The organism is Flavobacterium sp. UBA7680, assembly GCF_002482975.1.
Taxonomy (GTDB): Bacteria; Bacteroidota; Bacteroidia; order Flavobacteriales; family Flavobacteriaceae; genus Flavobacterium.
Genome location: NZ_DLHA01000032.1, coordinates 288,357 through 403,699, shown reverse-complemented (window position 1 = coordinate 403,699; position 115,343 = coordinate 288,357). Strand labels below are relative to the sequence as shown.

Genomic DNA, 115,343 nt, shown 5'->3' with positions numbered 1-115,343 from the left:
AGACCACGCATATTGTGAAAAAGGCAGATCGACATTATTTTCAGGTTCGCGTTGTCTTTTGTCAAAAGTGGTAAGATATTCACGAAGTTCCGCCAGAGATTCCGGATCTTTAAGATACATCATCGGTCTTGGGCAGTAAATTTCAGTTCCGTTTTCACCGGAACCTGCACCGCGAAGTACGAAATTGCTTCTTTCTATATAGACAATTTCACTCAGAATAATTTTGCCTTGAGGTAATTGTAAAATAACATTTCCGTCAATGGCATTTGCAGCTTTTAAAGCCTTCAATAAAGCTTTTGAATCGTCTAAATTATCATTTGCTTTTACGCCAAAATCAACAGCATTAATAATTTTTCCGTTAGCTTCAGGAATTTGGCTTTCGCCGAAATGATATCCCGCAAAACTAAAATCAGGAAGATAATCTGTTTTTGAAGTAATAATTTTTGGTGTTTCCTGAGCCAACACAGCATTCATAAAGAGGCTGCAGGATATAAGGATAGTTTGGCGAATCATGGTTTTGTGGTTTTTGTGGTTAGTTAGTTTTATTGTGTGGGTTTGCCACGAAGGCGCTAAGGCGCAAAGTTTTTTTGTTTTTACGCCTTATTGTCGGCGTCTTGATGAGAACTTTGTCAAAGTTTTAAACTTTGACAAAGTTGACTGCAACTAGAAAAATCTTTTTAATCTGTGGCTTTAAAAAAAACTTCGCGCCTTAGCGCCTTCGTGGCAAAACTTTACACGGATCGCTTAATCCCTAATTCAAGTCCTCGCAATTCTGCCAGACCTCGTAAACGCCCAATTGCAGAATAACCCGGATTTGTTTTTTTCTTTAAATCATCCAGCATTTGGTGTCCGTGATCCGGGCGCATTGGCAATTTGGTTTTGTTTCTTTTCTCCACTTCTAAAATTGCTTTTACAACCTCATACATATCAACATCACCTTCAAGATGATTTGCTTCATAGAAACTTCCTTCTTCATCTCGTTGCGTACTTCTTAAATGAATAAAATTCATTTTATCACCATGACGTCTTACAATTCCCGGTAAATCATTATCCGCTCTAACGCCGTACGAACCTGTACACATTGTAAACCCGTTTGATTTAGAAGGCGCAGCATTCATTAATTCAATCAAATCTTCCTCCGTACTAACAACTCTCGGCAAACCTAAAATCGGGTAGGGCGGATCGTCTGGATGAATCGCCATCAAAACACCTTTACTTTCGGCAACCGGAATAATCTGTTGTAGAAAGTAGAATAAATTATCTTTTAAAGCTTGTCTGTCAATATGATGGTAACCACTTAATGTAACTAGAAAATCTTCAACAGAATAAGCTTCTTCTGCACCCGGAAGTCCAGCCAGAATGTTTCTTTGTAATTTTACTTTATCTTCATCCGTCATAGCCAGAAAATAGTTTTTAGCTTTTTGAGTCTGTTCTGCAGAATATTCTTTTTCTGCGCCCGGTCTTTTCAAAATGAATAATTCAAAAGCCGCAAAAGCATTAATATCAAAACGTAAAGCTTTCGAACCATCTTCAACCGTATAAGACAAATCAGTTCTTGACCAGTCTAAAACCGGCATGAAATTATAACACACACATTTAATTCCGCATAAAGCCAGATTCCGAATGCTTTCCTTATAATTTTCAATGTATTGAAGATAATTCCCCGTTTGTTTTTTAATGTCTTCGTGTACCGGAATACTTTCCACAACCGACCAAGTCAAACCCGAAGCACCTTTTTTAGGATCTCCGTTTTCGTGTTCAATCTCTACTTTTCGTTGAATGATTTCGTCAATGCTCCAAACTTCTCCGTTTGGAATATGGTGTAAAGCCGTTACAATTCCGGTTGCTCCTGTTTGTGCAATATCTTGTAAAGAAACAGGATCATTTGGCCCGAACCATCTTAATGTTTGTTCCATTTGTTATGTGTTTTTGGTTTGTTCTCCTGCAAGGTTTTTCAAACCTTGTAGGTGTATTAATTTATTATATAGGTATTTTTTTAATTTATATAAACGTATAATTTATACCTACAAGGTTTTGAAAACCTTGCAGGACGTGAGAAATCTTAAATACTTGTTGCAGCAAAACCACCGTCAACTTTTAAAATTGTTCCTGTTACGAATTTTGACATGTCGCTGCATAAAAATAAAAGTGCACCGTCAATATCTTCCGGAGTTCCAAATCTTCCCATTGGAGTATGATCGATAATTTTTTCGCCTCTTGGAGTCAGTTTTCCTTCTGGAGTTAATAATAAAGCACGGTTTTGTTCTCCAATAAAAAATCCCGGTGAAATCGCATTTACACGAATTCCTTCGCCATATTTTTGGGCTAATTCAACCGCCATCCATTGTGTAAAGTTGTCAATTGCCGCTTTTGAAGCAGAATAACCTACAACTCTCGTTAAAGGTCTTTGTGCCGATGCCGATGAAATATTGATAATATTTCCTGATTTTTGTTTTGCAAAAAGCTCCGCAAAAACCTGAGTTGGAAGCATGGTTCCAATGATATTCAAATCGACAACTTTTTGTAAATCATCCGTTTTCATATCATAAACGGCCTGATCCGGCTGAATCGTTGCGCCCGGCATATTTCCTCCTGCAGCATTAATTAAGATGTCAAGTTTGCCATATTTTTCAACGATAAAGTTTTTTGCTTTTTCTAATTCTTCTTTGCTCAAAACATTCGCCTGAATCGCAAATCCTTGTCCGCCATTCGCTTCTATATCTTTTACAGTTTTTGATGCTTTTTCAATCGATTGAGAAACAATCCCAACAATTACGCCTTGTTTTGCCAAAACGTTTGCAAAGTTGCTTCCTAATACTCCGGCACCGCCTGTTATAAGTGCAATTTTTCCTTTTAGATTAAATATTGAATCCATTTAGTTTTATTTAAAAATTTCAATACTTTAAATTCCAAATTCCAAACTTCTGGAAAGTAAAGTATATTTATATGTGTTTGATTTTATGTTTAAATCTCAATATTTTAAATCCCAAATTCCAATTTTTGAAAAATAATATTTTAAGTTTTCACTTGGAATTTGGAATTTTAAAATTTGGAATTTTTCTCCGTTAGGAGATTCTAACTTTAAATACCAGTTTTTTCAAAAAACCTTCGCCAATCATCGCGGCATGAACATCTTCCGGAAATAAAATCGCAAATTGTTTTTCCTGAAGTTCAAAAAACATATCCGGTTTATCGTGGAAAAAACGAACATCTCTTTCGTCGCTGTAATCGCCATTCGGACTAACACATTTTTCTCTCGGTTTCCATGCAAAAGTTTCAGGGCCTTGTATTGAAATCTGAATGTCAATGTTTTTATCGTGGCATTCAAATCCTTTAATACTTTCTTCTCTCGTACTTCCGTCGCCGTGAATCACGATTAATTTTAAACCTTCATTAATTTCTATAGTTCCCGCTTCAAGATTTGCAATATCAGTTTGATTTACGTACTCAAAAGCTTTTTGAAAATTAGGATGCAGACTATAATATTTAGCTGCATTATGTAATGAATCTACAATCATTGGGTAAAGTTTTGTTTTGGTTTTTGAAATAATAATATAAAAATTCTTTGCCGTTTTTATATTATGTGTATTTTTACGTGTACGCACACGGTATTTTACAAATGTATGTAAATTGTAATGTAAAACAACTTATTTTTGCTAAAAAAAATAATTTATACCATAGAGCTTTTATTATTTTAACTAAAAAAGAATCAATATCATAACAATTAAAAAAATTGCCGAATTAGCCAATGTTTCGCCCGGAACTGTTGACAGGATTATACATAATCGCGGTCAGGCTGCACAGGAAACTGTTGATAAAGTCAATGCTATAATTGAAGAATTTGGCTATAAGCGAAATATTCTGGCCAGTAATCTTGCCTTAAATAAGAAGTTTCATTTTGCGGTTTTTCTTCCTAAATATGAAAAATTAGAATATTGGAGAAGTCAGGTTGAAGGTATTGAGAAAGCTGCTTTGGAATTTAGCAAATTCGGAATCGTTCTGGATTATTTCTTTTACGATTTTAATGCCGCTTCTTTTAAGGAATCTGTCAAAAAAGTATTGGAGTTCGATTGCGACGGATTATTATTTGCTCCAATATTTTACGAAGATTCTGTTCAGTTTTTAAATGAATACAAAAAGAAAAATATTCCCGTTGTGATGATCGATTCGAATATTTCGAATGAAGATGATCACGCTTATGTAGGTCAGGATGCTTTTCAAAGCGGTTATCTGGCTGGAAGATTAATCAGTTTTGCGGTGAAAAACGAAAGACATGTTTTGATTTTTAAAATTACCCGTGAAATCGAAAGCACTTCTGTGTACTTGCAGCGGATCGACGGATTTTATTCTTTCTTTAAAGGAAATGAAGAACTTACGAATTTTAAATTTTCAGAAGTAACGATTAAAGATTCAGGAATCGATCAAATGAATCTCGAAATGTTTTCAGGAATCAGCAGTATTTTTGTACCGAATTCAAGGGCTTATATTGTTGCTAGATTTTTGGAACAAAACAATATAAAAGGTATCCGAATTATTGGTTACGATTTATTAAATGAAAATATCGAATACCTAAATAAAGGCGTGATCGATTTTTTAATCAACCAAAGACCCGAAAGTCAAGGTTATATGGGAATCAATTATTTATACAAAAAACTGGTTCTTCAGGAAGATGCAGAACGCACACATTATATTCCACTGGAAATTATCTTAAAGGAGAATTATTTTCCTGCGAGGCATTGAGTTTAATTGCCCGCGGGTTTTACGGATGAAATGGGTTTGCACAGGTTATTTTTAAAATAAAATACAGCCTGTAACCAAAGTATTTCAAACATAGCCCACGGTTTCAACCGTGGGACGCAATTCATAACCACAATACGTTTCCCACGGTTGAAACCGTGGGCTATGTTTAAGTTAGAAATCATCTTATAGTGGAATTATTTTCCTGTGATAAAATAAAAAAAAGGTTAAACACAATCTTGTCATTTCGAGGAACGAGAAATCTTCGCGAGAAACTCTACAAAGATTGGACTCTTGTTGCCGAGCTACTTGCGGAGATTTCTCGTTCCTCGAAATGACAAAAATGAGTATAAATCTTAGTGACTTCGTGGTAAAACTATAATGAGAATAAAAACCTTTGTGTCTTAGTGCCTTCGTGGCAGAATCATTTCTTAACCTTCACGACTAAAGGATTATTTACTTTTTCAGCAAAAGAAGTCAAATAGGTTTCCCATTCTTGTTTGGTTTGAAACGGACTTCCTTTTTTCCATCCAAAACCAACATAATAAATTGCTTTATTGTTTTTAACAGAGATATCTCCGTAAAGATTGCTCAAATCTTTTTCATCGGTAACATGATTATCAAAACTCGTTAATGTACCTTTTGGAGCGACTAAACCTAAACCAATTTCAGAATCGTCGATTGGTTCCCAATAACTTAACCAGCCATTTTTTAAATTAGTTCCAATAGTTCCTTTTTTCTCATGAAGCGTTATTCCGGCAGAAATAGTTTTAGTTCCCGTAATATTGATTTCAAAACGAGAAAACTGACTTCCGTAATCTAAACTGATTAGTTTTGATTCCGTTATTTTGTTTCCTTTTGCATCCCAATCGGCATAAGTTAAAATGAAACTCGTTCTAATTGGCCCAGTTGTAATGGTTTTCCAGCTTACGAAATTCTTAGAAAAATAATATTTACCATCTACTTTTACAGCAATTCCGCCAATTCCGCGACTGTCGCCCACATGGAAATTATCCAGGCCTTCACCAGTATCTTTGTGGTATGTTCCTGTTCCGTTAGTTGCTTTTTCGTACCATTTATTGATAATAGGATAATCGACTCTTTTTAGCCAAGCATCAATTCCGCTGGTTAAAGTTCCGCCTGGAATTTTGTCTTCAACCATTTTTTGAGCCACAGGCCCGTAAGTTCTAAAAGCCACTTTATTGTTTTCCCAAGCATAATCATCTGTTCGTTCTGGAACAAATCTCGAATAACAACTCACGATTTTAGAAGCCGAAGGATTTGTTCCAACAAAAACTTCAAAATCTTGTTTTGACGAAGCTTTAATTTTGGGTTGAAATAAAAGCACATCCGCAGTTCCGTCACCGTCATTGTCTACGGTTTGAGTTTCTAAAAATGAATTGCTGCTGATGTCTTTTACAGCATAATTTTCAAGTTTAGAATCTGCAGTTAGTCCAAGTGATTTTTTTGTGAGTTCAACGGTTTCAAATTCTCTGTCAACTTTCAGATTATTGCTGACCGTTATGATTTTATTTTGAGCCTGAATGGTAAAACTGCCAGCCAGAATTGCGGTGAATAAAAAATGTTTTTTCAAAATATAATAGTTTTAATTTTTGCTTTTTTTATTTCATAAAAATACAAATCTAAACGGCATCATGAATACATAAAAGGAGTAATAATGTACAAATCGTTGATAGTGAATTTTATATATGCATTTTTTTTCTACTTTTAAGAGATCAATTTAAATATTCTAAAAGTATGAAAAATAGATATTTATCCATTATGATCTTCCTTTTGGTTTTTACGAATCTGCAGGGACAAACTATTAAGAATACGGAACAGTTAAAAGAAAAACTAAAAGCGGTAAACAGCCAGACAGCAGATTCTTTTTTGCGTAACGACAGTAAGGTTATAGTACAGTATTATGATGATACAGCACCTGTTTGTATGCCTGAGTATCACAAAGCCTTATACACAAAAGAAGATATAAAATCCTATTATCAGCAATGGCTTTCTAACTTTAAAATAAATGCTTATAAACGAGATATTTTTGAAGTTCAGCTGATTGATAATTACGGAATTGAAATTGGAACTTTTAATATTGATGCAATAAATGATAAAGGCGGCGCACTGGTTTATGACGGAAAATATTTGAATGTTTGGAAAATAGGAAAAGACGGAAAACTGACTTTAGCATCAGAAATCTGGGGAGCAAACAAAGCAATTGACGGAACTAATTTTGCTTCCATTAAAACAAAAGAAAGTGATACACCAAAACCTGCTGTAAAAAAGTCTTTAGAGGATGAAGTCAATAAACGAAATCTACGCATTGCCGAACTTGTAACAAAGCGAGAAGGAGAAAAACACGCGGTTGAATTCTTTACAAAAGATGCCATTTACCTAACATACGATACGCCAATGTTTATTGGATTTGAAAATATTAAACCGTATTTCGTTGAACACGAAAAACCAAATGGAGTTTCAATTGATTCCATATCCATTAAAGCAAGCAGAATTATTCCTGTAAAGAATTTTGTTATCGAGTACGGTTATTATTATGTCGATGTTTCGTGGGACAATAAAAAGGGAAGAGCCATCGTAACCGGAAAAAGCATTAATCTTTGGAAAAGAGATGAAAACGGAATATTAATGCTTTACCGTCAAATGGTTAACCATAATTAATCTCTGATATTCCAAAAAGTATAACGATATTTATAGACTAGATTTTTGAAAAAATAAATAACAGCCTCATGAAGAAACAAAGCGCCGGAATATTGCCGTATAAATTTGTAGACAAGACTATTTTTTTCTTTCTGGTGCATCCGGGCGGTCCGCTTTGGGCAAATAAAGATTTAGAAAGCTGGTCGATTCCTAAAGGTGAATATACAGATGATGAAGATCCGCTTGATGCTGCTGTACGCGAGTTTAAGGAAGAAACGAGTTTTGAGGTCGATGGCGATTTTATTAAGCTGGAATACGTAAAACTAAAATCGGGTAAAATTGTCCATGCCTGGGCGGTTGAATTTGAGGTTGATGAAACTTTGATAAAAAGCAACGATTTTGAAATGGAATGGCCGCCGAAATCGGGAAAAACAGAAAAGTTCCCCGAAGTAGACCGAGGCGAATGGTTTCAAACAGCCGAAGCTTTAAAGAAAATAAACCCCGCACAAGCCGATTTTATAATTCAGATGGTTTCTAAAATTTCGGCTACGTTATAGAATCAAAGTAGTTTTTGAATTAATTTTTGTAATTTCCATTTTGGTCATCTGATTCAATTAATCAGATTAATTAAAAGTTTAAAATTAGATATGGAAGTTAAAGGTATTATTTTCGATTGTGATGGAGTTTTAGTAGATACAGAAAAAATTGGTAACGGAATTTTGCTCGAAATGGCGGCAGAACATGGTTTTGAAATGGAACTTGAAGATGCTTACCGCAATTTTAACGGCCGCAATTTAAAAGATTGTTTCCGACATATTGAAGAAGCTATCGATCAAAAACTTCCCGAATCTTTTGAGTCAGATTACCGCCAAAAAAGTTTCGAAGCTTTCAAAACGCAGGTAAAACCAATGGAAGGCGTAGTTTCCTTTATCGAAAAATTAAAGATTCCGTATTGCGTGGCTTCGAGCGGGCCAGTCGATAAAATCAGATTGAATCTTGAAGTGGCTGGTTTATTGGATAAATTCGAAAATAAAATATTCAGTTCCTATCAAATCAGCAGTTGGAAACCAGATCCGGGAATCTTTTTATTTGCTGCCAAAGAAATGGGTTTTGATGTAAAAAAATGTGTTGTTTTAGAAGATAGCAAAGCGGGTGTAAAAGCGGGCGTAAGCGGTGGTTTTAAAGTGTACGGTTTTGCCAATGGTTATAACAATGATGATTTAAAAGAAGAGGGCGCGGTTCTATTTCATAGTTATGAGGAGTTGAGTGAGATGTTGGAATTTTAGATTTTAGAATTCAGATTTTAGATTTAAAGTCCCGTTAAACCCGACAGGTTTTTAAAACCTGTCGGGTTTAGTCACAGGGCGGGGCTTCGACTTCGCTCAGCCTGACATGGCGGGAGATTAAGTTATTTAAGTTGTCAGCCTGAGCAATCCCGAGGCTTCGGGAGAAGGCACACAAAGCATATCCGCAATCGTGTCATTCCGAGGAACGAGGAATCGCACTCGTAGATCGACAAAGATTGGTCATTGCGAGGAACGAAGCAATCTCACGTGCTAAATCAATTAGTGATCTTTGTTAGTGTGGATGCTTCGTTCCTCGCAATGACAAGACTTAGATTTTAAAATTTAATCTTACAATTACTAATTTGTTTGGTTAAATTGTAATTTGTTGCATTAAAATAAATTTTTATATATTTGAATTTCGACATTCTCTATTTTGGTTTGATAATAATGAATAATTGTTATTGATACATTTAAAAAATGAATGTTTTTTGCCTGGAAAATGGCTTTCCCCAAGAGTCAATTTCCTAAAATGTGATTCCCAAAAATCACACAATAACCTACAGACAGAAACAAAATGACGAAATGTATAATTAGAATTTTAGTTTTATCGATAATACTCGTTCCTCCAATTGTAAAGGCGCAGATTAAAAAAATTGGAGTTCCATTTATAACCAATTATAATCCGAAAACGTATAAAGCCGCTTCAGAAAACTGGGATGTTTTACAGGATTCTAAGGGAATGATGTTTTTTGCCAATCACTTCGGGATCATGCAGTTTGATGGTGTTCGCTGGAGCATTGTAACGCAGCCCGAAAACAAGAGTATGGTTCGTTCGCTTGCCATCGATAAAAAAGACAAAATGTATGTGGGCGCACAGGGCGATTTTGGTTATGCTATTCAATTGCCAAACGGACAATATCAATACACCTCTTTAGTAAAATTACTTCCAGAATCCGCGCGAAATTTTGGTGATGTGGTGCATACCGTTATCCTAAATAATGAAGTGATTTTTTTCTCTTATGAAGAAATTTTTATCTACAAGAACAATAAAATCAAGGTTGTAAAGTCTAACGCGAAACTTGATGATTTCTTTGAAGTCAATAAGGAAATCTATGTTTTAGATAATGCAAAAGGTTTACTTCAGTTAAAAAACAATGCATTAACGGCGATTACAAACAGTGATCAATTTGCCGGAATGAAGATTAGAAAAATCTTTGAAACTAAAAACGGACTTTTAGTATTGACACAAAAAAACGGACTTTTTACTTTTAAAGATAATCAGCTAAAGCCATTTGTTACAGAAGCAGATAATGTTTTAAAGCAAAATCAAATTTCTACAGGGATTCAGCTTTCTGATGGATATTTCGGAATTGGAACCCGACAATCGGGGTTGATAGTCATAGATGGTTTGGGACGTTTGATTCAGCATATCAACAAACAAATGGGTTTGCAAAACGATTATGTAACCAATTTAAAGGTTGATAAAGAAGGTAATTTATGGGTTACACTTAAGGAAGGAATTTCGCTTATTCAGATTTCATCGCCATTATCCAGAGTTTTAGATACTTCAAATTCAGAAACCAAAATATACTGCAGCCAGATTTATCAGGACAAATTATATATCGCTACAGATAACGGTTTGTTTTGGATGGATTGGCTTTCGTATAAAAACGGAAAACATGAAAATGCAAACTTTCAGCACGTTTCAGGAATGTCTGAAAATGTCTGGAATATTGGCGTTTTTGGAAGTTCACTTTTGGCTTTCGAAAAAAACGGAATCTTTGAGGTTTCCGGTAATTCGGCAAAATTAGTGGCAAAAACAGATGGAGCGTGGAAAGGAATATTAGTTCCTAATCATCCGGATTTACTAATTGTTGGCGGTTATAACGGAATGTATCTTCTCAAAAAAACAAATAATACGTGGGTTTATCAAAATAAAATAAAAGGTTTTGAAGAAAGCAGCCGTGTTATCGAAACCGATAAAAACGGCGATTTCTGGGTTGCTCACGGTTACAAAGGAATTTATAAAATTCAGTTTAATAAAACATTCGATGCGGTTTCAAAAGTGGAGTTTTACAATCAGAAGAATGGTTTTCCGTCGAGTTTGTTTTTGAATACTTTTAAAATTGACAATCAAATTCTTTTTGGAACAACAAAAGGAGTTTATAAACAAGATTCGCATTCGAAGAAAATGATTCCCGAACCCGTTTTTAAGAAATATCTTGGAATGGAAAATCATATTCGTTTATTAAAATCGGATAATCAGGATAATATCTGGTACGTTTCTGGAGAAAATACCGGAAAAATAACTAAGAACTCAAATGGAAGTTTTGAAGTTGAAGAATTGCCTTTTAGAAAACTTCGTTATTTATACGTTCCGGGTTTTGAGAATATTCAAACTACAGCCAGCGGCGATGTGTTTTTTGGTACGCAGGATGGTTTAATTCATTATAATACCATTAAAAACAAGCAATATCAAACGAAATACAAAGCGGTAATTTCAGAGGTTAAATGTATTTTTCCTAAAGACAGTCTGTTATTTTCAAGCCGATTTGATGTGCTTCCAAATAAAACAAAAGAAGCGTGCGAAGAAATTTCAAATGTTTTATCGCATTCGCATAATGCGCTTCATTTTTCTTTTTCATCACTTTTTTATGACGAAGCTGATGCTACAAAATATGAATACTGGCTGGAAGGTTTTGAACCAAAATGGTCAGAATACAGCCTTCAGACGGAAAAAGAATATACGAACTTACCTGAAAATGAATATGTATTTCATGTTAGGGCAAAAAACATTTATGATATGGTAAGCGAAGAAGCGGTTTTCCGTTTTGAAGTTTTACCGCCTTGGTACCGAACAATCTGGGCTTATATTTTGTATTTAATACTATATAGTGTTGTCATTTATTTTATTGTTAGATATCAAAAATCTCTGGCAGAACGCGATCGCCAGCAATTGATACTGAATCAGGAAAAGGAACTGCTTCGAAGCCGTGCCGAACTTAACGAACAGCGATTGACATTGGAACAGGAAAATATGGCTATTGTTCATGAAAATCTTCAAACTACGATAAATCTTAAAAATGCCAAAGTAGCTTCGAATACCGTGAACCTTATTCATTTAAATGAAATTCTGCTTTCTATAAAAGAATTAATCGGGCAGATGGATAAGAAAAACGATGCCAATGTGAACTTTAGTTTATTGACCAAAATAAACAAATTGATCGATCACGAATTGCAGGGCGATAAACATTGGAACGAATTTGAGGAAATCTTCAATCAATTGCATGATAATTTTATGCAGAGGATGAAAACAACTTATCCGGAATTGACTCCACGTGATATGCGATTATGTGCGTATCTGAGAATGAACTTTAATACAAAAGAAATTGCTCCGCTTTTGGGAATTTCTGTTCGTGGAGTTGAAGATACCCGATATAGAATTCGAAAAAAATTACAGCTTCCATCTGATGCAAATATCACAGAATTCATTTTAAATTTCTAGACGATAATTTAAACACATAGGAACATAGTTTTGCTTTGTCTATAATAAAGGCGTTTCACTAGTTTAAACAAACATAGCTATGTGTGAAAGAAAGCTTTAAATTTCAAGATGATATTTAAACACATAGGGACATAGTTTTGCTTTGTCTATAAAAAAGGCGTTTCACTAGTTTAAGTAAACATAGCTATGTGTGAAAGCGAGCTTTTTTTATAATCTCAAATAAGAAGCAAGAAGAAAATCTATGTTTCTATGTGTTTAAATTTTTTCACGTTTTTAAAATCTCTAGCAGCTTTTACGATTAAGAATAACTTCTAAAAAACGGGATTTCATCTCGTAAGTAATATCCTAAGTAGTTTTACGCGTTTTTTCTTCATTTTTTTTAAATCACCGTAGTCAAACCGTACTCAAAAATGTAAGTGTAGCCTGATTTATTTGTTAATATTGTGGGATTATTATTAAAATAAGAACCCATTTCTGCAAAATAGGTTTTTGTAGCGGTAATAAACTTTACTAACAAAAAACTAAAAAAAATGAATCAAAATGACGCTTTTTTCGGCCGACCACCGAAAGACAATTTCTATTATTTTAAACGATTTTTGGCCATAGCTATATTTGTGCTTTTGCCAATTTTGAAAGTCCAGGCACAATGTAAAACATTGGTTTGGTCTGATGAATTTAACGGTACTACTGTCGACCTAACCAAGTGGCAGAGTATTTCAGGAAACGGTTGTCCGGCACTTTGCGGATTCGGAAATGCTGAGGCCCAGCGTTACGACCCAAATCAGGCGACAATTGTAAAAGAAGGAGCAAACAGTTATTTGAACATTCAGGCAAAATATGAGCCTAATGGCGCATTTCCTGATCAGCCTTACGCTTCTTCAAAATTAACTACAGAAGGAAAATATTCCCTTAAATACGGTAGAGTTGAAGCCCGCATGAAGTTATCAAACGGACAAGGTGCATGGCCTGCGTTCTGGATGCTTCCGGTAGGAGGAAACTGGCCGTATACAGGTGAAATTGATATCATGGAAGCCAAACACAGAAACCCACAATCTGTAGACGGAACGATTCATTATGATGGAAACGGATATCATTATACGGGTAGAAGCTATAGTTCTCCAACGGATTTATCTACAGACTTTCACGTGTATGCGGTAGAATGGGGACCAAACTTTATTAAATGGTATGTTGATGATGTTTTATTTCACACCGCAACTCCAAATACTACTGTAAACGGCGGATGGCCTTTTAACGATAATCAGTTTTATATCATTTTAAATCTGGCTGTTGGTAGCGCAGGAACGCCTTATACAAGTGTAAATGGCGCAGGAGTAGCACCAGTTCCGGCTGATTTCCCTGCAAAATTACAGGTAGATTATGTTCGTGTTTATGACGGAAGTTATAAATATGGTGTTGCCGGAGATGCAAAAGTGTATCAAAACGAAACAGGTAAAACGTATTCTATAAATGCTATTACTGGCGCAACGTACAATTGGACTGTTCCTGCGGGAGCAACAATTACGGCTGGGCAGGGAACAAATGCTGCAACAGTAAATTGGGGAACTGCAGGCGGAGATGTTTCGGTAACGGCAACAACTTCTGGCTGTACGGCAAATACGTATAAACTGGCTGTAGCGACAGAACCTGCAATTCCTGTAGAGAAAATTCAGGAAGATTTTCAAACGAACAGAAATGTTGTTTACGGAAACAAAACGGGAGTTTTGACAGAAGCTGTAGCAAATCCTTCTGCAACCGGAATTAATACTTCGGCTTTGGTAGGAAGATATGTTCGTAATTCTTCTGAATTGTACGATGTTTTCAATATCAAAAACGTAGTAATCAGCAACGCCAATGATTATGTATACGGAAGAAAAAGAATTTCTTTTGATTTGTATACTTCGGCTCCGGTTGGAACCAAAGTTTCATTGCAGTTAGAAAATAGCAATGTAACCACAGCGACAAATTATCCGTTAGGAAGACACAGCGGTTACAAAGCAACTACAACGGTTCAGAACAAATGGGAAACGATTGAATTTGAATTCGAAAAAATTATCGATGCCAATACAAGTGCTTTAACCATTAATAATGTGGCTTTACTTTTTGAATCCAATTCAAATTCTGGAGCAACCTATTATTTTGATAACCTGTTGACAAGAGCTACACCAGAAAAACCAATTGTTGCCACAGACGTATTGCAGAATTACGACGGCATCAACAAAATTATAAAAGGAACTACAACAGGAACCTATTCTGTAGTAGCAAATCCGGGTTCAAACGCTGTTAACTCGTCGGCAAATGTCGCGAGATATGTTAGAAACGTAACCGAACAATACGATGTACTTTTCTTTAATACACAAAGCACGATCGAAGATGCTGGTTTACTAAAAAATCAGACAAATAAAATCATGATCGATGTGTATACATCGGCACCAATTGGTACGGTTGTAAGTTTGAATTTAGAAAACAGTGCAACATCGCTTCCGGCAAATTACCCAACGGGAAGAAACAGTAATTACGTTGCGATTACAACGAAACAAAACCAATGGGAAACCTTGACTTTTTATTTCAATTCAAGTCCAGATGCAGGAACTTCGAATTTGGCAGTAAACCAAATGGTTTTATTGTTTAACTCAGGTTCTTTTACAAGCGATACCTATTATTTTGATAATATCAGAATTGGAGCAACAAAACTTCCAGATACATTTACGCCTGGAGTTGTTTACGAAGATTATCAAACTGTTCACAATATTACATTTAGAGATGCTATCGGAACTTATACAGCAAACGTAGCAAATCCAAGTGCGACAGGAATTAATACATCTTCAAACGTTGGAAGATATGTTCGTAAGTCTACAGAATTATATGATAATTTCTCATTTAATACAACTTTAACCAATATTGGAGACTTTAAAGCGGGAACTAAAAAATTCGCAATGGATGTATATACCTCTGCTCCGGTTGGATCTGTTATTTCATGGCAGGCAGAAAGCAGTGCTTCGGTTCCGTCAAATTATCCGGTAGGAAGACACAGTATTTATCAGGGAGTTGTAAAACAAACCAATACTTGGCATACCGTAACTTTTACATATGTAAGCACACCAGATGCTTCGACTTTAGACAGCGAAGTAAACCGTTTTGTTTTCTTATATGAGCCGGGAACAAATTCTGGAAACACGTATTATTTTGATAATTTAAGAGCTTTAAATTTAGTTTCAACAGAAACTCCAGTTGGATTACCTGCACCGTGGGTTAGTACAGATTTAGGTGCGGTAACACCAGCGGGAGAAGCCACACATTCTAGCGGAACTTTCACTATAAAAGGTTCAGGAACTGATATTTGGGAAACCAGCGATCAATTTCAATTTGTAAATCAATCCATTACTGGTGATGCCGAAATTATTGCCAAAGTAAATTCATTAACCAATACGAATACATACGCAAAAGCGGGAGTAATGTTTAGAGAAACACTTACAGCAACTTCTAAACATGTTATGACAGATGTTACACCGGCTGCAGGCGTTGAGTTTTTATCAAGAAATGCTACTTCGGGAGTAACGGTTGCAGATGTTGCCGCGGGAACAGCGCCAAAATGGGTTCGTATGGTACGTGCAGGAAATGTATTTACTTCTTATACATCTGATAATGGTACAACGTGGACACAACTTGGAACTCCAAAAACAATTACAATGGCGAATACCATTTATGTTGGAATGGCGGTTACATCTCACGCAAACGGAACTTTAGGAACGGGAGTTTTCAGTGATGTTATTGTTAGAAATATTACAGCAAATCCAAATGTAAATTTAGCTCTGTCAAAAACGGCTACAGCTTCTACAGAAGAAAATCCAACTTTAGCAGCAGGAAAAGCTACTGATGGAGACGGAACAGTTTCAAGATGGGCAAGTTCTTTTGCTAATGCTACGGAATGGATTTATGTTGATTTAGGAAGTAATTACAACCTGAATCGTGTAGTATTGAAATGGGAAGCAGCTTTTGCAACGCAATACAAAGTTCAGCTTTCTACAGATAATGTTTTTACCGAAAACGAAACTATCAATACACAAACTGCCAGCGACGGAGGTACGGATGATTTAACCGTAAGCGGAACTGGAAGATACCTGCGTATTTTATGTACAACAAAAGCTTTGGCTCCTTACGGATATTCATTATATGAAATCGAAGCGTACGGATCTGCTTCGGCAGCTAAAAAAGCGAATGTTATAGTTGAAGAAAGTACGCCTGAAAGTGTTGTTTTTGCCATCTATCCAAATCCGGCTAGTAACTATATTCAAGTTGCAATTCCTGAAAATTTAGACAACAAAATCATTACGATTTATAACAATTCAGGAACGCTGGTTCTTCAGAATAAACCGGAGAAAGAAGCAAGTGAAAGCGTAATTGATTTGAGCAGACTGACAAAAGGAATTTATATACTGAATTTCAAATCAGATCAAAAAAGCTGGACAAAAAAGCTAATTAAGAAATAATTAAAAATCCGTTGGGTGTAGTTTGTTTTAAAATAAACCCTCTCATTCAATTGTAAGCTGGAATTAAATTTAAATGGATAGCACCAAATAATTGCACCTGACGGATGATTAAAAAGTCATTATTTATAAGATGACTTCAGTTTAGAATCTATTTACATAAACCCCACAATTATTTAGATATGAAAAAAAATAAACTTCAAAGATTTTCACTACTGACAGCACTGTTTCTGGTGTTTTCAAATTTTATGTTCGGGCAGGGAGCCATTCCTTTTACGATTAGTAATACTTCTACATTTAACGATAATGAATTGTATGTAGCTATTGTTGGTATCGATTATACCACCGGAAACCATGTTTGGGTAAATGCCAAAACAAGTCAGGTTTTACCAATGAGTTCATCTTATAATACCGTTACGGGACCAACAATTGGCGGAAATACCGGACCGGGACAAAATTCAAAATACGCAGCTTGTTTTACCAAGCTGAGCGAAATTCCAAATAAAACTTTCACACTGCCTTTAATTGCAGGCTGCAGGGTTTTTATTTCTAAAGGTTCGCAGTTGTATTTTTACTTTTTTGGTGCCAATGGAGCTCCTTCGGGATATACATCGCCAAATCCGTTGAATGCAACAGATCCAAATCAGGGAATTTTATATGAAATAATCGAATTAACGAACAATCAATATGGTTTCTTCGGAAATCCTTCGAGAGTAGATTCGTATAAATATCCAATGGGATTGGAATTATTTGGCGCAAACGGATATCAAAAGAAAGTAGGGGAATTAAAAAACCACGCAGATATTGTTGCTGCTTTTAAAGCAAATGTTCCGTCAGAATTTCAAGGTTGTGTAAACAATACAACAGGTGAAATTACAGCTCCGTCAAAAACTCCCGCTTTCGCAGATGGAACAGGAGGAACGACAGTTGGGCCGCAAGCCAATTATTTAAAATCGTATATCGATGCGATCTGGAATAAATATAAAAATGAAGATTTAATCTTTTATGCCGGAGACGCCGGAGTTTTTAAAGGAAGAGTTATTGGCGAACAGCTAGAAATGGTTGGACAATCTGGAGGATTTGTTGGCCGTACAGGAAGAGTTCAAAACAGACCAAGTACTCAGGAAGCACTTGAAGGAAAAGGTGTTCTCGACAGAAGATTGGTTGACGGAGATTTAGATCTTGTGATTCAGGCACAATTAACCGCTGCTATTAACAGACATGTTGTAAATACTACAACAGCAAATCCGGGACAGCAAAACTGGTACGATGCTTCAAAATTTTATCAGGTAAACCCAACAAACCATTATTCTAAATTCTGGCATTTACCGGGAATCAGCATTGATAATTTAGCGTATGGATTTGCTTATGATGACGTTGCAGATCAGTCGCCATCATTGCATTCGCCGCAGCCAACAAAAGTAATTGCTGTTTTTGGAGGATATGCAGGAACGGTTCCTTCTGTTCCGGCTTCAACAGATGTTATTACGGTTTATAAAGATTGTAACTACACAGGTTTCTCTGGCGGATTAACAATTGGAGATTATAACTTAGCACGTTTAAATACTTTAGGCGTTTTAAATGATGATATTTCTTCATTAAAAATCACGCAGGGTTATCAGGCGATTTTATACCAAGATGATAATTTTACAGGAGCTTCAACGGTAATTAATTCTGATAATTCTTGTTTAAATACGACTTGGAACGATAAAGTAACTTCTATCAGAATCCTTGCAAACGGAACGACAACTTTAGGAAACCAAACTTTCTTTTTACAAAACAGAAACAGCGGTTTGTATATGGACGTTTGGAATGCAAGTTTATCTAACGGAGCAGGAATTAATCAAGGTGCGTTGAATTCTGGAAACAATCAGAAATTCACCTTTACACATTTAGGCGACGGATTGTACAAAATTATTGCCAACCACAGCAGTCAGTCTTTAGACATCAATAATTTCAATAAAGCAAACGGTGCGCGTTTAGAGCAATATCCATACAATGCAACAACAAATCAGCAGTTTGTATTGGTTTCTACAGGCGATGGTTTCTATAAAATTGTAGCAAGACACAGCGGTAGAATTGTTGAGGTTGCCGGAGCAAGTACAGCTTCTGGAGCAATTGTACAACAATGGGATAACAATAATCAAACTTGCGGACAATGGAAATTAGTTCCGGCGACAAGTTCGCAGACTTCTGTTTTAATTCAGGCCGAAGATTATTCAGCAATGAGCGGAATTCAGGTTGAAGCCACTACAGATACAGGCGGAGGCTCAAATGTAGGTTACACAGAAACAGGTGACTGGTTAGCGTATAACAGCATCAATTTCCCAACAACTGGTTCTTATTTAATTGAATACAGAGTAGCAAGCGCTGTTACAGGCGGTAGATTATCATCTGATTTAAATGGAGGAACAATTGTTTTAGGAAATGTTGATATTCCAAATACAGGAGGATGGCAAAACTGGCAAACGGTTTCGCAAACGGTAAATGTAAATGCAGGAACATACAATTTCGGAATTTACATTCAAAATACCGGAATGAACATCAACTGGATTAAAATTACTAAAGTTGGTGCGGGTGCAGCTGCTAAAACGGCTTCGGTACAACCAGCAGAAGAACCGGCAGAAATTGCTTTAAATGTTTATCCAAGTCCGGTTGAAAATACACTTTATGTAACGACAGATCTTTCTGGCGGAAGCGTAAAAATAGTCGATTCACAAACGGGGTCTACTGTAGCATCTCAAAAAATCAATAATAACAGTTTTGACGTTTCGCATTTGAAACAAGGAATCTATTTTATTGTTTTTGAAAAAGAGGGCAAACAGACGATCAAACGTTTCATAAAAAAATAGTTTTAAAAACGATTTTAGGCTTTAGATTTTAGATAATAATTTGGGAGAGTTAGTTAGTTTAACCCAATTAGATTGCTCAGCGATCAAATCTAAAATCTGAAGTTTGAAATCCAAAATTTTTCATTTCCCCCAATATTTACAAATTTTTATTAATCTATTAAACAATTTATTATGAAAAACAATTACCGAAGAATGCTGCAGAAATGCATTATTATCTTAGTGTTGGGTGTTTTTAACTTAGCTACGGCCCAGCAGAAAAAAGTAATCGCTTATGTCCCGAACTGGGTTGATCTAAATGCTTTAGCAGGAACTATCCAGTACAGTAAATTAACGCACATTAATATTGCGTTCGAAAATCCTGATGCAAACGGATATTTGAGTTTTAATTCTGGAAATAATGCCATTATTAATACTGCGCATGCTCAAAACGTTAAAGTTTTTGTTTCTCTTGGAGGAGGTGCCATTTCTGAAGGAGGTGCTATTCGTGACAATTATTTTAATTTAATTACACCGGGAAACCGAACCGCTTTTATTCAAAAGCTGTACGACTATGTGGTCGCTCACAATTTTGACGGAATCGACGTAGATTTAGAAGGTCCGGCAATTAACGGCGATTACGGCGGATTTGTTATTGCCTTGGCGAATAAATTACATGCCAATGGAAAATTGATTTCGTCAGCGCTTTCAGAAGGATATGGTGGTGCAAATGTACCTGCATCTACTTTTGCGGCTTACGACTGGATCAATATCATGGCATACGATGCAACTGGGCCATGGCAGCCAAATAATCCGGGACAGCATTCTCCATACAGCATGGCTGTAAACCAATTTAATTACTGGACAGGAAGAGGATTACCTGCAAGTAAAGCCATCATTGGATTACCATTTTACGGATATGGTTTTGGAGCATCTGCAAATCAGGGAATTTCTTATGCGAATATCGTAGCTCAATATCCGGGAGCAGAAAATCAGGATCAGGTTGGAAATACAATTTACTATAACGGAATTCCAACAATCAAAGCAAAAACAACTTTTGCGATTCAAAACGCAGGCGGAGTTATGATTTGGGAATTATCTCAGGATGCAACAGGTTCTAAATCATTATTAACAGCCATCAATCAGGTAATTACTGGAAGTAATCCTCCTGGAACAGGAACTTTAATACAAGCCGAAAGTTATAATACAATGAGCGGTGTTCAAACAGAAGCTACAACAGATACTGGCGGAGGTTTAAATGTTGGATATGCAGATACAGGAGACTGGATGGCATATTACAATATTAACTTTCCAACATCTGGTAATTATGTAATTGAATACAGAGTTGCAAGTGCCGTTAACGGAGCAAGATTATCATCTGATTTAAATGCAGGAACAATTCAGCTTGGTGCGGTTAATGTACCAAATACTGGAGGATGGCAAAACTGGCAGACGATTACACAAACCGTAAATGTAAATGCCGGAACGTATAATTTCGGAATCTATATTCAAGCTTCTGGAGTAAATTTAAACTGGTTTAGAATCACGAAATCAGCTTCTGGTTTAGCTGCAAAATCGGTTGCTCCTGCTGCTGAAACTTCTGCGGATATTGCAAGCGTTACCATTTATCCAAACCCAACAGAAGATACACTTTTCTTTAGTTCAGAAGTTTCTGGAGCAAATGTAAGCGTTATCAATTCTGAAGGTGGAGCTACAGTTTCATCACAAACAGTAAACAACAACAGTATCAATGTTGCTGGTTTGAAAAAAGGAATTTACCTGATTTCATTAGAGAAAGATGGAATCAAAACGGTAAGACGTTTTATTAAAAAATAAGTTTTCAAAAGCACTATTTCTTCTTTGTTTCGGCAGAGAAGAGTAGTGCTTTTATTATTGAATATTTTTTAATACACATAGATACATAGATTTTTTCTTTTAAAGGAAGAGGTTTTTAAAAACTAGTTTTTGCACATAGTGATCGTCAAACGCTATGATTGCTAATGCCAAGTAAAAAAGCCTTTATCCATAAGGATATCTATGTCTCTATGTGATTAAAAAACACTCAATCTATATTGTAACCCCCTTTAACCCCAATTATATGAAAAATAATTACAGATTTCGGTTAAGTTTACTCTTGATAATCTCTTTAGGATATTTTGCTACGGCACAGACTTCTTTAGGTTCGAGCAAAACATTTTTGAACAAAATAAAAAATGAATTAGTTTCTTCAACAACTGCAAAAGGCCCAGAGAAAACAATTCTGCTTCAGGCAGCCGATTCCAAAAACTTTAACGGAAAAATAAATTATAAAGAATCAGATCAGTCAAGTGAATTTTTAATTGGAGAAATTAAAAATGTTGCAGAATCTTCTTTTTATATTAGAATAAAAGACCAATCTCTTGAAGGTCATATTATTTTAAAGAAAACCAGAGAAGCTTACAAATATTATTCTGATGCACAAGGAAATGCTTTTGTTTCTAAAGTTGATATTAATACTTTGGTTTGTATTGATTATAAAAATCTTCCATCAAAAGCAGCAAATAAAACAACAGCGGCGGCAGAAATTGCTCCGGCATTGCTAAACCTTCAAAGTTTACCGGGTGCTGCAGGCTGCGTTTTATTAGATTTTGATGGTTATTATATGCCCGCAGGAAATCTTTGGAACAACGGTAACGCGATTAACGCTGCCGCTTCCGGAATGAGCGATGCAGCTGTTCAGCAGCATTGGGAAGTAGTTTCAGAAGATTACAGACCTTTTAATCTAAATGTAACCACAAGCGAAGCTGTTTTTAATTCTTACCCAAGAAACAGAAGAATGAGAGTTGTAGTAACGCCAACAAATACTGCGGCTCCGGGTGCGGGTGGTGTAGCTTACATTGGTTCTTTTAACTGGGATAATGATGTGCCTTGCTGGGTATTTATTACTTCTGGAAAATCGGGTGGTGATGCTTCTTCTCACGAAATTGGACATACTTTCGACCTTGGTCATGATGGACGTACGAATCCTGCCGAAGATTATTTCGTAGGTTTAGACGGAACTTCGTGGGCTCCAATTATGGGTGCAGGATATTACAGACCTGTTGTACAATGGAGTAAAGGCGAATACAATTTTGCTAATAATTTACAAGATGACGTAGCGACAATTGCAGGTTCTAAATTTGGAGTTGGATATCGCGGAGACGATTATGGAGATAATACTGCTTCTGCAGCCACTTTAGATTATAATGCAAGTGGAGCAATCAATCAAAGAAATGGAATTATTTCAAGTGCAGCTGATTATGATTTCTTCACTTTTACAACTGGCGGTGGAAATGTTTCTATAAATGCCAACACCGTTTCAAGAGACGGAAATCTGCATCTTTTGCTAAGATTATATAATTCTGCCGGAACAGAAATGGGAACGTATTGGAACTCTGATCCGTTTGTTTTAAATGCTTCAATGAATGTAAATCTTCCGGCTGGTAAATATTTTATCGGCGTAGATGGAAACGGAGCAGGAAATGCAGGAAGCGGTGGATATTCGGCTTATGGTTCTATCGGAAGTTATTCGATTACAGGAACAATTCCACCGGGTGGAAATATTAATCCGTCGACAGATGTAATTACCGTTTATAAAGATTGTAATTATACAGGTTTCTCAGGCGGATTAACTATTGGTGATTATAATTTGGCACGTTTAAATTCTTTAGGGGTTTTAAATGATGATATTTCGTCGCTTAGAATTACGCAGGGATTTCAGGCAATTTTATACCAAGATGATAATTTTACCGGAGCTTCAACTGTAATTAATTCTGATAATTCATGTTTAAATACAACTTGGAATGACAAAGTAAGTTCGATTCGAATTCTGGCAAACGGAGTTACCACTTTAGGAAATCAAACTTTCTTCCTGCAAAACCGAAACAGTAATCTAAATATGGATGTTTGGAACGCCAGTTTAACTAACGGAGCAGGTATCAAACAAGGAACTGCAAATACAGGAAACAATCAAAAATTTACGTTTACACATTTAGGTGATGGTTTATACAAAATCATTGCCAACCACAGCGGACAATCATTAGACGTAAATGGTTTTAATACAGCAAATGGTGTAAGTGTAGAGCAATATCCGTACAATGGAACTACAAACCAACAGTTTGTGTTAGTTTCTACAGGCGATGGCTTTTATAAAATCGTTGCCAGACACAGCGGAAGAATTGTTGAGGTTGCCGGAGCAAGTACTGCAAATGGTGCCAATGTTCAGCAATGGGACAATAACAACCAAACTTGTGGACAATGGAAATTAATTGCCACAACGACTTCTCAGACTTCTAGTTTAATTCAGGCCGAAGATTATTCAGCAATGAGCGGTATTCAGGTTGAAGCTACAACAGATACAGGCGGAGGTTCAAACGTAGGTTATACCGAAACAGGAGACTGGCTAGCATATAACAATATTAATTTCCCAACAACGGGTTCTTATTTAATTGAATACAGAGTGGCAAGTGCCGTAACAGGCGGAAGATTATCATCTGATTTAAACGGAGGAACTATTCTGTTAGGAAATGTTGATATTCCAAATACAGGAGGATGGCAAAACTGGCAGACGGTTACGCAAACCGTAAACGTAAATGCCGGAACCTATAATTTCGGAATCTATATTCAAAATACAGGAATGAACATCAACTGGATCAGAATTACAAAAGTTGGAGCAGGAGCACCGTCGGCAGTTATAGACGATGAAGTGAAAGATGTTGTATTTAACGTATATCCAAATCCGGTTTCAGAAACGCTTTTCTTTACAAAAGATGTTTCGGGAGGAAATGTTAAAGTAATAGATTCTCAAGGCTCTGTAGTTTCATCACAAAAAAGCAATGATAATAGTTTGAATGTCTCGAATTTAAGACAAGGAATTTATTTTGTTGTTTTTGAAAAAGATGGAGAAAAAGCAATAAAACGTTTTATAAAGAAATAATCCATTTCGCCATAATGGTTTTATACATTAAATTTTAGGTTTTAATGTAAAGGCTGTCAGTAATGACAGCCTTTTTTTTGTCAATATTTGTTCGATAACAATATTTGATTTTAGTTTGGTAAATCTCTTTATCGTATAGTCCCTACGGGACAAATATATTGGATGGTCATATTTTTTTCTACCGATATTTAACTCCTAACGGAGTTTTCTATATTGTAGTAAGTTTACCTCGATAGAGGTTAAATATCGGTAGAAAAAAAGCGATTCCCATATAATTGTCTCGTAAGGACTACATTTTTTATAATAAATTATTCGTTTGATTTTTATGCGGTAATTGCTAAGAGTGTAGTCCCTATGGGACAAATATATTGGATGGTCATATTTTTTTTCTACCGATATTTAACTCCTAACGGAGTTTTCTAAATTGTAGTAAGTTTACCTCGATAGAGGTTAAATATCGGTAGAAAAAAAGCGATTCCCATATAATTGTCCCGTAGGGACTACATTTTTTTTTTAATCAATCGAAAATTCCGCAAAGCACGCTAAGATTTTATAATATTTTGAACGCAGCTAAATGAAGTTCGTAAAGCTTTTTGATCTTAGCTTATTAAAAACTTACTTAAAAAATCTTCGTGAACTTAGCGTAAATCTTTGTGATCTTTGCGTTAAAAAAAAACAGAAATGACAGCCTTTTTTATTAAGGAATAACCTTTTCTTGACGCAGTTGATCAAAAAGACTAAAAAACATTTCTTCGGTATCTATAAATTCATAAAAACCCAAGCGTCTTGCTTTGGTTCCATCTGCGAAAAAATCATAATCCCAAGAAAAAACAAAATCCCCAAAGCCCCAGCCGGCCAATTTTTCATAATCATGCTTTTCTAAATTGTATTTTTTCTGCATGTTTTGCCATAAATTATTTTTATCAGCCATGATCGTTTTTAATTCCATTTGCAGCGGCGGTGCAACAGGAATATCAAAATAAGAAGCAATTTTAGGCCAAAGTTCTGTCCATCGAAATAAATCGCCATTAGTAATATTAAAAGCCTGGTTAGCACATTGCGGATTTGTAGCTGCCCAAACGGTTGCTTTTGCTAATAATCCTGCATCAGTCATTTCCATAAGTTTATCATAAGCCCCTGCCTTTCCGGGAAATCGAAGTGGAAGATTTAGTTCTTTAGAGATTGAGGCATAAACGGCAATTAAAAGCGCCAGATTCATTGGATTTCCTAATGCTGTACCACCAACAACAGATGGTCGAATAGCACTCCAATTCCAATTTTTGCCCTGTTTCATTCTTTCTAAATATTGCTGTTGATCAATGTTGAATTCCGGAGGCATGTGACCTGCATCAGTTTCTTTGGCAGGAGTTTTAAAAGGTCCCAGATGAGCTCCGTAGACTTTATATCCTTGCATTAAACTAATATGCTGTAAGTTTTTAGATAATGGTTCAATTGTTTCGACCACATTTTTTAGCATTGTAAGATTTGGTTCAACAAGCTCAGACCATGATGGACGATCCTGATAGGCAGTATAAAATATATGAGTAATATTTTTAAGCTCTGATAACTGTTTTTTGCTATTTTCAGCATCAAGTTAATCAACTGAAATATGTTTTAGATTAGGTCTGTTTTTGCCTTTGTTTCTAGACAAACCAATAACTTCCCAATTTTCTGTAGATAAAAGATAATCAATAAGATTTTTTCCTATAACACCATTAGCGCCTACAACAAGTGCTGTATTTTTGTTTGCATTCATCTTTCTTTGTATTTAAAAATTATTTTACAAAGATCAGGCAGTGCGAAAAGATTAAAAATGAAGTAAATTATGAAAAAATGTTGAACTAGATTAACTTTTTTTCAATCTGTTATTTCGTATTTTCGAAAGAAATTCTGTCGACATACCTAAATAAGAAGCCAGCGCATATTGAGGTATACGTTTTGCTATTAAAGGAAATTGAGTAATAAAATTATCGTAACGCTTTTCTGCCGAAGAAGTAAGATTTGTAATGATTCGGCGTTGAAAAAAAGCTGCAGTACGTTCAGCAGTTATGCGAAAAAAAGTTTCAAATTTGGGATTCGCTTCTTTTAATTTTGTTTCAGTTTCAAAATCTATCTGCAGTAAAACAGAATCTTCTAAAGCCATAACAAACATTGTTGCCGGCTGTTGATAAATGTAACTATTGTAATCTGAAATCCACCAATCTTCAATTGCAAAAGCAATCGTATGTTCATGACCTTCATCATTTACAACATAAGCTCGTAAAGCACCTTTTACAACATAACTTCTATATTTTGCTGTAAAATCGGGCTGTACTATAAATTGCCTTTTCTTAACTTTTGTAATTTTAAATTCAGAAATGAATTGATTAAGTTCTTCTTCAGAAAGCTGTACTCTGTTTAGCAGGTGATTTATCAAACCCTGATATTCTGTCATCTTTATTTAATTTTAAAAATATGAATCTGCAGACTCATATTTAATCAAAATTACAAAACATTATCATTCGATAACAATAACATAAACTCATTTCATCTTTAAATTGATAAAATTGCTGCTTATTACTTTTAATAAATTCCCCATTTTGCAAAAGCTTACAACCTATGAATTTAAAATTTACTTCGCCAATAATTATACTCTTTATAATATTCTTCAATCACACCATTTCAGCCCAAAACCAAAAGAATTTAGACGGCGTTCAGGTTGCATTTTTATCTGACGTTCACCTTCAGGATTTGTTTGGAAGCTTTTCTGATAATGAATTTAAAGGTGTTTTGAATACCAAAACCGGAAAATATGCGTTAATAAGAACGATGGCCTCGCAGTTACATTCGACGAGAATTTTCAATGAAAATTATTTTGCCTTCATCGCGGCTCTTGAAGATATTGCAAAAAGAAAAATAAAATATGTTGCACTTCCTGGCGATTACACCGATGACGGACAGCCGATACACGTGCGCGGATTGAAGAAAATTTTAGATCAGTACCAAAAAAAATACGGTATTGAATTTTTTATAACGACCGGAAATCATGATCCGGTTGGACCATTTGCTCAGGAATCGGGAAAAGAAGATTTTTTAGGAAAAGAAGGAAAAAGCCAACCCATTTTTAGCAAAGACGGCATGTATAAGCCAAACATGAATATCGAACAGCCAGTTGTCATAACAGCCGATATTGCTAAAATGGGTTATTTAGGCATAACCAATGATCTGCAAAACTTCGGTTTTTATCCGAATAAAAAATATAAATTCTGGTCGACTCCTTTTGCCAGTTATAATTCTCAAAACTACAATTACAAAAAAGCTGTTGAAGCTTCACAATTAACCAAAAGAGTTTACAATGTAGCGCCTGGATTTGAAGTTCCGGATGTAAGTTATGTTGTGGAACCAATCGACGGACTTTGGTTAATGGCAATTGACGGAAACGTTTATATTCCGAAGAAAACCGATGGCGATCCAAAAGATTCTAAAAGTTATTCTGAAGCAAGTACAGGTTATAATAATGTACTATCAAACAAAAAACACCTTATAAAATGGGTTCAGGATATTTCGGCGGAAGCCAAACTTCGCGGAAAAACTTTGGTTGCTTTCAGTCATTTTCCAATGATTGATTTTAATGATGACGCTTCCGCGGAAATAAAAGAATTATTAGGTCCGAATAAATGGCAACTAAACCGCGTTCCAGTTGAAGAAGTAGCGCAAGTTTTTGCCGATGCGGGATTGAAGATTCATTTTGGCGGACATATGCATATCAATGATACAGGATTGCGTACAACTGCAAAAGGTAATACTTTGGTTAATATTCAAACACCGTCGCTTGCAGCTTATATTCCGGCTTATAAATTATTGACAATCAAAAAAGATAATCTGGTAGATATTCAAACTATTACAATTGATGAGGTTAAGGGATTTGATGATCTTTTTGATTTGTATAAAATGGAATATCAGTTTTTACAAAGTCAAAACACAAAAGACATTTGGAATATCGATATTCTAAAAACTAAAAATTACCACGATTTCACCGATTTTCATTTGAAGGAATTGGTTCGTTTGAGATTTTTGTCAGATGACTGGCCTTCTGCTTTTAAGGATTTTATTCTGAATGTTTCGGCTAATGATTTATTGGTTTTGGTGAATATTCAATCCGATAAAGATTTTGATTTTATTCTGAAAAACAAATCACAATTCCAAAAAGAATGGAACGAAGCTGAATTGAAATCGGAACAAATTTTAGCTCAAAACAATCTAAAAAAAGAAGATTTTAACTGGACAGGAAATGATCTTTTAATTGACTTTTACCGTTTTAGAAGCGCTGATGAATTGGCTCTAGTTGATGTTGGAGAAAAACGTGTTGCAGCGTATAAAGTTTTATCGAAGTTGTATTTAGAGAATTCTAAAGAAGAAGCTTCTAAACCTTTGCAAAAACAAATGAAATTGTTTCTTGACATCTTTAACAAATTCATGCACGAAGTTCCTGCGGATCATTTTACAGTTGATTTGAAAACGGGTGAAGTTAAAAGTTTAAAGTAATTTTTAACCGTAAAAGCTAAACCCGACAGGTTTTAAAAAAACCTGTCGGGTTTGTTGTTTTGTATATATTTTTAACGCATACAAAGTTTTTAACGCAAAGTACGCAAAGGTTTTTCACAAAGTTTGCAAAGGTTTTAGTAAGTGTTTATTAATAAACTTAAGTTCACAAAGCTGTTATTGATAAAGCTTTGTGAACTTTGATTTTTATAAAATCTTCTTTAAAAAAGCTTTGCAAACTTTGCGAAAAACCTTTGCGCCCTTTGCGTTAAAAAAATCACAGCCACAACCTGAAAACTGTGACTGCGACTGTAAACTAAATCTACTTCCCTGAAGGAGTACCGTTAACCGGATCAACTCTCACAAAAGTCCCATCATCATATTTAATTTGATAAGGAGAATTAAAGAAAGTACTTGGCAGGTAATAATCAGTAGTGATGATTTGCGCGCCTGAAGTTTTTGCAGCGTTGAAATGCGTGTAATCATTTGCTCTTGCTTCTTTGGTATCAGCATCGGCTCTCGTTCTTATAATGTAGCCTTTTTTAACTAAATCGGCAATTGTAGCATCTTCAGGATTATTTCTGAATATTGTTGCGGCTTCTGGTTTCCCAGGCTCCGCGTTGATGAAAACCGCGCGTCCTTTTAATGACGGATGGTTTAAAGCGTATAAATCTCTTTTTGCTCCGTTATTATCCAAAATAAACAAGAATTTACCTTTTGCTTTTTTCAGTGTTGGCCAGTTATTGTTTAAAACCGCTTCTTCAAGCGTTTTGTATTTTCCACGAACCATATCTGGCGTAATAAGCTTATTCCCTAAACCTTTACGAAGTTCTTTATCTAAAGCATCAAAAAGTTCAGACGTGAATTTCTCCGCTTTTGTTCCCAAGTAGCTGTCATCGTCTTTTGGTTCTAAAGTAATAAAAACCGGAACGTGATCAGGATTTGCGTCAGACCATTTTTTTAGTTCTGCAAGACAGCCCTGAAGCGTGTAGCAAGAAGTTCTAAAATCGATATCTATCATATGAAAAACTTTAAAACCCGGTTTTTTCATTTCTCCATTTGGGTCATAAGCTTCTTGTGATTTTACAATGTCAAGACCTTTTGGGTGTACAAATTTTCCGCCTTGAGCATCCCCTTGAACATCAATTTCTAATTGGCGTAAACCTTTATTTAACTGATCTGTAAGGCTGATGTGTGTGTATTGTAAACCTTTTAGCGAACGTGTAGTATCTTTGGCCTGAATGAAATTGAATAAGTCAGGTTCGATATTATGACGATAACTGTTGTGCGAACCAATAACTTGTATCTGGTTAATTTTTAAATTCTCATTTTGCGCTTGACTCAATTGTACTGTCCCGGCAAAAAGCAATGCAAACAAAATTTGTTTCATGATTTTTAGATGAAATTAGGATTAAAAAGTATGGAGACGCAGCAAGAGAGAATTGCATTTTAGAGATTACTAATGTAGCGCCGCAATTTAATTTTTGTGTTAGCTAAACGAAAAGAAATAGCAAATCGATTATCATTTTTGCCCGAAAATCGTAGTATTAATAAAACAAAACAATTCAAAATTTAATTTAAAGATAACTTTCAGGCAAAAACTATTGGTATAACATTTCCTTATTTTACATCAATTAATACGATTAAAATAACCAATGAAGAATCCTGAAATTTTTGAAAAAACGTATACTGATTACTGGCAGAAACTCAATGCCTTCTCCTATACGATGACTCAGGATAAAGACTTGGCGCAGAATATTGTTCAGGATGTTTTTATTGATTTATGGGAACGAAAAGACGATTTAAATATCAATGCAATCGAACCTTATTTATTTAGAGCAGTAAAAAATCAGATCTTCAAACATTATCAAAATAATCGGTTCGACAAGACGATTATGGAAGATAAATTTGAAGATTACATTATCGACAACTTTCAGTCAATCGATCCCGAAGTAATGGATTTACTTTATTCCTTATTAGACCAACTTCCTGAAAAAAGAAAAGAGGTTTTATTAATGTATAAATTTCAAGATATGTCAATTGATCAAATTGCAGAAGAACTTGGAATTTCAAAACAAACGGTGAAAAACCAAATTTCATCGGCATTAAAAAAATTACGTGAAGGCTTGAAAGATCTGGTCTGGATAGCTCCAATTATCTTTTTTAAACAAAATTTTTAAGATAACTTTCTGTTAATGGTTTCATAATATTTCCGGATAGTACGATTTTAAACTTTCGGTACTTATAGGTAACAATAAGTATTATGATAAAAAGAATCAAGCATAGTTTAGAATATCTTATAGATAAAAGTTCTCGAAATAAAACTTCAGAGGCAGAAGAAAATCTGCTGAATAATTTTGCTTTAAGCGAATACCAAAATTCAAAATGGGATGAATCTTCAATGGGAAATTCTGTTGAAGTTTCTAAAAATATATACGACGGAATTCAACTTCGAATTGTACATAAAAAAGCATTCAATTTCAATCCGTACCTAAAATATATGGCTGCTGCCAGTATTCTTTTTCTTGCTGGTTTAGGTTTTTTCTTTAAGCCTGATTTTGCAAAAGAAAAACAATTATCATTTAAAACGTCATCGAATCCCAAATCTATCAAATTAAGTGACGGCTCGAAAATTTATCTGGCAGCAAACTCATCATTTCAGTATCCTGAAAAATTCGAAGGCGACGAAAGAAAAGTCGTTTTATTAAAAGGAAATGCCTTTTTTGAAATTGCCAAAGACAAAAAACATCCTTTCATCATCACTTCGGGCGAGCTTAAAACGAGAGTTGTGGGAACTTCATTTCACATTCAAATGTCAAAATCAAAATGTGAAGTCATTGTTGTAACCGGAAAAGTAAATGTGACTTCAAAAGGGCAGAGCGTTGATTTAGTTCCAAATGAAGAAGCACTTTTTCAATCACAAAAACTGACCAAACAACTGGCTGATAAATCATTTTTGGTCAATTGGTACAATACAGATGTGACTCTGGATCAGACTACACTTAAACACGTTATCACCATTTTACAATATAAATACGGAGTTTCATTTCAATACAATAATGAACAAGTATTAGCAATGCCTTTAACGGTATTTATTAAGAAAGACGCAACATTAGAGAATGTTTTAGAACAAATAAATTATATCACAAACCTAAAATTCAAAGTTTATGACGAAATAGTAAAAGTGGATTAAAAACAAAAAAAGCAGTTGCTGAGAACAACTGCCATTAATAATTAAGTATCGTAAAAAAACCAATAACTTAAATCATGTATTTTAAACCTTCTTATCTAAATCTAAAGAGTTTCATCTTTTTAGTACTAGCGTTACTAACCATTCAGAGTGGTTTTAGTAAAACTATCTTAAAAAAATCAAAAGTAGAAAATAAAATAGAAAAAGCTACACTTGTTTCTATTTTTTCAAAATTAAGCCAGCAGACTGACTATAAATTCAGTTACGGACAAGCTGTAATTGCCGATAATACATCATATGTTGTGGATTATAGTAAAGAATCGGTTACATCAATTTTGAGTGATCTTTCAAAAAAAGCTAATTTCAATTATAACATTAACGGAAAATTAGTTTTAATTCAAAAAACAGCTGCGTCTAAAGTTTCTAAATCAGTAGATGCTGAGAAAATCAAAGTAAAAGGAAAAATTGTTGACGAAAACAATGTTCCAATGCCGGGTGTAACGATTTTAGAAGCTACAACTAAAAATGCAGCAGTTAGTAATTTTGACGGAGAATTTGAACTTTCTGTTGAAGAAGGAAAAACGCTGGAAGTTGCTTATTTAGGATATAAAACTAAAACAGTTACTGCACAAAAAGGTTTCATGACTATTCAATTAGAACCAAATACTTCTGAACTAAGCGAAGTTTTAGTTGTAGGTTACGGAAAACAATCTAAAAAAGATGTTACCGGAGCGGTTACACAATTAGAAGCTGCAAATTTCAAACAAGGAGTTAACGTTTCTGTAGATAATTTAATTCAAGGAAAAGTTGCGGGTGTACGTGTGGTAAACACAAGTGGTGAGCCTGGAGCAGGAGTAAATGTTACCATTCGTGGAGTTGGATCTATCAGAAGTGGTAGTACACCTTTATTTGTTGTTGACGGAATGCCATTGACTAATGATGATGTGAGCCCTTCTGGAAGTAATGTTGGATTTGGTAATTCATCTGCAAAAAATCCATTAAACTTTTTGAATACAAGTGATATCGAATCGATTACGGTTCTTAAAGATGCTTCGGCTGCAGCAATTTACGGTGCAAGAGGATCTAACGGAGTTGTATTGGTTACAACCAAAAAAGGTTCAAAAGGAGAAGGAACATTAACTGTTGACTCTTATATGGGAGTTTCGACTGTTGCTAACAAATTAGACGTTTTAAGTGCAAGTCAATATAGAGGCGCTATTAAGGATAAAGCATTTGACCATGGTGGAAACACAGATTGGCAAGATGTAATTTACAGAAGTGCTGTTACTAAAAACAATGCATTGTCTTTTGCAAAACAAACAGAATCAGGTAATTATTATGCATCTGTTGCACAAATGGATCAGGAAGGGGTTATTCGTAACAGTAATTTCAAACGTCTTTCAGGTAGAATTAATGCTGCTGAATCATTTTTAGATAACAAACGTTTAAAAGTAAAAATGAATCTAACGGCAAGTGAAACTAAAGATGATGGTGTACCTACAAGTGATGATGGTGGTTCTAACGGACAGTTAATCGTTCATACTTTAATGGCAAATCCAACAAGATCAGTTTTTGATGCAAACGGAAACTACACAAACTTTAACATGAACGCGCATTATAATCCTGCTTATTTATTGAGTATTTATGAGGATCAAACGCGTACGTTGAGAGTTTTAGGAAATTTTGAAGCGTCTTTAAGAATTATTGACGGATTAGAATATAAATTAAACGTTGGTATCGATCGTTCTACAGCAGAAAGAAATACCACTATTTATCCAAACGTTACAGATTTGAACCCAAAAGGAAAATATGTTCAAAATAATTTAGATTCTAAAAATTCTTTAGTAGAGCATTATTTGACTTACAATGTTTCATTAGACAAACATAAAATTGAAGCTTTAGGTGGTTTCTCATATCAAAAATTTGAAAGATCAGGAACAAGTTTCAGTATTGACGGAATTGCTGCTCAGGGAGTTGGTATAAAACCATCAATTAATCCTGGATTTGCTGGAATTCAATCAGGAACTACAGGTTATGCTCAGGAAAATGAATTACAATCGTATTTTGGTAGATTAAATTATTCATTTAATGACAAATATCTTTTTACAGCTTCGATGAGAGCTGACGGTTCTACACGTTTTGGTGATAACAATAAATATGGTTACTTCCCCTCATTTGCTTTAGGATGGAATATATCTAAAGAAAGTTTCTTAGAGGATGCAACTGCAATAAATAACTTAAAGCTTAGAGCGAGCTGGGGACAAACAGGAAATCAGGAAGTTCAAAACAAATTGACTAAAGCAAGTTATTCATTATCTGGTCCAGACGGATATTATTTATATGATGATTTGAATTTGGTTAACGGAGTTTCTGTAACAAGAACAGCAAATCCTGATTTGAAATGGGAAGTTGTTACACAATACAATGTAGGTTTAGATTTCAGTTTATGGAATGATAAATTGTACGGAACTGTTGATTATTTCAACAAAACAACTACAGATGCGATCTTAAACGTTCCTTCAAGCCCTTTGAAACCAACAACAACGGTTTGGACAAATATTGACGGAAAAATCGTTAACAAAGGTTTTGAAATTATGTTAGGTTCTAAAATTGTTGATACTAAAGATTTTAGCTGGAATGTTGATGCAAACGGAGCAACATTAAACAATAAAATTGAGGACTTACCGGTTTCAGAAATCTTAACAGGAACTATTTCAGGACCTGGACAATCTGGAGTAAATGCAAACATTTACAAAAGTGGTTATGCAGCAGGTTCATTTTATTTGTTACAACATGTTGGTTTTGATGATAAAGGCGGAAACATCTTTAAAGATCAAAACGGAGACGGTAAAATTGATAACAGCGACAGAATTATAATCGAAGGAGCTTTACCAACTTTTTACTACGGATTTAATAGTGATATGAGATACAAAAACTTTAGTTTTTCATTCTCAATCATTGGTCAAACTGGAGGTTACTTGTTGAATAATACAGGATTGAATGCATTAAATATTAACAACCTTGCTTCTGACAGAAACGTTGCTACAGGTTATTATGAGTCTGGTGCAAACCCTACAAACTCACCAATTTTATCTACACTTTTCTTAGAAAAGTCTGATTTTATTAGATTGAATGCAGCTCGTATTGGTTACAATTTTGATTTAAAAGGTCTAAACTGGATCAACGGATTAACACTTTATGTAACAGGAAATAATCTGATCACAATTACAAACTATACAGGATATGATCCGTTAATCAACAGTCCAAAATCAAGCGGAGGAAATCAATCTATAGGTATTGATTACGCTGCTTACCCAACTTCGAGAACGTTCAGTTTTGGAGCAACTTTAAAACTATAAATCATGAAAACAAAGACATTTTTTAGCATAAAAATTATAACGATATTCTCTTTTATTTTTCTATTAAACAGCTGTACAGATCTTAATGAAGCTGTATTAGATGAAAAATTAGGAACTGATGCTACAGACCCTGCAGGTTCGCTTGCTGCAGCATATGACAGACTTGGAGACGGAACTTTTACAGATCACGGAGCTGTTTTTGCAATGCAGGAATATACTACAGATGAAGCTATTTTACCAACTCGAGGAAGTGACTGGGGAGATGGTGGAAAATGGAGAGATATGCATGAATTTACATGGAGTTCAAGTAATGCTATTATTGTGGGTAACTGGGATTTATTGACAAACGGAATTACACGTTCTTTAACTGCAATTAAATCATCTGAAGAAAACACTTTTCCTGAAAAGAAATTATTTTTAGCAGAAGCAAAAGCTCTTTTAGCGTATTATACCTATACTACATTAGATCTTTACGGACAAGCTCCATTTAGAGATCCGTTGAATGTAGATGCACCAATACAAATTTTAAAAGCAGATACTCAAATTGATCAATTAATCAAAGATGTTGAAGCTATATTACCTGATTTGGCAGATATTGGAACTCAAAGAACCTACCACGGAAGATTTACTAAACAAGCGGGTTATGCTTTTTTAGCGACAATGTATTTAAATCGTGCGACATTCAAAGATCGTTACAATGCTTCTTCAAATTTCAATTTTAATGAACCAGCAGTATCAGGTACAGGTACAGATATGGACCGTGTTATTTATTACACTTCATTATTGATTGATTCAGGGAAATTTAGTTTAGAAAGTGACTTTTTCAAAAACTTTGCAAGAGATAACGATAATGGTAAAGAGCTTATTTTCGCGATTTCTCAAAAGATAGATTATATCCGTAACGGATCTAACAGTTTTGCTTATGTATGTATGGAGCGTAACCAAAGAACATCTGCTTTAAACAGAGGTACAAATGCTGCATGTACAACTCCTGAATTTTACGCAAGCTGGGATGGAAACCATGATGATCCAAGATTTGAGCAGCATTATCAATATGCTGATGGTACATGGTTTATGAATGATGGTACAGATGTAAGTGTTCCTGCAACAGATATTGTTCCTAAAAGTAGTCCTGCTACTCCGTGGTTCCACTTTAACAGAGGTATCCAGGCCGGACCTCAATATGGTCCAGTATTATTAACTTCTGCAGCTTTTCAAATGGTAGGAAACCGTATTAAAGTTTCTCCATTAGTTATGGAAAAAAGTACTACTACGAGAATGGATTTTACACCATCATTAACATTTGCAGATCCTACAAAATCTGTTTTTGCTCAAAATGAAATCAATCAGGGTGCTCGTGTATTTAAATATGAGTTTGATCCAGAAGGAGGAAACGGTAACAGTAATGTTGATATTCCTTTATTCCGTTTAGGTGGAATGTACGCTATGAGAGCTGAGGCACTTTATAGAAAAGGAAGCACCGGACCAGCAATGGATGATTTAAACAAATTGCGTACAAGCAGAAAGAGAGAATCATTATTTGCAAATGCTCCTGGAAAAGCACTTACTTCATTAGATGCAAATCAATTATATAAAGAATTAGGTTTCGAATTATACTGGGAATTACAAAGAAGACCAGAGAGCATCCGTTTTGGAAAATTTGATTTAGCTGGAACAGCAAAAGCTGCTACTCAGCCATTCAGAAGATATTTTCCAATTCCACAAACAGTTATCGATCAAAAACTGTTTACTCAAAACCAAGGATACAATTAAGAGTTTGTGTTAGTTTATTTTTTATTTTTTTTGAAAAAAGCCTGTCTTCGAAAGAAGCAGGTTTTTTCTTTTAAGGGACGAAGGTTCAGAGATACAAAGTGACAAAGGTTTTTTATTGCAACGGGTTATATTAAATCGACAAAGATTTTCCGTAGAGACGCACAGCAGTGCGTGTAACATCGCGTGAGACAACACATGTTTATTGGAATGGAATATTGGACGTTAGACGCACTGCTGTGCGTCTCTACAGAAAAAACCTTTGTCACTTTGTATCTCTGAACCTTTGTCACTTAAAAAAACCTTTAAAATATATAATAAACAATTAAGAAAAATGTAAGATTTAACTGTTTTAAAATGAGTAAATTTGAGTAGTATTTGATAGTATATATCAAAATAATAAAACAACTATTTAAATAACTCAAAAAGTGTAAAAAATCATGATACATCAAATTGACACTACCGATAACATTGTTGCCTTTAGAGCATTGGCAGAAGTAACAAAAGAAGATTTTTTAACAGCTGTAGTTCCAGCAGTAGAACATTTGGTAAAGCAAACTAACGAAATCAATTTTTTATTGGTACTCGATACTGATATAGAAAACTTTACAGCCGGCGCATGGCTTCAGGATGCACTTTTAGGATTAAAACATTTAGGAAAATGGCATAGAGCAGCCATCGTAACAGATTCTGAAGATATAATCTCTTTTACAAACGGATTTAGTTATGTAGTTCCAGGAGAGTTCCACGGATTCAAAAAAGAAGCTTTTAACAAAGCCTTAAACTGGGTTGAAGGAAATATAAATTTGCCGGCTAATTAAAATTAGTTAATTAGGGAATGTGACAATTAGATAATTGAACATTCAGCAAATAAAATAAAAACATGACATTAATAGAAAATGCCCGTTAGGTTTAAAACCTTAACGGGCATTTTCGCAATTAGCAAACGTTCTCTTTTATTACTTTGCTACTTTTTTATAAACAGCTGCAGATAATAATGGCAGTGCAAGACTTCCAACAATTGCGGCAGCTTTATTGTGTCCGGTTTTCTTTAAAACAGCTCCAATCAAAATAGAACCAATTCCGGCAGCAGCCAGTTGTTTTACAGAAAGTTTGATGTTGTTATTTTCGATAGGTTTTATTCCGTGCAATAATGGGTCAATGAATTGTAAATTTTCCATGATTTTTATTTATTTAATTATACGTATTTCTATTTGTTACTATTTTTTTCGATATCAGTTTCAGTCTCAATTTTTTCAATTTCCACTTTTTCTTTTTTTATAGCTTGTCTAAGAAGTGCAAAAAGACTCATATAGATGTTTGCCATAAACACCAGCGAAAATCCGGCCAAAATGTAACCGCGCCAGTCGTTTAACAAAAGTTTATACTCTGTAAAAAATAAAAACCCAATTGTGACGTAATGACTAAAGCAGTATTCGCAGGTAAAAAGATAAAAGAACTTACGTGTCAGTAAAAACCTGTCATTTTTAGAATGTCTGACACACCATTCGTGAGGTTCTCTAAAAATCTCTTCGTGCGTTACAGTCCAGCTGATGCAGGCTATTGGAACAGCCAATACAAAAAGCCAGATAATTTGAGTTGCTATAGCCATAAACTGATAATGCTTAACTAGTTGTTACTCTCTCGGATGATTTTCAGGATAATGTTCAGCGTCAAAATCATCTAACTCTTCATCCTTGTCTAAATCATCTTCATAATTTAATTCCGGATCGTATTCGTCATCAAAATCATTTTCATCATCATCATTTGTCACAGCATCATCTTCATTAACAATTCTTTCCTCATTCGGAATATTTTCAGAATTTACATTCGGATTTTTTTCGAAATCCTGTTCGTGATGTTTCAAATCTTCAATAAATTCTTCCTGATATTGATACGGATCTTCATCTCTTGCATAATTATCATTATCAACCAGTGTATTTTGCTCTATAACATCAGGATCGCTTTCGCCAAATTCCCAATAATCTTCTTTCTTTAAATCCTGTTTGTATTGATCTTCATTAGAATACGTCCCATCTACAAGCGTATTTTGATCTATAAAATCGGGATCAGTATGACCGTAGTCAAAGTTGTTTTGCTTTTCCATGGCTTTACGTTTTAAAGTTGTGTTTTACAAAGTTAGCAAGCGCATAGGCGGAATGTTTTACAGGAAAATAAATTATAGTTGCATAATTAACAGTTGGTTATGTTGTAATTATGTTAGTAGATCTATAGTGTGTGTATCTATAATGTTCTTCAATAAAGAATACTAAAAAATTAAGTACACTTTATTTAATAAATTAATAAGTAAAAATCTGATAATTTATTCAGCCTAAACTATCTTTATTATAACTTTTGTTGGCTATATTAAATTCCAAGTTGGATTAGGTTTGCAAATTATTAATTAAAAATATTAAAGTGTTAATTTTAAACAATTCACAATCCGAGATTATTATCAAGGGAAGCTTTATTCTTGATAATATAAGTTTATATACTCGATTATATATTCAGCAATTATTTGAAGAAAGACAACAGACTTTTTATAAGATGGAATTAGAATTCCAAAAACTTAAAGTTTATATTGAAAAATACTTTAAAAATAGATTAAATCTAATCTTACCTTTAATAGAGAAAGTAATAACTGAAATAAATAATCTTAAATTAATAAATATTCTGATTATAAAAGAAGGTAATTGTAGAGTATGTAATACGGAATTAAAAATTATTGATACTCGTTTAGAAAACGAAAAGGATAGATACATTGTTTGTTGTAGTAATTGTACTAAAGAAATAATTAATGGGTTAAGAGAGTTAGAAAATCAAATAAAAGTTTGGCTTATTTAATGTTTTTTCTTTTAAATAAATATTGGTTAGAACCCTTAATCTTGTTTTAAACAGTTAAGTAATTTTTTCCATTAATCGAATTTACAGTCTAGGTAAAATTATATAAAAACCTGATTAATTTTTCTTATATAGTACTTACAAATTTAGCAATAAAGTTTAATTTTATAAATCTTTTTTATTTCATTAAATTTGACTTATCATAACACATTAAAACTTTTTACAGGAAATGTAATGTTAGAGACAATCCTAAATTTACTTGGATTAATACATAATTAAAGAATAAAAAAATATGAAAAAGCTATTTTTAATTTTACTTTTTTTATTGCAAATCTCCACTGTCTTTGCACAGAATCAGGTTGATGAACCTTCATCAAAAAAAATTATTGGAACTTGGTATAATGACGCGAACAGAAATGCAAAATGGATATTTGGTTCAGATGGAAAATTGTATAATTATGACAAGGATACTTTTAAAGTTATGTTTCGATATATCATTTCACATAGCTGTCAAAATAACTCAGATGATAATACTGAATTTATAACCTTAATGGATAAAGACGGAAATGAATTTTGTTTTAAAATAATTGCCATAAATGAGAATAAAAATGGGATTTTATCCTTAATTAAAATGGATACAATGCAGCCCCTTCGTTTTGTTAATAATGTAAATATTAAAAGCGGAATGTAATACCAAACGTTCCTAAGGAACGATATAAAAAATATTTTTTCGACCAATCAAATGTTCCATAGGAACATTTTTTTTGTTTTGAGTAATAAAACTTTGCGTCCTTGCGCCTTTGTGGCAAAATTTTTTAGGCATTAAATTTTCATTAACAAAAAGTAAGATTTCATTAGTTTATATTTGTAAGGCACAAATTAATCCTAAAGTGTTGTATCTCATGAAAATTAAGTCTTTTTTCTATATATTTCTATTTGGTATTTTTTCAATTTCAGCTTACAGTCAAAACGTGAAGCTGTTAAATATCAATCAGCTTAATGAAAGAATCAAAAACGGAAAAGACAGCACGTATGTAGTTAATTTTTGGGCAACCTGGTGCGCACCCTGCATCAAAGAGTTGCCACATTTCGAAAAACTCAGCGCAGAACACAAATCAGAGAAACTTGCCGTTTTATTAGTAAGCCTTGATTTTAAATCGAAATTAAATTCTAATGTCGTTCCTTTTGTAAAAAGAAAAAACCTGAAAAACGAAGTATTTCTTTTAAACGAAAGCAGTCCGCAGGAATTTATCGACCGAATCGACCCAAGCTGGTCAGGAAGTATTCCCGCAACACTTTTTATCAAAGATGATAAACGAAAATTTGTAGAAAGTGAATTTACCTATGAACAATTATTAACTGAATATAAAAAACTGTAAACCCGTAAACCATGAAAAAAATAATTCTATTATTCGCATTGGCACTTTCTGCTTTTTTAGCGCAGGCACAAAATGGAACAACTCTAAAAGCCGGAGATTCCGCACCGGATTTTAAGTTAAAAAATGTAGACAATAAAGAAGTTTCTTTTGAAAGTTTTCCAAATGCAAAAGGATATATCGTTGTTTTTACTTGTAATACTTGCCCTTACGCTGTAGGTTACGAGCAAAGAATCATTGATTTAGATAAAAAATTCAAATCACAGGGATATCCGGTAATTGCCATTAATCCAAACGATCCGGAAGCTTCAACAGCAGATACTTTCAATAAAATGCAGGATTTGGCAAAAGAGAAAAAATATCCTTTTCCATATTTATTTGACGCTGGGCAAAAAATTACTGACGAATACGGAGCAAAACGTACACCTCACATTTTTATCGTTTCTAAAACAGCAAAAGGAAACGTAGTAGAATATGTTGGAGCAATTGATAATGATCCGGAAGGAACAAAAGCAGAGAAAGTAAAATATGCCGAAGATGTAATTGCATCTTTAAAAAGCGGTCAAAAACCAGCTGTAACACAGACTAAAGAAATTGGCTGTACAGTAAAAAGAAAAGCAAAAGCTTAATTTACGAGAATTTAATTTGTTTAAAAAACGCCTCAGAATATGAGGCGTTTTTTTATGAAATAGTTTCGCTGATTTTCTGTTCTTTAAGTTCCAGTTCAGCAATAATTTGTCTTTTCATTATTGTCTGAATATAGTCTTTTGCTTCGGCATAAGAAATATCATATTTACGTGGAATATCCTGAAAATGAACAGGAAAATCAGTCAGTAATTTATCGTAATAAAGATTCAGTTCTTTTTCAGTTGGCATTTCAAATTTTAGTTTAATTTGAAATCTTCGAAGCAAAGCCGTATCAATACTGTTGTAAAAATTCGTAGCGCAAATCAACAAACTATCCGTAGGTAAATAATCAATTAATTGAATAATCGTGTTTACTAAACGTCTCATTTCGGCAACATCTTTATCGTCACTTTCACGACTTTTTCCAATTTGATCAAATTCATCCAAAAATAAAACCGCTTTTTCGCGAATCGCTTTGTCGAAAATCGCCTTTACATTTTTAGAAGTTTCACCAATTTTGGCATTGATTAAAGTACTAAGATTTATAATAACAATGCTTTTATTTAAAGCCGTTGCAATAGCTTTTGCAGTTGTCGTTTTTCCGCAGCCCGAATGTCCGTGAAGCAGAATTTTATTATCAACTTTAAGGTTGTATTTTTTTAATTCCTCAATATATTTGTGTTCTTTTATACTCTGAAGTAAGGCAGATTTATTCTCTTCGCTAAAAAGCAGATCTTCAAGCGCAATTTTTTCAGTATCGGTTACAACCAGTTCGTACAGATTCATTTGAGATTTTATTTCGTGCAAAATTAAGTTTTATTCTGCAATATTTTCATTCCAGATTTCTTTCCCTAAAAAACGGTTTCCAAAAATAGAAGTTCCAATTCGCACCATGTTGGAACCTTCGGCAATAGCCAATTCTAAATCCTGAGACATTCCCATTGAAAGTTTTAAATTCGTTATTCCATCAATTTTTGCATCGTAAATTTCATCTCTTATTTCTCTCAGCAAACGAAGCGACGGACGCATTTTTTCTTTCTCTACATCTAATAACCCAATCGTCATTAATCCTTTGATTTTTAAAGTATCATATTTCCTGATTTCTTTTATAAAAGAAATAACTTTTGAAGGTTCTAATCCAAATTTACTTTCTTCAAAAGAAGTGTTGACCTGAATAAAAACATCAAGATTTCGGTTTTCTTTTTGAAGCTGTTTGTGTAATTCTTCTGCGAGACCTAACCGATCCAGAGATTGAATACAGCTCACATATTTCAAAACATCTTTGACTTTGTTAGTTTGCAAATGACCAATAAAATGGCGTTCGATTTTTAAATCTTTTAATTCAGAATCCTTATCTCGAAATTCCTGCATTTTATTTTCACCAATCAGGTTTTCTCCGGCTTCGATTGCAATTCGTATTCTCTCGGCAGGAACAGTTTTGGTAGCCAATAACAATTGAACATCAAAAACATCTCTGCCCGAAAGTTTACAGGCATTTTCAATGCGATCATGAACCTGCTTCAAATTAAAAATAATATCCTCTTTCATGTTACAAAGGTATTGCAATCGTGGAATGTAAAAAAGATCCAGTTTTTTCTATATGAACTAGTCCAGATTATGGAAAGAACCAGACCAGAAAATGCTCAAAAATGACAAAACTGGATTATTTAATGGTTAGGTATCCTGCCTAATTTTGTCTCGGCAATAAAGTCAAATTAAAATCAAATCAAAATGAGTAAATCAATTTTTTATCATGCAGGTTGTCCAGTTTGCGTAAGCGCAGAACACGACATTTTAAATTTAGTAAAAGATGTTGAAGTAGTAAACATCGGAGAAGACAGATCTCGAATTGCTGAAGCTCAAAAGGCTGGTATAAAATCAGTTCCGGCTTTGGTAACGCCAAACGGAAATGTATTGCACATTAATTTTGGTGCTTCTATGGAAGAAGTGATTGGGTAAATACAAATAGTCTTCAAACTTTGTCAAAGTTTTAAACTTTGACAAAGTTGAATTATTAGAGAAAATAATATACTTAAAACAAAATAAGGAATTTAATTTTAAACACATAGAAACATAGATTTTTTCTTTTAAAAAGAGAGCAAAAAGAAACTAGTTTTTAACACATAGCTATGTTTGTTTGTTTAAACACAAGTGAAACGCCTTTACTACGCTTTAAAACTATGTCCCTATGTGTTTAAAAATAACAACACAACAAATAAAATATATAAATAAGATGAAAGTAGCAGTATGGGATACTTATGTAACCCGAAAAGACGGTAAAATAATGCATTTTGATATTTTGGTTGATGAAACTACAGAAGATGCAAACCAAGTTTATGAATATGGAAAAGCATACCTTAAAACAGTTTTACAAGAAGGTCAGCCTTTGACCTCAAAAGAATGCAGATTTTGTCATATCGACAAAGCACCTGCAGATATTGAAAATCAAATTCTTAAAGACGGTTTTTCGATTATTGAAATGGAAAACTGTTATTAATTTTTCGTTTAGAATTATTAATTCATAGACTGAAAGTGTGGGGGCTTTCAGTCTATTTTATTTGTTATAATTATGAAAAACATCTTCAATTTAGAAACACAAAACAATAGTTTAGACGGAAAAATTACAGCAGGATTTGAACGCTTGTCTCAGGTTTTCCGAGTTTTGTTATGGGAAAAAGCTAAAAAGCACGATTTGAGTCCGATACAGATTCAGGTTTTGATATTTATAAAACATCACACCAAAAATAAAGCAACCGTAAGTTATTTGGCGAAAGAATTCCATTTAACAAAAGCTACGATTAGCGATACCATTAAGATTTTGGAACAAAAAGAATACATTACAAAAGTTGTAAATGTCAGCGATTCCAGAAGTTCTACAATCGAGCTTACAGCAAAAGGTTTAGAAATGGTTTTGGTGACTGAAGATTTTACAGATCCTTTATTTGATTTGGTAAAAATAGTACCCGAAAAGGAGAAATCGGTTTTGTGGAAAAATCTCAGTTCTGTAATTAAACAATTGCATCATTTACAAGTTATAAATGTTCAAAGTACGTGTCACAATTGCGGTTATTTTGTACAGCAAAACGGAAATAACTATTGCCGATTAATGGACATTCAATTAGAAACAAAAGACATCAGATTAGATTGTAACGATCACAAACCGGCTCGTTTATAAATATTTTGAAATTGCTTTTATTCCTTCTTCCATTTGCTCTTCTGTAAGGGATGCATATCCTAATCTAAATCCGTTTACTGGACTACCAAAACTGAATTTTTCCGGAGTCATTAATTTGATTCCTTTAGAAAGCAATTCGGTACAAACTTTTTGGGTATCGACAATTTTATTCGGAACTATCCAAAATGCCAAGCCACCTTCAGGTTTAATAAAAGTAATTTTATCTTTTAAATGAAGTTTACAAAGACTTTCAAAATGGTCTCTTTTAGCTTTATAAATGAGGTTTGTTTTTTTGAGATGCCTTTTGATTTTTCCTTCGTTTATAAGATGCAGAACCGCTTCTTCCATAATATTATCGCCCTGAACATCAATTATTCTGCGGTGATTCGCTATTTTTTCGATATTTTGAGAAGAACTTGCAACATAACCAATACGCAGAGCAGGAGCCACAATTTTACTCAAAGTTCCAATATAAATAAAGTTTTTTGCATTGCTGTAACTTGAAATCGGAAGAATTGGGCGTTGTCCGAAATGAAACTCATTATCGTAATCATCTTCAATAATCGTAAATCCGTATTGATTAGAAAGTTCAATAAGTTTTAATCTCTTTTTCAAACTCATCGTAACCGTAGTTGGAAACTGGTGATGCGGCGTTACATAAATCGCTTTTACAGAAGAATGTTTTTTAAGATGATTTTCGACTTCTTCTAAATCTAAACCATCTTTATTAACATTAACCGGAAGCAGATTCGCACCGGCATTTTCAAAAGCTTCCCAGGCAGGTTTATAACCAGGATTTTCGATTATAACATAATCTCCTTTTGATAATAAACAATGCGCCGCCAGATACATCGCCATTTGACTGCCGCGCGTTATACAGATTTCATCTAGAGAAACATTCATTCCGCGTTTAAAATTCAGCATTTGTACAATCGCTTTTCGAAATTCTATATTTCCAAGTTCATTGCTGTAACCCATAATCTGCCAACGTGATTTTCTGTTGAATATCTCGCGATAAGCACGCGCCAAATCGTTCATAGGAGCGAGGCGGCTGTCGGGAAGTCCGTCATCAAAAATAAGATGTGGTTTATGATTTTCGACTGCAACATTAACTTGAGTTTCTGCTTTTTTATTTATGCTGATTTCAGGAAGAATATCGGCAATAAAAGTTCCTTTTCGATCCATTGTAATCAGCCAGCCTTCGGCAATCAAAACATCTAAAGCTTCAATTACCGTATTTCGGTTTACATTTAATAGTCCAGCAAGTTGTCGGCTTCCGGGCAAAGCATTTCCGCTTGTAAGTTTACCGGATTTAACCGCATTGATTATAGCATCAGCAATTTGCAGGTAAAGTACTTTGTCTGATTTTTTGTCTAAATGAATTTCAAATTGCCATGGTCGTAACATCTGGACTAGTTGTTTATATTAAAACTGTGTTATATGTACAGTCCAAAGTTACGATATTTTTGTCATGCAATAATGCATCAACTAAAATATAATTACCATGGAAACGAAAGAAAAAAAATTCTCGTCTAAAGATTTTCACCAAACTTTTGCAAGACCAAGTTTTGTAATGCCGGACAAATTAATTCACAGAAATGTAGAAAATGCCGGAGAACACAATCAATTTTCTACAGAAAGAAAACATCCGGTGTTTTTTGTGGATTTGCCAAGTAAAAATGTAAGTATGACCATTGGCGGACTGCTTCCGGGACAGCTTACCAACCGACACAGACATACTTATGAAACACTTTTGTATGTAATTGAAGGTTCTGGTTATACCGAAATTGAAGATCAAAAAGTAGAATGGAAAGCTGGTGATGCCGTTTATATTCCGGCCTGGACCTGGCACAGACACCAAAATTTGAGTAATACTGAAAATGCAAAATATATCGCAACAGAAAACGCGCCTCAATTGCAAAATTTAGGTGTAGCATTAAGAGAAGAAGAAGGCAGGGATTTATAAAACAGAAACCAGATGAAAAACACACAATTTAAAGGTATTATCGCTTATCCTATTACTCCTTTTGATGAAAATGAAAAGGTTGATATTTCGCTTTATAAACAATTACTGGAACGATTAATTGTTTCTGGTTCTCACGCCGTTGCTCCGTTAGGGAGCACGGGCGTGATGCCGTACTTAAATGATGAAGAAAAGGAAGCGATTACAGAAGCTACAGTTAATCAGGTAAAAGGAAGAGTTCCAATTTTAGTGGGTGTTTCTAACCTGACTACAGAAAGAACTATTTATCACGCAAAAGCAGCCGAAAAAGCGGGCGCAGATGCCGTTATGATTATCCCGATGAGTTATTGGAAATTGAGCGATGACGAAATCGTAAAACATTATGATGCAGTTGCCAATCAAATTTCGATTCCCATAATGGCATACAATAATCCGGCTACGGCGGGAGTAGATATGTCTCCGGCATTATTGAAACGAATTCTTGAAATCCCAAACGTTACCATGATTAAAGAAAGTACGGGCGATGTGCAGCGAATGCATTATTTAAAGAAGGAATTAGGAGAAAATGTAGCCTTTTATAACGGTTCAAATCCGCTGGCACTTTCTGCATTTGCGGCGGGAGCAACGGGCTGGTGTACTGCAGCTCCTAATTTGATTCCGGAATTGAATATTGCTTTGTACAATGCTGTTCAGGAAAATGACTTTCAGAAAGCGCAAAAGTTATTTTATAAACAAATCAATTTATTGCGATTTATTGTAGAAAAAGGACTTCCGAGAGCGATTAAATCAGGATTGCACATTCAGGGAATTGAAGGCGGACATTTAAGAAAACCATTGCAGCCTTTAACAGAAAAGGAAATCAGTGATCTTCACAATATTTTGAAATTAGTCAGCAATTAAAATTGGAAAGGGATCGTTTATATTTTAAACGATCCCTTTCTTTTTGTTTTTAGAATTCTCCTTTTTTCATGTAAGGCTGACCCCAAAGTATACTTTGCATTAAAACACTTTTTACCCAGGCATTATACATTTTATCGACATCGGAAGCACTTGCTCCGGTTTTTGCTAAAAATGGTTTTAACGTCGTTGTAACCGGAATCGTTAAAGCCGGAATATAACGATAATTGATAACAGGCACAGAAGTAACATTATCTGTTTTGTTTTTCTTGGTGGTGTAATGTCTTAAACCAATTTCGTATTGATAGTTAAGCCAGTTCTGATCGTATTTTGCTTCGGCTGTTTGAAGAATCCACATTTTAAAACGACCTCTGACTTTTGCTAAATATTCTCCGTCTGGTTTTCCTGTTTTGGTGTTTCCAAAAAAGTAAACCAATTGCGGTGTAGATCCCACAAATCCGTACCAAACATCCAGAATGGCATCGGTTTGACCTTCAAGAATATCGTGGCTCATTTGTAAATACTTTACATCTTCTTCAGAAAAAAGTAAAGATTGTTCTAAAAGTTTTAATTCTTCAAGTGTAAACGGTGATTTTGCCACTTCTTTAGTTCCGTACGTATAACCGTGCGGTGCTTTTGTTTCCTGCGCTGCCGCTTGCAGGGTAATAATAAGTACTACTGCTAAAATTGCTTTTTTCATTTTTTTGATTTTTTGTTAGGACATTATCGTCATGACAAACTTAGGTAGGCATCCTAACTAAAAAATGATCCAGTTTTTTGATTTATAATGCTAAACTGGTTTAAAAAGCTGTTATTATTTTATACTAATTCCAATAGTTTTTCTGTCGTAATTACTTCTGCAAATTCTTTATGCAGACTGGCTAAAGTAGTTTGATGAATTAATTCTGAATCAAATTTTTCTCCATTTATTCCAACTCTGTCAAAAGTAGCTGTGGCATCTGCAATTAATAAAGTTTCATAGCCATAATTTCCGGACATTCTGGTTGTTGTAGAAACGCAGTGATTGGTAGTTAAACCCACAATAACAAGATCAGTGATGTTTTGTGCGTCCAGTCTTTCTTTTAAATCTGTGCCAATAAAAGCGCTGTTTACATTTTTTGTGATTACAGGTTCATTGCCAATTGGTTTTGCTTCATCTTTAATTTCAAATCCCGGATTAGACGGATGTAACTTTGAATTTGGATGTACAGAACTGTGCACAATGTGAAAAATGGGCAATTGCAGTGTTCTCCATTTTTCAAGAATCTGTGCAATTTTTATTTCAGCATCTTTATTGTTTCGGTTGCCGCCCCAAAAGTCTTCTTCATTAAAACCTTTTTGCACATCAATTATGACCAAAGCGGGATTTTTTTCTCTAAGTTTCATTTGTTTATCTATTTGATTAGATTGCAAATGTACTTTGGAACTAAATGCAGAAAAAGGACAAACAATAGTCGGTTTAGGACAAGAGATTTTTGATTGAAGAACTCAATGTATCACTGTTTTGATGCAGCACAATTTTTAATTGTTTAGAAGTTTTATAACCGCATAAATGTGCAATGTGTTCTATTTTATAATCAGAATTGGCGAGAAGACTTTTTGCTTTTTCAATTCTTAATTTGGTACGGTATTCTGCAACGGTAACGCCTGTTTCTTTCTTAAAAATTCGGGTTAAGTTTCTTGGACTCACAAAAACTAATTCGGCTAAAAATTCAATAGTTGAAGTTTTTTCTAAATTGTAAATAATCCAATCCTGAATGGTATGGATTTTTTCATCGCGATGGTTTCGGTATTGTAAATAAACACTTTCCTGTTCTTCAGTTCCGTTTCTTCTTTTATAAACTACGAGTTCTTTGGCTATTTTTGATGCCGTTTCTTTTCCGTGTCTTTCTTCAATTAGAAACAAAGCCAAATCAATTCCGGTAACAATTCCGGCACTTGTATAAATGTTTTCAGACTTCGTATAAAGTGTATTTTTTTGTGTTTTTACAAGCGGAAAATCAGTTTTGAGTTTTTCTACAAATTTCCAATGCGTGGTACATTCTCTATAATCTAAAAGACCGGATTTTGCCAAAAGAAAAGCTCCGGTACAAACGCTGCAAATTGTAGTTTGATTTTGATTTGCTTTATGCAGCCAGTCAAAAAATACAGGATCATCAGAAATTGAATTTAAAGCACGCGTGCTAAATCCGGAAATAAAAATAATATCTTCTTTCTGCGGATTAACTTTTGTAAAATGAATTAAGGAAGAAAGTTCTAATCCAGAATTTGAACTTACAGAAGATTGTCCGCTGATAAATACCAGCTGATAATCTAAATCCAAATCACGAGCTTCCTGAAACACTTCGACAACACCGCTCAAATCAAGTAAAGTGACTTGCTTTGGAATATAGAAATAAACCGATGGTTTTGTTTTTGTCATTCTTGTAGAGAATTCTCGTTTATTTTTTCAGTTTGGTTTTAAAAAAATCGATAGTTCTCGTCCACGATAGCGTTGCCGCTGCTTCATCGTATCTTGGCGTTGTATTATTATGAAAACCGTGATTTACATTTGGATAAAAATAAGCCGTATTTTCGATTTTATTTTTGTTTAAAACTTCCTGAAATGCCGGCCAGCCTTCGTTTACGCGTGTGTCTAAACTTGCGTAATGCAATAGGAGCGGAGTCTTTATTTTTTCGGCTTCTTCTTTTGTTGGCTGCCCGCCGTAATATGGAACTGCAGCTTTTAAATCGGGAATTTTTACCGCCATCATATTCGAAATCCATCCGCCAAAACAAAAACCAACAACACCAATATATCCGTTACAATCTGGGTGCGATTTTAAATATTCGTAAGCAGCAATAAAATCTTCGAGCATTTCTTCGCGGGTACGTTTCTTTTGCAATTCACGTCCTTCGTCATCATTTCCGGGATAACCGCCTAATGGTGACAAAGCATCTGGAGCAAGAGTAATAAATCCTTCAATGGCAGCTCTTCGTCCCACATCTTCAATATACGGATTAAGTCCGCGGTTTTCGTGAACTACAATTATTCCGGGTAATTTCTTTTTAGAATCCGCTGGCTGCGATAAAAGGCCTTTTATAGAACCTCCGCCTTTTGGAGAATTGTAGTTGATATAACCCGTTTTTAATCTTGGATCTGTTGGCGGAACTAAAATACTGTCGACATAATTGGGCGTCATAAAACTTAAAAGTGACGGAAGTGTAAGCGAACCCACCGCAAATATGGAAAGTTTTTCTACAAATTGTCTTCGATTAATTTTATTATGAGCATAATCATCATATAAATCAAATACTTCCTGACTGATATCTTCTTTGGTTATTTTGTTATCCATGATCTTGGTTTTTTGGGATAACTAAATTAGGGAATAAAAAGTTAATTGTTAATTATGAATTATAAATTGTGAATTATGAATATTCTTTTCTGAATAGTTTTAGCTGGAGAAACTGAAAACTGTGACTGCAAACTAAATTAAAGACTTTTCAACTTCTTCATAAAAACTGGAAACACTTCATTCAATTCATCAAATAAAGGATTATTTCGGTGTTTTAGTTTTATTTCGCTGAATAATTTTAATCCAAGCGCAAACTGTGTGGCTTCGTGCGGGTTTTCGAATATATTTTTGTCTTTTATTTTTTGGATGATTCCAAATATTTCGTCGTGATTGTCGAATTCTATTCCTAATTCTTTTGCCGGATGCGTGTCGCCGTTGGCGTATTCTTTTAGGCTTAAGGTTAGATAATATTTGTTGGATCTTTTTTGCATGATATTTTAATTTTCAATGTTATTTCAGCCATTTATCGACAATCGTTTTAAACGTTTCCTTGTATTGTTCGCCTACTGTAATTTCAGTTTTTCCAATGAAAATTGAATTCTTGGTAATGGCGTTTATTTTGTCAAGAGAAACGATAAACGAACGATGAACACGCATAAATTTTGCCGATGGTAGTTTTTCTTCTAAAGCTTTTAAGGATATCAGCGAAAGCACTCCTTTTTGAGAATCATCAAGATGTACTTTTACATAATCTTTTAAACTTTCGATATATAAAATTTCTTTAAGCGGAATTCGAACCCATTGGTATTCTACTTTTAAGAAAATAAATTCATCATCTGCTGCAACCGTCTGGAAATTATTTGAAGCTTCTTCGGTTATTTGCAATACCTTATTGGCAGCGCGCAGAAACTCTTCGTAACTAAAAGGTTTTAAAAGATAATCGACTGCATTTACTTTATAACCTTCAATAGCATAATGATTATAAGCGGTTGTAAAAACAATTTTTGGTACCAAGCCCGGCTGTTCCTGCAAAAGTCTCGCCAGTTCCATTCCCGTTAAATTAGGCATATTAATATCTAAAAAAACAAGATCAGGCTGTTTTTCCCGTATTAAACTCATTGCTTCAACTGCATTGTCACAGCTAGCCGTTAATTGTAAAAAAGGAGTTTGTTCGATAAAAGTTTCGACAAGTCTTAATGCGAGAGGTTCATCATCTACTGCTATACATTTTAATACTGCCATTACTCTAAGTTTATTTGCAGTTTTACATCATACATTCCGTTTTTACCAATGCCGGCTGTCAGCATATGTTTATTTGGATATATTAAATGGAGTCTGCGTTTTGTATTCGTTAAACCAATTCCGCCTTCATCAGTCGTTGCTGTTTTTTCGAAATATGTGTTTTTTACCTCAAATTCAAGATTGCTTCCGTCTTGTCTCAGCGAAATATAAATTTCACTTTTATCCGTAGCATGAATTCCGTGTTTAAAAGCATTTTCTACTAAAGGTAGTAATAACATCGGAACAATTGGGTAATCGTGTATCTTTTCTGGAATGTCGGTTATAATCGTCAATTTTTTGTTCGCACGAAGTTTCATCAGCGAGATAAAATCTCTCATAAACTCGGCTTCTTTTAATAAAGTAGTTGTTTCTTCTGTACTGTAAAGTAAGTAGCGCATCATTCGGCTTAAAGTATGAAGCGCATTTCTCGAATCTTCAATATTTGTATACGTAAGCGAATAAATACTGTTTAGGGAATTAAAGAAAAAATGCGGATTAATCTGTGCTTTCAACATCGCCAGTTCGGCCATTGTTTTATCCTGTTCCAGTTTTTGTTTGTGCTGTGCGGCTTTCTGCCAATGCTGTAACATTGCCCAGCTCGTGCTGATTCCTAAAACCAATAAAGTGAGCATTAAAACATAATTGTCAAAATACGGATTTCGGTATTTTTTAAACCCTAAAACTAAACTGATTTTATTATGAAGATCCGTTTGAGAAGTATAAAAATAAGCAATAACCTGCATGGCAAAAACGGTGAGAAAAGCCCAAATCAAAAAAGGAGAAGTATTGTCTTTTATAATGGTTTTTGGAACTATGATTTTGGCATTAGAATAAAAAATAATGATCAATAAAACCAGTACAATAATCTGCCAAATCCAAAACACACCCGGAAGAATTACATTCCAGGTTAAAGGCATGTAAAACAACATGATGAATCCCAATAATACCCAGCTCAGAATATGAAGTCCGGTAAAATAATAAGATCTGTATACTTTTGATGCCATTTCGAATTTTATCTTTTTGGCAATATTACTGTTTATTTGAATGCAATTTTGAACCAATCGCTAAAAACAGAATTACAGTCCGTAAAAACCATTTTTGAGCCGATGAGTTTAGGAATTAAACGCTTGTTTAACTTTTAAAAAATCCCATCGTGTGTCAGGCTATCTTTATCGATTGTCATTTGCTCTCCGTCTATTTCAAAATTTTTGCTTGTTATATTTTATTTCTTTTGTTGTCATATAATCGATAATTAGATATTATTTCAAATGAATAAGCAATCATTTTTAAGCATTCTCGCAGCATCAGTTCTTATCGCATCTTGCGGTAAAAATGATAAATCGGCTCAGGCCGGAGGCGCACCGCAGGTTAAAGAGTATAAAACGCTGACTTTACAGCCGGAATCTGCTACATTAAACAGCGATTATCCAGCGAGCATTCAAGGACAGCAGAATATAGAAATCCGACCTAGGGTTGAAGGATACATCGATAAAATATTTGTTGATGAAGGAGCGGTTGTAAAAGCCGGACAGCCATTATTTAAAATAAGCGCGCCAGAATATGAGCAGCAAGTTCGTACAGCATCTGCCAGTATTAAAAGTGCCCAGGCCGATTTAAGTGCAGCAAAACTGGCTGTAAACAAAGTAAGGCCATTGGTTGAAAAAGGAATTATAAGCAAGTACGATTTAGAGTCGGCACAATATACTTATGAATCTGCAGTGGCTTCTTTAGCTCAGGCAAATGCTGCTTTAGTAAATGCTAAAACCAATTTAGGATATACAACTGTAACAAGTCCGGTTGACGGCGTTGTAGGTTCGATTCCGTTTCGTTTAGGAAGTTTGGTAAGTTCTAATACAACAGAACCTTTAACTACAGTTTCGAGCATTGGAAATGTATATGCTTATTTTGCTTTAAATGAAAAAGCACTTTTGAATTTTACTAAAGATTCCGGAGCTTCATTAAACCAAAAAATTAAAAGTCTGCCGGCAGTTTCTTTATTGCTTTCAGATGGTTCTGCATACGATCAAAAAGGTAAAATAGAAACCGTAAACGGATTAATTAATACCGAAACCGGAACGGTAAATATCAGAGCTCGTTTTCCAAATCCAAGAGGAGTTATCAGAAGCGGAAGCAGCACAACAGTTAGAATTCCAAATGACGTTAAAGACGTAATCATAGTTCCTCAAAGCGCAACATTTGAACTTCAGGATAAAATATTCGCAGTTGTTTTAGGAAAAGACAATAAAACTAAAAATGTCAATATCACGGTACTTGAAAACACAACTAATAATTATTATGTAGTAACAAGCGGTTTAAAAGCAGGTGACGAAATTGTATTAGAAGGAGTTGCTGCTCTTAAAGAAGGAAGCGAGATTAAAGCTCAAAATCAAAAAGCAGAAACAGTATACGCCGATTTAAAATAAAAGAAATGTTTAAAAAATTTATACAAAGACCTGTACTCTCGACAGTAATATCTGTTATTATTGTCATTTTAGGTGTTTTGGGCCTAATTGAGTTACCTATTTCTCAGTATCCCGATATTGCGCCGCCTACGGTAAACGTGTCGGCAAGTTATACGGGTGCCAATGCAGATGTGGTATTAAAAAGTATTGTAATTCCGCTTGAAGAGCAAATTAATGGTGTAGAAAACATGACGTACATGACTTCTTCAGCAACAAATGATGGAAATGCTTCGATCAAAATTTTCTTTAAAGTAGGAACAAACCCAGATTTAGCAGCGGTAAACGTTCAAAACAGGGTTTCAAGAGCAACAAGTTTACTGCCAGTAGAGGTAACTCAGGCTGGGGTTACAGTAACCAAAAGTCAGAGTAGTAACTTATTGATTTTCTCTTTATACAGTGAGGATAAAGCTTACGACCAGACATTCCTCCAAAATTATGCGAAGATCAACCTTGTACCGCAAATTCAGCGTGTAGTTGGGGTAGGAGATGTAACTGTTTTTGGTGCCAAAGATTATTCGATGAGAATCTGGCTGAAACCAGACGTAATGCAGCAATACAAACTGATTCCGAGCGATATTTCGGCTGCTTTGGCAGAACAAAATATCGAAGCCGCACCGGGTAAATTTGGTGAAAACGGAAATCAGGCTTTTCAATATGTAATTAAATACAAAGGACGTTTAACAAGTGCTCAGGAATTTGAGGATATTGTTATAAAATCTGTTGGAAATGGGCAAATGCTTCGCCTTAAAGATGTGGCTAAAGTTGAGTTAGGATCTTTGAGTTATGCTTCAACGATTAAAACAAACGGTGTAGAATCGGCAGCGATGGCAATCAGCCAGACTCCGGGATCGAATGCGCGTGACGTAATCAACAATTCTAAAAAATTGATTGAAGAAGCAGCGAAGAGTTTTCCAAAAGGAGTAAAATATACCATTCTGGTTGACGTTAACGAAAACTTAGATGCTTCTATTGAAAAAGTAATTCATACTTTGATTGAAGCTTTTATATTGGTTTTCATCGTAGTATTTATTTTTCTTCAGGATTTTAGATCAACCTTAATTCCGGCAATTGCAGTTCCGGTTGCGATTGTAGGAACATTTTTCTTCCTGAGTTTATTTGGGTTTACGATTAACTTATTGACGCTTTTTGCGATGGTTCTTGCCATTGGTATTGTGGTCGATGATGCCATTGTGGTCGTCGAGGCGGTGCACGCCAAACTCGATCACGGTTATAAATCGTCTAAGAAAGCTACGATTGATGCCATGAGCGAAATTTCGGGAGCGATTATTTCGATTACATTGGTAATGGCGGCGGTATTTATTCCGGTAACTTTTATCAATGGATCAACAGGGGTTTTCTACAAACAATTTGGTATTACGCTGGCTGTTGCGATTATTCTTTCGGCAGTAAACGCTTTGACTTTAAGTCCGGCTTTGTGTGCTTTGCTTTTAAAACCACATGCTGACGATCATAAACATAAAAGTTATCTGCAAAGATTTTATACATCGTTTAACGTTGCATTTGAGAATGTAACAGAAAGATACAAACGTTCGGTAAGTTTCCTTTCCGTTAAAAAATGGATTGTATTAGCCGCTATTGTTATTGCTGGTGCCAGTTTATTTTATATGATGAAAACCACACCGTCTGCTTTCGTCCCTGCGGAAGATCAGGGAACTGTTTTTGCCAATATTAGTTTACCACCATCGGCTTCAATGGAGCGTTCTGATGTAATTGCTAAGAAAGTTGATAGTATTGCGAAAACTATTCCGGGAGTAAAAAATACGCTTCGTATTGTGGGGCAGAACTTTACCGCCGGAGCAGGAAGTGCTTACAGTATGGTTATTGTAAAATTGTATCCTTGGGATCAACGTGAGTTGAGTGTAAATGACGTTATCGGACAGCTTTTTGCCAAAACAAGCGGCATTCGCGAAGCCAATATTTTCTTTATTTCACCGCCAACGATTCAAGGTTTTGGACAAAGTGGTGGATTTGAATTCCAGCTTCAGGATAAAGGCGGACACACGACTGCTGAATTCTTTAAAGTGAATACAGAGTTCTTAGAAAAATTATCAAAACGTCCGGAAATACAATACGCAACAACGCCGTTTAATCCTGGTTTCCCTCAATATATGATGGATATTAATTTGGCAAAAGCCAAAGATGCAGGAGTTTCGATAAATTCGATTTTATCAACCATGCAGGGATATTATGGCGGATTGTATGCTTCGAACTTTAATAAATTCGGAAAACAATACCGTGTTATGATTCAGGCTTCACCGGAATTCCGAACCAATACAGAAGGACTAAATAAAATCTTTATTAGAAACAGTGCCGGAAACATGGCGCCAATTACAGAATTTGTTAAAATGACCAGAGTTTTTGGACCGGAATCTATTTCAAGATTTAACCTTTTCTCTTCTATTGCTATTACAGGAGCGCCAAATCCTGGATTTAGTTCCGGTGATGCGATTAAAGCGATTCAGGAAGTGGCAGCAGAAAATCTTCCGGCAGGTTATGGATATGAATTTTCAGGATTAACGCGTGAGGAATTAGCATCTGGAAGTGAAACGATTTTCATCTTTATTCTATGTTTGGTTTTTGTTTATTTCTTACTGAGTGCACAATACGAAAGTTATATTTTACCATTTGCAGTATTATTCTCGATTCCGTTTGGATTAGCCGGGGCGTATTTGTTCTCGATTATTTTTAAACTGAACAGTAACATTTACCTGCAGATTTCCTTAATCATGTTAATTGGACTTTTGGCCAAGAACGGTATTTTGATTGTCGAATTTGCTTTGGACAGAAGACGTAAAGGTCTGCCAATTGTACAAGCTGCAATTGAAGGAGCTGTAGCACGTTTGCGACCAATCTTGATGACTTCTTTCGCCTTCATTTTAGGATTAGTTCCGTTGATGTTTGCTACTGGAGCAGGAGCTGTGGGGAACAAATCGATTGGTACCGGAGCAGTTGGAGGGATGTTAATTGGAACCATTTTAGGAGTATTTGTTATTCCGGTTTTGTTTATCATTTTCCAGACTTTACAAGAAAGAGTGAGCGGCCCTGCAAAAGATGGTTATGATGATGAAGACGATGACGAGGAAATTCAGTTAATAGAAGCTCAAAAAGAGTAAAATTAAATTAAAACAGAGATGACTAATAGTTCAAATAAATATATTCTTATGGTAATTGCAGCCGCACTTTTAAGTGCGTGCTCGATTACCAAAAAGTACGAACGCCCAACAACACTCTCGACAGATAAACTGTATCGTGATGAGGCTTCCGCCGATTCGACTACGATTGCAGATATGCCGTGGCAGAGCGTTTTTAAAGATGAAAAACTGAACGCATTAATTCAAAAAGGATTAGACAATAACCTTAATTTGAAAAATGCTATTGAGAATATCATACAAGCACAAGCTTCACTTCGTCAAAGTAAATTAGCGTATTATCCAACTTTACAATTGGATGCGAATGCAACACATACGAAACAATCTGAAGCAGGACTTAATTTTCCGGCGGGAATCAACATTAATACGTTGACTACAACTTATAAATTAGGTTTAAGTACATCCTGGGAAGCTGATATCTGGGGAAAACTTAGCAGTTCTAAAAGAGCAGCTTTGGCAACTTATTTAGCTACAGATGCGGCGAAACAAGCAGTTCAAACACAATTGATTTCAGATATTGCGAACAATTATTTTAGATTGCTGGCTTATGATAAATCGTTAAAAATCACACAGGAAACATTAGAAAGCCGTATTAAAAATGTGGCAACCATTAAAGATTTAAAAGAAGGCGCAATTGTAACAGGTGCGGCGGTTGTACAAAGTGAAGCTAATCAATATGCAGCAGAAGTTTTGATTCCGGATTTGAAGCAAAGTATTCGCGAAACCGAAAACGCTTTGAATATTTTATTAGGACAAGCTCCGGGACCAATTGACAGAGGAGAATTAGGAACGCAGGTTATTCCCGAAAATATCGCCATTGGAGTGCCTTCACAGTTATTACAAAACCGACCAGATGTTCGTCAGGCAGAGTTTAATTTCAGAGTTGCTTTTGAATCTACAAATCTGGCTAAAACCTATTTCTATCCAAGTTTAACGCTTACAGCAAGCGGCGGATTTTCGAATTTAGAATTAAAAGATTTCTTTAGTAATTCTATTTTTTATTCGATTATTGGAGGATTAACACAGCCTATTTTTAATCAGGGAAAAAACAAATTGAGATTAACAACAGCACAGTCTCAGCAATTACAGGCATACAATAAATTTCAACAGAGCCTTTTAACGGCTGGTCAGGAAGTTTCGAACGCTTTGTATTCGTATCAAATGGCAGTTGAAAAAGAAGACTCAAGACAAAAACAAATTGAGGCTTTAGTAAAAGCAGTCGATTTTACGCAGCAGCTTTTAGAATACAGCTCTGCAACCAATTATACAGATGTATTAACTTCTGAACAAAACCTTTTAGCAGCACAGTTAAGCGGAATCAACGATAATTTACAAAAATTACAAGCCGTTGTGAACTTATACAGAGCTTTGGGTGGAGGTTGGAAATAAAATTGTTTCAATTTGAATATTACGTTCGTCGTCAAAATTCAGACCTTGGTCTAAAAGATAATTTAGTGTAAAAAAAAGAGTATATTTTTGATTGGTTAAAAATATTAGTATATCCGCCATTAAATTGAAACATGACTAAAACGCCTCAGAAATGGGGCGTTTTAAATTTAATATATATCGGTTGAAAAGTCCTCTTCGTCGATTGATTTAATGTTTTTGTATAATGGATATTGTAAATGTAGATTTTGGCACTACTTTAGATTAATATCTACTAAAATTAATATTTAAAACTCAAAATCATGAAAAAATTAGTATTCGCCTCAGTATTATTTATGAGTGTATTTTTTGCCCATGCTCAGGTATCAGTCAATGTAAACATTGGAACACCTCCAAGCTGGGGACCAGAAGGGTACGATAATGACAGATATTATTATTTACCAGACATCGATGTGTATTATGATGTAAACCAAAGCGTATTTATTTACGACAACAGCGGAAATTGGACTCGTGCTAAAAGACTTCCGTCAAGATACAGACAATATGATTTGTATTCAGGTTACAAAGTAGTTTTAACCAATTATAGAGGAGACGCTCCGTATACGTATCATACCAAACACAGGGCTAATTATCCAAAAGGTTATCACGGAAAACCTCAAAAAAATAGAGGGCCAAAACCTGAAAAGTACAACAAACCTAAAGGTGAGCACAAACACGATAATAAAAACAACAATAAATCTAAAAAAGATTCAAAAAAAGACCACGATCATTCCCACAATGATCATCATTAATTAAATAAACATGACAAAAAACGCCTCATTACTGAGGCGTTTTTTTATAAATAAAATCGATGTAAGATTTATTTTCATCATTCACAATTCACAATTAACCATTCACAATTTGGTTGACATTTTTCACCTTATGTCCATACAAACCAAACGATAAAATAATCACAAAACATAAAAGCGGAATTATATATCCAGACTGAATATCATCGTGTTTCATATCAATTAAAGTTCCCATTCCGTATGGAAGAATCGCTCCGCCTACAATTGACATTACAAGCCATGAAGAACCTGTTTCTGTATTTGATTTTAAACCAACCAATCCTAAAGAGAAAATAGTTGGGAACATAATCGACATAAAAAATCCGATACCTCCAAGCGCATAAATAACTACAATTCCGGTTCCGTAAATGGCTAATAAACAAAGAATAATGCTAGCGCCACAGTATATCGAAAGTAAGACATAATCTTTTACAAATTTCAGGAAGAAAGTTCCAATAAAACGTCCCGCCATAAATAAGAAACCGTAAACACCAAGATAGTATCCAGCAGTTTTTTCGTCTAAATGTGCACCTTGCTGTGCAATTCTAATAAAGAAACTCGTAATACAAACCTGTGCGCCAACATAAAAAAACTGCGCCACAACTGCCCAGCTTAAATGACGGAATTTTAAAACAGAGAAAAATCCCGGTTTAATTTCAGCTTCAGTATGTTGTGGTTTCATTGAAGGCAAATGCATGAAATAGAATATAATCGCGACTAAAACCAATACACTTCCTAAAATGATATAAGGCATTTTTACCGCAGCCGCTTCGCCTAATAAATACGTTGCTTTTTCAGCTTCGGGCATTGCGGCCATTTGTGCCGGAGTATGATTTTTTCCTGATAAGATGAATAAAGAACCTACAATTGGAGCCACCATTGCAGCTAATCCGTTGAAAGAAGCCGCTAAATTCAATCTTTTAGAAGAAGATTCGGCAGGGCCTAAAATCGCCGCATACGGATTGGCACTTGTTTCTAAAATCGTTAATCCGCAGCCAATAACAAACAAAGCGAATAAAAACAATTCATAAGTTCTTGAATTGGCAGCAGGTACAAATAAAAATGCTCCCGCGGCGAAAACCAATAATCCGGTAATGATGCTGTTTTTGTAACCAAATCGTTTAATGAGCATTCCCGCCGGAATCGCCATTATAAAATAAGCAAAAAACACCGAAGTATCAATCAATGTCGATTGGCGGTTGTTTAATTCACACGCTTTTTTTAAATGCGGAATTAAAATAGAATCCAGATTGTGTGCCATTCCCCAAAGGAAAAATAAGCTGGTAATTAAAATAAATGGAAGAAGATAGTTGGTTTTTCCGCCTTCTGTCGGCACTTCGTGAAGATCGCCTGTTTGGTTTGTTACTTGCATTTGTTAGATAGTTTTTTTTTAAGGTTCAAAGTGACAGAGTGACAAAGGTTCAAAGATTCAAAGGTTTTTCTGTAGAGACGCACTGCAGTGCGTCTATTCTAAAGGTACTGAAAGGAGATAAAACCTCTGTCCCTTTGGCACTTTGAACCTTTGTACCTCAAAAAGGATTATTTCTTTTTGACTAAAAGAAGGTGGTCGCAGACCAAAACCACTTCACCTCTTTGGTTAATGATTTCAACATGTTCTGTTACGGTTCCCATTTCTGGATTTTTTGCTTCGCCTTTTTCAGAAATCGTGATTTCAGAATGAATTGTATCGCCAATATGAACTGGTTTTACAAAACGCATTTTATCATATCCTCTTGAAAAAGCTTCAGGATTTATTTCTGATGCCGTTAATCCGATACCAATAGCAAAAACCATAGTTCCGTGTGCAATACGCTGTCCGAATGGCTGCGTTTTGCACCATTCTTCATCCATGTGATGCGGAAAAAAATCTCCCGTGTGTCCGGCATGAACCACAAAATCAGTTTCTGTAATAGTTCTTCCTAATGTAACTCTTTTATCTTCAAGTTGATAATCCTCGAAAAAGGTTGATTTGAAATACATAGTTTTTTGTTTTTTTATTTAACCATATAAGTAATATAAGGTCATTTAAGCATTGCGTTGAATTTAAGAGTGCTTATTTTAGGTCATAAAAGCTATGCGCAAAATGATTTAAATGACCTTGCATAACTTATATGGTTTTAAATTATTTATTGTTTTATACACAAAGTGATTAAATGAACTTACATCACTTATATGGTTTAAAATTTTGTTTCTACTTTTTCCACAAAGTGATTAAATGAACTTATATCACTTATATGGTTTAAAATTTTATAGTTCAGTGAGAGAAATACCGCCGTTTGTATTGCTGATGTAGCAGGCTTCAACGACTTTCATGGTGTCTAAAACGTCCTGAACGCTTGCCAGTAATTTAGAATCTGAGCCTTCTTTAAAACGCATTAGATTCGACATTGTTCCAATAAAAGCTTCTGGAAACCAAGAACCTTCAAGGTTGATTTTTTTCCATTCGTATTGACCTTTTTCATCTTCAATTGCATATTCAAAAATGTCAGGAAGTCCATCGGGATAATTCATTAATAATCCCATTTTGGCTTTAATTGCGCCTTTTGTACCTTCCCATTTAATGTAACTTTCTTCGTGATTTGGTCCAAAATGATGATCGTGATTCGTATTGATCACAACATGTTTATCTTCACCATAATCTAAAATAATAGTAGAACGGCTCGATGATAATTTTTTAAGAGGATGTTTCGCTGTTTTTGCCATCACACTTTTCGGATTTCCGAGAAACGAGCGAATGCAATCGATATAGTGAACACTATGAAAAAGAATTTCCAATCTAGGATGTTCTTTAATCAGCGGAAACAATTCCCACGGTGTATTTACGGTCACTTTAAATTCAAAGTCGTATAAATCACCAAGCAAACCTTCGCTAATTAAATATCTCGCAGCGCTGACAAAAGGGGAGAATCGAAGCTGAAAATTGATAGCAGCCACAAGGTTTTTTCTTTCGCAGACTTCTACAATCTCTCTGGCTTGAGCCAAATCATTTCCCATTGGTTTCTGAATCAAAACTGCTGCTCCATCAGGCAATTGTTCTAATATTTCGATATATTGATCCGGTAAAACGGTAATATCGTAAACCGCATTTGACGGCGCATTTTTTACAGCTTCCACAACATTTTCAAAAACATGTTCAATATCAAATTCTTTGGCTAAATCGTGTGCTTTTGCAATCGTTCTGTTCGTAATGCCAAAAACCGTAAAACCAGCCATTTTGTAAGCGGGTAAGTGCGCATCTTTTACGATTCCGCTTGCGCCGATAATGATAATGGGCTGTTTGGTTTCGGGCAGTAAAGGTTTATATGGAATATTCATTTTTGTACTATTTTAAGTTCTGTTGGTACTAGCAAACTTTGACAAAGTTGACTACACATAATCAGTTCGTTAATTTTTCAATATTTTGCTGTGTTTCTTCTAAAAGCGTTTTCGACGGAATATCAGTTTCAATCGCTTTTAAAACCATTTGATCTATTAATTCTGCTACTTTTGGCCAAATTGGCGTTTGTGGCAAAGTCAAAGCATTTTCATGCAGCATTTCCAGTTTATGATAATATGGAATCGTTTTGTTGATTTCAGTATCATTCCAAGTTGATTTTCTGCACCCGATTCCGCCTTCGGTTGTCAATAATTTATCACTTTCAGCAGTTGTTGCAAATCGTAAAAAATCATAGGCGAGTGCTTTATTTTTACTTCCAATGCCAATTGTATAAAGCCAATAGACATTTAATGAAGCCGTTTTATGGTTTTCGTCGTGTGGTAATTCGGTAATATCCACTTTGCCTTTTACTTTCGATTCTTCGATTACTTCACACATCGAGGCAAATCCAAACCAGTTAATTGCCATTGCGGCTTGTCCTTCGGCGAAAGCCATACCAGCTTCAACAGAACCAAAATTCTTCGAATCCAGATGAACGGCATTTGTATCGTTTACAATTTTTCTATAATAATCTAAAGCTGCAGCTGCTTGATTATGATTGATATTTATTTTGTTTTGAAGATCTAAAAGAGATCCGCCGCGAGTCCATAACTGCAGACAGAAATCGAAAACCATATTATGACCGTCTGGATAATTCGCAAACACACAACCGAATAAATTGCTTTCAGGCCGATTAAAAAATGTGGCAATTTGGGTGAATTGCTCCCAAGTTTTTGGAGGGAACAATTCGTAACCAAATTGTTTCTTGAAGTTTTCTTTTTCGGATAAATCTTCAAATAAATCTTTTCTGTAAATCAAACATTCTGGGCCATCGTGAAACGGAAGTCCGTAAGTTCCGCCATTAATCTGCTGCAGATTTAATAGCGATTGATGCCAGCCTTCAGGATAATCCTGTGGCGGATTTTGGTTGATAAAAGAAGTTAAATCGAGAACCGCTCTTTCATTTGCAGCATCAAAAATCCAATCCGTATTTAAGTGCGCAATATCCCATTTTCCGTTTTTTAAACCTTTATTAACGATGGTTTCTTCATAAAGATCGTGCAGTTCCAACGGAACCATTTCAACCTCAATCTGAACATTGTTTTTCAGGCAAAAAGCATCCCACAGCTTTTGCAGCGTACTTTCAAAAGGAGAAAATTTTCTAACAGCGATTCTAAATTTGTCCATACTTATGCTATAAATTCTTTTATAATTCGCTCGTTATCTTGTCCTAATTTTGGAGAACCTTTACCAGATGTAAAATATTCACCATCAATTTTTATAGGGCATCTTGTAGTTTTATACGAATAGCCATCGAGCATTTCAACTTGCTGTGTAAACTCTAAAACTTTAAAACCGTCTTCTTTGAAAAGCTGTTCGTAGTTTAAAACTCCTGCACACCAAATATCAGCTGGTTCTAAAATATCCAGCCAAAACTGCGTTTCCTGCGTCAATAGGTGAGAAGCCAGAATATTTTTGATCTCATCTCTAAGCGTAAATTTATTCTCTGGAAATTGTAGTAATTCATCACATTTTAGCAATGAAGCCAAAACAGGAATCGATCCCATTGCCAAAGCCACATAACCGTTTTTAGTTTGGTAAATTCCGTAAGGCGCGCCTAAATAAGCGTGAGCATTATTAGTTTTAGTTCTTACTGGTAATTCTCCGCCATCATTAAAGAAAGTCGTAATCGTTTCAAACTGAAAATCAAAAGCCGATTCCAGCATGCTTACCTGAACCGTTCCGCCTATATTTTGGGTTGCTTTTCGATATAAAGCGGCTAAAATTCCCTGTGCTAAATGTGCGCCCGCAAGCATATCAACAATCGACAATCCCATTGGTACAGGACCATCTTCCTGATTACCGCTTAACCAGGTTAAAGCCGTTAAAGATTGTAACAACAAATCCTGTCCTGGTAAATCTTTAAGTTCAGGATGATTTCCAAAACCCGAAATCGAACCATAAACCACCGTTGGATTTATCGCTTTTACATCATCATAGCTTAAACCGATTCGTTCCATAACGCCCGGTCTGAAATTATGCATGACAACATCGGCTTTAGTTAATAATTTTTTTAATTTTTGAAGTTCTTCCGGCTGTTTAAAATCAATGGCAAACGATTCTTTATTTCTGTTTATGGTATGAAAAACAGATGATTCGCCGTTCATGATTAAGTCAGAAGTATATAAGGTTCTGCAAATATCGCCAGTTCCCGGTTTTTCAATTTTTATAACGCGCGCACCCAAATCAGCCAAGCGAAGACTCGCCGACGGACCAGAAAGAAACTGACTAAAATCTACAATTAAATAATCTTCTAAAGGTTTCATTCTACTCGTTTAAAAATTGTTCGTGTATTGCTAAATTATCTTCGCCCACTTTTGGCGCTGCTTTTGTACTGCTTAAAATTTCACTGTCAAGCTGAATCGGACTTCGGGTTGTAACCAAAGTTTTTCCATCTGAGTTTTTTACGGTTTGTTTTAATTGTAATTCATTCACAAAAGACTGTTGATCTAACGTTTCGTAATTCAAAACTTTTCCAGCCCAAATACCTTGTTTTTGAAGTAATTCTAACCAATAATCTGCTTTTTGTTCAGCTAATTTATCGGCTAAAAGAATTCTGATTTCGTCTCTTTTTTCAAACCAAAGATGTTTCTCTGTATATTTTTTTAAATCAACTCCAAGCGTATTTCCTATGAAAATTAAATCACCCATTGCCAGCGAAATATAATCGTCTTGTGTTTTGTAAACTCCATAAGGCGCACTCAAAAAAGCGTGTGCACTTCCTTTAATATCGCCTCGTTCGGGTTGTTGCCCGCCATCGTTTAAAAAAGAAGTAATGGCTTCAAACTGAACATCTAAAATAGATTCCAGTAAACTAACTTCAACCAAAACACCTTTTCCGGTTTTGGCTCTTTTTAATAAAGCAGCTAAAATTCCCTGTACAAAATGATTGCCGCACATTAAATCGGCGACAGCCAAACCAAATGGAACTGGTCCCTGACTTTTTCGTCCGCTCAGCCAGCTTAAACCCGAAAGCGATTGCAAAAGCAAATCCTGTCCCGGTTTTTTTGCCCAAGGGCCTTTATCGCCGTAACCTGTTATGGTTCCGTATATAATTTTCGGATTTATGGTAAGCGTTGTAGTATAATCCAATCCAATTTTTTCCATTACACCCGGTCTGAAATTATGCGTCATAATATCAGCCTTTTCGATTAGTTTTTTGATTAAAACCAAATCGTCAGGATTTTTTAAATCGGCAGCAAAAGATTCTTTGTTTCTGTTAATCGTGTGAAATAAAAGACTGCTGTCGTCAACAAAAAGATCTTTGATGCTTAATTGTCGGCAGGCTTCACCTTTTACAGGACGCTCGATTTTGATAACTCTCGCGCCTAAATCGGCTAACTTTAATCCGGCAGAAGGACCCGCCAAAAACTGGCAGAACTCTAATACAATTAATCCTTCTAATGGTTTCATGAATTTTGCAGTTTTAAGGATTTAGCATAAAGCCCATTTAATGCATCTAAAACCAGTTCTTCATCTCCGCCGTTTATTAAATAATCACGAACTACATCGCCGGCATGATCCTGAAAATACATGTGTCCGGAATATCTTGGTCTTAGAAAAGCTCTTTCTAAAGCGGGTAAAGTATTTTTGAAATAATTGTTGGTTATCGAATTGATTCGGTCATTTTTCCAGGCTTGTAAATGTCCCGGCTGACCTCCGTTATCGGCAAAAATATTCTGTTGCACTTGAGATGAACCCGTGAATTCAGCATAACGAATCGCTTCAGGGATATGTTTGCTGAAAGAAGAAACCGCTAATCCTGTTCCGCCCAGAGAGCTTATCATAGGCGCATTATTCAATTTAACCAAATCATAAAAATGAAGCAGATTTTTGCTGTATCCGGCTCTTGAATAATTAGAATATCCGTAAGCAAAAGGGCAGTAGGCAATTTCATCTGAATTTACCATGGCCTCGTAAATCTGAATTGGATTTCGGTTAAAGTTTGCCGGATCAATTAATTGCGCCAACTCACGAAACATCTGTAAAGCTTTTTTTCCTGTTTCTACAGAAATAACTTTTTCTTCAGACTGAAACGGAGCTTCGCTTAAACTGCAGCAAAACATATAGAAACTCATTAAAACATCAACCGGAATTCCGGCAAATGCTACTAAACCTTTTTTGGCTAAAGCCAATAATTCGTCGTATGTCTGAGGGACTTCAAGTCCTTTTTTTTCTAAAATATCCAAACGTGTTGCAGCAACCGGAGTCGCGGCATCTATTGGCAAAGCCCATAATTTATTACTGAAGACATAGCTTCCGTATGATTTTCCCACGGTATTTATTTCCTGATCTTTTATATAATCGGCAGGCAGATAATCAGAGAGTGGGAGGATAGCATTTGTATGTGCTCCAAAACCTGTCCACGGATGATCAATAACCAATAAATCAAATCGTTTTGCTAAATCTTCGATCGAAGCATCTGCAAATTCTTGTAAACTTCTTTTCTCCCAGGTAATTTCGATATCAGGATTTAACTCGGTAAAGCGTTGTGCCGTTGCAACCATAGGTAATAAACCTCTTGTATGATTCCACGTTATGCCTTTTAATACTGCCATTTTTCTTGAATTATGTATTTGGAAAATAATAAATGTAAAAAATACAATTACAAAATTAGGAATTAGATTGAATTGAGCAAGAAAATGTAACTTTTTACATTGATTTTTTTATCAAAAGTTTTGAACAAGGCGTAATTTTTTACAAAGCAAATAAAAATTGTTATAATTTATTAAAGAATGATCATTTTATTATATTAGTAGAAAAATAAAATGCAAAATTATATTTAATCGATTACATTTGTAATTGTGTATTTTACATTTATTAAATTAACCACATTATTGGTTCCATTAATTAAGATTCTTAAATATTAAATTATATTAAAATGTTTTCATTACAAAGTAAAAAAGCAGTCATAACAGGAGGCGGAAGCGGAATAGGAAGAGCAATTGCGGTCTTGTTTGCCAAGCAGGGAGCAGAAGTTCATATTATTGATTTATCTATTGAAAGTGCGCAGGATGCTGTTGACGAAATTAAAAATGCAGGAGGAAATGTATTTTCGCATGCGTGTAATGTTTCCAGTCAGGCTGATGTTAAAGCGACTTTTGAAAAAATAGGAAGCATTAATATCTTAATCAACAATGCCGGAATCGCGAATGTTGGAAAAGCCGACACGACTTCTGAAGCTGATTTTGATCGTGTAATGGATGTAAACGTAAAAGGAGTTTACAACTGTTTGTTTGCCGCGATTCCACAATTTAGACTTTCAGGCGGCGGTGTGATTTTAAACATGGCGTCAATTGCGGCATGGGTTGGAATCTCGGACCGATTTGCTTATTCAACTGCAAAAGGAGCTGTAATGGCAATGACTTTATCTGTAGCGAGAGATTATTTAAGTGAAAACATCAGATGTAATTCTATTTCTCCGGCAAGGGTTCACACGCCTTTTGTTGATGGATTTATTTCTAAAAATTACGCCGGAAAAGAAGAAGAAATGTTCGAAAAACTTTCTAAATCCCAGCCAATTGGCCGTATGGGAAAACCAGATGAAATCGCCGCTCTGGCTTTATACTTATGCAGCGAAGAAGCAGGATTCATCACTGGATGCGATTACCCAATCGACGGAGGATTTATTAAGTTAAATAATTAATTTTGAGTTGCTAAGGTTCTGAGATACTAAGATGCTAAGTTTTTTTAGCTTAGAATTTTACGACTCGTTAGACCTGACAGGTTTTAAAAACCTGTCAGGTCTAAACGGGTGAACAAAAACTCAGAACCTTAGCCACTCAGTACCTTAGAACCTAAAAAAAAATAATTAATCAAAAAATAAAAAAAAATGAAATTAATACGTTTTGGAGAAATCGGAAAAGAAAAACCAGGAGTTTTAATTAATGAAAAAAGATATGATGTTTCTTCTATCGTTTCAGACTTTAACGAAAGCTTTTTTGAAGATAATGGTTTAGAAAAATTACAAAAAGCATTAGAAAGCAATCCTTCTTTACCAGAAGTTAATGCAAGTGTACGTTTGGGATCTCCGGTTGCGAGACCTTCAAAAATAATCTGTATAGGATTAAATTATGTAGATCACTGTAAAGAAACTGGTGCACCAATTCCAACTGAACCTATTATCTTTTTTAAATCAACGACTTCTTTATGCGGTCCGGACGATGATGTGATTATCCCGAAAAACAGTGTAAAAACCGACTGGGAAGTGGAGTTGGCATTTGTAGTAGGCAAAAAAGCAAGTTATGTGGAAGAAGCGGAAGCTTTAGATTATGTTGCTGGTTATGCTTTGTTAAATGATTACAGTGAAAGAGAATTTCAAATCGAACGCGGCGGACAATGGGCAAAAGGAAAAGGCTGCGATACATTTGCACCTCTTGGACCATTTTTGGCGACGAAAGATGAAGTAAAAGATGTGGATAATTTATCGATGTGGCTGAGCGTAAATGGTAAAAAATACCAAGACAGCAACACGCTGAATTTGGTTTTCAAAATTCCGTATTTAGTACATTATTTAAGCCAGTTTATGACTTTGCTTCCTGGCGATATCATTAGTACAGGAACGCCTCCAGGAGTTGGTTTGGGTATTAAACCAGATCCAATTTATTTAAAAGCCGGTGATGTTGTAGAACTTGGAATTGAAGGTTTAGGTACAAGCAAGCAGACTGCAGTTGCATATAAAAAGTAATTATTAACTCGTTGAGCATAATTATTTTTAAACACATAGAAACATAGATATTCGATACTCAAAAAAAGGCGTTTCACTTGCAATAATAAACATAGCTATGTGTAAATGATGTATCATTTATTTTAGTCTTCTTGTTTAAAAAGGAAAAACCTATGTTTCTATGTGTTAAATAAAATTTTCACGAATTGTATCCTACGAGTAAGTTTAAAAAAATTAAAGATGAAATTTATAGTATGCGAAAAGCCGCAGGAATTTAAATTAAAAGAAAAAGAAATTCCCGAACCAAAAGACGGTGAAGTTCTTTTAAAAATAAAAAGAATTGGAATCTGCGGAACTGATATTCATGCTTTTGGTGGTACACAGCCGTATTTTGAATATCCCAGAATTTTGGGACACGAATTGGCTGCAGAATATATAAAAGGAAATGCAGCAGGTTTTAAACCGGGCGATAAAGTAACTTTTATTCCGTATTTCAACTGCGGAACTTGTGTTGCCTGCCGAAACGGATTAACAAACTGTTGTGTAAATATTAAAGTTTTCGGTGTTCACATTGACGGCGGAATGGCCGAATATGTAACGATTCCAGAACAATATTTACTTCATGGTCAGGGATTAGATTATGATGAACTGGCTTTGGTTGAACCTCTGGCAATTGCAGCGCACGGAGTAAGAAGAGCGGCTGTTAAGTCAACTGATACGGTTTTGGTAATGGGAGCAGGGCCAATTGGAATTGGATTGATTCAGTTTGCTAAAATTGCGGGAGCAAGAGTGATCGTAATGGATATCAATGATTACCGATTAAATTTCTGTAAAACAGAATTAAATGCTGATGAAACCATCAATCCGCTAAATGATGATGTAGCTGCAAAACTGGCTGAATTAACAAACAGTGATATGGCGAATGTAGTGATCGATGCGACTGGAAATCAAAAAGTAATGAACAGCGCTTTCAATTATATTTCGCATGGCGGAAGATTTGTTTTAGTGGGGCTTCAAAAAGGAGAATTGAGTTTCAGTCATCCTGATTTTCATAAAAGAGAATCGACTTTAATGAGCAGCAGAAATGGGACTATTAAAGACTTTGAATATGTAATGAAATGTTTGAAAGAAGGTAAAATCGATCCTAAAAAATACATTACGCACAGAACGAGTTTCTCAGAAATGATTACTGATTTCGGACAATTAATTGATCCTAAGAATAATGTAATCAAAGCGTTAATTGAGATAGAATAATTTTTTCTAACACATAGAAACATAGAATTTAAAACTTAATAAAAGGCGTTTCACTTGCATTAACACACATAGCTATGTGTTAAGAAACTAGTTTCTTTTTTACTCTCTTTTAGGAATAAGAAAAGCCTATGTTTCTATGTGTTTAAAAAACCTAACTACTATTAAACTTTAATAACCACAAAAATGGATTTAAATTTAAAAAATAAGATTGTTGTCGTTTCCGGTTCGGCTGGAAAGGAAGGCAGTATTGGAGAAACAATTATTAACCGAATTGCAGATGAAGGTGCGATTCCAGTTTTGGTTGACAGAAATGCAAGAGGTTTCGCTTACGCGGAAGCTTTCCAAAAAAGAGGAATAGATTCTTTATTTGTTCAGACTGATGTTACTGATCCTGTAGAAATCGAAAATGCGGTGAAAACAATCGTAGCAAAATACGGAAGAATTGACGCTGTTATCAACAATGTTGGTGTAAATGACGGTGCAGGATTAGATGCTTCTTATGAGGAATTTATGGATTCTTTGAAACTGAATGTAGTAAGTTATTTTTTGCTGGTTAAATATGCACTTCCGTATTTAAAAGAAACAAAAGGAAATATTTTAAATATTGGTTCAAAAGTAGCTTTAACAGGACAGGGCGGAACTTCGGGTTACGCTGCTGCAAAAGGCGGAGTTTTAGGACTTACAAGAGAATGGGCAGTAGATTTAATTCAATTCGGAATCCGTTCGAATGCCATTATTATTGCTGAAAGTTATACTCCGGCATACGAAGACTGGATTAAAACATTGGCAGATGGAGAAACCGTTTTAAAGAAAATCAACAAAAGTATTCCCTTTGAAGGCAGAATGACGAAAACAGAAGAAATTGCAGATACGGCGCTTTTTATTATTTCGGATCGGTCTTCGCACACTACAGGACAATTTGTTTTTGTTGATGGCGGTTACGTGCATTTAGATCGTGCTTTAATCAACGATGTAAACTAATTCAGGATGAATAACCGAATTGATTCTCATCAGCATTTTTGGAGATTTGATCCTGTTAGAGACAGCTGGATTGATGAAAGTATGTCGAAAATTCAAAGAGATTTCCTTCCGGAAGATTTATCGCCATTGCTTACAGAAAACAAGTTTTCGGGTTGTGTAGCAGTTCAGGCAAGTCAGTCTGAAGATGAAACCAATTTCCTTGTGGATCTGGCTTCAAAAAATGATTTTATAAAAGCAATCGTAGGCTGGGTTGATCTTCGGGCAGATAATATTTCAGATCGTTTACGTCATTTTTCTTCGAATAAAATAATTAAAGGATTTCGGCACGTTGTACAAGGTGAAGCCGATGATTTTATGTTTAGAGAAGATTTTCGCAACGGAATTTCGGCTTTAAAAGAGTTTAATTTTACGTATGATATTCTGATTTTTCATCGTCAATTACCGGCTGCGATAAGTTTGGTAAAAGATTTTCCGAATCAAAAGTTTGTAATTGATCATATTGCAAAACCTGATATTAAATCAGGAAGCATTCATTCCTGGAAAAAGGGAATCGAAGAAATCGCAAAATACGACAATGTATGGTGTAAAGTCTCCGGAATGGTAACAGAAGCCGATTGGAAAAACTGGAAACCAGAAGATTTAAAACCGTATTTAGACGTCATCTTTGAAAATTTCTCAACAGATAAATTGATGTATGGTTCAGATTGGCCGGTTCTAAATGTAGCTTCTGATTATAAAGAAGTTGTAAAAACTTTAGAAGATTATATTTCGGAGTTCTCTATCGAAGATCAAAATAAAATTTGGTTTGAAAATGCGGTTTCGTTTTATAATCTCTAATAGATTTTTTGCCACAGATTAAAATGATTTTCACAGATTTTTTTCTCTTTGTCAAAGTTTTGAACTTTGACAAAGATTTTTTACTCATAAACTTGTCAAATATAGCCCGTGGTTTCAACCACGGGGACGTAATATTGTCACGCTTCAAACATAGCCCGTGGTTGAAACCACGGGCTATGTTTGAAGATAGGAATTAAATTAGGTTATAGTTTGTCATTTCGACCGTAGGGAGAAATCGCACCAGGAACTCTACAAAGATTGGCGATTCTCGTTGTCGATTATTGTAGTGAGATTGCTTCGTTCCTCGCAATGACAAAGCGTTGTGTTTTTACTGCTTCAAAACATCATTCCCAGAATCCCATTTCTTCTGCCAGGCTGGATATTTCTTCAAAACTTTTTCTGGTTTATCTGTATACCACGCATAACCGCTTCTGCGTTCACGGCTTACTTCTGCCAAAGAATACAAAAACTGACTGTCTCTATCGCAGAATAAAGGTTTATGAGTTCCTAATTCGTAATATCTAGTCCAGATTGGCGGAGCTGTAGAATCGGTTACGATGCGCACATCATTGGTAATTTTCTTGTATTTAGATTCCATTTCCGGAGCTTTAAAACTTTCAACTCTGGTATTGTATATTTTAGAATCCTGAAACCATTTTACAGCACTTTGCACCGAATTGATTATCTTTTCATTCGGATTATCGATTGCCATTAAAAACAGGACTACATCAACACTTTCTGCATTACAAATACTTGGAGGTTCAAACTTTCGCGCCCATGCAGGCAAAAGCGTAATTTCATCATGCTGTTGGCACCAGGCCGTAAGTTTTCCTTCGTCTTTAATTTGCATTTTTAAAATACAATCAATTCCTTTCTCGTATGATGCCGTTACTTTTTTTCTGGTTTTAGCATCGATAAATGCAAAATCAGGATCGTTGTTTACGATCTTTTTCAACAAATTTATAATACCCATATATGCGCCGTCATTAAATGTAATATGTCGGCTGTAACCTTTTTCTAAAGGAAAATATTGAGGCCAGCCTCCGTTATTGTATTGCGCTTCCAAAATAAAATCAATTCCTTTTAACGCACCGTCTTTATATTTTTCCTCTTTAGTCAAAGTATAAACCTGAGCCAGATAATTGACGTGTGTATAAGTCGTTTCGTTGTCAAAAGTAGTATGCAGAATGGGTTTGGTTTTAATAACCGTATCGATTTGCTTTGGAGTCAGAATCGCTTTCATATCGTAATTCTTTGGCCATCCGCCATTATTACGTTGAAAAAGCAAAATATTATCAGCAATTTTACCGTAATCCGTTTCAGCATATTGTGGCTGATTCGGAACCGGATTTACAATATTGGTCGCATCTTTAATGTGATACCAATGATTGGTTCCATCTGTAAAAGGTTTTGTGCAGATTTCTGATTTTTCATCATTGTTAGTTTGTGCATTCGAATGTAGAAACGAAAAAGCACAAAGACTTAAAACAACTGCTTTTGAACTATTGATAAAATTCATTTTTGAAATTAGGATTAAAATTTTACAGCTCCTTTTGGAACATCATTTCCAAGTGTAGTTGTTTTAGAAAAATCTAAATTTTTAGAAGAAATCAATTCGATATTACTGTTTCCTTCACCATTGATATTTACAGCTTTTGGAGAAGTAGAATTGAACTCAACATCTTTTAAAGACATACTTTTTGCGTTGTAAATTTCGAATACTGTACTGTTTTCAATATCGAGTTTCGCATTGCTGATTTTGATTCCTTTTGCATCAATAATCGAAAAACCTTTTTCTGCCGTAACCGTTAAGTTTGAGATTTCGATATTTTCTAAATTCATTTCGGGAAGACCTTGTAAAAATACCGCTTGCTGTGCGCCTTTAATCGTAATGTTTTTGATGGAAATATTTTTAAACTGAGGTGTTTCTTCGTTTACTGGAACCGCTTTTGTACTCACTGTATTTCCGCCTTCGGCTAAAGTTTCGGCGATTGATTTTCCTCCATAATACAAATCAAAAGAAATTGCCTGAGATGGGATATCAGTCATAAAAATATCTGAGATATAAATGTTTTCTACAATTCCGCCGCGTCCGCGAGTACTTTTAAAACGAAGTCCAACATCAGTTCCCATAAAAGTACAGTTGGAAACATGCAGATTTTTTACACCGCCAGACATTTCACTTCCAACCGTTACACCGCCGTGTCCGTGATATACAATGTTGTTTCTTACGATAATATTTTCGCACGGAATACCTCTTTCACGTCCGTCTTTATCTTTACCGGATTTAATGCAAATAGCGTCATCTCCAACATCAAAACTTGAATTTTCAATCAAAACATTTTTGCAGGATTCAACATCAAGTCCGTCGCCATTTTGAGAATACCAAGGATTACGAACCGTTACATTACGTACAATTAACTCATCAACCATTAATGGATGAATATTCCATGCAGGAGAATTTTGAAAAACAGGCCCGTCAAATAAAACTCTTTTACTATTTTGAATGCTCACTAAAACTGGGCGTAGAAAATCATGAATAGTTTCAAAATCTTCTTTAGTTTTTAAGTCAGGACGAACATTTTGGTCAGCACCTTTTGCACCTTTTAAATATTGTTCAGACGGATACCAGCTGTCTTTCTTTTCATTTAAAACTCCGCCAGAAACGACAAATTTCTTCCATTGTTCATCAGTCAATTTACTCTTTTTAACTTGTCGCCAAGCTTCACCCGAACCATCCCAAACACCATTTCCGGTAAATGCTACGTTCTCTAAGTTTTTACCATAAATAGGTGAGATACAACGCCAAGTATTCAAACCTTCAAAACTGGTTTCAATAATGGGATATAAACTTTTATCTGTAGAAAATTTAATTAAAGCGCCTTTTTGTGCATGTAACTCAATATTGCTTTTTAGGATAATTGGCCCTGTAAGCCAGATTCCTGGAGGAATTATAACTTTTCCTCCGCCTTTTTTAGAAACAGCCTCAATAGCATCGGCGAAAGCCTTAGTATTTAAAACATAACCGCCATTAACGGCACCAAAATCTTTTATGTTTACGCTTCTTTTAGGAATTTTAGGTTCATTAATTTTTACCATTTTAAATTCAATGTTTTTGTAAACATTTAGTTTTTGAGCAAAACCTTTATTAGATAGACTCGTTACCAAAATGATTATAACGGTGCAAGCAAGGTTAATTCGGTTAGTTTTCATTCTTATTATATTGTGGTTATTATTTTCTTCTTCGGAATGTTAAGTCAGTCTTTTATGTGTAATGTTTTTATTCAATGAATAAAAATACTGTTTTTTAATTTTAATTTAACAATGTAATCGATTACACAAATCTATTAAAAAAATATTATGAAACGACAATTTTGATAAGTTTATCACAGATTTTTTGAGAATTTAACTTTTTTCGAATGCGAAACGAAAGAATATTTAAAAGTCAATTTTCCATATTTACTCTATAAAACTTAATGTTCATCAAGATTACAGGAGGGTACAGGATGCATAGTTGTTTACGTTCGATTAAATTGTGCCGTATATTTAATTTAATTGTTAAAAATAATCAGAATGTAAAATATTTAGTATTTTAAATTTAGTTTCTGATAAGTTTAATGATGAAAAAAAGAAAATAATGCGTTTAATTCCTTTCAACAAATTACTAGTCATTTTTTTAATGGTATTCACTCTGTTTTCGGCAAATGCAGCTGAAATTTGGGTTTCACCATCAGGAAAAGATTCGAACCTCGGAACAAAATCAAATCCGCTGGCAACGGTTCAAATGGCAATGCGAAAAGCCAGAGAACTTCGTCGTTTAAAAGATCCATCAATAAAAGACGGAATCCGAATCATTGTAATGAACGGAACATATTATTTAAAGGAACCTTTATTTGTACGTCCAGAAGATTCTGGAACTGCAGAAAGCCCAACAACAATTGAAGCCGATGTAAATGCAAAACCAATTATAAGCGGCGGAATTGAAATAAAAAACTGGAAAAAAGTCGGCATTTTAAATGGTAAAAAAGGAACATTTTGGGTTGCCGATGCGCCTCAAAAAGCAGGTTCAATCATCAATTACAGACAATTATGGGTAAACGGAAAAAAAGCCGTTAGAGCCAAAAATACCACAGGAAATGCAATGGACAGAATTTTGTCTTGGGATCATGAATCGCAAACCTGCTGGATTCCGTTTAAAGATAAGTCGGTTAAGTTTGAGCCGGGAATGGAAATGTTTATCGTACAATGGTGGTCGATTGCGAATCTTCGAATTAAAAATATTGAAGTGCAAAAAGACAGTGCTAAACTTTCATTTGAAGAACCAGAAAGCCGTATTCAAAGCGAACATCCGTGGCCTGCACCTTGGATTTCTAAAAACAACGGAAATTCAGCTTATTTCTTAAACAATGTTTTTTCGCTTTTAAACGAGCCTGGAGAATGGTATTTGGATAAGAAAAATGCAAAAATCTATTATATTCCACGAGCTGGAGAAGAAATTAATTCGGCAATTGTAACTGCGCCTGTTTTAGAAAATTTGGTTGAAGTAAAAGGAACGATCGATTCGCCTGTGAGCCATTTTCAATTTAAAGGAATTTCATTTCAGTACAGCAATTGGCTTCGTCCTTCACAGCAAGGCCATGTGCCGTTGCAGTCAGGTTTGTATTTGTTAGACGCTTATAAATTGAAAGTTCCAGGAACGCCAAATCAGACGAATTTAGAAAATCAGGCTTGGGTGGGAAGACCTCGCTCTGCGGTTGAAGTAAATTATGCGAATAATATTCAGTTTGAATCTTGCCGTTTTGAACATCTGTCTTCGACTGGTTTAGATTTAAATAAAGGAACAAATCACAATACTGTAAAAGGAAATTTATTTAAAGATATTGGCGGAAGTGCCATCAATGTTGGGATTTTTTCTGAAGAAGCTTTTGAAGCGCATTTGCCTTTGATTATAAAAGATGAAAGAGAAATGTGTTCGGATGAAGTGATTTCGGATAATTTAATTACGAATGTAACCCATGAAGATTGGGGAACTTTAGGAATCAGCGCTGGTTTTGTTCGAAATATTACGATTGAACACAACGAAATTTCAGATGTATCCTATTCCGGAATGGCAATGGGCTGGGGTTGGACGCATACGCCAAACGTGATGCAGAACAATAAAATTCTGGCGAATAAGATTCACCATTATGCCAAACATTTACATGATGTTGCCGGAATTTATACGCTTTCGGCTCAGCCAAACAGCCGAATCGAAGAAAACTATATAGATAAGGTTTACAACAGTCCGTATGCGCACGATCCGTTTTTATGGCTGTATTTGTATACCGATGAAGGAAGCGAAGGTTTTACGATTAAAAACAACTGGATTGCCGAAAAGAAAATCCTTAAAAACCATAACGGTCCAAAAGGAAATATTTGGGAGCATAACGATCCGTATGTAAGTTCTAAAATTAAAGATGCAGCCGGAATTAGAGCACCTTACAAAGATTTAGAAAAAGAAGTCGTAATCGATGAAAAATGGGGATTGCAGGAAATGCCAAAACCGTATGCAATCGAATTGATAGGTTCTGATTTTGACATTGAAAAAATCAAATCGACTTTAACAGGATTTAGAATTGTAGGTCAGGAATTGTACCAATGGAAGAATCATTTAGTGATTTACGGAAAAATGAATCAGCCGGAAAGAACGAAACGAAAACTGGCGGGCGCTTTTCCTTCTTTAGAAATTAAAATCTATGAAGATTTGGTTTACGATTTCCAAAATTTCGAAAGATGTAAAGATTCAAAACCAGCATCTGATTGGGAAAATGTTGTTTTAACAGCCAATCTTCCTGCCGATGAAAAAGGGCAAAAAGAATATGTAGAATATCATAAAACACAATTCGAAAAATGGCCAGAAGTTGCAAAAGGTTTCTGTAATGCCGATTTTCAGCAATTGCAAGTTTTCAAAAAGGATAGACAATTGATCTTGGTAATCAGTATTCCGAAAGGTGAAAATTTGGATAAACTAAATCCAAAAACAACTGAAAATAATCCGCGTGTAGACGATTGGAATGCTTTAATGAAAAAGTACCAAAGCGGAATTGAAGGCACAAAACCAGACGAAACTTGGATTTTCTTAAACAAAGTAGAAGTAGAAGAAAAAAAATAAACGTTACAATAAACCCGACAGGTTTTTAAAACCTGTCGGGTTTAGGTTGAGAAATATTTTGCCACAGATTAAAATGATTAAAATGATTTTTCTAATCTGTGAAAATCCTTTTAATCTGTGGCAAAAAAAAAATCAACAATCTAAAATCAACAATCTAAAATAACCACACCTCATGTTAAAAATAGCCATTCTAGGACTTGGAGAAGGACGAAGCACAATGTCGGCAGCTATAGAAAGTTCAAAACTAGAACTCGTTAAGATATGCGACCGAAACGAAGAATTGTGTAAACAGCGAGCAAAAGAGTTCGATTTTCATTCGTATACAACCAATTACGACGATTTATTAAACGATTCATCAATTGATATTATCGCGATTTATACGCCAGATCATATGCATGCGCAACATGTAAAACAAGCTTTGTTGAGTGGAAAACATGTCGTTTGTACAAAACCATTTATTGATGATCTTTCTGATGCTAAGGAGTTGTTAGAATTAAGCAAATCAACAGGAAAGAAAGTTTTTATCGGGCAAAGTTCCCGTTTCTTCGAACCAGCCAAAAGACAAAGAGCCGATTATGAAGCGGGTTTAATTGGAGATTTAATTACCATTGAGGCGCAATATCATGCGGATCACAGATGGTTTTTAAAGAAAGAATGGTCGTTATTGCAATCGTTTAAATGGCTGTACGGAGGTTTGAGTCATCCTGTAGATTTTATTAGATGGTATTTGCCAAATATTCAGGAAGTAATGGGTTACGGAATGATCAGTAGTAACGGACAAAATGCGGGATTGAAGAATGAAGATACGATGCATTTTATCTTTAAAGCAACTGATGGAAGAATTGCACGTGTAAGCGGTGTATACACTTCTCCGACTCAGCCCGCACAACGTGACAGCGGAATGAGCACAATTTTAAGAGCGACAGAAGGAGCAAGCCAGGCCGATTATCACGAATTGCGTTATGCCGTTACAGACAAAACTGGCGAAGAAAAAGTAATTACTTGGGGCGACAGTACGATAAAATATTATTTCCGTTTTGAAGGACAAAGTCACCACGGCGGGGAATATCAGAATTATTTAGAATATTTTACAGATAGTATCGAGCAAGGTTTTGAAGCGTATCCAAACATGGAAGAAGGGATTGGAACCGTGGCTTTATTACAAGCAATGGATAAATCTTTGCAAACTGGAATGCCGGTTAAAATTGCCGATATTCTTAACGAATACGGACTATGAACAGTATCTACGACAAATTAACCACGCTCGATTTTGTAATTGTTGCAGGCTATTTGGTGGCTTTATTGGTCATTGGATATGTGGTAAGTATGAAACAGAGAAAGAAAAACGAAACACTTTTTCTGGCCGGAAACTCCTTAAACTGGTATAGCATTGGGTTTAATATGTGGGGAACCAATGTTGGGCCTTCGTCATTACTGGCTTTCGCGAGTATAGGTTACGCTACGGGAATTGTAGCCGGAAATTTCGAATGGTACGCTTTTGTGTTTTTACTGCTTTTAGCAATGGTTTTTGCACCAAGATATATTGCCAGCAAAGTAAGCACGATGCCCGAATATATGGGAAAACGTTACGGCGACAGTACGCAGAATATTTTGGCTTGGTACGCTTTGGTAAAAATATTAGTAAGCTGGTTGTCTTTAGGATTATTCAGCGGAGGCGTTTTAGTACGCCAGATTCTGGGAATTCCGATGTGGCAGAGTGTTACGGTTTTAGTGATTTTCTCCGGAATTTTCACATTTGCGGGAGGATTAAAAGCAATTGCAAAAGTGAATGTTTTTCAGATGATTCTGCTGATTGTGGTTTCATTGACGCTTTCCTTTTTAGGTTTACAAAAGTTAGGCGGAATCGATGTTTTAATTGCGAAAACACCTTCAAACTTTTGGAATTTAGTACAGCCTGCAAACGATGCACATTATCCGTGGCCTGCTATTTTGTTAGGTTATCCTGTAGCTGCAGTTGCTTTTTTCTGTACCGATCAATCGATGGTTCAGAGTGTTTTAGGAGCGAAAAACCTAGAGCAAGGACAATTGGGCGTAAATTTTATCGGATGGTTAAAAGTTATGGCTTTGCCGTTGTTTATTCTTCCTGGAATTTTGTGTTATGCGTTATATCCCGAATTAGGAAGCAATTCTGATTTGGCTTATATGACCATGGTTACGAATCTTTTCCCAAGCGGAATGAACGGTTTGGTAATCTGTGTGATGATTGCGGTTTTGGTGGGAACAATTGGTTCTTCTCTAAACGCTTTAAGCACCGTTTTTACGAATGATATTTACGTCAAGAAAATTAACCCGATGGCGACGATTCAGGATCAAATTAAAATTGGCCGATTAACCATTGCTGCAGGATGTGTTTTTGCGATTCTGATTGCCGTTGCGATTGACAATATCAAAGGACAGAATTTATTCAACATATTTCAGGCGGTTTTGGGTTTCCTGGCGCCTTCGTTATCTGTTGTTTTCCTTTTGAGTGTTTTCTGGAAACGAACTACTAAAAAAGCTGTAAATGCAACACTTTCTTGGGGTTCTGCTTTTAGTTTGTTTGTTGGGGTTTTATATTTATGGATTTTTCCTGCCGATAAATATCCAGCTTGGCCTCACTTTTTATTGATTTCGTTTTACATTTTTGCTGTGCTTTTAATTGCTGCAATACTAATTTCGTTAACCGATAAAAATCCTGTGATTAATGTTTCAGATGAAACTGATATTCCTAAAACTAGTAAGAAGGTGAAGTTTTTGTTTGGGTTGTTGGGGTTGGTGATTTTGGTTTTGTATTTGGTTTTTAATGGGAATTAGGTATAAAAATAAAGATGTTATAATTTTCTAATTAATTGCATAAGTTAATGTACATTAAAAATCGGAAATAGATAATATTTCCAAAATTAGATTATATTCATTAAATTAGCTGAATGAATAAAAGCGAGGAAATAGGTTTAGATTTTACAATCGATAAATTAACAAACTCGATAGAAAATGTAATTACTGGAGATAGTTTTCAAACAGAAATTTCAATTCTTCAAAGTTCTGATCTAAAATCTGTAACAAAGAAAAATGGCTGGCTTTTTAATTGGAGTGAAGAATTTAAAAATCCGATTAGAGATGTTTATAAACTTACAATTTCCGGGAATTCAAAAATTATTCAAGGTCTTGTTAGTTTAGAAGTTAAAGCTGATCATGTTTATATGCATTTATTGGAAAATGCACCATTTAATAAAGGAGAAAGAAAAGTTTATGTTGGAGTTGCAGGTAATTTAGTTGCTTATGCTTGTAAATTATCTTTTCAACGTGGACACGACGGAAATGTTTCATTTCTTTCAAAATCACAATTAGTTGAGCATTATGAAAAAACGCTTGGAGCATTTCATTTTGGAGGTAGAATTATGATAATTGAAACAAAATCGGCATTGAAATTGATTAATAAGTATTTTCAAAATAAGTAATTATGAAAACTAAAAAATTAGATTTAGAAATTGACACAATAGGTGGGTTAAGCTCTCTGACATTGGCGGAGGAGAAAGCTTTAAGTGATTTTTTTCAAAAGAAAAAAGAAATAAAAAAGAAAACGGAAAAGAAAAAGCTAAATGCTTAAAAAAATATAAAAATATAAAAAAACGCTTTCTCAATAAGAAAGCGTTTTTTTATGATTTGATCTCAGTAGAAACCAACAACTCCCGAATATCAACCTTTAAATATTTAGCAACCTCATAAAGCGTTTCAATAGAAGGTTGAGCTTCATTTGTACACCAACGCGAAACAGTAGATACAGTTTTGCCTAAATGATTGGCTAATTCCTTACTGGTTCGATTGTTTTCAACCAAAACAACTTTTATTCTATTTAATTTAAGTTTCGACACAATGTTGATTTATTGACATTTCATGCAAATATCTTATAATTTAAATATAATAAAAAGAATACTTCAAATACTTAAAATTGCCCTAAAACAATAATTTATTGTCTTTAAAATATTATTTGTAGTATAATTTTTACTATTTTTGTTTCGATGAAATAAAAATAAAATGAAACAATCAGTGAAAAGACGACTAAAAATTCAGCCAAAACATATGGCAAGATCATATCATCGATACGTTATATTTCCAGAAATACGTCTTTGCGGAAAATGGCTTCAGAAAATCGGTTTTAATTACGGGAATTTCGTAACGATTGAACATCAGCAAAATAAAATCATTATTACAACCAACAATGAATTTGAAACGAAATAAAAATCATCTATTTAAACATAACCCGTGGTTTCAACCATGGGTGTACAATATATAACATTACGTTTATCAAAATACGTTTCCCGTGGTTGAAACCACGGGCTATGTTTTAAAAGATTATAAATAATAAGGCGAAGCTATTTTATAAGTTGCCTCCAGTTTTAACTGGAGGTATATGTAAAAAGAATAGAAAAAGGCTTTAGCCAAATTGTAAATATTTTGGCTAAAGCCTTTTGAGCTTTATATTTTTTCTCATCCCGATTTATCGGGACGCAATTAAAACTTAATTTTTAAAAAACTTTGCGTCTTAGCGACTTTGTGGCATAAAAAAATTACTCAACCTTCTTTTTCTTCTCCAAATTAGGCAAGAACCCAGTAATAACTCCAATCAAAGGCAGAAACGCACAAATCTTAAATACATATTCAATACTAGTAGCATCGGCAATTTTACCTAAAATAGCAGAACCTAAACCACCCATTCCGAAAGCAAATCCGAAGAAAAGACCCGCAACAAGTCCGACTTTTCCAGGCATTAATTCAGTTGCATAAACCAGAATCGCTGAGAAAGCCGAAGAAAGAATCAATCCGATAATTACAGATAAAGTTCCAACCCAGAATAAAGAAACGTACGGTAACATTAAAGTAAACGGAGCGACTCCTAAAATAGAAACCCAGATTACATATTTTCTGCCATAACGATCTCCAATTGGCCCTCCAATCAAAGTTCCTGCAGCAACAGCACCCGAAAACAAGAATAAATATACTTGCGATTGCTGAATTGAAATGTGAAATTTATCTATAAGGAAGAAAGTATAATAACTCGTAATACTGCTCATGTAGAAATACTTAGAAAAAATCAAAACCAGTAGAATAACCAACGAAGCGATTACTCGGTTTTTAGACAAATGATGCGTTTCAATTTGGTGAGAAGCTTTATTCGCATTTCTTTCAGATAAATGTGCCGTATACCAAATCGCAATTTTATACAAAGCAAAAACACCAACTAACGCGATAATACAAAACCAAGCGATATAAGATTGTCCGTGCGGAATAACGATAAAAGCTGCTAATAAAGGCCCGATAGCACTTCCAGCGTTTCCTCCCAATTGAAAAATAGACTGTGCCAAACCTCTTTTTCCGCCCGAAGCCAAATGCGCCACACGTGAAGATTCAGGATGAAAAATAGAAGATCCAATTCCGATTAAACTTACTGATAATAATAAGTAAATAAAGCTTGAAGATATCGAAACCAGAAAAAGTCCAACCATTGTAAAACACATTCCAACAATTAGCGAATAAGGTTTAGAGTTTTTATCTGTATACATTCCCACAAACGGCTGTAAAATAGACGCTACCATTTGATAGGTTAAAGTAATAATACCAATTTGAGTAAAACTTAGATTAAAATTTTCTTTAATTAATGGATAAACCGAAGGTATAACAGCCTGTAAAAGATCATTAATTAAATGAGAAAAACTGATAATGAATAAGATCGAATAGGTGGTTTTTTTAACTATGTCAGGATTTGCTTTAATAGTGTCCATGAGATATTTTTTGATTTTTAAATTAGGTTTAAAAACAACAGCTGTATTATTTTTTGCAAAGATTAAAAGAATACTAATGTCAGAATTGCTATATTTGGACAATGAATAGTCAATATCGGACATATAGAATGGCCACGGATTTTGGATACCAAGTAGATTCATCAATCCCAGTTATTGGCTATACCGAAATGGTAACCAATGAAATGTGTATTTCACACTCACATCCAAGAGGTCAGTTAATCTACGCTACACGTGGCGTGATGAATGTTGTAGTGGGCAATCATATTTGGGTCGTGAATCCGTTGCAGGGCTTGTGGCTTCCTGGCGGAGTAGAACATCAGGTTACTTTTCAGAAAGACGTTAATTACTACAGCGTTTTTATCGATCCATCTGCAATGGAAGGATTGCCAGCAAATAGTTTTTCTTTTGATATTCCGATGTTTTTAAAACAGCTGGTTTTCAAAATTATTTCTTTTGGAGTAGAAGGAAATTTAACACCTCCACAACACAGAATAATTTCTGTTTTCTTGGACGAATTGGCTTTAATTGAGCCAAGTGCCACTTTTCTGCCAACAACCAATCATGAAAGACTTCAAAAAGTTGTTGAACTGTTGATGAATGATGTTGCCAGCAAAAACACAATCGATTATTACGCCGAACTTTCTTTTATGAGCACCAGAACTTTATCTCGTTTATTTATTAAAGAATTGGGAATGAATTTCAGTGACTGGCGTACTCGACTAAAATTGTTAGAAGCGATAAAACGTTTGGGTGAAAAACAATCCATTAAAGAAATTGCCTTCAATTTAGGGTACGAAACTACAAGTGCCTTTATTTATATGTTTAAGAAACATTTGGGTAAAACGCCTTCTAACTATATTTTAGAAGATGAAAATGATAAATTATCGGCTTAAATTATAAACGTAATTTAGAACGCAGATAAAACGGATTTACTTCGTAAAGACGCGGACTGACGCGGATTTTTTTAAACACATAGAAACATAGATTTTTACTCACTTTGTGAAATTAAGTATAACAAAAAATGACTAGTCATTAACACATAGCTATGTGTATATATGCAAGTGAAACGCCTTTTATAGACAAAGTAATGCTATGTTTCTATGTGTTAAAAATAAAATCCGCGTCTTCGCTATAGCGAATCCGTTTCATCAGCGTACCATAAAATTTCAACATCATTTTTTTTAATACTAAAAAAGTGATAACTCATAATTTTTCCCTTAAAAAATTATCAAAAAGTACTGTTTTTTATGAAATAGCAGGATAGTGCAGGTTGTGAAATGTAAAGATAACACTTATCTTTAGTCCCAAAATACACTAACTATGTTAAACCGCTTTTCCATTTTTAAGACTTTACTTCTTTTTGTTGCCCTTTTTTCTTGTTCATTAGTATTAGCACAAGAAAAACCAAAAGAAGCGACATGGATCTGGTATCCAGGAGATTTTGAAGTTTGGTTAAGCAATAAAATGCAGGTAAGACGTACAGAACGCGAGGCAGTATTTCCGCCACTTTGGCAATATTACAGCCCTTATGCTTTGGTTACTTTTCAGACAGAATTAGATATTCCACAACCAGACGAAGTGAAAATCTATTCAGAAGGACCTTTTCAATTGCTTTTAGACGGTGTTCAAATTTACGGACAGCCAAAATCGATTACAGTTCCTGCCGGAAAACATAAAATTTCCTTTAAAGTTTACAATCAAGAAGTATTGCCAGCTATTTATATTTCTGGTAATTATATTAAATCTGATGCCTCTTGGAAAGTAACCAACGAAGATAAACTTTGGATTGATGAAACTGGAAAAGCACAACAATCTGGTACGCCTTGGGTTCCTGTTGGTTCTTGGAATTTTAATTCGCCAGAAAATAAGCCTTCTGATTTTAAACTAACAACCAAACCTTTAAGTGCAAAAAAAACAGAAAAAGTAGGAGCTGGTCAATTAGTAGATTTTGGGAAAGAAACTTTTGGTTACATTAAAATTCACGGTTTAAAAGGAAAAGGAAAACTAGCATTGTATTATGGAGAATCTCGTGAAGAAGCGCTGGATTCTGCTAAATGCGAAACCTTAGATCATTTATCTTTTGATGGAAAACAGCTTGAAACCTACACACACGACGGTTCGAAAGCATTTCGTTATGTTCAAGTTCAAGCAGATGCAGGTGTAAAATACGATTCTATTTCGATGTTGTATGAATATTTGCCATTAGATTATCGTGGCGCATTCAAATCTTCGGATGAACAATTGAATAAAATTTGGGATGTGTCGGCTTACACGATGCATTTAACGTCTCGTGAATTTTTTATAGACGGAATCAAACGTGACCGTTGGGTTTGGTCTGGAGACGCTTATCAAAGTTATTTAATGAATTATTATTTGTTCTTTGATTCGGCTTCGGTAGAAAGAACACTTTTAGCACTTCGTGGAAAAGATCCTGTAACGGCTCACGTCAATATCATCATGGATTATTCGCTGTATTGGTTTGTCGGTGTTTACGATTACTATTTGCATACGGGCGATACGAAATTCATCAAAACTTTTTATCCAAGAATGAAATCTCTTATGGATTTCTGTTTAGAAAGAAGAAACAAAAACGGATTCCTTGAACCATTAGAAGGCGATTGGGTTTTTATTGATTGGGCAGACGGACTTCCAAAAACAGGCGAAGTTAGTTTTGAGCAAATGCTTTTAGCAAGAAGTTTAGAAGCAATGGCGGTAAGTGCCGAAATTGCTGGTAAAACCGAAGACAAAAAGCAATATCAAAAATTAGGTAATGATTTAAAGACAAAATTATTTGATGTCTTTTGGGATAAAAAAGAAAACGTTATGAAACACCAGCGTATCGATGGAAAAATTCAAAATATTGTAACGAGATACGCTAATATGTTCGGTATATTTTTTAATTATTTTACTGAAGAACAAAAACAAAGCGTAAAAAATAAAGTGTTACTTAATAAAGATGTTCTTCAAATCACAACTCCATACATGCGTTTTTACGAATTGGAAGCCTTGTGCGCAATGGGCGAACAAGACTACGTTTTAAAAGAAATGAAAAATTATTGGGGCGGAATGCTGAATGAAGGCGCAACCTCTTTCTGGGAAGAATACAATCCGAACAAAAAAGGAACGGAACATTTAACAATGTACGGACGTCCTTACGGAAAAAGCCTTTGCCATGCTTGGGGCGCAAGTCCGATTTATTTATTAGGAAAATATTATTTAGGCGTAAAACCAACCGCTCCAGGTTATTCAGAATATGAAATCAAACCAAATTTAGGAGGTTTAAAATGGATGGAAGGAAAAGTGCCAACACCAAATGGAGAAGTTTCCGTGTATTGCAGTACCAAAGAAATCAAAGTAAAAGCAGGCGAAGGAGAAGGAAAATTGATTTTTGAAAGTGCCAGTAAACCTAAAACAAATTCTGGAACGATTACAGAATTAGCAAAAAATAAATATCAGTTGATTGTAAAACCGAATGTGGAGTATAAAGTGAGTTATAAGGCTTTGTGAGTTATGAGTTATTAGTAATTAGTAATTAGTATTTAGCCGCTAGTTTATAACGTCTAGTTTGTCATTCCGACGAAAGAGGAATCCCACTCGTAACCACAAAGATTATCACGTACAGTTTGTCATTTCGACGTAAGGAGAAATCTTCGCAAGTAGCTCCGCACCGAATGTCGCCAATCTTTGTAGAGTTTCTCGCGAAGATTTCTCGTTCCTCGAAATGACAAGATCGGAGGAAATGCATAAGAAAGAATAAAAGCCAATAAAAAAATAAAAAAACAATGTTTTCAAAAAATAAAATACACAACTTCAAATTAAAAACCGCTTTCCTAATGCTATTTTTAACATGCATCCAAGCCACAGCACAAACCACAGCATGGAAACCAGCATCGTTTGAAATTGTAAAATCAAATTACAAGACATTCAAAACCACACAGTACGCTCATGTATTTTCAGGAAGCAAACACAATATTGTTCGTTTATCTCCAGAATTACAGGGTTTGACTGGAATTGAACTTCCTTCAGATAAATATAAAAACGGAACTAATTCTTCATTACAATTAAAATTTAAAGAGCCAGTTCAGGTTTTAATTGGTGTTTTTCAAGAGAATAATTCAGAATATCTTCAAGCTGATAAACTTCAAAATGCCAAATTAATCTTAGAAAACGGAATTACCATAACAGGATTGCCGACTGTAAATGTTTATGCGGTTTCATTTTCAAAAGGAACACAAACTATAAATTTTGGAAAAGGATTATTTGCCGTTTTAGGAGTTGTAAAAGCTTCTGAAAAACTAGAATATAGAAATGCCAATTTTCCAGACGGAAAACTTTGGAATCCGACATTCATAGTTGAAGGATTTTCAGATGAAAAACCACTTTTCGAAATTATCGGCGGAGAAAATAAACCCGTTATCGATGAAGGGATGTCGGGAACAGAAGGTATTCAAGGTGGTTTCGAAGGCGGACGAGTAGTGAAAGTCGGCGATACGTATCATATGTTTCCAACCGAAAGAGCTGGAGAAAAAGGAGTTGATTATTACTACGATCGTGTAAAAACCAAAATAGGACATTGGACAAGTAAAGATGCAATCCATTGGAAAAGAGAATCTACAATTTATCAAGCAAGTGGAACTTACGCCGTTACAGAAGATGATAATCCGATGAATGATCGTCGTGCTGCAATTTGGTCGTATATGCCGGTTTTTAATGAAAAAGCAAACAAATGGTATGGCTATTATTTGGCGTATACTGTTAGTAAAGAGATAGAACCCAATCATTCATTCGGGAGAATTTGGCGTTGCGAATCAACAGTTGAAGGAATCAACGGAATTGGCGGACCTTATAAAGATATGGGAATTATTATGGAACCCGGATTAGATTCTCAGCCTTGGGAAGGACGTCAGGGCGTTGCTTCGTTTTTTCCATATCAGGTTGGTGATAAATACTTCGGATTTTACAGCGGTGCTTATCCGTTTAATTCGTGGGCAGATTATCCGAAGAAATCAGCAAAAGGCTGGTTTGTGGCTTTAGCCGAATCCAAAAGTTTAGAAGGCCCTTGGTTGAGAATGAATAAAGGTTTGGAACCTATTAAAACCATGCATCCGCAGTTTGTAGAAAATCCAATCGTAAGTCAATTACCAAACGGTTTGTATATCGCGATTTTCGACGGAGGCCCGGACGGATGGGGGCATCATTTACCAAACATGATTGCGTACTCATTATCAGCAGACGGCGTTAATTGGGCAGAAGCGCATTATTTACCAATAGAGACTAAAGTTGATAAATGGTGGGATATTATGAGAACGCCTTTGTGTTTAATCCCAGAAGGAAATGATGTTTACACAATAGTTTATAATGCCATCGATTTGAAGAGAAGATTTCATCCAACAGGAATGGTAAAAGTAAAATTAAACAAAGATGTAATGGAATCACGTTTAAAGGAATTGAAGAAATAATTGAGAAAATAGAACGCAGATGACGCGGATTTACTTCGTAAAAATGCTGATTTACACAGATTTTTATTTTGTAAGCGCAATAAGCTTTGTCAAAGTTTTGAACTTTGACAAAGTTGCTAAAATAAATTAAAGAAGACCCGTAACAATCCGTGTCTTTAAGAAGTAAATCGGCGTCATCCGCGTACCAAAATATAACCAAAATGAAAATTAAATATTTACTAATCCTAACCATTTCAGCACTTGCGATAACCAGCTGTGCAACTAAATACAAGAAAAGAGAAATCACCGACAGCGTAATGCAGGAGATTTACGAAGAAATCAAAACGCCTTATAAATACGGTTTGGTGATGATTCCTACCGACAACTCATACAAAATGGATTGTCCGAGTGTATTTAGAAAAGACGGAAAATGGTATATGACGTATTTAATTTACGATGGAAGGGGGTATGAAACCTGGCTTGCAGAAAGCGATAATCTTTTAGACTGGAAATATCTAGGTAAAGTAATGTCATTTTCAGAAAATGAAAAACACTGGGACGTTAACCAAAAAGCAGGATATATTTCACTGCAAGATCCAACTTGGGGTGGAAGCTACGAATGGGAAAAGTACGATGACAAATATTGGATGAGTTATTTTGGTGGAGACAGCAAAGGTTACGAAGCAGGTGTTTTATCAATCGGAATGGCATATACCAAAGAAGCGCCGACAAAACCACACGAATTTCAAAGATTAGAAAATCCGGTTTTAACACCAAAAGACAAAGATGCCAAATGGTGGGATAATAGCACCATGTACAAAAACAGTGTGATTCGAGATAAAGATAAATTGACGGGACACAATTTTATCATGTATTATAATGCCCGTGGCGACAGTATAAATCCTGCTAAAGGAGCAGAACGTATTGCTATGGCTGTGTCAAACGATATGAGAACCTGGAAACGTTATGGTGATAAACCATTAATCAATCATCATAAAGGAATTTCGGGAGATGCTTATATTCAGCGAATTAATGATACTTGGGTGATGTTCTATTTTGGAGCTTTTTGGACGGGTTGGAATCAAGGTGCATTCAACCGTTTTGCCGTTTCGAATGATTTAGTAAACTGGACGGACTGGAAGGGTGAGGATTTGGTTAAATCATCTGAACCTTATGATGATATGTTTGCGCATAAATCATTTGTCGTAAAACATGATGGCGTTGTCTATCATTTTTACTGCGCCGTTAACAAGGCAGAACAAAGAGGAATTGCAATCGCAACTTCTAAAGATTTAGGAAAAAGCAAATTGAATTTTGTGGCTCCGCCTGAGAAAGTTAAGAAATAAAACTAAGCGTAATAGATATAGTCCCTACGGGACATTTTTACTGGTGTGGCTTTTGGTTACCGATATTTAATCTCTATGAGATATTCCAATAGAGTTTAATATTATAATGCGGATTTATATCGTCTGGAAGTCAACAATATTAATCTCTACGAGATACTCCGATAGGAGTTAAATATTGGTAGAAAAATGATTACCGAAAAACAAATTTTGTCCCGTAGGGACTACACAATTAGAAAATATAATGAACAATAATATAAAACCAATGTTTACATCAAAATCAAAATACAATAATCCATTTTTCAGATTACGATTTTTGGCGTATGCATTTTACATTTTACTATTCACAACTTACACTCATGCCCAATCCGTAACAGGAGAACCAGCGGGAATTCCAGAACTTCACAAAAAATACCAATTTGCACCTTGGGAAGATCCAACGGTTACAAGCATCAACAGACAACCTTCGAGAGCAACTGCTTATTCGTATACTTCTGTAGAAGATGCATTAAAAGGAGACAGAACCAAAAGCCGAATCCAGATGTTAAACGGCGATTGGGATTTTAAATATGCCGTAAATCAGAAAGAATCTTCAAAGGATTTTTACCAAAACAAAGTATCTGGCTGGGATAAAATTGAAGTGCCTTCAAACTGGGAAATGAAAGGGTACGATAATCCAATTTACAAAAGTGCCGTTTATCCTTTTAGACCGATAAATCCACCATATATTCCTAAAGATTATAACGGAATTGGTTCGTATCAGCGCAGTTTTACCGTTCCGGAAAACTGGAAAGATATGACCATTACGCTACATTTTGGAGCCGTAAGTTCAGGTTTTGAAGTTTGGCTAAATGGAGAATTTTTAGGTTATGGAGAAGATAGTTTTTTACCATCAGAATTTGATATTACGCCTTATTTAAAAGCAGGAGAAAATGTAGTTTCTGTTCGTGTAATCCGTTGGACCGATGGTTCTTATTTAGAAGATCAGGATCACTGGCGCATGAGTGGCATCCAGCGTGAAGTTTTCATTATGGCTGAGCCAAAATTACGTATTCAGGATTTCTTTGTTCAAACGAAATTAGACAAACAATACACAGATGCGATTTTTAAATTGCGTCCGAAAGTAGAAAATCTTACAGGAGAAAAAATCAAAGATTATACGATGAACGTTCAGTTGTACGATGCTAATAATGTAGCAATTTTCAAAGAACCGCTTCAAAGACCTGTGATTGATTTAATCAACGAAAGTTATCCTCGTTTGGATAATGTTCGTTTTGGATTCTTTCAGGAAAACATTAAAAATCCAAAGAAATGGAGTTCAGAAGAACCGAATTTATACACAATGGTCATTTCCATAAAAGATAAAAACGGAAATGTTACCGAAGCCAAAAGTTGTAAAGTTGGTTTCCGTTCAATTGAATTTTCGAAAGAGAACGGAAAAATGCTCATCAACGGAAAAGAAACCTACGTGTATGGCGTAAACCGTCACGATCATCATCCGACAAGAGGAAAAGCTTTGACAAGACAAGACATCAAACAAGATATTACAACCATTAAAAAGTTCAATTTCAATTTTATACGTACAAGTCATTATCCAAATGATCCTTATTTCTACGAATTATGCGATCAATACGGAATTATGGTAATGGACGAAGCGAATCAGGAAACACATGGAATTGGCGGTAAATTAAGCAACGATCCGCTTTGGACAAATGCTTATATGGAACGAATGATTCGAATGGTTGAAAGAGATAAAAACCATCCATCGGTCGTAATGTGGAGTTTGGGTAACGAAGGCGGAAAAGGACCAAATCATGCTGCAATGTCGGGCTGGGTTCACGATTTCGACATTACGCGTCCCGTACATTACGAACCAGCACAGGGAAATGCAAAATTAGACGGTTATATCGATCCGCTTGATCCTAGATATCCAAAAACAATCGATCATGCATATCGATTCGAAAATCCGCAAGATGATTCGTATGTTGATATGGTCAGCCGTTTTTATCCGGGCGTTTTTACTCCGAAATTTTTGGTTGATCAAAAGAAAGATACTCGACCAATTATTTTCGTTGAATATTCTCATGCGATGGGAAATTCGGTTGGAAATTTAAAAGAATTATGGGATGAATTTCGTTCGCTTCCAAGAGTTATTGGAGGCTGTATTTGGGAATTTAAAGATCAGGGATTAGTAAAATTTGATTCCAGATCTGGTCAGGAATATTTTGCTCACGGAGGAGATTTTGGCGAAAAATACCACGACGGAAACTTCAATACGAAAGGAATTGTAGATTCTAACGGAAAACCAAAAGGTTCGATTTTTGAAAACAAATGGGTGTATCAGCCAGCGATTTCAACTTTAAACGGAAATCAATTAGAAATTAAAAATCGTCAGGCGGTTAAATCGTTAGAAGGTTATATTCCGGTTTTAAAAGTGTTGGAAAACGGAAACGTTATAAAAACTCAGATTTTAAAACCATTTAAAGTTGAAGCAGGACAATCCACAACTTTAGATATCAGTTCTTATCTTCCAAAAATGAAGGCTGATGCCGAATATATTTTAAATATAGAATTTCAGCTTTCAAAAGATGAACTTTGGGCTTCTAAAGGTTACGCTGTTGCTGAAGATCAGTTTTTGCTGAAAAAGAAAGAAGCTGTTTTACCAGAATTTAAAAAAGAAATTGTAAACGTTTCTGAGTCAGATTCCGATTTTAAAATCAAAGGAAAAACTTTTGATATTACAATTGGAAAAGCAAACGGAGCTTTGAGTTCCTATGTTTTTAATGGTGAAGAACAAGTTTTTGCTCCGTTGCTTCCTAACTTTGTTAGACCGCTCACAGATAACGACAAACGTGGATGGAAATCGCAAAAGTTGTTGAAACAATGGTACAAAGCAAAACCAAAATTGGTTAACATTTCAATTGATAAATCAGCTTCTGAAATTAAAATTACAAGCGATTATGAAGTTATAAAAGACAGTGCAAGGGTAAAAGTGATCTACAATATTTTACCAAACGGATTAATAAAAGTAGATTACAGTTTAAAAGCTTCTAGCAAACTACCAAACATTCCAAAAATCGGAATGCAGATGGGAGTTCAGAGAAAATTCGATCAGATTTCATGGTACGGAAAAGGAGAATTAGAAAATTACAACGACAGAAGTTTTGGTTCGTTTGTTGGAAAATATTCGCTTCCAATTAATGATTTTATCGAACATTATCCAAAACCACAGGAAAACGGAAACAGATGTGATGTGAGATGGATGTCGTTGAGCACTCCGCAGAAAAACAAAGGATTTTTGGTTGTAAACGATTCAAAACTTTTAAGTATGAGCGCGTGGCCATATACACAAGAAAGCCTAAGTTCTGCAGGTCATACCTATGATTTGAAAGATCCGGGATTTTTAACGGTAAATATCGATTTAATTCAAATGGGAGTGGGAGGAAATGATAGCTGGACATTGGTTGCACAACCTTTAGAACAGTATCAAATTAAGTCTGGAGATTATGAATATAGTTTTTATTTGACGCCTTTCAACAGTTCAAAAAATGAATTAGAAAGTAGTTTGAAGAAATTTAAGTATTAATGGTCATTGCGAGGAACGAAGCAATCACACTTAGTTGCTCTCGTTATGAGATTGCTTCGTTCCTCGCAAAGACAAAACAAGAACAGTAATGTTTCAAAAAAAACACCTCTTTTTTATCTTACTTTTTGCGGGAATCCTTTCCGCACAGGAAATCCATAAAAAAGAAAATACCTTTTTTCAGCCTACCAAAGAATCCTCAAAACCGTGGACATATTGGTATTGGATGCAAAGCGCGTATTCTAAAGAAGGCATTACTGCCGATTTAGAAGCGATGAAAAGAGCAGGTATTGAAGGTGCGTATTTAATGACGATTAAAGGTCCGGCAAATCCGCCGTTGATTGATCCGCCAGTTTTGCAGTTAAGCAAAGAATTTTGGGATTTGGTGCATTGGGCTTTAACAGAAGCGGATCGGGTTGGAGTGAAAATTGGATTTCATCCCGCCGATGGTTTTGCCGTTGCCGGAGGACCTTGGATAACACCCGAAATTTCAATGCAAAAGGTCGTTTGGAAAGATACTATCGTTAGCGGAAACAACTTTAAAAACCTAAAATTAGCCGTTCCAAATCATTATAAAAACTATTATAAAGATATTGCAGCATTTGCCATTCCGATAAAAGAAAGTTTTATTACATCGGATAAAAAACGTCCAAAAATAACATCAACCAATCCAGAAGCTGATGCGACAACTTTAAGTTCATCAGATAAGGACGGGCTATTTAGAATGCCGAAAAAGGGTTGGATTCAGTACGAATTTGATGAACCTTTTTTATGTAAATCCATTCAAATTGAAACCAAAGGAAATAATTATCAGGCGCATCGTTTACTAATTGAAGTCAGTGATGATGGAAAAAATTTCAGAAGTTTAGGAAGATTAACAACACCACGTCACGGCTGGCAAGATGTTGATGCGTTTTATACACACAGTATTGTTCCCACAAAAGCCAAATATTTTAGATTCGTTTACGATCCCGAAGGAACAGAACCAGGAGCAGAAGATTTAGATCCTGCAAAATGGAATCAAGGCTTAAAAGTGGCTAAAATCTATTTATCAAATGAGCCTTTAATCGATAATTATCAAGGAAAATCGGGAGCTATTTGGCGATTAAGTCCGCAGACTACCGAAAAAGAAATCAACGTTGAAGATTGTATCGATCCATCAAAAATGATCAATATCTCGAAGTTTATTGATGAAAAAGGTGTTTTAAATTGGAAAGCTTCCGCAAAAGGAAATTGGAGAATCATTCGTTTCGGACATACATCTACAGGACATGAAAATGCAACAGGAGGAGCGGGAAGAGGTTTAGAAGTTGATAAATTTAATGCCGAAGCCATTCGTTTTCAGTTGGATCATTGGTTTGGCGAAATGCTTCGTGTTGCGGGTCCAGAATTAGCTTCAAAAGTAGTTAGAATTCTACATATGGACAGCTGGGAATGTGGAAGCCAAAACTGGTCGCCTGTTTTTAGAAACGAATTTAAAGCCCGCAGAGGTTATGATATTGTAGAGTATCTGCCTGTTATGGCGGGAATTCCTGTAAAAGATATTCAGACTTCGGAGAAAGTGTTGTACGATGTTAGAAAGACGATTTCAGAACTGGTTGCCGAAAATTTCTTCGGGACTTTACGACAAATTGCTGACAATGCAAATGTAAAATTCAGTTCAGAAAATGTGGCGCCAACGATGATGAGCGATGGACTTTTGCATTTTAAATATATTGATTACCCAAGCGGTGAATTTTGGCTGAAGAGCCCAACGCATGATAAACCAAATGATATGTTAGACGCTATTTCTGGTGGACATATTTACGGAAAAGATATTATTCAGGCAGAAGCTTTTACGGCTTTAAAAATGGATTGGGACGAACATCCGGGAAATTTAAAAGTGGTTGCCGACAGAAATTATGCTTTGGGAATTAACCGTTTTTTCTATCACGTTTTTGTGCATAATCCGTGGCTGGACAGAAAACCCGGAATGACTTTGGACGGAATTGGAACGTATTTTCAAAGAGACCAAACTTGGTGGGAACCCGGAAAAGCTTGGTTTGAATATTGCCAAAGAGTACAATTTCAGTTGCAAAAAGGAAAACCTGTTATTGATTTAGCTGTCTTTATTGGCGAGGATTTACCTTCGCGTTCCATACTTCCGGATCGTTTAGTGCCTTTTATTCCGAATGTTTTTGGAAAGGAAAGAATTGAAAGTGAAGTTATTCGTTTGAAAAATGAAGGACAGCCAAGTACTAAAATTCCAAAAGAAGTAAGTTTTTCTAAAAACTCAACCGATTTATCGCAATGGATTAACGCTATGAATGGTTATCAATACGATTCATTCAATGTCGATGTTTTGATAAACTGCGCAAAAGTTGCCAATGGAAAAATCTCTTTTGGAGGCGGAATTGAATACGGAGCCTTATTGTTTCCGGGAAGTCATAAAATGGCACCAAATAAGCTGCTTTCTTTGGCTTCCGCCGAAAAAATCTTGCAATTAGTAAAAGATGGAGCGACAATTTTTGTAGATGAAAAACCAAATTTAGAACCGGGTTTACAATCAAATGAAGATTTAAAAAAATGGCAGAATGTAATTGATGAAATTTGGAATAACTCCAATACGTCAACTTGGAAAATAGGAAAGGGAACGGTTATTAAATTGCCTTATTTAGAAAATGATTTTGCTTCAATTGGAATCACTCAAGACGTTTATTTTCCAAATTTAAACAGAGCCGATTCTGAAACAATTGCATGGACACACCGAAAATCTGAAACGGAAGATGTTTATTTTATCTCTAATCAAAAAGAAGAAAAAAGAACATTTGAAGCTTCTTTCAGAATAGCTGGTAAAGTTCCGAAATGGTACAATCCCGTAACCGATAAAACTTCGGCTTTAGCTAATTGGAAAATAGAAAATGGAAGAACAATTTTGACTATTAATTTAGATGCAAACGAATCTGGTTTTGTGATTTTTAAAGAGGAAACAAAAGAAGTTTTAGCTCAAGGAAAATCTTCTGAATTTGAAACTGTTCAGACTTTAGATGAAAACTGGGAATTACAATTTGATTCGGCATTTAAAGGTCCAAAAGAAATTGTAAAAACAAATAAACTTTTTGACTGGAGTACTTCAGACAATGATCAGATTAAGTATTATTCAGGAACTGTGGTTTATAAAAAAGAGTTTTTCTGGAGAGGAAAAGACACAGATAAAATCTGGATTGATTTAGGTGAAATTGCCAATATAGCCGAAATCAAAATCAACGGAAAAGACTGCGGAACACTTTGGACTTTCCCTTTCAAAACAGATATTTCAAAAGCTTTACAAAAAGGAAAAAATACGATAGAAATCAAAATAACAAACACGTGGGCCAATAGATTAATGGGCGACCAAAAGTTACCAAAAGAAGAGCGGCTAACGTGGACAAATACACCATATAGATTAGAAGGAGAACCATTGCTTAAAGCAGGTTTATTAGGGCCAGTAAGTATTGTAAAAGAAAAATAAATTTTTTCGCCACAGATTAAAAGGATTAAAAAGATTTTTCTAATCTGTGATACAAAGAAAAGAAAATCAATTGCCTCCAGCTTTAGCTGGAGGTTTAAAAGATAACAAGATAAGGGCTTTAGCCAAAAAGTTAGTTTGGCTAAAGCCTGAGATGTTGAAAAATAATATAACCTCCAACTAAAGCTGGAGGCAATTGAAAAATAAAATAACCACAGATTAATAATCCTTTGTAATCCATTTAATCTGTGGCTAATAAAACATAGTAGAAATGAAAAAATCAATTATCGCATTATTAACGATTTTAGCGAGCCTTCAAATTAATGCCAAAATCAAATTACCTGCATTGTTTACAGACAATATGATGCTACAGCAAAAATCAAATGCGCCAATTTGGGGCTGGGCAGAAAAGAACGCGAATGTTGCGATAAAAACTTCTTGGAATTCTAAAATCTATAAAGTAAAAGCAGACAATTCTGGAAAATGGAAAACAGAATTACAAACACCATCATTTGGCGGGCCATTTACGATTGAAGTTTCAGAAGGAACGGAAAAAGTTTTCATTAAAAATGTTTTAATTGGCGAAGTCTGGCTGTGTTCAGGACAATCCAATATGGAAATGCCGTTAAAAGGATTTCAAGGCCAACCCGTTAAAAATGGAAACGAAATCATTGTAAGATCTACCAATAAAAACATTCGTTTAATCACGATTCCACGCGCTACGGTTTTAGAACCTTTGCAGGATTTTGAAGGAAAATGGGAAGTAGCTTCTCCAAAATCGACTTCTAATTTTAGTGCGACGGCTTGGTATTTCGGTTCACTTTTACAGCAAGTTTTAGACGTTCCAGTTGGTTTGATTCATGTTTCTTACGGCGGTTCAAGTATGGAAGCGTGGATGAATCAGGAAATGTTGAAAGATTTTGCAAGTGCTAAAATTCCAACTACAAAAGAAGAATTGGCAAAAGATCCAAACCGTGTTCCTACTACTTTGTTTAATGGAATGCTTTCGCCTGTAATTGGTTACGGAATCAAAGGCTGTATTTGGTATCAGGGAGAATCAAATTACGAAAGAGCTTCTGAGTATACTTCTCTAATGAAAAAAATGGTTTCAAGTTGGAGAGATTTGTGGAAACAAGGAGATTTTCCGTTTTACTATGCTCAGATTGCACCGTTTAATTATGCTTCATTTCATCCAAAAGATTATTTAGAAAAATACAATTCAGCTTATATAAGAGAAGCGCAATTAAAAGCTTCAAAAGAAATTCCCAATTCAGGAATGGCCGTTTTAATGGACATTGGAGAAGAAAATAATATTCATCCAATGGACAAAGAAAAAGGAGGAAACCGTTTGGCTTTTCAGGCTTTGGCGAAAACTTACAGAATTGAAGGTTTCGAATTCGAAAGTCCGAAATACAAATCGATGGAAATAAAAGACGGTTCGGTTACGGTTTCTTTTGATGATGCTGCGAATGGAATTACGTCTTATGATAAAGAAGTTACCGGTTTTGAAATAGCGGGAGAAGATAAGGTGTTTTATCCAGCAAAAACAGTTGTGAGAAGAAAATCAGTGGTTTTGAGTTCAGATAAAGTTGCTAAACCAGTTGCTGTTCGTTATTTATGGAAAGATTTCGCGAAAGCAGAATTATTTAGTGCTGGAGGTTTACCAGTTTCATCTTTTCGAACAGATGATTGGTAATCGATTAAACCTTTTATGATATTTCAAGTCTTATAAGTTCATTTAAGTTATTACTTGATTGGTTAAAAGATTTTTTGAGTTAACCTGCTGGCTATTTAATGGTTGGCAGGTATTTCTTGAAAGCAGATAAAATAAATCAACATACTCGATAAAAAATATTAATGCAAAGTGGCTCTCCATTTTTAAGTAATTTTATGCCTAAATAAATAAGTGTGAAAAATACAATAATTTTATTTTTTCTTTTTGCATCGCTTTTAGTTAAGGCGCAAATTCCTGTGCTTGAAAATTATAATCAGGTTTGGAATACACAGAGCAGCAATTCATCAGAATCTATGCCTTTGGGAGGCGGAGATGTTGGTATGAATGTCTGGGTAGAAAATGGCGATTTGTATTTTTATTTTTCCCGAAGCGGAACTTTTGATGAACATAATACTTTATTAAAATTAGGTCGGGTAAAAGTGACTTTAAGTCCGAATCCTTTTGCCGGAAAAGAAGGTTTTCATCAGGAATTAAAATTAAAAGATGGTTATATTTTAGTTGGGCAGAATGACACTAAAATCAAACTTTGGGCAGATGTTTTTAAACCAATAATTCATTTAGATTTAGAAAGTAAAACTTCGCTTAAAATGACTGCATCTTATGAAAGCTGGCGTTATAAAAACCGTGATTCAAAAGGAAAAAACAATAATGCGAATTCTTATAAATGGGCACCGCAAGGAGATATTGTTATTTTTAAAGATTCAATTTCATTTGAAAATGACGGAATTAAATTCTATCATAGAAATCGCGAGCAAACCGTTTTTGATGTAGCCGTAAAACAACAGAAAATGGAATCGGTTAAAGAACAAATGCTGAACCCGATTGCGAATTTGACTTTCGGTGGATTTATGACGGGCGATAACCTAAAACCCGATGGAACGTATTTAGGAAAATACCAATCGACAGATTTTAAAGGTTTTACTTTATCAAGTATTAAATCATCCAAAAAACATTCGTTACAGCTTTATTTAAATACTAGTCAATCAGATTTAAATACTTGGAATAAAGGATTGCAACATCAGATTTCATCTAATAAAAACACTTCCAAACAAGCAGAAAAAAATACTCAAAAATGGTGGAATAATTTCTGGAACCGCAGTTTTATTTTTACTCAAAAAAATCAATCGATTGAGAAAGATTCGGTTTACCAAATCGGGCAGAATTATCAGTTGTTTCGATACATGTTAGGATGCAATGCGTACGGAAAATATCCAACAAAATTCAACGGCGGATTATTTACAGTTGACCCTGTTTTTACTAATGCAGCTTTAGATTTTACTCCCGATTTTAGAAATTGGGGCGGAGGAACGATGACCGCTCAAAATCAGCGATTGGTTTATTTTCCGATGGTAAAAAGCGGTGATTTTGATATGATGAAATCACAGCTGGATTATTATTTGAGTTTACAGAAAAATGCTGAATTAAGAAGTAAAGTGTATTGGAACCATAACGGGGCATCTTTTACAGAACAATTAGAAAATTTTGGTTTGCCAAACCCTGCCGAATACGAATGGAAACGTCCTGCAGATTACGATCCGGGAATGGAATATAATGCTTGGCTGGAATATGAATGGGACACGGTTTTCGAATTCTGTCAAATGATGCTACAGCAGAAAGAATATGCTGGAGAAGATATTCAGAAATACAATTCGTTTATTATAAGCTGTCTTCGATTTTTTGACGAACATTATCAATATCTGGCGAAACAGCGAGGAAGAAAAGCATTAGACGGAAACGGAAAATTAGTTTTATATCCGGGTTCAGGTGCTGAAACTTATAAAATGGCGTATAATTCTAATAGTACGATCTCTGCGTTGCAGGTAATTACAGCCAATCTTTTAGAGCTTTCTTCGGAACAATTATCAAAAGAAGAATTGGAATATGTAAAAGGATTTCAAACTAGAATCCCGCCTTTAAATTTCGGGCAAATCGAAAATCATAAAGTACTAGTTCCTGCAAAATCTTGGGAAAGAGTTAATAATTCTGAAGTTCCGCAATTGTATCCCGTTTATCCTTGGGGAATTTATGGTATTGGAAAACCAGATTTAGAAACGGCATTAAATACATGGAAATACGATCCCGATGCTTTAAAATTTAGAAGTCATATTGGCTGGAAGCAGGATAATATTTTTTCGGCTCGTTTGGGTTTAACTGAAGAAGCAGCAAAATACAATACTTTAAAAATGGTAAATTCTGACCGACGTTTTCCTGCATTTTGGGGTCCGGGTTTTGACTGGGTTCCAGATCATAATTGGGGCGGATCGGGAATGATTGGTATGCAGGAAATGCTTTTGCAGGAAGCAAATGGGAAAATTTATCTTTTTCCGGCATGGCCAAAGAACTGGAATGTTCATTTCAAATTACACGCAAAACAAAATACAACCGTAGAAGCCGAACTTCTAAATGGAGAATTGAAGGTTTTAAAAGTAATTCCGGAAGAAAGAAAAAAAGATATTATAAATCTGTTAGGGATTTCAATAGAAGAAAAAAATAAACTAACTATTACCAACTAAAATGATAAAGAAATTATTAAGAGTTGCAGTTTTGTCTATGCTTTTGGCGACAAACGGACAAGCACAATCAGTTCAAAATACTGATAAACAAATTGTAAAAGTAGACTTTGACTTTTTTCAAAGAAAATTAGAAGAAGTTCATGATGTAAATTATGATTCGTGGGTTGTAAGCGATCAAAAAGAAGCTGAAAAAACATTTAATAATTTAGCATTTAAATTAAAAGGAAACTTTACCTCAAAATGGTATAAAGTGGGTATGAACGCTCCGTTTTACAATAAATTAGGAAGTGACGGTTTGGTTACGGCTGAAAATTTAGAAATGAAAATCACCGGATTAAAAGCAGGAAAACATACGCTTTTGACTTTTCATAATGCTTTTGATGTCATTACCGGAAAAACTTTTTCTCCTATAAAAATCTACATAAACGGAAAATTGGAGCAAACCGTAAATGCAAGTCAAAGAGCCAATGCTAAAATTGATGCAGCGATGGCGTATATTACTTTTAATGCTGAAAATGGTAAAGATGTAATCGTTCGTTTTGAGATTGATCCAACTTCAAATCAAGATGTTATAAAACAGATTGTAATTAATGGTTTTGAAATTGATACACCAAACTTAATGAATCAGGCGCGTACTCCGGAACCAAAAAACAGAGACGAACATGTTGAAGTGAGTAAAAATTTGATTTTAAAATGGGATGCTGTAAAAAATGTTGCATTTCATAAGTTGTATTTTGGTGAAGATAAAAACGCCGTAGAAAATGCAACAGAAACTTCAAAAGAATTTAAAGGAAAATTGACTGATAAATCTTTTGCAGTTTCTGATTTATACAGTGGTACAACCTATTATTGGAGAGTTGATGAAGTAGATAACAATGGTCAGGTAACTCTAGGAAATGTTTGGTCGTTTAAACCGGCACAATTAGCTTTTCCGGGAGCTGAAGGTTACGGACGTTACGCTGTGGGAGGACGCGGCGGAAAAGTAATTGAAGTTACCAATTTAAATGACGATGGACCGGGAAGTTTACGTGATGCTGTAAATCAGGAAATTGGGCCAAGAACGATTGTTTTTAATGTTTCGGGAAATATAAAACTGGCTTCGCGATTAGTGGCAAATCAACCTTACATCACTATTGCGGGACAAACTGCTCCGGGCGAAGGAATTACAATCAGCAGAGCGCCAATTGGATTGACAGGAAATGATGGTGTAGTTCGATTTTTAAAAGTGAGAATTGGCGGTGGAACTACTTATGACGGAATGGGATTAACGGGTGCTGATTACAGTATTATCGATCATTGTTCTATCAGCTGGACAATTGATGAATCGTTTAGTTCGCGTGGCGCACATCATATTACCTTACAGAGAACTTTAATTTCTGAAGCTTTAAATGTAGCGGGGCATGATAAATATGAGGTTGGTAAAATGCACGGATTTGCTGCTACAATTGGCGGCGATATTGGTAGTTTTCATCACAATTTATTGTCTCATAATTACGGAAGAAACTGGAGTATTGGCGGTGGTTTAAACGGAGATGGTTATTATACAGGAAGATTGGATATTACAAATAATGTGGTTTACAACTGGGGACAGAGAACTACAGACGGTGGTGCAAATGAGGTTAATTTTGTAAATAATTATTACAAACCGGGAGCTTCAACTAAGATATTTGTGGCGTTAAATGCACAGCACGAAGGTGTTGGAAAAGGAATGCAACGTTATTATTTTAACGGAAATATTATGCCGGGTTATTTTGATGAGAAATCTCAGGATAAAGGCAGAAAATCTACTATAAGTCATAATGAGAAAGTAGAATATGAAACTTTTGTTGATAAACCATTTTTTCCTTCTTATGTAGAAACACAATCAGCGAAAGCGGCTTATAAAAATGTACTTTCAGATGTAGGTGCAAATCAGCCGTTTTTTGATAAACACGATAATAGAGTTATTGATGAAACTTTAAAAGGGACTTTTACTTTTAAAGGAAGTAAAAGTGGTTTAGGCGGAATGATTGATAACGAACAAGACGCAGGCGGATGGCCAAATTTTGCATCAGAAACTCGTCCGACAGATTGGGATACAGATCACGACGGATTACCAAACTGGTGGGAAAAAGCTTTTGGTTTAAACGAAAATTCAAAAGCTGGAGATTTTTCAGATGCTAATCAGGATACAGATAAAGACGGGTTTACACAATTGGATAATTATTTAGACTGGCTGGCTCAACCTCATTATTTTGTGAATTCAGGAGAGAAAAAGGTTTTAAGTGCAACAGATTATTTCAAAGGTTATGAAAACAAACCTGTATATACTTTCTCTGATTTAAAAAATGGAAAAGTGGTTTTAAAAGGAAAAGAAATTGAGTTTACAGCAGTTGAAAAAGGATTCGCTTCTTTCGTCTTAACCGTAAAAGATGCAGACGGAGATTCAATGAGCAGAACAATTAATTTCTTCGTAAAATAAATAGTAAACCATATAAGTGATATAAGAAATTATAAGATTGACTTAATGCTATGTGGTTTAAGTTCAAGAAAGTTTAGTTTAAATGAACTTATATTACTTATATGGTTCAAAATCATTATAAAATGAAAAATTTATTAAATGTTTCCCTTAGTTTGTTTTTTATTAGTGCTGGAGTATTGGCACAGAATAAAGGTTTGGTTGCCAATTCAGAAAGTCCTTATTCGAAATTGCAAAGTGTAGGTTTACAAGATGTAAAATGGACAAACGGTTTCTGGAAAGAACAATTTGATGTAGAAACCAAAAACACGCTGCCTTATATGTGGGATTTGTATCATAACGATTCCATTTCGCATGCTTATAAAAACTTCGAAATTGCAGCTGGTTTAAGCAAAGGAGCTTTTAAAGGGCCTTCGTTTCATGATGGTGATTTTTATAAGATTTTTGAAGGAATGGCAGCCACTTATGCCGTAACAAAAGATAAAAAACTCGATGCCGAAATGGATAAAGCCATTGCACTTTTCGCGAAAGTTCAGCGTAAAGACGGCTATATTCATACACCAGTTTTAATTGACGAACGCTGGGGAACTTTAGGCCCGGAAGAAGTGAAAAAACAATTGGGTTTTGAGAAATACAATATGGGGCATTTAATGACTGCAGCTTGTATTCATTATCGTGCCACAGGAAAAACTAATTTCCTGAATATTGCAAAAGGCGTTGCTGATTTCTTATATGATTTCTACAAAAAAGCTTCGCCAGAATTGGCTCGAAATGCAATTTGTCCATCACATTATATGGGAATTGTCGAAATGTACAGAACGACTAAAAATCCGAAATATCTGGAATTAGCCAATAATTTAATTGACATTAGAGGAACCACAAATGACGGAACCGATGATAATCAGGATCGAATTCCGTTTAGACAGCAAACAACTGCAATGGGGCACGCCGTAAGAGCGAATTACCTTTACGCGGGAGTTGCCGATTTATATGCCGAAACGGGAGAAAAGAAATTATTAGACAATTTAGAATCTATTTGGGATGATGTAACGTATCGAAAAATGTACATTACAGGAGGCTGTGGCTCTTTGTACGATGGAGTTTCACCAGACGGAACGTCTTATAATCCTGCCGATGTACAAAAAATTCATCAGGCTTATGGAAGACCTTTTCAATTGCCAAATGCAACGGCACATACCGAAACTTGCGCTAATATTGGAAATGTTTTATGGAACTGGAGAATGCTCCAAATTACCGGCGATGCCAAATATGCAGATGTTGTAGAATTGGCATTATACAATAGTGTTCTTTCGGGAATGGATTTAGAAGGAGAAAAATTCTTGTATAATAATCCGCTGAATGTTTCTAATGATTTACCATTTCATCAACGTTGGGGAAATGAACGTGAAGGCTATATTGCATTGTCAAACTGTTGTGCGCCAAACGTAACCAGAACCATTGCCGAAGTTGGAAATTATGCATACAATATTTCAAAAGAAGGTTTGTATGTAAATTTATACGGAAGTAATCAATTGAAAACAAAATTCTTAAACGGAGAAGAAATCGAAATTGAGCAGCAAACCAATTATCCTTGGGACGGAAAAATAACCTTGAAAATTGTAAAAGCACCAAAAGATTTACAGAATTTCTTTTTAAGAATTCCAGGCTGGAGTCAGAATGCTTCGGTTTCAATTAATAATGCAAAGATTAATGATAAAATCATTTCTGGAACTTATCTTAAATTAAATCAAAAATGGAAAAAAGGAGATGTGATTGAATTGAATCTTCCAATGCCAGTTGAGTTAATGGAAGCTAATCCGTTGGTTGAAGAAGTTAAAAATCAGATAGCCGTAAAAAGAGGGCCTTTGGTTTATTGTTTGGAATCTGATCAGCTTCCTGCGAAAACTAGTGTAAATGATGTGGCTTTAAATGTAAATTCGAAATTTACAATTAATAATTTTACCTTGAATAATAGAAATTTAGTCAGCATTGACGCAGAAGCGGTACTAAATTCTAATAATTCATGGAATAAAACTTTATATAAACCACTTTCTTCTAAAGATGCGACTGTGGTTCCTGTAAAACTGATTCCGTATTTTGCATGGGGAAATAAAGGAAAAGGGGAAATGACGGTTTGGATGTCGCATTAAATTTTGTACGCTGATGAAACGGATTTACTTCGTAAAGACGCGGATTTAAAACGGATTTTTAAATTTCTAAAATTATTAATCGTACAGTTTGTCATTCTGAGGAACGAGGAATCGCACAAGTAACTCGACAAAGATTAGCAATTAAGATTACTGAATTTATAATGCGATTTCTCGTTTTATTTTCGGTAGAGACGCACAGCAGTGCGTCTTACGCGTTTTTAAGAATGTGTATACGTGACGTAGACGCACTGCTGTGCGTCTCTACAACCTAAAAATCTTAAATAAAAAATCATGAGACATATTCTAACCTTATTTTTAATAACAACATTATCTACATCAGCCCAAACGCTCGATAATAAATTGTCATTAACTGTTGCACAAGATGGCTCAGGAGATTTTAAAACCATTCAGGAAGCGATAAATAATGTCAAAGACAATTCTGAAAAAAGAGTTGTAATAACTATAAAGCCAGGAAAGTACGTAAAGAAATTAGAGATTCCGACTTCTAAAACATTCATTACTTTAAAAGGAACAGATAAAGAGAAAACTATTATTTCATTTGACGACTATTCGGGAAAACCGCTTCGTGAAAATGATCCATCTGGAAAAAAGACTTTTGGAACTTCTACTTCATATTCTTTTTTAATTAAAGGAAACGACTGTACTCTTGAAAATCTTACTATTGAAAACACAGCAGGAAGGGTAGGACAGGCGGTGGCGCTGCATATAAAAAGTGATCGGGTTATTGTCAAGAACTGTAATATCTTAGGGAATCAGGATACGTTATTTTTATCACAGGAAAATACCCGAACTTATTTTGAAAACTGTTTTATTAGCGGTACAACCGATTTTATTTTTGGTGCTGCGACAGCTTATTTTTATAAATGTACAATTGAGAGTTTAACGAATTCCTATATTACAGCAGCTTCAACTCCGCAAGGTCAGGCATATGGATTTGTTTTTGTTGAATGTAAACTTACCGCAAAAGACAAATCGGTAGATAAAGTATTTTTAGGAAGACCTTGGAGACCTTATGCCCAAACTGTTTTTATTAATACAGATATTGGGTCACATATTATACCCGAAGGCTGGAACGCATGGATTGATAACAGATTTCCTGATAAAGATAAAACAGCTTATTACGCAGAATTTGGAAGTAAAGGTTCAAGCGCAAAAGATTTGTCACAAAGAGTATCCTGGTCGCATCAATTGAAAAAAGAAGATATTAAAAAATATGATCGAAATTTGGTTTTAAACGGATGGAATCCAAATAAATAATGATCAGTTTTAAACTATAGATGTTTTTTTTTAGATTTTGTATCAAAAAAGGACTTTAACTTTTTTTATTGGTCAGATTTTACGTTTAAAAAAAATATTTTTTAGTAAAATTTTAAGGAATCTTTTGTAAAGCGAAAACGTTTTCAGGTTGTAAGATTTCTACTTTAAAAAATGGCTTTTCTTTAAAAATAGAAGCCATTTTTTCGTTTAATAATGCTAAACTTAACCTATTATAATACAGTGTTTCAGTGCATGATTTTGCAGAAAAAACAGCTATTTTTTGTTTTTAATGCTAATTCTTCTGTATTTGGTTTAAAAGCAGTTCTTCTATTTTATTATACGCAATCTTATTGCTTAATTTTTCGATTTTGTCTATTTTTTCCTTCTTTTTTTTATTAATATTGTTTTTTTGAGTTAGTTTTTTTTAGATAATGCCAGTAAAGCAGGATAGAACAGGACGGTTCTAATTCGTCATCGTTATATTTTTGGTATACAAAATAAATGTGTTTTTAACATTTAATTTAAGATACATTAAACTTTTTTTAATTTTTGGTATCTTTAAGTGAAACACATTTAACATGACTAACTAACACTAAATAAAACCTAACCAAAAACAAAAACATTTATGAAACAAGCACTTTTAAAGAGATGTAGTTTTCTTTTGTTTACACTGATGAGTGTGATGAGTTACGCTCAAACAACAAACAGCACTCATGTAACTGTTACAGGTACAGTTACAGATAGCTCATTAGGGCTGTTGCCGGGAGTAAACGTAACTGAGAAATCTACAAAAAATACAGTTACCACAGATTACAATGGTAAGTATCAAATTAAAGTAAAAAGTGGAGCAACTTTAGTTTTTTCTTTCATTGGAATGAGAAAACAAGAAATACCATTAGATGGACGTATTGTTGTTAATGCAAAATTAACAGAAGATTCTAACCAACTGGAAAATATCGTTGTTGTAGGTTACGGTACTCAGAAGAAAAAAGAACTTACGGGAGCTATTGCTACAATCAAACCAGATGATTTAATGGACTTGCCTGTAACCAACTTATCTGATGCATTAAAAGGATTAGTTCCTGGTCTTGCAGTTAGTGGAGGTTCAGGACGCCCTGGAGATGCTGCGACTATTCAAATTCGCCAAACTTTTGGTTTCTCAAAAGATGGAAATTCAACTATACCTTTAGTTGTAATTGATGATATGGTTCAGGTTGATCCAGCAACAGGTAAAGCTACATTAGATGCTTTTAATAGATTGGATCCTTCAGAAATTGAAAGTATCACAGTTTTAAAGGATGCGTCAGCTGCTATTTATGGTTCTCGTGCGTCTCAAGGTGCGATAGTTGTAAAAACTAAAAGAGGAAAAGCAGGTAAAGCTAAATTTAGTTATAACAGTCAATTTGTAGTTAATGACGCTGTAAGCCATACCAAAACAATGAACGCTTATGAATATGGAGTTTTTAACAACAGGTTTTTAACAGGACAAAATCCAACTATTGCCCAAGCTAGCTTATTTTCTCCAGCAGAATTAGAAGAAATGAAAGGTTTGAATTATGACTGGCTTAAAGAAGCTTGGAAACCAGCTATACAGCAAAAACATTCGTTTAATGTAAGTGGAGGTAGTGAAGATATTACCTATTTTGCAGGAGCGACTTACTTAACACAAGATGCAAATCTTGGATATCAAAAATATGATAAATGGAATTATCGTACAGGAATTAATGCAAAAATTGCAAAGAATTTAGATTTCTCTGCGGCTATTTCTGGAACATCAGCGTTTATCGATAAATCGTTTACTAAAGCAGCGGCGAATATCAGTGATGGAGGTTATGGAACAGCAGCAGGTGGTGAGCAGGCTGATTACGGATATTTAGTGCATATGCCAAAATTTATTCCATGGGAAACTACAGTTGATGGTAAACAATATTATATGTCTCCATTTCCTAACACAAACAAAAATTTTGGAAGTGCAAATGCAAATAATAATATCGCAGGATGGAACTATTTTGCCAACCTAAATAATGGTTCGCACCAAACAACAGATGATTCTTCTTTTAATGTAAATGCTTCTTTGAATTATAAAGTAGAAGCAATTAAAGGTTTATCTTTTAAAGCAACTTTTGCACGAACTAAAAATTCTACTTATTCAGAACAAATTCAATTGCCGTATGATCTGGCAAGAATTAAAAATTATGATTTAGCAGATAATCACCTTGCAAGTGCAGCCTATCCAAGTGCTATTGAGAAAAACCCAGAAGTAGGTGGTATTATTGATTATGCTATAGAGACTAACGTTCGAAACGCCAGAGTATATTATAATAGTAATTTTTCTAAGAGTACTCAAGCCGATTTTTTTGCTAACTATAACAGAACTTTCGGAGATCATCAAGTTAGCGGAATGTTTGGTATTGAAAGATCTGAATCTGAGTGGCAAAGTACACGTTTAGCTTATACAAATACTCCAAAAGATTATCTAGGGGATTGGCGCACAGCTGGAACAGTTGATACAGGTAACTCTACCGCTTTAAAAGGAAATAATGCAACACTTTCATATTTTGGAACTTTAAATTACAACTATAAGTCAAAATATTTATTACAATTCCTTTTACGTAGTGATGCTTCTACAAAGTTTGCACCAGAAAATTATTGGGGAACTTTTCCTTCTCTTCAATTGGGTTGGGTAGCTTCTAAAGAAGAATGGTTTGAAAGAATGCTGCCAACGGTAAATTTCTTTAAATTACGATACTCTATTGGTAAAACAGGAAAAGATAATCTTCAGCCATGGAAATGGTATCAATTTTATGATCTTACAGTTAATAAAGGCTGGCAATTTGGAGAAAATGGAGGTCAGTTAGGATCTGGATTATCTCCTAAAGTAAATCCAAACAGAAATGCAAAATGGGATTCTACTTTAAAACATAACCTTGGTTTAGATTTAGCTTTTTTACGAAGCAGATTACAGTTTACAGCAGATTTCTATTATGACATAACAAAAGATATGTTAACAGATATGGGAAGTGCTACTGGTGTGCCAATTGCTGTTGGTGGAGCTTTTGCAGAACAAAATTATGCGCAAGTTGATGCTTGGGGATCTGAGTTAAGCGTTAACTGGAGCGATAAAAGAGGTAAATTTAGTTATGATGTTGGAGTGAACTTTAGTTATGCAGATAACAAAATTGTAAAATTCCCAGATCAAGGAAATTTACTTCCATCTAATAATACAAGAAGAGAAGGATATTCAGAAGGATTTAATCCAGTATGGGGATTCAAAACATGGAATGAAACATCAACCGGAGACGGTATTTTACGTACAGATCAGGATGTTACTAATTATTGGAATTATTTATCTCAAAATGCAGCTGCAGCTGGTGTTGCGCCAAGTTATTTGGGTATAACTGATCCAACTAAACTTCAGAAAGGGTCATTAGCTTATCAGGATCTAGGTGGTGTTCTTAATCCTGATGGAACTCTTAGCGGACCTAACGGTCAAATTCTTGTAGGAAACGATTATGCTAAATTAGCAAAGAGCAGTAGAACGTATGGATTTACTACCAATTTAGGAATGAAATACAGCAGTTTTTCTTTAAGAACTCAAATATCAACATCTTGGGGAGGAGCAAATTTTGTTGACTTAGTAAGTCAGGGAACTTCTAGTGCTAATAATATGTGGGCTCGTGAACCATTTTGGAATGATATGTACGGGTCTGATAATCCAAATGGTAAATATCCTAATTTAGCACAAACAGGTGTATTAAATCCTTCTGATTTTTGGCAGATAAGTACTTTCCGTTGCTTTGTTAGAAATTTAACTGTTGCATACGAAATTCCAAAACAAGCTTTAGCTAAAACTAAAATACAGAATATATCATTAGGTGTAACCGGTAATAATCTTTGGGATCTTTATAACCCATATCCAGGTCATTATCGCAATATGTACGACAATTCTTCTGTAGGTTATCCTACTCTTAGATCATGGTCGCTTAATTTAAACGTATCATTCTAATTTAAATTCGATATCAATTATGAAAACAAAACTTAATATATATATACTTTCAGCACTTGTACTTGTTTTAGGTGTTTCTTGCAGCGAGAATTTCCTGGAAGAGGTTAAGCCTATCGGACAGTATGATGATTCATTCTATCAAAGTCAGGCACGTGTACAAGCGTATGTTGATAATCAATACTTTGATTTTTTTGCAGCTTTTAAATCACCAACATCAACTGTAATTGGGGTTTATAATGATGTAAACACGAAACTAACAGAAGAGCAGGGAGGAGTTCAGGATTATATTAATCCAAGTAAACTACTTAATAGTCCTGATGTAGCAAAAGATTATTTTGGTGCTAAAATTGGTACCGGTTTAGTTAATAATGCCTATACCAGAATTAGAGAATGTAATAATTTAATCGAGGATATTGATGTAAAAGGAGCTGCTTTAGATAAAACATTCCGCGATCAGGCAAAAGGTCAAATGTATTATATGCGTGCTATACAGTATTTTGATTTAATGCGTACTTATGGTGGTGTTCCTATCGTTACAAAGGTTATGTCTCCATCTGTAGATGATGAAAGTATAAAACTTCCAAGAGCAAAAGTATCTGAAGTAGTGGCTCAAATAGTAGCAGATTTAGACATGGCAGCTAGTTTATTGCCTGGAGACTGGAATTCTGCAAATTATGGACGTTTTACAAAAGGAGCAGCTTTAGCTCAAAAATCTCGTGTGTTATTAACTTTTGCGAGCCCTTTGTTTAATAAAAGCTGGGATGGTTCAAATGAACGTTGGCAAGCAGCTCTGGATGCTGGATTGGCAGCAGAAAGTGTATTAACGCAAAATGGTTATGGATTGTATGGAAATTCAATTAAAGAATGGAATGACATGTTTTTAATTGATAATGTTAAGTGTAGAGAAGCAATCACAGTTCAGCTTTTATCGAGCTCAAATAGTGATGTAAATTTTAACATAAACAATAACTGGGAAAAATCGATTCGTTTACCTAGTCAAGGAGGAAACGGTGGTGTTTCTGCTCCAAAAGAAATGATTGATTTATTTCCAATGGGTGATGGTAGAAGACCAACTGCTGCAAATGGATACAATGATTTTACATTCTTCGTTAATCGTGACCCAAGATTTTACAGAACATTTGCTTTCTCAGGAGTTAAATGGGGATATAAAGAAAATGCTAATGCAGTTCTATGGTCTTACCGTTGGTTAGATAATAAGAATAAACCTTATTTTAATGATCTTAACAGTACATCAACAAGCCCTGCATTTGTTAGAAAAATGACAAATACAACAGCAACCAATGCAGTAAATTATGCATATTCACCAACTGACATTATGGAATATCGTTATGCAGAATTACTATTGAATATTGCAGAATGTTATGCAGCATTAGGACAAACGGGTAATACTTTAGCTTATTTAGGAAAAATCAGAGCTCGTGTTGGTATTCCTGCAGCAAACAATTATGGAATTGGTACATTGGCAGATAAATATGCAGCTATAGAAGCGGTATTATATGAGCGTAGAGTTGAGTTAGCATACGAAGGAAAACGTTACTGGGATGTACAACGTTGGAAATTATATAGCGATGAACCTCTAGGACCTAATAC

84 protein-coding genes and 1 pseudogene (2 of these 85 cut by a window edge) are annotated in these 115,343 nt (G+C 34.9%); 52 read left to right on the top strand and 33 right to left on the bottom strand.

The genetic code is table 11. From position 1 onward, the window contains the following. The 4 genes from B3C18_RS15665 to B3C18_RS15650 all read right to left on the bottom strand — a co-directional run. Positions 1 to 513, bottom strand: the start of a protein-coding gene (locus B3C18_RS15665; protein WP_291148477.1) for a DUF4955 domain-containing protein. The gene continues 1,119 nt to the left of window position 1, outside the view; only the first 513 of its 1,632 coding nucleotides appear in the window; its start codon is at positions 511 to 513; the stop codon falls past the left edge of the window. Positions 514 to 731: 218 nt separating this feature from the next. Further along, on the bottom strand, positions 732 to 1,916 hold the full coding sequence (gene uxuA, locus B3C18_RS15660) for a mannonate dehydratase (protein ID WP_291148476.1): 1,185 nt from the start codon (positions 1,914 to 1,916) through the stop codon (positions 732 to 734). A 146-nt stretch (positions 1,917 to 2,062) separates the two neighbouring features. Continuing rightward, positions 2,063 to 2,875 (bottom strand): SDR family oxidoreductase, encoded by an 813-nt coding sequence (locus B3C18_RS15655; RefSeq protein ID WP_291148474.1) that lies wholly within the window; start codon positions 2,873 to 2,875, stop codon positions 2,063 to 2,065. Between the two features lie 190 nt (positions 2,876 to 3,065). Then, complete coding sequence (locus B3C18_RS15650; RefSeq protein WP_291148473.1) at positions 3,066 to 3,518, bottom strand: YhcH/YjgK/YiaL family protein; 453 nt, start codon at positions 3,516 to 3,518, stop codon at positions 3,066 to 3,068. A gap of 190 nt (positions 3,519 to 3,708) precedes the next feature. Between B3C18_RS15650 and B3C18_RS15645 the strand changes: the two genes are divergently transcribed. After that, positions 3,709 to 4,740: a LacI family DNA-binding transcriptional regulator gene (locus B3C18_RS15645; RefSeq protein WP_349680585.1), complete on the top strand. Its 1,032-nt coding sequence runs from the start codon at positions 3,709 to 3,711 to the stop codon at positions 4,738 to 4,740. Positions 4,741 to 5,161: 421 nt separating this feature from the next. Here the strand turns inward: B3C18_RS15645 and B3C18_RS15640 are convergent, their stop codons facing one another. Beyond that, entirely contained in the window at positions 5,162 to 6,331 is a 1,170-nt protein-coding gene (locus B3C18_RS15640) for a DUF4861 family protein (protein ID WP_291148472.1), read from the bottom strand. A gap of 164 nt (positions 6,332 to 6,495) precedes the next feature. On the opposite strand from B3C18_RS15640, the gene B3C18_RS15635 reads away from it, so the two are divergent. From B3C18_RS15635 to B3C18_RS15600, 8 genes are all read left to right on the top strand, one after another. Beyond that, complete coding sequence (locus tag B3C18_RS15635; protein WP_291148470.1) at positions 6,496 to 7,419, top strand: YybH family protein; 924 nt, start codon at positions 6,496 to 6,498, stop codon at positions 7,417 to 7,419. Positions 7,420 to 7,487: 68 nt separating this feature from the next. After that, entirely contained in the window at positions 7,488 to 7,955 is a 468-nt protein-coding gene (locus tag B3C18_RS15630) for an NUDIX hydrolase (RefSeq protein ID WP_291148467.1), read from the top strand. A gap of 90 nt (positions 7,956 to 8,045) precedes the next feature. Next, the gene (locus tag B3C18_RS15625) at positions 8,046 to 8,684 is read left to right on the top strand and encodes an HAD family hydrolase (RefSeq protein ID WP_291148464.1); all 639 of its coding nucleotides are present in this window, start codon (positions 8,046 to 8,048) and stop codon (positions 8,682 to 8,684) included. Between the two features lie 574 nt (positions 8,685 to 9,258). Further along, positions 9,259 to 12,189, top strand: a complete 2,931-nt coding sequence (locus B3C18_RS15620; protein WP_291148462.1) for a triple tyrosine motif-containing protein — start codon at positions 9,259 to 9,261, stop codon at positions 12,187 to 12,189. Positions 12,190 to 12,719: 530 nt separating this feature from the next. Continuing rightward, on the top strand, positions 12,720 to 16,676 hold the full coding sequence (locus B3C18_RS15615; protein ID WP_291148460.1) for a family 16 glycosylhydrolase: 3,957 nt from the start codon (positions 12,720 to 12,722) through the stop codon (positions 16,674 to 16,676). 179 nt (positions 16,677 to 16,855) lie between these two features. Next, positions 16,856 to 19,525 (top strand): beta-1,3-glucanase family protein, encoded by a 2,670-nt coding sequence (locus B3C18_RS15610; protein ID WP_291148458.1) that lies wholly within the window; start codon positions 16,856 to 16,858, stop codon positions 19,523 to 19,525. A gap of 171 nt (positions 19,526 to 19,696) precedes the next feature. Beyond that, positions 19,697 to 21,337: a glycosyl hydrolase family 18 protein gene (locus B3C18_RS15605; RefSeq protein ID WP_291148456.1), complete on the top strand. Its 1,641-nt coding sequence runs from the start codon at positions 19,697 to 19,699 to the stop codon at positions 21,335 to 21,337. 262 nt (positions 21,338 to 21,599) lie between these two features. After that, complete coding sequence (locus B3C18_RS15600) at positions 21,600 to 24,455, top strand: RICIN domain-containing protein (protein WP_291148454.1); 2,856 nt, start codon at positions 21,600 to 21,602, stop codon at positions 24,453 to 24,455. Between the two features lie 697 nt (positions 24,456 to 25,152). Here B3C18_RS15600 and B3C18_RS15595 read toward each other — a convergent pair. From B3C18_RS15595 to B3C18_RS15585, 3 genes and pseudogenes are all read right to left on the bottom strand, one after another. Then, a pseudogene (locus B3C18_RS15595) lies at positions 25,153 to 26,022 on the bottom strand (SDR family oxidoreductase); the annotation flags it as partial. Positions 26,023 to 26,049: 27 nt separating this feature from the next. After that, the gene (locus B3C18_RS15590) at positions 26,050 to 26,211 is read right to left on the bottom strand and encodes an NAD-dependent epimerase/dehydratase family protein (protein WP_291148449.1); all 162 of its coding nucleotides are present in this window, start codon (positions 26,209 to 26,211) and stop codon (positions 26,050 to 26,052) included. A gap of 90 nt (positions 26,212 to 26,301) precedes the next feature. Continuing rightward, on the bottom strand, positions 26,302 to 26,889 hold the full coding sequence (locus B3C18_RS15585) for a Crp/Fnr family transcriptional regulator (protein WP_291148447.1): 588 nt from the start codon (positions 26,887 to 26,889) through the stop codon (positions 26,302 to 26,304). 164 nt (positions 26,890 to 27,053) lie between these two features. Between B3C18_RS15585 and B3C18_RS15580 the strand changes: the two genes are divergently transcribed. Then, positions 27,054 to 28,979: a metallophosphoesterase family protein gene (locus tag B3C18_RS15580; protein ID WP_291148444.1), complete on the top strand. Its 1,926-nt coding sequence runs from the start codon at positions 27,054 to 27,056 to the stop codon at positions 28,977 to 28,979. Positions 28,980 to 29,298: 319 nt separating this feature from the next. Here the strand turns inward: B3C18_RS15580 and B3C18_RS15575 are convergent, their stop codons facing one another. Then, positions 29,299 to 30,366 carry a phosphatidylinositol-specific phospholipase C1-like protein gene (locus B3C18_RS15575; RefSeq protein WP_291148441.1) on the bottom strand — a complete coding sequence of 356 codons (1,068 nt, stop codon included), beginning with the start codon at positions 30,364 to 30,366 and terminating at the stop codon, positions 29,299 to 29,301. Between the two features lie 265 nt (positions 30,367 to 30,631). Here B3C18_RS15575 and B3C18_RS15570 point away from each other — a divergent pair, with 265 nt between their 5' ends. The 5 genes from B3C18_RS15570 to B3C18_RS15550 all read left to right on the top strand — a co-directional run bounded on the left by B3C18_RS15570 (position 30,632) and on the right by B3C18_RS15550 (position 38,116). Beyond that, positions 30,632 to 31,156, top strand: coding sequence for an RNA polymerase sigma-70 factor (locus B3C18_RS15570; protein ID WP_291148439.1), 525 nt, complete (start codon positions 30,632 to 30,634; stop codon positions 31,154 to 31,156). Positions 31,157 to 31,239: 83 nt separating this feature from the next. Then, complete coding sequence (locus B3C18_RS15565; protein WP_291148436.1) at positions 31,240 to 32,169, top strand: FecR family protein; 930 nt, start codon at positions 31,240 to 31,242, stop codon at positions 32,167 to 32,169. A gap of 74 nt (positions 32,170 to 32,243) precedes the next feature. Next, positions 32,244 to 35,525 (top strand): SusC/RagA family TonB-linked outer membrane protein, encoded by a 3,282-nt coding sequence (locus tag B3C18_RS15560; RefSeq protein ID WP_291148433.1) that lies wholly within the window; start codon positions 32,244 to 32,246, stop codon positions 35,523 to 35,525. A 3-nt stretch (positions 35,526 to 35,528) separates the two neighbouring features. Beyond that, complete coding sequence (locus B3C18_RS15555; protein WP_291148432.1) at positions 35,529 to 37,298, top strand: RagB/SusD family nutrient uptake outer membrane protein; 1,770 nt, start codon at positions 35,529 to 35,531, stop codon at positions 37,296 to 37,298. A gap of 437 nt (positions 37,299 to 37,735) precedes the next feature. After that, positions 37,736 to 38,116, top strand: a complete 381-nt coding sequence (locus tag B3C18_RS15550) for an STAS/SEC14 domain-containing protein (RefSeq protein WP_291148430.1) — start codon at positions 37,736 to 37,738, stop codon at positions 38,114 to 38,116. A gap of 138 nt (positions 38,117 to 38,254) precedes the next feature. On the opposite strand, the gene B3C18_RS15545 is transcribed toward B3C18_RS15550, so the two are convergent. The 3 genes from B3C18_RS15545 to B3C18_RS15535 are packed head-to-tail and all read right to left on the bottom strand — an operon-like array spanning position 38,255 to position 39,402. Continuing rightward, a complete protein-coding gene (locus tag B3C18_RS15545) occupies positions 38,255 to 38,476 on the bottom strand; it encodes a PrgI family protein (RefSeq protein WP_291148428.1) in 222 nt (73 codons plus the stop codon). A gap of 29 nt (positions 38,477 to 38,505) precedes the next feature. Next, positions 38,506 to 38,907, bottom strand: coding sequence for a hypothetical protein (locus tag B3C18_RS15540; RefSeq protein WP_291148427.1), 402 nt, complete (start codon positions 38,905 to 38,907; stop codon positions 38,506 to 38,508). Between the two features lie 24 nt (positions 38,908 to 38,931). After that, positions 38,932 to 39,402, bottom strand: coding sequence for a hypothetical protein (locus tag B3C18_RS15535; RefSeq protein WP_291148425.1), 471 nt, complete (start codon positions 39,400 to 39,402; stop codon positions 38,932 to 38,934). A gap of 440 nt (positions 39,403 to 39,842) precedes the next feature. Between B3C18_RS15535 and B3C18_RS15530 the strand changes: the two genes are divergently transcribed. From B3C18_RS15530 to B3C18_RS15515, 4 genes are all read left to right on the top strand, one after another. Beyond that, a complete protein-coding gene (locus B3C18_RS15530) occupies positions 39,843 to 40,139 on the top strand; it encodes a hypothetical protein (protein ID WP_291148423.1) in 297 nt (98 codons plus the stop codon). Positions 40,140 to 40,428: 289 nt separating this feature from the next. Next, positions 40,429 to 40,827 carry a hypothetical protein gene (locus B3C18_RS15525; protein ID WP_291148421.1) on the top strand — a complete coding sequence of 133 codons (399 nt, stop codon included), beginning with the start codon at positions 40,429 to 40,431 and terminating at the stop codon, positions 40,825 to 40,827. 211 nt (positions 40,828 to 41,038) lie between these two features. Then, positions 41,039 to 41,515: a TlpA family protein disulfide reductase gene (locus B3C18_RS15520; protein ID WP_291148419.1), complete on the top strand. Its 477-nt coding sequence runs from the start codon at positions 41,039 to 41,041 to the stop codon at positions 41,513 to 41,515. Between the two features lie 11 nt (positions 41,516 to 41,526). After that, on the top strand, positions 41,527 to 42,141 hold the full coding sequence (locus B3C18_RS15515; protein ID WP_291148417.1) for a thioredoxin family protein: 615 nt from the start codon (positions 41,527 to 41,529) through the stop codon (positions 42,139 to 42,141). A gap of 52 nt (positions 42,142 to 42,193) precedes the next feature. Here the strand turns inward: B3C18_RS15515 and B3C18_RS15510 are convergent, their stop codons facing one another. Both B3C18_RS15510 and B3C18_RS15505 read right to left on the bottom strand, forming a co-directional pair. Further along, positions 42,194 to 42,925: an AAA family ATPase gene (locus B3C18_RS15510; RefSeq protein WP_291148415.1), complete on the bottom strand. Its 732-nt coding sequence runs from the start codon at positions 42,923 to 42,925 to the stop codon at positions 42,194 to 42,196. A 30-nt stretch (positions 42,926 to 42,955) separates the two neighbouring features. Continuing rightward, entirely contained in the window at positions 42,956 to 43,687 is a 732-nt protein-coding gene (locus B3C18_RS15505) for a YggS family pyridoxal phosphate-dependent enzyme (protein WP_291148413.1), read from the bottom strand. A 183-nt stretch (positions 43,688 to 43,870) separates the two neighbouring features. Here B3C18_RS15505 and B3C18_RS15500 point away from each other — a divergent pair, with 183 nt between their 5' ends. From B3C18_RS15500 to B3C18_RS15490, 3 genes are all read left to right on the top strand, one after another. Then, positions 43,871 to 44,098, top strand: a complete 228-nt coding sequence (locus tag B3C18_RS15500; protein ID WP_053471916.1) for a thioredoxin — start codon at positions 43,871 to 43,873, stop codon at positions 44,096 to 44,098. A gap of 274 nt (positions 44,099 to 44,372) precedes the next feature. Next, on the top strand, positions 44,373 to 44,636 hold the full coding sequence (locus tag B3C18_RS15495) for a DUF2024 family protein (RefSeq protein ID WP_291148410.1): 264 nt from the start codon (positions 44,373 to 44,375) through the stop codon (positions 44,634 to 44,636). A gap of 72 nt (positions 44,637 to 44,708) precedes the next feature. Further along, on the top strand, positions 44,709 to 45,314 hold the full coding sequence (locus B3C18_RS15490) for a MarR family winged helix-turn-helix transcriptional regulator (RefSeq protein ID WP_291148408.1): 606 nt from the start codon (positions 44,709 to 44,711) through the stop codon (positions 45,312 to 45,314). Here B3C18_RS15490 and B3C18_RS15485 read toward each other — a convergent pair. Next, positions 45,309 to 46,721, bottom strand: coding sequence for a PLP-dependent aminotransferase family protein (locus tag B3C18_RS15485; RefSeq protein ID WP_291148406.1), 1,413 nt, complete (start codon positions 46,719 to 46,721; stop codon positions 45,309 to 45,311). The two genes, B3C18_RS15490 and B3C18_RS15485, sit on opposite strands and share 6 nt — an antisense overlap. Before the next feature lie 97 nt (positions 46,722 to 46,818). On the opposite strand from B3C18_RS15485, the gene B3C18_RS15480 reads away from it, so the two are divergent. Further along, the gene (locus B3C18_RS15480) at positions 46,819 to 47,280 is read left to right on the top strand and encodes a cupin domain-containing protein (RefSeq protein WP_291148404.1); all 462 of its coding nucleotides are present in this window, start codon (positions 46,819 to 46,821) and stop codon (positions 47,278 to 47,280) included. A 12-nt stretch (positions 47,281 to 47,292) separates the two neighbouring features. Then, entirely contained in the window at positions 47,293 to 48,177 is an 885-nt protein-coding gene (locus tag B3C18_RS15475; protein ID WP_291148403.1) for a dihydrodipicolinate synthase family protein, read from the top strand. Between the two features lie 49 nt (positions 48,178 to 48,226). On the opposite strand, the gene B3C18_RS15470 is transcribed toward B3C18_RS15475, so the two are convergent. The 7 genes from B3C18_RS15470 to B3C18_RS15440 form a co-directional block, all read right to left on the bottom strand. After that, positions 48,227 to 48,874, bottom strand: a complete 648-nt coding sequence (locus tag B3C18_RS15470) for a protoglobin domain-containing protein (protein ID WP_291148401.1) — start codon at positions 48,872 to 48,874, stop codon at positions 48,227 to 48,229. Between the two features lie 119 nt (positions 48,875 to 48,993). After that, entirely contained in the window at positions 48,994 to 49,560 is a 567-nt protein-coding gene (locus B3C18_RS15465; RefSeq protein WP_291148399.1) for a cysteine hydrolase family protein, read from the bottom strand. Between the two features lie 73 nt (positions 49,561 to 49,633). After that, on the bottom strand, positions 49,634 to 50,596 hold the full coding sequence (locus B3C18_RS15460; RefSeq protein WP_291148397.1) for a GlxA family transcriptional regulator: 963 nt from the start codon (positions 50,594 to 50,596) through the stop codon (positions 49,634 to 49,636). Positions 50,597 to 50,615: 19 nt separating this feature from the next. Then, a complete protein-coding gene (locus B3C18_RS15455) occupies positions 50,616 to 51,509 on the bottom strand; it encodes a dienelactone hydrolase family protein (RefSeq protein ID WP_291148395.1) in 894 nt (297 codons plus the stop codon). Positions 51,510 to 51,646: 137 nt separating this feature from the next. Beyond that, entirely contained in the window at positions 51,647 to 51,940 is a 294-nt protein-coding gene (locus B3C18_RS15450; protein WP_053471908.1) for a DUF3861 family protein, read from the bottom strand. Between the two features lie 19 nt (positions 51,941 to 51,959). Then, positions 51,960 to 52,691 (bottom strand): LytR/AlgR family response regulator transcription factor, encoded by a 732-nt coding sequence (locus B3C18_RS15445; protein ID WP_291148392.1) that lies wholly within the window; start codon positions 52,689 to 52,691, stop codon positions 51,960 to 51,962. Then, complete coding sequence (locus B3C18_RS15440; protein ID WP_291148390.1) at positions 52,691 to 53,734, bottom strand: sensor histidine kinase; 1,044 nt, start codon at positions 53,732 to 53,734, stop codon at positions 52,691 to 52,693. Before B3C18_RS15440 ends, B3C18_RS15445 begins: the two co-directional genes overlap by 1 nt. A 264-nt stretch (positions 53,735 to 53,998) precedes the next feature. On the opposite strand from B3C18_RS15440, the gene B3C18_RS15435 reads away from it, so the two are divergent. From B3C18_RS15435 to B3C18_RS15420, 4 genes are all read left to right on the top strand, one after another. Continuing rightward, positions 53,999 to 55,153, top strand: a complete 1,155-nt coding sequence (locus B3C18_RS15435; RefSeq protein ID WP_291148387.1) for an efflux RND transporter periplasmic adaptor subunit — start codon at positions 53,999 to 54,001, stop codon at positions 55,151 to 55,153. A 5-nt stretch (positions 55,154 to 55,158) separates the two neighbouring features. After that, the gene (locus tag B3C18_RS15430) at positions 55,159 to 58,326 is read left to right on the top strand and encodes an efflux RND transporter permease subunit (protein ID WP_291148385.1); all 3,168 of its coding nucleotides are present in this window, start codon (positions 55,159 to 55,161) and stop codon (positions 58,324 to 58,326) included. Positions 58,327 to 58,344: 18 nt separating this feature from the next. Further along, the gene (locus tag B3C18_RS15425) at positions 58,345 to 59,751 is read left to right on the top strand and encodes an efflux transporter outer membrane subunit (protein ID WP_291148382.1); all 1,407 of its coding nucleotides are present in this window, start codon (positions 58,345 to 58,347) and stop codon (positions 59,749 to 59,751) included. 299 nt (positions 59,752 to 60,050) lie between these two features. Next, positions 60,051 to 60,539 carry a hypothetical protein gene (locus B3C18_RS15420; RefSeq protein ID WP_053471902.1) on the top strand — a complete coding sequence of 163 codons (489 nt, stop codon included), beginning with the start codon at positions 60,051 to 60,053 and terminating at the stop codon, positions 60,537 to 60,539. A gap of 94 nt (positions 60,540 to 60,633) precedes the next feature. Here B3C18_RS15420 and fucP read toward each other — a convergent pair whose 3' ends face one another. The 7 genes from fucP to B3C18_RS15385 form a co-directional block, all read right to left on the bottom strand. Continuing rightward, positions 60,634 to 61,947, bottom strand: coding sequence for an L-fucose:H+ symporter permease (gene fucP, locus B3C18_RS15415; RefSeq protein WP_291148378.1), 1,314 nt, complete (start codon positions 61,945 to 61,947; stop codon positions 60,634 to 60,636). A gap of 167 nt (positions 61,948 to 62,114) precedes the next feature. Then, the gene (locus B3C18_RS15410; protein ID WP_012026101.1) at positions 62,115 to 62,555 is read right to left on the bottom strand and encodes a MaoC/PaaZ C-terminal domain-containing protein; all 441 of its coding nucleotides are present in this window, start codon (positions 62,553 to 62,555) and stop codon (positions 62,115 to 62,117) included. Positions 62,556 to 62,822: 267 nt separating this feature from the next. After that, on the bottom strand, positions 62,823 to 63,890 hold the full coding sequence (locus B3C18_RS15405; protein WP_291148373.1) for a Gfo/Idh/MocA family protein: 1,068 nt from the start codon (positions 63,888 to 63,890) through the stop codon (positions 62,823 to 62,825). Positions 63,891 to 63,951: 61 nt separating this feature from the next. Continuing rightward, positions 63,952 to 65,178, bottom strand: coding sequence for an extracellular solute-binding protein (locus tag B3C18_RS15400; RefSeq protein WP_291148371.1), 1,227 nt, complete (start codon positions 65,176 to 65,178; stop codon positions 63,952 to 63,954). A gap of 2 nt (positions 65,179 to 65,180) precedes the next feature. Beyond that, complete coding sequence (locus B3C18_RS15395; RefSeq protein ID WP_291148369.1) at positions 65,181 to 66,317, bottom strand: CaiB/BaiF CoA transferase family protein; 1,137 nt, start codon at positions 66,315 to 66,317, stop codon at positions 65,181 to 65,183. A 1-nt stretch (position 66,318) separates the two neighbouring features. Then, entirely contained in the window at positions 66,319 to 67,464 is a 1,146-nt protein-coding gene (locus B3C18_RS15390) for a CaiB/BaiF CoA transferase family protein (RefSeq protein ID WP_291148367.1), read from the bottom strand. Next, positions 67,461 to 68,609 (bottom strand): ABC transporter substrate-binding protein, encoded by a 1,149-nt coding sequence (locus tag B3C18_RS15385; RefSeq protein WP_291148365.1) that lies wholly within the window; start codon positions 68,607 to 68,609, stop codon positions 67,461 to 67,463. The genes B3C18_RS15390 and B3C18_RS15385 overlap by 4 nt, the downstream gene beginning before the upstream one ends. A 323-nt stretch (positions 68,610 to 68,932) precedes the next feature. On the opposite strand from B3C18_RS15385, the gene B3C18_RS15380 reads away from it, so the two are divergent. From B3C18_RS15380 to B3C18_RS15360, 5 genes are all read left to right on the top strand, one after another. Continuing rightward, a complete protein-coding gene (locus B3C18_RS15380; RefSeq protein ID WP_291148362.1) occupies positions 68,933 to 69,697 on the top strand; it encodes an SDR family NAD(P)-dependent oxidoreductase in 765 nt (254 codons plus the stop codon). A gap of 186 nt (positions 69,698 to 69,883) precedes the next feature. Continuing rightward, the gene (locus B3C18_RS15375; RefSeq protein ID WP_256635193.1) at positions 69,884 to 70,738 is read left to right on the top strand and encodes a fumarylacetoacetate hydrolase family protein; all 855 of its coding nucleotides are present in this window, start codon (positions 69,884 to 69,886) and stop codon (positions 70,736 to 70,738) included. Between the two features lie 219 nt (positions 70,739 to 70,957). Next, positions 70,958 to 71,971, top strand: coding sequence for a zinc-binding alcohol dehydrogenase family protein (locus tag B3C18_RS15370; protein WP_291148359.1), 1,014 nt, complete (start codon positions 70,958 to 70,960; stop codon positions 71,969 to 71,971). 183 nt (positions 71,972 to 72,154) lie between these two features. Then, positions 72,155 to 72,952, top strand: coding sequence for an SDR family oxidoreductase (locus tag B3C18_RS15365; protein ID WP_291148357.1), 798 nt, complete (start codon positions 72,155 to 72,157; stop codon positions 72,950 to 72,952). A gap of 6 nt (positions 72,953 to 72,958) precedes the next feature. Beyond that, complete coding sequence (locus B3C18_RS15360) at positions 72,959 to 73,789, top strand: amidohydrolase family protein (RefSeq protein WP_291148356.1); 831 nt, start codon at positions 72,959 to 72,961, stop codon at positions 73,787 to 73,789. A 328-nt stretch (positions 73,790 to 74,117) separates the two neighbouring features. Here B3C18_RS15360 and pelA read toward each other — a convergent pair whose 3' ends face one another. Beyond that, positions 74,118 to 75,308: a pectate lyase gene (gene pelA, locus B3C18_RS15355; protein WP_291148354.1), complete on the bottom strand. Its 1,191-nt coding sequence runs from the start codon at positions 75,306 to 75,308 to the stop codon at positions 74,118 to 74,120. A gap of 14 nt (positions 75,309 to 75,322) precedes the next feature. Further along, the gene (locus B3C18_RS15350; protein ID WP_291148353.1) at positions 75,323 to 77,002 is read right to left on the bottom strand and encodes a glycoside hydrolase family 28 protein; all 1,680 of its coding nucleotides are present in this window, start codon (positions 77,000 to 77,002) and stop codon (positions 75,323 to 75,325) included. Positions 77,003 to 77,426: 424 nt separating this feature from the next. On the opposite strand from B3C18_RS15350, the gene B3C18_RS15345 reads away from it, so the two are divergent. From B3C18_RS15345 to B3C18_RS15325, 5 genes are all read left to right on the top strand, one after another. Continuing rightward, on the top strand, positions 77,427 to 79,940 hold the full coding sequence (locus B3C18_RS15345; RefSeq protein ID WP_291148352.1) for a right-handed parallel beta-helix repeat-containing protein: 2,514 nt from the start codon (positions 77,427 to 77,429) through the stop codon (positions 79,938 to 79,940). A gap of 172 nt (positions 79,941 to 80,112) precedes the next feature. Next, positions 80,113 to 81,177 (top strand): Gfo/Idh/MocA family protein, encoded by a 1,065-nt coding sequence (locus B3C18_RS15340; RefSeq protein WP_291148350.1) that lies wholly within the window; start codon positions 80,113 to 80,115, stop codon positions 81,175 to 81,177. Continuing rightward, positions 81,174 to 82,754, top strand: a complete 1,581-nt coding sequence (locus B3C18_RS15335) for a sodium:solute symporter (protein ID WP_291148348.1) — start codon at positions 81,174 to 81,176, stop codon at positions 82,752 to 82,754. Before B3C18_RS15340 ends, B3C18_RS15335 begins: the two co-directional genes overlap by 4 nt. A gap of 113 nt (positions 82,755 to 82,867) precedes the next feature. Then, positions 82,868 to 83,398, top strand: a complete 531-nt coding sequence (locus tag B3C18_RS15330) for a hypothetical protein (protein ID WP_291148346.1) — start codon at positions 82,868 to 82,870, stop codon at positions 83,396 to 83,398. Between the two features lie 2 nt (positions 83,399 to 83,400). Next, positions 83,401 to 83,547, top strand: a complete 147-nt coding sequence (locus B3C18_RS15325; protein WP_291148344.1) for a hypothetical protein — start codon at positions 83,401 to 83,403, stop codon at positions 83,545 to 83,547. A gap of 49 nt (positions 83,548 to 83,596) precedes the next feature. Here B3C18_RS15325 and B3C18_RS15320 read toward each other — a convergent pair whose 3' ends face one another. Further along, positions 83,597 to 83,812 (bottom strand): helix-turn-helix transcriptional regulator, encoded by a 216-nt coding sequence (locus B3C18_RS15320; RefSeq protein WP_291148342.1) that lies wholly within the window; start codon positions 83,810 to 83,812, stop codon positions 83,597 to 83,599. A gap of 163 nt (positions 83,813 to 83,975) precedes the next feature. On the opposite strand from B3C18_RS15320, the gene B3C18_RS15315 reads away from it, so the two are divergent. Then, positions 83,976 to 84,179 (top strand): SymE family type I addiction module toxin, encoded by a 204-nt coding sequence (locus B3C18_RS15315; RefSeq protein WP_291148340.1) that lies wholly within the window; start codon positions 83,976 to 83,978, stop codon positions 84,177 to 84,179. A gap of 329 nt (positions 84,180 to 84,508) precedes the next feature. Here B3C18_RS15315 and B3C18_RS15310 read toward each other — a convergent pair whose 3' ends face one another. Continuing rightward, positions 84,509 to 85,720 carry an MFS transporter gene (locus tag B3C18_RS15310; RefSeq protein WP_291148338.1) on the bottom strand — a complete coding sequence of 404 codons (1,212 nt, stop codon included), beginning with the start codon at positions 85,718 to 85,720 and terminating at the stop codon, positions 84,509 to 84,511. A 128-nt stretch (positions 85,721 to 85,848) separates the two neighbouring features. Here B3C18_RS15310 and B3C18_RS15305 point away from each other — a divergent pair, with 128 nt between their 5' ends. The 13 genes from B3C18_RS15305 to B3C18_RS15245 all read left to right on the top strand — a co-directional run. Further along, positions 85,849 to 86,634 (top strand): AraC family transcriptional regulator, encoded by a 786-nt coding sequence (locus B3C18_RS15305; protein ID WP_291148336.1) that lies wholly within the window; start codon positions 85,849 to 85,851, stop codon positions 86,632 to 86,634. 427 nt (positions 86,635 to 87,061) lie between these two features. Next, entirely contained in the window at positions 87,062 to 89,248 is a 2,187-nt protein-coding gene (locus B3C18_RS15300) for an alpha-rhamnosidase (protein WP_291148334.1), read from the top strand. 326 nt (positions 89,249 to 89,574) lie between these two features. Then, a complete protein-coding gene (locus B3C18_RS15295; RefSeq protein ID WP_291148332.1) occupies positions 89,575 to 91,200 on the top strand; it encodes a hypothetical protein in 1,626 nt (541 codons plus the stop codon). A 200-nt stretch (positions 91,201 to 91,400) separates the two neighbouring features. After that, positions 91,401 to 92,525: a glycosylase gene (locus B3C18_RS15290; protein WP_291148331.1), complete on the top strand. Its 1,125-nt coding sequence runs from the start codon at positions 91,401 to 91,403 to the stop codon at positions 92,523 to 92,525. A gap of 241 nt (positions 92,526 to 92,766) precedes the next feature. After that, a complete protein-coding gene (locus B3C18_RS15285; RefSeq protein ID WP_291148329.1) occupies positions 92,767 to 96,108 on the top strand; it encodes a glycoside hydrolase family 2 TIM barrel-domain containing protein in 3,342 nt (1,113 codons plus the stop codon). An 88-nt stretch (positions 96,109 to 96,196) separates the two neighbouring features. Continuing rightward, positions 96,197 to 99,595, top strand: coding sequence for a glycosyl hydrolase (locus B3C18_RS15280; RefSeq protein ID WP_291148328.1), 3,399 nt, complete (start codon positions 96,197 to 96,199; stop codon positions 99,593 to 99,595). A gap of 268 nt (positions 99,596 to 99,863) precedes the next feature. Continuing rightward, entirely contained in the window at positions 99,864 to 101,288 is a 1,425-nt protein-coding gene (locus B3C18_RS15275; RefSeq protein WP_291148325.1) for a sialate O-acetylesterase, read from the top strand. Positions 101,289 to 101,500: 212 nt separating this feature from the next. After that, entirely contained in the window at positions 101,501 to 103,840 is a 2,340-nt protein-coding gene (locus B3C18_RS15270) for a DUF5703 domain-containing protein (RefSeq protein ID WP_291148323.1), read from the top strand. A gap of 1 nt (position 103,841) precedes the next feature. Further along, positions 103,842 to 106,301, top strand: coding sequence for a pectate lyase family protein (locus B3C18_RS15265; RefSeq protein WP_291148320.1), 2,460 nt, complete (start codon positions 103,842 to 103,844; stop codon positions 106,299 to 106,301). Between the two features lie 122 nt (positions 106,302 to 106,423). After that, entirely contained in the window at positions 106,424 to 108,448 is a 2,025-nt protein-coding gene (locus tag B3C18_RS15260; protein ID WP_291148317.1) for an aceric acid hydrolase, read from the top strand. Positions 108,449 to 108,739: 291 nt separating this feature from the next. Next, positions 108,740 to 109,726 (top strand): pectinesterase family protein, encoded by a 987-nt coding sequence (locus B3C18_RS15255; protein ID WP_291148314.1) that lies wholly within the window; start codon positions 108,740 to 108,742, stop codon positions 109,724 to 109,726. A gap of 625 nt (positions 109,727 to 110,351) precedes the next feature. After that, positions 110,352 to 113,732, top strand: coding sequence for a SusC/RagA family TonB-linked outer membrane protein (locus B3C18_RS15250; RefSeq protein ID WP_291148313.1), 3,381 nt, complete (start codon positions 110,352 to 110,354; stop codon positions 113,730 to 113,732). A 19-nt stretch (positions 113,733 to 113,751) separates the two neighbouring features. Beyond that, a protein-coding gene (locus B3C18_RS15245) for a RagB/SusD family nutrient uptake outer membrane protein (protein WP_291148310.1) crosses the window boundary here: on the top strand, positions 113,752 to 115,343 show its 5' portion. It continues 382 nt past the right edge of the window; 1,592 of the gene's 1,974 nt are visible here — the first part of the coding sequence; the start codon lies at positions 113,752 to 113,754; its stop codon lies off the right edge, out of view.

Coding starts and splice junctions, on each gene's coding strand:
- uxuA (WP_291148476.1), bottom strand. CDS start 1,916: ATGGAACAAACATTAAGATGGTTCGGGCCAAATGATCCTGTTTCTTTA.
- B3C18_RS15655 (WP_291148474.1), bottom strand. CDS start 2,875: ATGGATTCAATATTTAATCTAAAAGGAAAAATTGCACTTATAACAGGC.
- B3C18_RS15650 (WP_291148473.1), bottom strand. CDS start 3,518: ATGATTGTAGATTCATTACATAATGCAGCTAAATATTATAGTCTGCAT.
- B3C18_RS15635 (WP_291148470.1), top strand. CDS start 6,496: ATGAAAAATAGATATTTATCCATTATGATCTTCCTTTTGGTTTTTACG.
- B3C18_RS15630 (WP_291148467.1), top strand. CDS start 7,488: ATGAAGAAACAAAGCGCCGGAATATTGCCGTATAAATTTGTAGACAAG.
- B3C18_RS15625 (WP_291148464.1), top strand. CDS start 8,046: ATGGAAGTTAAAGGTATTATTTTCGATTGTGATGGAGTTTTAGTAGAT.
- B3C18_RS15620 (WP_291148462.1), top strand. CDS start 9,259: ATGACGAAATGTATAATTAGAATTTTAGTTTTATCGATAATACTCGTT.
- B3C18_RS15615 (WP_291148460.1), top strand. CDS start 12,720: ATGAATCAAAATGACGCTTTTTTCGGCCGACCACCGAAAGACAATTTC.
- B3C18_RS15610 (WP_291148458.1), top strand. CDS start 16,856: ATGAAAAAAAATAAACTTCAAAGATTTTCACTACTGACAGCACTGTTT.
- B3C18_RS15605 (WP_291148456.1), top strand. CDS start 19,697: ATGAAAAACAATTACCGAAGAATGCTGCAGAAATGCATTATTATCTTA.
- B3C18_RS15600 (WP_291148454.1), top strand. CDS start 21,600: ATGAAAAATAATTACAGATTTCGGTTAAGTTTACTCTTGATAATCTCT.
- B3C18_RS15590 (WP_291148449.1), bottom strand. CDS start 26,211: ATGAATGCAAACAAAAATACAGCACTTGTTGTAGGCGCTAATGGTGTT.
- B3C18_RS15585 (WP_291148447.1), bottom strand. CDS start 26,889: ATGACAGAATATCAGGGTTTGATAAATCACCTGCTAAACAGAGTACAG.
- B3C18_RS15580 (WP_291148444.1), top strand. CDS start 27,054: ATGAATTTAAAATTTACTTCGCCAATAATTATACTCTTTATAATATTC.
- B3C18_RS15575 (WP_291148441.1), bottom strand. CDS start 30,366: ATGAAACAAATTTTGTTTGCATTGCTTTTTGCCGGGACAGTACAATTG.
- B3C18_RS15570 (WP_291148439.1), top strand. CDS start 30,632: ATGAAGAATCCTGAAATTTTTGAAAAAACGTATACTGATTACTGGCAG.
- B3C18_RS15565 (WP_291148436.1), top strand. CDS start 31,240: ATGATAAAAAGAATCAAGCATAGTTTAGAATATCTTATAGATAAAAGT.
- B3C18_RS15560 (WP_291148433.1), top strand. CDS start 32,244: ATGTATTTTAAACCTTCTTATCTAAATCTAAAGAGTTTCATCTTTTTA.
- B3C18_RS15555 (WP_291148432.1), top strand. CDS start 35,529: ATGAAAACAAAGACATTTTTTAGCATAAAAATTATAACGATATTCTCT.
- B3C18_RS15550 (WP_291148430.1), top strand. CDS start 37,736: ATGATACATCAAATTGACACTACCGATAACATTGTTGCCTTTAGAGCA.
- B3C18_RS15545 (WP_291148428.1), bottom strand. CDS start 38,476: ATGGAAAATTTACAATTCATTGACCCATTATTGCACGGAATAAAACCT.
- B3C18_RS15540 (WP_291148427.1), bottom strand. CDS start 38,907: ATGGCTATAGCAACTCAAATTATCTGGCTTTTTGTATTGGCTGTTCCA.
- B3C18_RS15535 (WP_291148425.1), bottom strand. CDS start 39,402: ATGGAAAAGCAAAACAACTTTGACTACGGTCATACTGATCCCGATTTT.
- B3C18_RS15530 (WP_291148423.1), top strand. CDS start 39,843: ATGGAATTAGAATTCCAAAAACTTAAAGTTTATATTGAAAAATACTTT.
- B3C18_RS15525 (WP_291148421.1), top strand. CDS start 40,429: ATGAAAAAGCTATTTTTAATTTTACTTTTTTTATTGCAAATCTCCACT.
- B3C18_RS15520 (WP_291148419.1), top strand. CDS start 41,039: ATGAAAATTAAGTCTTTTTTCTATATATTTCTATTTGGTATTTTTTCA.
- B3C18_RS15515 (WP_291148417.1), top strand. CDS start 41,527: ATGAAAAAAATAATTCTATTATTCGCATTGGCACTTTCTGCTTTTTTA.
- B3C18_RS15510 (WP_291148415.1), bottom strand. CDS start 42,925: ATGAATCTGTACGAACTGGTTGTAACCGATACTGAAAAAATTGCGCTT.
- B3C18_RS15505 (WP_291148413.1), bottom strand. CDS start 43,687: ATGAAAGAGGATATTATTTTTAATTTGAAGCAGGTTCATGATCGCATT.
- B3C18_RS15500 (WP_053471916.1), top strand. CDS start 43,871: ATGAGTAAATCAATTTTTTATCATGCAGGTTGTCCAGTTTGCGTAAGC.
- B3C18_RS15495 (WP_291148410.1), top strand. CDS start 44,373: ATGAAAGTAGCAGTATGGGATACTTATGTAACCCGAAAAGACGGTAAA.
- B3C18_RS15490 (WP_291148408.1), top strand. CDS start 44,709: ATGAAAAACATCTTCAATTTAGAAACACAAAACAATAGTTTAGACGGA.
- B3C18_RS15485 (WP_291148406.1), bottom strand. CDS start 46,721: ATGTTACGACCATGGCAATTTGAAATTCATTTAGACAAAAAATCAGAC.
- B3C18_RS15480 (WP_291148404.1), top strand. CDS start 46,819: ATGGAAACGAAAGAAAAAAAATTCTCGTCTAAAGATTTTCACCAAACT.
- B3C18_RS15475 (WP_291148403.1), top strand. CDS start 47,293: ATGAAAAACACACAATTTAAAGGTATTATCGCTTATCCTATTACTCCT.
- B3C18_RS15470 (WP_291148401.1), bottom strand. CDS start 48,874: ATGAAAAAAGCAATTTTAGCAGTAGTACTTATTATTACCCTGCAAGCG.
- B3C18_RS15465 (WP_291148399.1), bottom strand. CDS start 49,560: ATGAAACTTAGAGAAAAAAATCCCGCTTTGGTCATAATTGATGTGCAA.
- B3C18_RS15460 (WP_291148397.1), bottom strand. CDS start 50,596: ATGACAAAAACAAAACCATCGGTTTATTTCTATATTCCAAAGCAAGTC.
- B3C18_RS15455 (WP_291148395.1), bottom strand. CDS start 51,509: ATGGATAACAAAATAACCAAAGAAGATATCAGTCAGGAAGTATTTGAT.
- B3C18_RS15450 (WP_053471908.1), bottom strand. CDS start 51,940: ATGCAAAAAAGATCCAACAAATATTATCTAACCTTAAGCCTAAAAGAA.
- B3C18_RS15445 (WP_291148392.1), bottom strand. CDS start 52,691: ATGGCAGTATTAAAATGTATAGCAGTAGATGATGAACCTCTCGCATTA.
- B3C18_RS15440 (WP_291148390.1), bottom strand. CDS start 53,734: ATGGCATCAAAAGTATACAGATCTTATTATTTTACCGGACTTCATATT.
- B3C18_RS15435 (WP_291148387.1), top strand. CDS start 53,999: ATGAATAAGCAATCATTTTTAAGCATTCTCGCAGCATCAGTTCTTATC.
- B3C18_RS15430 (WP_291148385.1), top strand. CDS start 55,159: ATGTTTAAAAAATTTATACAAAGACCTGTACTCTCGACAGTAATATCT.
- B3C18_RS15425 (WP_291148382.1), top strand. CDS start 58,345: ATGACTAATAGTTCAAATAAATATATTCTTATGGTAATTGCAGCCGCA.
- B3C18_RS15420 (WP_053471902.1), top strand. CDS start 60,051: ATGAAAAAATTAGTATTCGCCTCAGTATTATTTATGAGTGTATTTTTT.
- fucP (WP_291148378.1), bottom strand. CDS start 61,947: ATGCAAGTAACAAACCAAACAGGCGATCTTCACGAAGTGCCGACAGAA.
- B3C18_RS15410 (WP_012026101.1), bottom strand. CDS start 62,555: ATGTATTTCAAATCAACCTTTTTCGAGGATTATCAACTTGAAGATAAA.
- B3C18_RS15405 (WP_291148373.1), bottom strand. CDS start 63,890: ATGAATATTCCATATAAACCTTTACTGCCCGAAACCAAACAGCCCATT.
- B3C18_RS15400 (WP_291148371.1), bottom strand. CDS start 65,178: ATGGACAAATTTAGAATCGCTGTTAGAAAATTTTCTCCTTTTGAAAGT.
- B3C18_RS15395 (WP_291148369.1), bottom strand. CDS start 66,317: ATGAAACCTTTAGAAGATTATTTAATTGTAGATTTTAGTCAGTTTCTT.
- B3C18_RS15390 (WP_291148367.1), bottom strand. CDS start 67,464: ATGAAACCATTAGAAGGATTAATTGTATTAGAGTTCTGCCAGTTTTTG.
- B3C18_RS15385 (WP_291148365.1), bottom strand. CDS start 68,609: ATGGCAGTATTAAAAGGCATAACGTGGAATCATACAAGAGGTTTATTA.
- B3C18_RS15380 (WP_291148362.1), top strand. CDS start 68,933: ATGTTTTCATTACAAAGTAAAAAAGCAGTCATAACAGGAGGCGGAAGC.
- B3C18_RS15375 (WP_256635193.1), top strand. CDS start 69,884: ATGAAATTAATACGTTTTGGAGAAATCGGAAAAGAAAAACCAGGAGTT.
- B3C18_RS15370 (WP_291148359.1), top strand. CDS start 70,958: ATGAAATTTATAGTATGCGAAAAGCCGCAGGAATTTAAATTAAAAGAA.
- B3C18_RS15365 (WP_291148357.1), top strand. CDS start 72,155: ATGGATTTAAATTTAAAAAATAAGATTGTTGTCGTTTCCGGTTCGGCT.
- B3C18_RS15360 (WP_291148356.1), top strand. CDS start 72,959: ATGAATAACCGAATTGATTCTCATCAGCATTTTTGGAGATTTGATCCT.
- pelA (WP_291148354.1), bottom strand. CDS start 75,308: ATGAATTTTATCAATAGTTCAAAAGCAGTTGTTTTAAGTCTTTGTGCT.
- B3C18_RS15350 (WP_291148353.1), bottom strand. CDS start 77,002: ATGAAAACTAACCGAATTAACCTTGCTTGCACCGTTATAATCATTTTG.
- B3C18_RS15345 (WP_291148352.1), top strand. CDS start 77,427: ATGCGTTTAATTCCTTTCAACAAATTACTAGTCATTTTTTTAATGGTA.
- B3C18_RS15340 (WP_291148350.1), top strand. CDS start 80,113: ATGTTAAAAATAGCCATTCTAGGACTTGGAGAAGGACGAAGCACAATG.
- B3C18_RS15335 (WP_291148348.1), top strand. CDS start 81,174: ATGAACAGTATCTACGACAAATTAACCACGCTCGATTTTGTAATTGTT.
- B3C18_RS15330 (WP_291148346.1), top strand. CDS start 82,868: ATGAATAAAAGCGAGGAAATAGGTTTAGATTTTACAATCGATAAATTA.
- B3C18_RS15325 (WP_291148344.1), top strand. CDS start 83,401: ATGAAAACTAAAAAATTAGATTTAGAAATTGACACAATAGGTGGGTTA.
- B3C18_RS15315 (WP_291148340.1), top strand. CDS start 83,976: ATGAAACAATCAGTGAAAAGACGACTAAAAATTCAGCCAAAACATATG.
- B3C18_RS15310 (WP_291148338.1), bottom strand. CDS start 85,720: ATGGACACTATTAAAGCAAATCCTGACATAGTTAAAAAAACCACCTAT.
- B3C18_RS15305 (WP_291148336.1), top strand. CDS start 85,849: ATGGCCACGGATTTTGGATACCAAGTAGATTCATCAATCCCAGTTATT.
- B3C18_RS15300 (WP_291148334.1), top strand. CDS start 87,062: ATGTTAAACCGCTTTTCCATTTTTAAGACTTTACTTCTTTTTGTTGCC.
- B3C18_RS15295 (WP_291148332.1), top strand. CDS start 89,575: ATGCTATTTTTAACATGCATCCAAGCCACAGCACAAACCACAGCATGG.
- B3C18_RS15290 (WP_291148331.1), top strand. CDS start 91,401: ATGAAAATTAAATATTTACTAATCCTAACCATTTCAGCACTTGCGATA.
- B3C18_RS15285 (WP_291148329.1), top strand. CDS start 92,767: ATGAACAATAATATAAAACCAATGTTTACATCAAAATCAAAATACAAT.
- B3C18_RS15280 (WP_291148328.1), top strand. CDS start 96,197: ATGTTTCAAAAAAAACACCTCTTTTTTATCTTACTTTTTGCGGGAATC.
- B3C18_RS15275 (WP_291148325.1), top strand. CDS start 99,864: ATGAAAAAATCAATTATCGCATTATTAACGATTTTAGCGAGCCTTCAA.
- B3C18_RS15265 (WP_291148320.1), top strand. CDS start 103,842: ATGATAAAGAAATTATTAAGAGTTGCAGTTTTGTCTATGCTTTTGGCG.
- B3C18_RS15260 (WP_291148317.1), top strand. CDS start 106,424: ATGAAAAATTTATTAAATGTTTCCCTTAGTTTGTTTTTTATTAGTGCT.
- B3C18_RS15255 (WP_291148314.1), top strand. CDS start 108,740: ATGAGACATATTCTAACCTTATTTTTAATAACAACATTATCTACATCA.
- B3C18_RS15250 (WP_291148313.1), top strand. CDS start 110,352: ATGAAACAAGCACTTTTAAAGAGATGTAGTTTTCTTTTGTTTACACTG.